This is a genomic window from Serratia sp. Tan611 (assembly GCF_905188235.1).
In the GTDB taxonomy this organism is placed as follows: Bacteria; Pseudomonadota; Gammaproteobacteria; order Enterobacterales; family Enterobacteriaceae; genus Serratia_B; species Serratia_B rhizosphaerae.
In genome coordinates this window covers 4,809,330-4,923,996 of sequence record NZ_LR994655.1, presented here as the reverse complement: position 1 = coordinate 4,923,996, position 114,667 = coordinate 4,809,330, and the positions used below count along the sequence as shown (strand labels likewise).

Below are 114,667 nucleotides of genomic sequence, written 5' to 3'. Positions count from 1 at the left end.
AAGGCGTACGCGCGTTAGCCATCAGCGCGTTGAGAATGCCGCGATCGAGATTATCGATCTGATAAATTTCCGCCATTTTATCCCCCATAAATTATGGTTTATTGAATTATCACCGCTTAAAAATGAACGATTAAAAGTCAAAGCGCAATATTGTTTGATGGATATTGAATTGAGGCGCTGTTGTGTTGCTTAATCATCAGCAACAGAGACAGGATTTAAGAGATACGGCAATGAAAAAACAGTTTATCCAAAAACAACAACAAATCAGCTTCGTAAAATCGTTCTTCTCCCGCCAGCTGGAGCAGCGGCTGGGTCTGATTGAGGTTCAGGCGCCTATTCTCAGCCGCCTGGGCGACGGTACGCAGGATAACCTGTCCGGCAGCGAAAAAGCGGTGCAGGTCAAGGTGAAAACCCTGCCGGACGCGACGTTTGAAGTGGTGCATTCCCTGGCTAAATGGAAACGGAAAACTCTGGGCGCCCATGATTTCAGCGCCGGTGAGGGCCTGTATACCCATATGAAGGCACTGCGCCCGGATGAAGATCGCCTGAGCGCCATCCACTCGGTGTATGTCGACCAGTGGGACTGGGAGCGGGTGATGGGGGATGGCGAACGCAACCTGGATCACCTGAAAAGCACCGTACGCAGCCTCTATAGCGCTATCAAGGAAACGGAAGCGGCGGTCAGTCGCGAATATGGGCTGGCGCCGTTCCTGCCGGAACAGATTCACTTCGTGCACAGCGAAGCGTTGCTGCAGCGTTTCCCCGAACTGGACGCTAAAGGGCGTGAGCGGGCGATTGCCAAAGAGCTGGGCGCGGTATTCCTGATCGGCATCGGCGGCAAGCTGTCGCATGGCCGCTCTCACGACGTGCGTGCGCCGGATTATGATGACTGGAGCACCACCAGCTTTGAAGGACTGTCCGGCCTCAACGGCGATATTCTGGTGTGGAACCCGGTGCTGGAAGACGCGTTCGAGCTATCTTCAATGGGGATCCGCGTTGACGCCGCCGCATTGCAGCGCCAGCTGGCCCTGACGGAAGATGAAGATCGCCTGCAGCTGGAGTGGCATCAGTCGCTGCTGAAAGGTGAAATGCCGCAGACCATCGGCGGTGGTATTGGTCAGTCGCGCCTGGTGATGCTGCTGCTGCAACTGTCGCATATCGGTCAGGTGCAGTGCGGCGTATGGTCGCCGGAAGTGCGTGAAAGCGTGGAAGGCCTGCTGTAACGCCAGGTTAGCGCCGCCAGCGGCGCATTAAGCGGCTTTTTAGCCCGGTATCAAAGCGCCAGATATGGTCGAAGATGCGCATGATGCCGGGTTTGCCGTAGGCGGACATTGCCACCGCATGAAAACGCTGCTGATGGCTCTGCTGCTGCTGTTTCACCTTTTTAATCACTTCGTCCGGCAGCCGCTGGGCAATAAAGTCGGAAATAATCACCGCGTCGGCGTCGAACCAGCCGCTCTCCGCCATTTTCCCCACCGTTGCGCTCAGGCAGGCCGCCAGATCGGTGCCGCCGCGGAAATGCTGGCCGAGAAAGCGCACCGCCTGTTCAATACCGCTGGCGGCGGTCAGTTCATAATGGACGATCTGGTTGGCGAACAGCATGATGTAGCAGCGGCGGTTATCCGCCAGCGCAATGCGCAGCAGCGCCAGACAAAACGCCTTGGCGCACTGTTCGTTGAAGCCGCCCATTGAGCCGGAGGTATCAACACAGACAATAAACGGCCCGCGCGGCTGTTGATCCTGCTGCTGATAAGTGACCTGGCGGATCATCAGCTTCTCCTGCCAGGAATCCCCCTGCAAACGGTAGCTCAGTAGCTGTTTTTCCAGCAGGCGGCGGTAAAACTCAAACTCCAGTTCCTCAATGCCGAGCGTCGCCAGCTCCGGCGGCAGCAGGCGTAAAATATCATCGCTTTGATGCACGCCGTTCACCTCTTCCGGCAGTGTGGCGGGCACCCGCACCATGACGTGGTACGGCTCCGGCTGCGCATCCTGCTGCTGAATGGCTTTTGCCTCGTAGCTGCGTCCCAACTGCTGGGCCAGTTTCTTCAATTCGGGCTGGGTTTGCAGAAAGTTGCCGTATTCCACCAGCCGCTGATAGTCGCCGCGCTGCAACTGCCCTTTGCTCATATCCCACAGCCGGCCGGCGGCGGTATCGTTCTCCGCCAGCACCGGCTCCAGCGCGCCGCTCAGCGCCAGGCGCTCCTGCAGTTCCGCCATCAGCTGTTCGCGCTCCTGTTCCAGCAGTTGGTGGTGCAGCATGGTGGCCTGCAGCGTCAGGCTGATGCGCCAACGCTGCAAAAATAGGGTCTGGAAGCTGTCATCCAGCGGATGATTGGGCAGATCGGCGGCGTCCACCAGCTTGCGCGCCTGTTCATAGAAGGGGGAAACCAACTGGCGCAGCAGTTCCAGGGTATCGTTGAGGTTTTGATAAAACTGCGCGTTGCTTTCCAATTGGCACTGTTGGTAACGATAGAATTCCTGCGCCAGCGCCGGCGGGACCATTGCCTCATGGATCCGCTGCTTTAGTTGCAGCTTCCAGCGCGGCAGATCGCGATCCAGCGCGCGGCGCAGCGCCGGGAATTTCCTGAAGAACGCGGACAGATGCGGCGCAGCCAGCATGGCGACGATCATATCTTCGATCAGCTCGCCTTCAGTAATGGCCAGCAGCAGGTTGAGCGTCTCCAGGTTCAGCACGGTTACTGGCCCTGCATTTGCTGTTGCTGCTGTTTAATTTGCTCCGCTACCTGCAGCAGGCTGGCTTCTATCTTGGCCAGGCCGGCGGCCGGGGTGAACAGGCAGGGCTGATGCTGGCTGAATAACCGCCGCTGTTCCGCCAGCCGCTGCATCAGCGTATCCAGTTCCTCCAGCAGTTCCGGCGGCGTGGCGCTGGTCTGTTTGCCCGGCAGCGCCAGCAGCGATGGCTGGCGGCTGACGTCCAGCACGGTCAGGTGCTGCTGCTCATCCACCTCTAAATCAATCTGCTGCGCGAAACCAATGCCGTTGAGCTTGGCGCGCACCTCGCCGCCTTTTTGCAGCCAGCTTTCCAGCGTGCTGCTGTCGATACTCAAATGGTTAACCTGAATATCATGCAGCTGCAGCGGCTTTTGCAGCAACAGCGTCAGCGTGCCGCTGCCGAGTGATTCACCCAGCGCGTATTGCGGTTTACGGCTGAACATGCCGCCTTTTTTCACCAGGCTGATGGCCCGGCGATCGCTTTGCTGTTGTTGGTGCTGCATCCAGCGGGTATGCAACTGCTGCAGCTGGAGCAGCAACGTCTGTTGCTGATAGGCCTGCTCGCTCAGCAGTTGGTCAATTTGTTGCTGCATCAGCTTCATGGAGGCCAGATCGTGCCACAGGCAGTCTTTCAGCAGCATCAGATCGATCGGGGCAATGGCTTCGCGGCCGCTGAAGAAGGCGCAGGCCTGCAGTAAGCGCAGCGCTTTTTTCCAGCGTCGGTCGGAAACATAGGGCGCCTGTTCAAGCGCATCCAGCCGCTGGCGCAGCAGGAATATCAGTTCAAAGCAGTTCTCCGGCAGCTGAATTTTATCGATCTGCGCCTGCCATTGCCGGAACTCCTCATCGCTGACGCTCAGTGCTTCCGGCACCGGGTTTTGGTTTTCACTTTGCCGGTTGGTCAGCAGCGAGCGGAAGTTCTGCTTATCCTGCACCTTGTCCAGCCACAGACGGATCAGCATGCGGTCATACAGTGCCTCCAGGCTATTGTCGGCCTCCGGCAGTTCATTCGAGGCGGCGACCAGCAGGCGCAGCGGTATCGGCTTTTCGCTGTTGCCGTTGCGGAAGCGGCGTTCGTTAATCGCGGTCAGCAAGGTATTGAGAATGGCGGGGCCAGCCTTCCAGATTTCATCGAGGAACACGATTTCCGCTTCCGGCAGGTAGCCGTCGGTCAGGCGCTGGTAGCGCCCTTCGTCTTTGAGCGCCTGAATGGAGAGCGGGCCGAATACTTCCTCCGGCGTGGAGAAGCGGGTCATCAGGTATTCAAAGGAGCGGGCATGGCGGAAGGCGAATTTGAGGCGGCGGGCGATCAGACTTTTTGCAATACCCGGCGGCCCGAGCAGAAATACGCTTTCGCCGCTTAACGCCGCCAGCAGGCAGAGCCGGATGGCTTCCTGACGTTCATAAAGGCCGCTCTCAAGCGCGCTGCTGAGCCGGGAAATTCGTTCTGCCAGTAGTGATGAAGACGCCATAAGATTTTTCGCGTTGTCCGAGATAAATTAGCCAATCTTGTCCGAATGGGCGATGATAAACCACCATCATTTTTAATGGTATAGCTGGTTGATTAGCCAAAACTTTCTATTATCAAATGTATTGTTTGCTCACACTTTGTCGTTTTTCTGAGACATTTTATAGAGTAGGCAACCTAAGGAATTCGTGCATACTGTGCGGTTTTTAGTGGACGTAATGGATCTTGGAGCCCGTCTTGGCGGATGCAGCGCTAACGGTTGTTCTAATCAAGAAAACGAATTATGAGCACAGAACGTAAGCAGTCCCTGGCGGCGGTAACCTTGGCGGCTATCGGCGTGGTGTATGGCGATATTGGCACCAGCCCGCTTTATACCCTGAGAGAGTGTTTTTCAGGTCATTATGGTTTTGATGTCCGGCCCGATGTGGTGTTTGGCTTCCTGTCGCTGATTTTCTGGATGCTGGTCATTATTGTCTCGCTGAAATACCTCACCTACGTAATGCGGGCGGACAACGCCGGTGAAGGCGGTATCTTGACGCTGATGTCGCTGGCCGGGCGCAATACCTCGGCGCGCGCCACGGCGGTGCTGGTGATACTCGGCCTGATTGGCGGCAGCTTCTTTTACGGCGAGGTGGTGATCACCCCGGCGATCTCGGTGATGTCAGCGATCGAAGGTCTGGAAATCGCCGCGCCGGCGCTGGATCCCTATATTGTTCCGCTGGCGATTCTGGTGCTGACGCTGCTGTTTATTATTCAAAAGCACGGTACCGGCAGCGTGGGCAAACTGTTTGCTCCGGTAATGCTGATCTGGTTCCTGACCCTGGCGCTGCTCGGCGTGCGCAGCATCATCGATAACCCGGAGGTGCTGCAGGCGCTGAACCCGAAATGGGCGCTGAACTTCTTCTTCGAATATAAGAAAGTGTCGTTCTTTGCCCTGGGGGCGGTGGTGCTGTCGATTACCGGCGTTGAGGCGCTGTACGCCGATATGGGCCACTTCGGTAAATTCCCTATTCGTCTGGCCTGGTTCACCGTGGTGTTGCCGTCGCTGGTGCTGAACTATTTTGGCCAGGGCGCGCTGCTGTTAAAGAACCCGGAAGCGATCAAAAACCCGTTCTTTCTGCTGGCGCCGGACTGGGCGCTGATTCCTCTGCTGATTTTGGCCACGCTGGCGACGGTGATCGCCTCGCAGGCGGTGATCTCCGGCGTCTTCTCCTTAACCCGTCAGGCGGTGCGTCTGGGCTATCTGCCGCCGATGCGCATTATCCATACCTCGGAAATGGAGTCCGGCCAAATCTATATCCCGGTGATTAACTGGCTGCTGTATATCTCGGTGGTGCTGGTGATCGTCAGCTTTGAACATTCGAGCAATCTGGCTGCGGCCTACGGCATTGCGGTAACCGGCACCATGGTGCTGACCAGCATTCTGGTGACCTCGGTGGCGATTAAAAACTGGCACCTGAATCGCTTCCTGGCGGTGGGCATATTGATAGCTCTGTTGTTGATTGATGTGCCGATGTTCTCTGCCAACGCGCTGAAGCTGTTCTCCGGCGGCTGGTTGCCGCTGACCATCGGCTTGATGATGTTTATCGTCATGACCACCTGGAAGAGCGAACGTTTTCGCCTGCTGCGCCGTATGCATGAGCACGGCAACTCCCTGGAGGCGCTGATCGCCTCGCTGGAGAAATCGCCGCCGGTGCGGGTGCCGGGCACCGCGGTGTTTATGTCGCGCGCCACCAACGTGATCCCGTTTGCGCTGCTGCACAACCTCAAACATAACAAGGTGCTGCATGAGCGCGTGGTGCTGCTGACGCTGCGTACCGAAGATGCGCCGTACGTCCATAATGTCCGGCGGGTCACCATTGAGCAGCTGTCGCCGACCTTCTGGCGCGTGGTCGCCAGCTACGGCTGGCGAGAAACGCCGAATGTCGAGGAGGTGTTCCACCGCTGCGGCCTGGAGGGTTTGCCGTGCCGTATGATGGAAACCTCGTTCTTTATGTCGCATGAATCGCTGCTGTTGAGCAAACGGCCGTGGTATCTGTTCTTGCGCGGTAAGCTGTTTATTGCGCTCAGCCGTAATGCGCTGCGGGCGCCGGATCAGTTTGAAATTCCGCCGAACCGGGTTATCGAGCTGGGAACGCAGGTCGAAATATAAGGTTCCGTTATCTCTTCTCTCGGGGGCGTCGCATGCGGCGCCCCTTCTTTTTTACCTGCGTTGCCGCGCTGATATCGAAACGTTTCGATAGCGATCACATTTCCACGCTATGTCGGTTGCCTTCCTTTGTTGTTTTTTTACACTCCACGACAAGCGAAACGTTTCGCTGGTAAAGAATAAGTGGAGCGAAAGAAATGAAAAAAGGCGTGCTGCTTAATGCCGACATCTCCGCGGCGGTTTCCCGTCTCGGCCATACCGACCAGCTCACCCTGTGTGACGCCGGTTTGCCGATCCCGGCCGGCGTTGAGCGTATCGATGTGGCGCTGATGGCCGGCGTGCCGACTTTTTTACAGCTGTTTACTGCGGTCACGCAGGAAATGCAGGTGGAAAGCGCCATGTTGGCCGAAGAGCTCGTCACGCAAAACCCCTCGCTCCATAGCGCTCTGTTGGCGCAACTGACGCAGTTGGGGCAGCAGCAGGGAAATACCATCAGCGTGCGCTATATCAGCCACGGCGATTTCAAAGCGCAAATCGGGCACAGCCGGGCGGTGATTCGCAGCGGGGAATGTTCGCCCTATGCGAACATTATCCTGTGCGCCGGCGTAACTTTCTGAGGTATTTATGCAACCTTTATTGCAACTGACCGGGATAGATAAGGCGTTTCCCGGCGTGAAGGCGCTGTCCGGGGCGGCGCTCAGCGTGTACCCCGGCAGGGTGATGGCGCTGGTGGGCGAAAACGGCGCCGGCAAATCCACCATGATGAAAGTGTTGACCGGCATCTACAGCAAAGATGCCGGCAGCGTGCGTTTCCTCGGTAAAGAGGTGGCGTTTCACGGGCCGAAAGCGTCACAGGATGCGGGCATCGGCATTATTCATCAGGAGCTGAACCTGATCCCGCAGTTGACCATTGCGGAAAACATCTTTCTCGGCCGCGAATTCGTTAACCGCTTTGGCCGTATCGACTGGAAACGCATGTACGCCGAGGCTGACAAGTTGCTTCAGCGTCTTAATCTGCGTTACAGCAGCCACCGTCTGGTGGGGGAACTGTCGATTGGCGATCAGCAGATGGTGGAAATCGCCAAGGTGCTGAGCTTTGAGTCGCAGGTGATCATTATGGATGAGCCTACCGACGCGCTGACCGATACCGAGACCGCCTCCTTATTTAAGGTGATCAATGAACTGAAAGCGGCAGGCTGCGGTATTGTGTATATCTCGCACCGGATGAAAGAGATTTTCGAGGTCTGTGATGACGTTACCATCTTCCGCGACGGCCAGTTTATCGCCGAGCGGCCGGTGAATGAGCTGCAGGAAGAGCGGCTGATTGAAATGATGGTTGGCCGTAAACTGGAAGATCAATACCCGAGGCTGAACCTGCCGCGCGGCAACAAAAGGCTGGAAGTCAGCCAGTTGTCTGGCCCCGGCGTGCATGATGTCAGTTTCACCCTGTATCGCGGCGAAATTCTTGGCGTTGCCGGGCTGATGGGCGCCGGCCGTACCGAATTAATGAAAATCCTCTACGGCGCGGCGACGCGCAAGAGCGGCAGCGTGCGGCTGGACGGCCGCGAAGTGTTGTGCCGTTCGCCGCAGGACGGGCTGGCAAACGGCATCGTTTATATTTCCGAAGACCGCAAGCGCGACGGCCTGGTGCTCGGCATGTCGGTCAAAGAAAACATGTCATTGACCGCGCTGCGCTATTTCAGCCGCACCGGTGGCAGCCTGAAACAGGCTGAGGAACGGCAGGCGGTAGGGGATTTTATTCGCCTGTTTAACATCAAAACCCCGTCAATGGAGCAGCCGATTGGCCTGCTTTCCGGCGGCAATCAGCAGAAGGTGGCGATTGCCCGCGGGCTGATGACGCGGCCTAAGGTACTGATCCTTGATGAACCAACGCGCGGCGTCGACGTCGGGGCGAAAAAAGAGATTTACCAGCTTATCAACCAGTTCAAGCAAGAAGGGCTCAGCATCATTCTGGTGTCTTCGGAGATGCCGGAAGTGTTAGGGATGAGCGATCGCGTACTGGTGATGCATGAAGGCCACATCAGCGGTGAGTTCCCGATTGAGCAGGCCACTCAGGAAGCGTTGATGGCCGCGGCCGTCGGCAAGCAATACGGCGCAAAGCAGGAGTAATTAACTATGAGTTCTCAGACTATCGCAACCAAGCGCTGGTTCAGTAAAGAATGGCTGTTGGAACAGAAGTCGCTGATTGCGCTGCTGGTGCTGATCGCCGTGGTGTCGTCCATGAGCCCGAACTTTTTCACGCTCAATAACCTGTTTAACATTCTGCAGCAGACCTCGGTCAACGCCATCATGGCGGTAGGGATGACGCTGGTGATCCTGACCTCCGGCATCGATCTGTCGGTGGGATCGCTGCTGGCGCTAACCGGCGCGGTGGCGGCCTCGATCGTCGGCCTGGAAGTCAACGCGCTGGTGGCGGTTGCTGCGGCGCTGGCGCTGGGGGCCGCGGTCGGCGCCTGTACCGGCGTTATCGTCGCCAAAGGTAAGGTGCAGGCGTTTATCGCCACTTTGGTGATGATGCTGCTGCTGCGCGGCGTCACCATGGTTTACACCAACGGCAGCCCGGTGAATACCGGCTTTACCGATGTGGCCGACGCGTTTGGCTGGTTCGGCATCGGCCGTCCGCTGGGCGTGCCTACGCCGATCTGGATTATGGCGATGGTGTTTATTGCCGTCTGGTACATACTGCAACATACCCGTCTGGGCCGCTACATCTACGCGCTGGGAGGCAATGAAGCGGCGACGCGCCTGTCCGGTATCAGCGTAGATCGGGTCAAAATCATCGTGTATTCACTGTGTGGCCTGCTGGCGGCGCTGGCCGGGGTGATTGAAGTTGCACGCCTGTCTTCGGCGCAGCCTACCGCCGGCACCGGTTATGAACTGGACGCCATCGCCGCCGTAGTACTGGGCGGCACCAGCCTGGCCGGCGGCAAGGGGCGTATCGTCGGCACCCTGATCGGCGCGCTGATCCTCGGCTTCCTGAATAACGGACTGAATCTGCTGGGTGTTTCTTCCTACTACCAAATGATCGTCAAGGCGGTGGTGATACTGCTGGCGGTACTGGTAGACAATAAAAGCAACAAGTAACCTCCCCTACAGGAATAATGACCATGAAAATGAAAAAAGTAACGATGCTGGTTTCCGCGGTGGCGCTCAGCGCTACCCTGAGCGCCAATGCGTTGGCGAAAGACACCATCGCGCTGGTGGTCTCCACGCTGAATAACCCGTTCTTCGTGTCGATGAAGGATGGCGCGCAGCAGGAAGCCAACAAGCTGGGTTATAAGCTGGTGGTGCTGGATTCGCAGAATAACCCGGCGAAAGAGTTGGCCAATGTGCAGGATCTGATGGTGCAGAATCCAAAAATGCTGTTGATCAACCCGACGGATTCCGATGCGGTCGGTAATGCGATTAAAATGGCCAACCAGGCGAAAATTCCGGTCATTACGCTGGATCGCGTGGCGTCCAAAGGCGAGGTGGTCAGCCATATCGCGTCCGATAACCGCGTCGGCGGTAAAATGGCCGGCGACTTTATTGCCGACAAAGTCGGTGCGGACGCCAAAGTGATCCAGCTGGAGGGCATTGCCGGCACTTCTGCCGCCCGTGAGCGCGGTGAAGGCTTCAAACAGTCGCAGGCGCAGCACAAGTTTAAGCTGCTGGGCAGCCAACCAGCGGATTTCGACCGCACCAAGGGGCTGAACGTGATGCAGAACCTGCTGACGGCGCACCCGGACGTGCAGGCGGTGTTCGCTCAGAACGATGAAATGGCGCTGGGCGCACTGCGCGCGCTGCAAACCGCCGGGAAAAGCGACGTAATCGTCGTCGGCTTTGACGGCACCGCCGACGGCGTTAAAGCAGTTGAGAGCGGTAAGCTGGCGGCAACGGTGGCGCAGCGTCCCGATCAAATCGGCGTTATCGGCGTAGAAACCGCGGATAAAGTGCTGAAAGGCGAAAAAGTGGCGGCAACCATTCCGGTTGATTTGAAACTGGTCACCCAATAAGAGTCATACCCGCGCCATCGGAACAGACGTGCCGATGGCGTGCAGTTAAAGGAATCCATGCGATGGAAACAGGAAAACTGGTGGTGCTGGGCAGCATCAATGCCGACCATATCCTTAATATTGAGCAATTTCCCCGCCCGGGCGAAACGGTGATCGGGAAACAGTATAAGGTGGCGTTCGGCGGCAAAGGGGCTAACCAGGCGGTGGCCGCTGGCCGCAGCGGCGCCGATATTGCCTTTATTGCCTGCGTGGGCGCCGACGACGTTGGCGAACGGGTTCGCCGGCAACTGGCGACCGATCGCGTTGATACGCAATCCATCGAAGCCGTTGAAAACTGCACCACCGGCGTGGCGCTTATCTTCGTCAATGGCGAAGGTGAAAACGTGATCGGCATTGATGCCGGAGCCAATGCGGCATTGACGCCGGACTATCTGGCGAGCTATCAGCAGCGGGTGATCGATGCCGATGCCGTGCTGATGCAGCTTGAATCACCGCTCGATACGGTGATCGCCGCTGCGCGCCTGGCCAAACAGCATCAGACGCGGGTGATCCTCAATCCGGCGCCGGCGCGTGAACTGCCGGACGAGCTGCTGGCGATGCTGGATATGATCACGCCCAATGAAACCGAAGCCGAGCGTCTGACCGGTATTGCGGTGGGCAATGAACAGGATGCCGCGCGTGCGGCACAGGCGCTGCATCAAAAAGGCATTGATACGGTGCTGATTACACTCGGCAGCCGCGGCGTGTGGTTGAGCGAACGCGGTGAGGGCAAATTGGTACCGGCCTTTAAGGTTGAGGCGGTTGACACCATCGCCGCCGGCGATACCTTTAACGGCGCGCTGCTGACGGCGCTGCTGGAAGGTAAAACGATGCTGGAGGCCGTACGTTTCGGCCATGCCGCCGCGGCGATCGCCGTCACGCGTCCGGGTGCGCAGCCTTCCGTGCCCTGGCGTGAAGAGATAGACGCCTTTTTGCAACGGCAGGAGTAAGTTTTTGGCCACCATGAAAGATGTCGCCCGTTTGGCGGGCGTATCAACCTCAACCGTGTCGCACGTCATTAATAACAACCGTTTTGTCAGCGATGCGGTGCGAGACAAAGTGATGGCGGCGGTTGAGCAGCTGAACTATGCGCCTTCGGCGCTGGCGCGCAGCCTGAAGCTCAAACAGACGCATACCATCGGTATGCTGGTGACCGCCAGCAATAACCCGTTTTACGCCGAAGTGGTGCGCGGCGTGGAACGCAGCTGTTACGAACGTGGCTATAGCCTGATTCTGTGTAACACCGAGGAAGATGCGGCGCGGATGAACCGCAGCATGGAAACGCTGTTGCAAAAACGCGTCGACGGCCTGCTGGTCATGTGCACCGAAAACCATCGGCCGTCGCCGGCGAACCTGAGCCGTTATCCGTCACTGCCCATTGTGATGATGGACTGGGCGCCTTTTGAAGGGGCGAATGACATTATTCAGGACAACTCGCTGCTCGGTGGTGAAATGGCTACGCAACATCTGATCGCCCGCGGCTACCGGCAGATTGCCTGCATTGCCGGGCCGCAGGATAAAACCACCGCGCGCAACCGTCTGGAAGGTTACCGCCGCGCGATGCGGCAGGCGGGGTTGCCGGTCCCAGCGGGCTATGAAGTGCATTGTGACTTTGAGTTTGAAGGTGGCGTTCGCGCCATGCAGCAACTGCTTGCCTTGCCGGCACCGCCGCATGCGGTGTTTGCCGGTAATGACGCGGTGGCGGTCGGCGTGTATCAGGCGCTGTTCCAGGCCGGGCTGCGCGTGCCGCAGGATATGGCGGTGATGGGGTATGACGATATAGAACTGGCGAAATATCTGGCGCCGCCGTTAAGCACCATTCATCAGCCGAAAGACTCTCTGGGAGAGCTGGCGATCGATGCGTTGATCAATCGCCTGCAGAACCCACAGCGTGCGGCACAGGTGATGGTGTTGACCCCGGAGCTGGTGGAGCGCGCCTCGGTCGGCCAACTCAACTGACTTTGGCGCGTTTCTCCTTGCCGGTGATCAAATTGCGACCGTCTTTTTTGCGCAGCAGCATAAAGACCAGCGCGGAGACGGCGCTGACGATACCCATGGTAATAAAGGTATAGTGGAAGTGGTCGATAATGGTGCCCAGCGACAGTGAATCATAAAAGCGCAACACCGCCGCGCTGACTGCCACGCCGAAACTGATGGAAAGCTGCTGGGTTACCGCCAGCACGCTGTTGCCTGAGCTGGCGTTGGCGTCGCTAAGATCGCCCAGGCTGATGGTATTCATCGCCGTAAACTGGGTCGACATCGCCATCCCCAGTAAAAATAGCGGAATAATCAGCAGCCACAGCGGCATCCCCGGACTTTGCAGCGCAAACTGCGCAATCAACACGCCGATAATCACCGTAACGCCAACCAGCGTACTGCGGTAACCGAACCAGCGCAGCACCTGAGACACGGTCGATTTAGCCAGCAGCGAGCCGATGGCGGTCGGCGCCATCATACAGCCGGCAATAATCGCCGAGTAACCGAAGCCAACCTGCAGCATCAGCGGCATCAAAAAGGGAATACAGCCGGTGCCAAGGCGTGAGGCTACGTTGCCGGCAATGCCGACAGAGAATGTGCGTGTCTTGAATAAGTCCAGGCCAATCAACGGCTGCGTACGACGACGGGCATGGGCGATATAGCCTGCCAGCATCACAAACCCGCCTAAAAATACGCCCAGCGAGATATAACTGGCCAGCACGCGTTCGCCGAACAGCTCCAGGCCGGTGGATATCATCACCAGACTTAAACCGAACAGCATAAAGCCGAGGAAATCAAACGGCCGTTTTGGCGTGGTGAAATCCGGCATATATTTGCGCGCATAAAAAATGCCGAGCAGGCCGATAGGGATATTAATCAGGAAAATCCAGTGCCAGGTGGCGTAGGTCACCAGCCAGCCGCCGAGCATCGGGCCGAGGATCGGCCCCACCAGACCGGGCATGGTGACAAAATTGAGTACCGGCAATAGTTGGCTGCGCGGATAGGCGCGCAGTAGCGCCAACCGCGCCACCGGCATCATCATCGCTCCGCCGACGCCCTGAATAACGCGGGACATGACCAGGAAACTAAGGCTGGGAGAGAGCGCACACAATAATGATCCCAGCGTAAACAGCGAAACGGCGAAGATAAACACCCGCCGCGTGCCGAAGCGGTCGGCCAGCCAGCCGCTCACCGGAATAAGCATGGCGACGGTCAGGGTATAGCTGATGACCGCCGACTGCATGGCCAGCGGCGAACGTTCCAGACTATGGGCGATCGCCGGTAAGGCTGTGTTGAGAATGGTGGCGTCCAGCGCCTGCATAAAGAACGCCATAGCGGCGATCCAAGGCAACCCTGCCATACTGCGTGCGTTTTTCGTCATTATTTTCCTGCTTAATCCTGGGTAAATCCCTTCTTCTATATAGAAGAAGGATTTTTTTCGCCTAACAGAGTCTGGCATGCCTTAAAGGCGGCCTGGGCGTCTTTGACCAGGATGGCGTCGACAATATCCTGGTGTTGCTGCAGCTTGATCACCTCATTATTGGTTATCGCCCTGAAATAGCTCTGGTATACGGAACTGAACAGATTAGAGAACGAGATCAGGAAAGGGTTGCCGCTGGAAGCGTAAATCAGCTGGTGGTATTGCGTGTCCACCTGTATCCAGCGTTCGCGGTCAAAATCATCGTGCAGGGCGCGCATTTCCGCCATCAGCGCCGTCAACTGCGCTCTTTGTTCACCGTCAGCCTGTATGGCGGCCAGTGAACAGGCCTGCGGCTCCAGCGACGTACGCAGAATAAGGAAGTGCTGCATGACCTGATCGAAGTTTTCCCGCGTCATCCACCAGGTCAGCAGCTCCTGGTCGAGGAAGTTCCAATGATTTTGCGGCATCACCCGCGTCCCGATACGCGGTCGCGGCAGCAGCATGCCTTTGGCCGCCAATATTTTTACCGCTTCCCGTACGGCGGTGCGGCTGACGCCAAATGTTTCTCCCAGCTCCATTTCACCGGGCAGAATGCTGCCCGCTTTAAATTCGCCGGCCAGAATCTGTTGGCCGAGTTTTTCTGCCAGTAAATAAGAAAGATTGCGTTGTGCGGCCTGTTGTTGAGCATTTAATTGCATGGCTGCGGGTCCTTGGCTTACGTCGTTACTCTTATTTTACTCTACTGAGCGCGGGGTTTTATGGCTGTTTGTCGGAAAAAGTGATGTAAAAATGCGCTTTTTAGCCCCTTTTGCTGAAAAATAACGCAGTTGAAAAGTTTTTTGAAATTAGGGGTTGCGGCGTTCTGAGAACTCCCTATAATGCGCCTCCACTGACCGGGAACAACGACTGACAAGCCGCCGGGTCAGCGAGAAGAAAGCGAAATAAACGCTTGACTCTCCGGGTGAAAAGCGTAGTATACGCAGCCCGCGCCGATGAGAATTATCTCCGGCGATGCTCTTTAACAATTTATCAGACAATCTGTGTGGGCACTCACAAGACGATATCCAGCATCCTCGGATGCAAAAAAATATCAAGTCTTGAAGAGTGACTAACTGAAGTAAAATTCATGCAGTAAATCTTTGAGCAACAGCTATTAACTTAGCGAATCAAGCTTTTAATTGAAGAGTTTGATCATGGCTCAGATTGAACGCTGGCGGCAGGCCTAACACATGCAAGTCGAGCGGCAGCGGAAAGTAGCTTGCTACTTTGCCGGCGAGCGGCGGACGGGTGAGTAATGTCTGGGAAACTGCCCGATGGAGGGGGATAACCACTGGAAACGGTGGCTAATACCGCATAACGTCTTCGGACCAAAGTGGGGGACCTTCGGGCCTCACACCATCGGATGTGCCCAGATGGGATTAGCTAGTAGGTGGGGTAATGGCTCACCTAGGCGACGATCCCTAGCTGGTCTGAGAGGATGACCAGCCACACTGGAACTGAGACACGGTCCAGACTCCTACGGGAGGCAGCAGTGGGGAATATTGCACAATGGGCGCAAGCCTGATGCAGCCATGCCGCGTGTGTGAAGAAGGCCTTCGGGTTGTAAAGCACTTTCAGCGAGGAGGAAGGGTAGTGTCTTAATACGGCATTACATTGACGTTACTCGCAGAAGAAGCACCGGCTAACTCCGTGCCAGCAGCCGCGGTAATACGGAGGGTGCAAGCGTTAATCGGAATTACTGGGCGTAAAGCGCACGCAGGCGGTTTGTTAAGTCAGATGTGAAATCCCCGAGCTTAACTTGGGAACTGCATTTGAAACTGGCAGACTAGAGTCTCGTAGAGGGGGGTAGAATTCCAGGTGTAGCGGTGAAATGCGTAGAGATCTGGAGGAATACCGGTGGCGAAGGCGGCCCCCTGGACGAAGACTGACGCTCAGGTGCGAAAGCGTGGGGAGCAAACAGGATTAGATACCCTGGTAGTCCACGCCGTAAACGATGTCGATTTGGAGGTTGTGCCCTTGAGGCGTGGCTTCCGGAGCTAACGCGTTAAATCGACCGCCTGGGGAGTACGGCCGCAAGGTTAAAACTCAAATGAATTGACGGGGGCCCGCACAAGCGGTGGAGCATGTGGTTTAATTCGATGCAACGCGAAGAACCTTACCTACTCTTGACATCCAGAGAACTTTCCAGAGATGGATTGGTGCCTTCGGGAACTCTGAGACAGGTGCTGCATGGCTGTCGTCAGCTCGTGTTGTGAAATGTTGGGTTAAGTCCCGCAACGAGCGCAACCCTTATCCTTTGTTGCCAGCGGTTCGGCCGGGAACTCAAAGGAGACTGCCAGTGATAAACTGGAGGAAGGTGGGGATGACGTCAAGTCATCATGGCCCTTACGAGTAGGGCTACACACGTGCTACAATGGCGTATACAAAGAGAAGCGAACCTGCGAAGGCAAGCGGACCTCATAAAGTACGTCGTAGTCCGGATTGGAGTCTGCAACTCGACTCCATGAAGTCGGAATCGCTAGTAATCGTAGATCAGAATGCTACGGTGAATACGTTCCCGGGCCTTGTACACACCGCCCGTCACACCATGGGAGTGGGTTGCAAAAGAAGTAGGTAGCTTAACCTTCGGGAGGGCGCTTACCACTTTGTGATTCATGACTGGGGTGAAGTCGTAACAAGGTAACCGTAGGGGAACCTGCGGTTGGATCACCTCCTTACCTAAAGATATCCTGACTGTGCAGTGTCCACACAGATTGTCTGATGAAAAGAACGAGCAAAGCGTCTGCGAAGCCGACATATATCGTGTCCCCTTCGTCTAGAGGCCTAGGACACCGCCCTTTCACGGCGGTAACAGGGGTTCGAATCCCCTAGGGGACGCCACTTGCTGATATCGGGTGAAAGACGGTATCAAACGATATCTCAAAACTGGCTTGCGAGTCATGTTTGAGATATTTGCTCTTTAACAATCTGGAACAAGCTGAAAATTGAAACATGGCAGCTGAAACTTGTCCCCCGTAGACGTTTGGGATGAGGAGTAACCTGTCATAGAGTCTCTCAAATGTAGCAATGCGACGATGTCGGAAGACACCTTCGGGTTGTGAGGTTAAGTGACTAAGCGTACACGGTGGATGCCTAGGCAGTCAGAGGCGATGAAGGGCGTGCTAATCTGCGAAAAGCGTCGGTAAGGTGATATGAACCGTTATAACCGACGATACCCGAATGGGGAAACCCAGTGTGTTTCGACACATTATCATGTCATGAATACATAGTGGCATGAGGCGAACCGGGGGAACTGAAACATCTAAGTACCCCGAGGAAAAGAAATCAACCGAGATTCCCCCAGTAGCGGCGAGCGAACGGGGAAGAGCCCAGAACCTGAATCGGCTTGTGTGTCAGTGGAAGCGTCTGGAAAGTCGCACAGTAAAGGGTGATAGTCCCGTACACGAAGATGCACAGGTCGTGAGTTCGATGAGTAGGGCGGGACACGTGTTATCCTGTCTGAATATGGGGGGACCATCCTCCAAGGCTAAATACTCCTGACTGACCGATAGTGAACCAGTACCGTGAGGGAAAGGCGAAAAGAACCCCGGCGAGGGGAGTGAAATAGAACCTGAAACCGTGTACGTACAAGCAGTGGGAGCACCTTCGTGGTGTGACTGCGTACCTTTTGTATAATGGGTCAGCGACTTATATTTTGTAGCAAGGTTAACCGAATAGGGGAGCCGTAGGGAAACCGAGTCTTAACTGGGCGTCTAGTTGCAAGGTATAGACCCGAAACCCGGTGATCTAGCCATGGGCAGGTTGAAGGTTGGGTAACACTAACTGGAGGACCGAACCGACTAATGTTGAAAAATTAGCGGATGACTTGTGGCTGGGGGTGAAAGGCCAATCAAACCGGGAGATAGCTGGTTCTCCCCGAAAGCTATTTAGGTAGCGCCTCGTGAACTCATCTTCGGGGGTAGAGCACTGTTTCGGCTAGGGGGCCATCCCGGCTTACCAAACCGATGCAAACTCCGAATACCGAAGAATGTTATCACGGGAGACACACGGCGGGTGCTAACGTCCGTCGTGAAGAGGGAAACAACCCAGACCGCCAGCTAAGGTCCCAAAGTCATGGTTAAGTGGGAAACGATGTGGGAAGGCACAGACAGCCAGGATGTTGGCTTAGAAGCAGCCATCATTTAAAGAAAGCGTAATAGCTCACTGGTCGAGTCGGCCTGCGCGGAAGATGTAACGGGGCTAAACCATGCACCGAAGCTGCGGCAGCGACACTTAGGTGTTGTTGGGTAGGGGAGCGTTCTGTAAGCCGTTGAAGGTGTGCTGCGAGGCATGCTGGAGGTATCAGAAGTGCGAATGCTGACATAAGTAACGATAATGCGGGTGAAAAACCCGCACGCCGGAAGACCAAGGGTTCCTGTCCAACGTTAATCGGGGCAGGGTGAGTCGACCCCTAAGGCGAGGCTGAAAAGCGTAGTCGATGGGAAACAGGTTAATATTCCTGTACTTGGTGTTACTGCGAAGGGGGGACGGAGAAGGCTAGGCTAGCCGAGCGACGGTTGTCTCGGTTTAAGCGTGTAGGGGGAGTGACCTGGTAAATCCGGTTACTTGTTAACCCTGAGGCGTGATGACGATGCACTACGGTGCAGAAGTAGTTGATGCCAAGCTTCCAGGAAAAGCCTCTAAGCTCCAGGTAACACGAAATCGTACCCCAAACCGACACAGGTGGTCAGGTAGAGAATACCCAGGCGCTTGAGAGAACTCGGGTGAAGGAACTAGGCAAAATGGTGCCGTAACTTCGGGAGAAGGCACGCTGGCGCGTAGGTGAAGTCCCTCGCGGATGGAGCTGAAGCCAGTCGCAGATACCAGCTGGCTGCAACTGTTTAATAAAAACACAGCACTGTGCAAACACGAAAGTGGACGTATACGGTGTGACGCCTGCCCGGTGCCGGAAGGTTAATTGATGGGGTTATGGGTAACCAGAAGCTCTTGATCGAAGCCCCGGTAAACGGCGGCCGTAACTATAACGGTCCTAAGGTAGCGAAATTCCTTGTCGGGTAAGTTCCGACCTGCACGAATGGCGTAATGATGGCCAGGCTGTCTCCACCCGAGACTCAGTGAAATTGAACTCGCTGTGAAGATGCAGTGTACCCGCGGCAAGACGGAAAGACCCCGTGAACCTTTACTATAGCTTGACACTGAACATTGAGCCTTGATGTGTAGGATAGGTGGGAGGCTTTGAAGTGTGGACGCCAGTCTGCATGGAGCCAACCTTGAAATACCACCCTTTAATGTTTGATGTTCTAACTCGGCCCCCTAATCGGGGGTGAGGACAGTGTCTGGTGGGTAGTTTGACTGGGGCGGTCTCCTCCCAAAGAGTAACGGAGGAGCACGAAGGTTAGCTAATCACGGTCGGACATCGTGAGGTTAGTGCAAAGGCATAAGCTAGCTTGACTGCGAGAGTGACGGCTCGAGCAGGTGCGAAAGCAGGTCTTAGTGATCCGGTGGTTCTGAATGGAAGGGCCATCGCTCAACGGATAAAAGGTACTCCGGGGATAACAGGCTGATACCGCCCAAGAGTTCATATCGACGGCGGTGTTTGGCACCTCGATGTCGGCTCATCACATCCTGGGGCTGAAGTAGGTCCCAAGGGTATGGCTGTTCGCCATTTAAAGTGGTACGCGAGCTGGGTTTAGAACGTCGTGAGACAGTTCGGTCCCTATCTGCCGTGGGCGTTGGAAGATTGAGAGGGGTTGCTCCTAGTACGAGAGGACCGGAGTGAACGCACCACTGGTGTTCGGGTTGTCATGCCAATGGCATTGCCCGGTAGCTAAGTGCGGAAAAGATAAGCGCTGAAAGCATCTAAGCGCGAAACTTGCCTCAAGATGAGTCTTCCCTGGGCCTTTAAGGCCCCTGAAGGAACGTTTAAGACTAAGACGTTGATAGGCTGGGTGTGTAAGTGCAGCGATGCATTGAGCTAACCAGTACTAATGAACCGTGAGGCTTAACCTTACAACACCGAAGGTGTTTTAGAGACGCGATTTGATTTTCAGTGAAGTTCCGAGATTGGATTGACTGGCGGCGTGGAAACGTTGCGGGTTGATTAAAACAGAATTTGCCTGGCGGCAATAGCGCGGTGGTCCCACCTGACCCCATGCCGAACTCAGAAGTGAAACGCCGTAGCGCCGATGGTAGTGTGGGGTCTCCCCATGCGAGAGTAGGACACTGCCAGGCATCAAATAAAGTAGAAAGCCTCATGTGAAAGCATGAGGCTTTTTGCGTTTGGTCAGAAAAAATAAAAAAGCAGGCAATCATTGCCTGCAGGTTTATTTATTCAGCCAGCTAACAATAAAATCGGCAATTCTCGCCGGATCGTTGATATCAAGTTGGGCGCCGGCAAAATCCAACGTACGATCGCCGGCCACTGCAATCACATAGTTATCCAGCATATCTTCGAGCGGTCGGCCTATTTCGGCGCGGTAGAGGATTATTTTACTAATTGGCTCATGTTTAAAGCCCTCGACCAAAATGAGATCGACATTATTGTGATCGAAGCGGCTTGCCAGATAGTGAAGGTCGAGTGGTTGCTGTTCCGGCGTTTCCGTCATCAGAGCCCAGCGGCGATCGCTGGCGACCAGGGTTTGATCGGCCCCCGCCTTACGGAGTTCATAACTGTCCTTTCCTGGCGTATCAATATCCATATCATGATGGGTATGCTTTATCAGCCCGACCCTGATGCGTTTTTCTCGCAGCAGCGGGATTAGCTGCTTGAGTAGCGTGGTCTTGCCGGTGCCACTATAAGCGGCAATCGCCAGCAGCGGCGTAGTGAACTTAGTCATTGCTGAGCCCCTTCTCCTGCTGCCAGCGCCGGCAGTCATCGGGAGTATTCAGGTTCTGAAAGGCATGAGATCGATCGTTGAATACCACCTGCTTGGCGGCAACCTCTTTGAGGAACAGCATCAGCTTACGTTCTCCCCGCGCTAAATACTCGGCCAAATGCGGCGCCAGGCTTGCATGCAGCAACGCCAGCGTTGGGTGTGCGCGCTCACCGTCGCTGGCATAGGCCGCTAATGCCTGTTGCTTGCCTTGCCATAACGTCTCAACCAGCGTGAGCGGTAAATCGGGCACGTCGCAGGGGACAAAGGCCACCCAGTCGGTTTTTGCCGACCGTAAGCCGGCCAGCATGCCAGCCAGCGGCCCGGCGAAATCTGTCGTCAGATCGCCAACCACCGGTAAACCGCTCTGTTGGTAAACTGCCTGATTACGGTTAGCGCTGATGATAACGGCGCCAACCTGTGGCGTCAGACGCGCGAGCGCATAGCGATAAAGCGGGAGTCCGCCAAGCGAGATTAATCCCTTATCTTCCCCTCCCATACGTGTGGCTCTGCCGCCTGCCAGGATTACTCCGGTTATATCTGTGTGCATAACACCATTCCTTCTTGAAGCCTGCGCCCTGATTGTAGCGCTAAAGCCACCCGGACATCAGGATTTACCTTTATTGACAAGCTGTTCCTTTCCCTGTGCTGACAAGCCTGCTACTTTGTGGGTTTATTAACTTCATTGGACGAATGAGTATGAAAACGCATCGCGTGGATGAATTGATTGAGCTATTGCATCCGGCCTGGCAGGAACAGCCCGACCTCAATCTGATGCAGTTTCTGCAAAAACTGGCGCAGGAAGCGGGTTTCCAGGGCAATTTGGCCGAGTTAAGCGATGATATTTTAATTTATCATCTGAAAATGCGCGGCAGCGCCGCGACGGAACAGATCCCCGGCCTGAAAAAAGACTACGAAGAAGATTTCAAAACGGCATTATTGCGCGCTCGCGGCGTGATTAAGGACTAGCTTTGCTGCGGTGCAGGGGCATCTGATGCTACTATTTTTCATTCCCGGCCCCCGTGCTGTCATCAGGCTAAAATGAATGTTGTTATGAACGATTCTGCGTTTAATTTTGATACCCTTTCTCCCGATCTGATTATGGCCGCATTAGAAGGGGTTGGTCTGCGCGTTGATTCCGGGCTGACGGCGCTCAACAGTTATGAAAACCGCGTTTATCAGTTTACCGATGAAGAACGTCGTCGCTATGTGGTGAAGTTTTATCGTCCCGAGCGCTGGAACGCCGCGCAGATAGAGGAAGAGCATCAGTTCTCGCTCGACCTGGCCAATGCCGAAGTGCCTGCGGTTGCACCGTTACGGCTGCAGGGGAAAACGTTACAGAGCTTCGGTGGCTTCTATTTTACCGTTTTCCCCAGCGTCGGCGGACGGCAGTATGAGATAGATAATCTCGATCAGCTGGAATGGGTAGGCCGCTTTTTGGGGCGCATCCACCAAACCGGTCGAGAAAAGCTGTTTGCCGAGCGTCCGACTATCGGTATTGAGGAGTACCTCACCGCCCCCAGAGAGATTCTGGCGAGCTGTGATTTGGTGCCGGCGGCACAGCGAGAGGCCTTCCTTGGCGCGACGGATACGTTGATTCAGGCTATTAAGCAGAGTTGGCACCTGGACTGGCAACCGCTGCGTTTGCACGGTGATTGCCATCCGGGCAATATCCTGTGGCGCGATGGCCCGCTGTTCGTCGATCTTGACGATGCGCGCAATGGTCCTGCGGTGCAGGATCTTTGGATGCTGCTGCACGGTGAGCGTAGCGAGCAGCTGTTGCAGTTGGATATATTGTTAGAAGCCTATGGCGAGTTTGCCGAGTTCGATCGACGTGAACTGGCGCTGATTGAGCCGCTACGTGCGATGCGCATGGTGTATTACCTGGCATGGGTGGCGCGTCGCTGGCAGGATCCTGCATTCCCAAGAAGTTTTCCGTGGATGGCGGAGTCTGATTTCTGGTTGTCTCAGACCGCGACATTTACTGAACAGGCTAAGCTGCTACAGGAACCTCCTCTGCAGTTGATGCCGATGTATTGAAGATTTAACACAATGGAGAGTTTAGTCTTATGAAAAAGATTTGGTTGGCGCTCGTTGGTATGGTTATGGCGTTTAGCGCCTCCGCCGCGCAGTTTAGCGATGGTACCCAGTATGTGACCCTGGATAAGCCGGTAACCGGCGAGCCGCAGGTGCTGGAGTTCTTCTCGTTCTACTGCCCGCACTGCTACCAGTTTGAAGAGGTTTACCATGTTTCAGACGCGGTGAAAAAAGCGCTGCCGGCGGGCACCAAAATGACCAAGTACCACGTTGAGTTCCTGGGCCCGCTGGGCAAACAGCTGACTCAGGCATGGGCCGTGGCGATGGCGCTGGGCGTGGAAGACAAGATCACCCAGCCAATGTTTGAAGCGGTACAGAAAACTCAAACCGTGCAGACGCCGGACGATATTCGCAACGTGTTTGTGAAGGCGGGCGTGAAGGCAGAGGACTATGACGCGGCGCTGAACAGCTTTGTGGTGAAGTCTTTGGTCGTTCAGCAGGAAAAAGCTGCGGAAGATCTGCAGCTGCGCGGTGTGCCAGCGGTATTTGTTAACGGTAAATACATGGTTAAGAACGACGGTCTGGATACCAGCTCAATGGATGCATACGTGAAGCAGTTTGCTGACGTGGTTAAATTCCTGAGCGAAAAGAAATAACCTTTCCTTAATCCGAACGTTGCAACGCCGGTCATTGACCGGCGTTTTTCGTTTGGCGTTTTAGCTTATCCAATAAGCGGTCTTTTTCCTGCCAGAGCGTATTTAGCCAGAGCTGGAATTGCCGTTTATATTGTTTATCGTTGAAGTAATCGCCATGCAGGCTTTCATCGATAGGCAAGGTTTCAATGCGCACCACGATCCGCTTCAGACGTCCGCAGAGCATGTCCAGAAACGGGCGTTCGCTGTTATCCGGATAGTGCAGCGTAACGTTGAGTACTTTGTCGAACTGGCTGCCCAGCGCGCTGAGGGTAAAGGCGATGCCGGCGGCCTTTGGCGCCAGTAAATTGCGATAGGGCGAATTGGTTTTAATTTTTTTCGCTTCGGTAAAGCGGGATCCTTCCACGAAATTGACGATGGTAGTCGGCCGCAGGCGAAACTTTTCGCAAGAGCGGCGGGTGGTTTCGATATCCTGGCCGCGTTTTTCCGGGTGCTTAAGTAAGTAAGCGCGTGAATAGCGTTTCATAAATGGCATATCCAGCGCCCAGCAGGCCAGGCCGACAAAAGGCACCCAGGCGAGCTGCTGCTTAAGAAAGTATTTATTCATCGGGGCATGATTGCGAAATAGCACGCACAGCACGACGATATCTGACCAGCTTTCATGGTTGCTGATCAGCAGATACCAGTTCTTGCGGCTTAATCCTTCTAACCCTTCAATATCCCAGCTAAGCTGCGGGTTGATGCGTAGCAGCAGAGCCAGCCCCTGGCACCAACACCACATCATAAAATCTGCAAAGGCGGAAATGCCCCGCCAGATCGCCGGTACGGGAACCAATAGTTTTACAATACCGGCCAGCGTGATGGGAATGGAACACAATACCGTCAACAGGATGGTCAATAAGGTAGAAATAATAAAAATAACAGGGGCTAACAATCTTGGCATGGTTATCGGTTGACGGTTGGTTGGAGACAGCGTTGCAGGCATACCATACGCTTCCGCGCGTGAAGGGCGCATTTTAGCAGAAACAGGGGGAGGAAAGCGCCCACAAAGCGTAACTGTTTTCTTTGGCGCCATGCGGGGTTCGCCTTCGCTGCGTTTTTTATGGTCACAATTTGCTGAATTTTCGTGCAACCTTTCCAGATTGTGCTAGGGTAATTGAGGCGCCGAATTTGATTAACGGCGTGCGAAACTACACGTGTAACTTATATCCACAAATCTCAAAAAATGAAAATTATGGCGGCTAAGCGATGCTTACCATAAAACGCCATGATTTTATTGACTTTTTTATTTGTTATTATAACAACTAACCCATTGTTATAATTCATTCTCTTTTCTATGCACAAAGTTATCCACAGGAAAGATCCTGCGGATCGCTTTGCAAAAGGCGATCATTTTTCATCGTAATGCGCGCTAAGGATCGTCTCCGACGGCTAGCTATGGCATCCTTACCGTAAGTCCATCATCAAAAAGAAACGCTATGGCCCAGATTGCTGAAAACCCTTTGATCCTGGTAGATGGTTCCTCTTACCTCTATCGTGCCTATCATGCCTTCCCGCCGCTGACTAACTCTGCCGGTGAACCGACCGGCGCCATGTACGGCGTGCTGAATATGTTGCGTAGCCTGCTGCAGCAGTACGCGCCAACCCATGTGGCGGTAGTGTTCGATGCCAAAGGCAAAACTTTCCGCGATGAATTGTTCGCGGAGTACAAGTCCCACCGTCCGCCAATGCCTGACGATCTGCGTGCGCAGATCGAACCTTTACACCGCATGGTCAAGGCGATGGGGCTGCCGCTGCTGGTGACGCCGGGCGTTGAGGCTGATGATGTCATAGGCACGCTGGCGCTGCAGGCGGAAAAAGCCGGCCATGCCGTTTTGATCAGCACCGGCGATAAAGATATGGCGCAGCTGGTGACGCCAAACGTTACGCTGATCAACACCATGAACAACACTATTCTGGGGCCGCAGGAAGTGTGTGATAAATACGGCATTCCGCCGGAATTGATCATTGATTTCCTGGCGCTGATGGGCGATTCCTCCGATAACATCCCCGGCGTACCGGGCGTGGGTGAGAAAACAGCACAGGCGCTGCTGCAAGGGCTGGGCGGGCTGGATACGCTGTATGCCAATCTGGACAGCATTGCGACCCTGAGTTTCCGCGGCGCCAAAACCATGGCCGCCAAGCTGGAACAGAACAAAGAGGTGGCTTACCTCTCCTATCAGCTGGCGACCATCAAAACCGATGTTGAGCTGGAGGTGAGCTGCAGCGAACTGAACGTCTTGCCGCCGGATGTCGATCAGCTGCATCAGATGTTCAAGCAGTATGAGTTCAAACGTTGGCTGGCGGACGTTGAGTCCGGCACCTGGCTGCAGGGTAAAAAAGGCGGCGCCAAAGCAGCCAGCGCGGCAAAATCATCCGGCGCAGCGGCGGAGACGCCAAAAGCCGCGGCGGAAGCCAAACTGTCGCAGGATGGCTATGTCACCATCCTGGATGAAAAAACGTTTGCCGAATGGCTGGAACGGCTGAAAAAAGCCGAGCTGTTCGCCTTCGATACCGAAACCGACGGCCTGGATACGCAGAGTGCGAACCTGATTGGCCTGTCGTTCGCGATTGAGCCCGGCATTGCCGCTTATCTGCCGGTGGCACATGACTACCTGGATGCGCCGGAGCAGCTGGATCGCGCTTATGTGCTGGAAACGCTAAAGCCGCTGCTGGAAGATGAGAAAGCGCTGAAAGTCGGTCAGAACCTGAAGTTCGACAAGAGCCTGCTGGCGCGGTATGACATCAATCTGCGCGGTATCGCTTATGACACCATGCTGGAATCCTACGTACTGGACAGCGTCGGCGGCCGTCATGATATGGACAGCCTGGCCGATCGCTATCTCGGCCATAAAACCGTCACCTTTGAAGAGATTGCCGGCAAAGGCAAGAATCAGCTGACATTCAATCAGATTGCATTGGAGCAGGCGGCACCGTACGCGGCAGAAGATGCGGATGTCACCCTGCAGCTGCATTTGGCCATGTGGCCGAAGCTGAAAGAGAGTGACGGCCAGCGCAAAGTGTTCAGCGAGATTGAGATGCCGCTACTGCCGGTGCTTTCCCGTATCGAGCGTACCGGCGTGCTGATCGATCAGCATATTCTGGCGACCCATTCACAGGAACTGACCAAGCGGCTGGCCGAGCTGGAAACGCAGGCGCACGAGCTGGCGGAAGAGCCGTTTAACCTGGCATCGACCAAGCAGCTGCAGGCGATTTTGTATGAGAAGCAAAAGCTGCCGGTGTTGAAAAAGACGCCGGGAGGCGCGCCGTCGACCAATGAGGAAGTGCTGGCCGAGCTGGCGCTGGACTACCCGCTGCCAAAAGTGATTCTGGAATATCGCGGACTGGCGAAGCTGAAGTCCACCTATACCGACAAGCTGCCGCAGATGATCAATCCGGTCAGCGGCCGGGTGCATACGTCATATCATCAGGCGGTGACCGCTACCGGCCGGCTGTCATCAAGCGATCCGAACCTGCAGAACATCCCGGTGCGTAATGAGGAAGGGCGGCGTATTCGCCAGGCGTTTATCGCGCCGAAGGGATACCGCATTCTGGCTGCCGACTACTCACAGATTGAGCTGCGCATTATGGCGCATCTGTCGCAGGATGAGGGGCTGCTGAAAGCCTTTGCCGCCGGTGAGGACATTCACCGGGCTACGGCTGCCGAAGTCTTTGGCGTGCCGTTGGATAAGGTCACCGGTGAACAGCGCCGCAGCGCCAAGGCGATCAACTTCGGCCTGATCTACGGCATGAGCGCCTTTGGTCTGGCGCGCCAACTGGGGATTCCGCGTAATGAAGCGCAGCGCTATATGGATCTCTATTTTGAGCGCTATCCTGGCGTGCTGGATTATATGGAGCGTACGCGTCAGCAGGCTTCCGAGCAGGGGTTCGTCAGCACGCTGGATGGCCGCCGGCTCTATCTGCCGGATGTGCGTTCCAGCAACGGTATGCGCCGTAAGGCAGCGGAGCGTGCGGCGATCAATGCGCCGATGCAGGGCACTGCGGCCGATATCATCAAACGCGCGATGATTGCCGTGGATAGCTGGCTGCTGGAACAGAAGGAACCGCTGGTGCGCATGATTATGCAGGTGCACGATGAACTGGTGTTTGAAGTACACGAGTCGGTGCTGGAAGAAGCCAGCCAGCGCATTCGCGACCTGATGGAAAGTAGCATGACGCTGGCGGTGCCGCTAAAAGTGGACGTAGGCACCGGGAATAACTGGGAAGAAGCGCATTAATTACGCAACTGTCCGAACGTTACGCTAAACGGCGAAAAACCCAGCTATTTTCGTAATTTAGCTACATTATACGGCGATTGTTTCCGCAACATCGCCGTTATTCCCCCCTTCTTGCTGTAACTAAACTACAGAAAATTCTTTTGCCTCGTGAAAAAATGATGTAAAGTTACAGGCGTAGGGTACAGAGGTAAGATGTTCTATCTTTCAGACCTTTTACTTCACGTAATCGGATTTGGCTGAATATTAGCCGCCCCAGTCAGTGTTGACTGGGGCGTTTTTTATTGTAAAAACAGAATATTAACCGATTTATGGTGTTGCCTCTCCGCGGAGTTCCCCGGCTATTGCCTCTCACTGGCCGCCATGTTTCTGCCATATCGTCATAACTTTTTCTGATGATTTTTGGTCAGATCTGTAATTAGATAACAAAACCTTCTGATGCGATCAAAAAAGGGCCCGCTGACGGACCCTTGTTATCATGTGGCCTGCGGTGTTACTCGCCGCCGATATCGTCTTCTTCCGGTAGAACTTCCGGCGGGATTTCGTTGAACCAGGTGTTCAGTTTCTGGCTCAGCTTATCGACGCCCAGTTTTTTCAGTGAAGAGAACGGCTCGACCTGAACATCGCCCATAAATGCCAGTACTGCCTCACGCACCATGTTGACCTGTGCTTTGCGCGCGCCGGAAGCCAGCTTGTCGGCTTTGGTCAGCAGCACCAGAACCGGTGTACCGACATCCACCGCCCACTGAATCATTTGCTGGTCGAGATCTTTGAGCGGATGGCGGATATCCATCAGCACGACCAGCCCTTTCAGGCTATTGCGCATTTGCAGGTATTCACCCAGCGCACGCTGCCATTTGCGCTTCATCTCTTCCGGCACCTCGGCGTAACCATAACCCGGCAGGTCGACCAGACGGATTCCGTCTTCTACTTCAAACAGGTTGATAAGCTGGGTGCGTCCCGGGGTTTTACTGGTGCGCGCCAGGCCCTTCTGGTTAGTCAGCGTATTCAGCGCGCTGGACTTGCCGGCGTTAGAGCGGCCGGCGAATGCCACTTCGATCCCTGCATCCGGCGGCAGATGACGGATGTCGGGCGCACTGGTGACGAAATGGGTCATGTGGTAGTTGTAATTTTTGCTGGTCAAAATGTTTCGTCTCCAAGTGAAGAAGGGCTTTCTGGTGGGCGATTATAACTGCATCAGCGTGAAAAAGGGGCGCTTTCTCCGATTTTCAGCCCCAGAGCGATAATTTTCCGTTGGGAAAACCGCATCGGCGTGTAAGACATTTGCCATTCCAATAGGGGGATATGTCGCTTTATTTATCGGCTATAAACTTATATTTTCTTAAAAAACAAACAATTGTTTTTTGCTGGGTGTAAATAGTCCGCCTAATGCGCGGTGAGTACCTTGAGCGCGGGCGTAATCCGCGTAAAGTAGCGCCCAACGCAGGATGTGAAGGAATCGGGAACGTTCAGGATGAGCGAAAAACCTCAGGGAGCGCACAGGAAGTGCGATGAGTGACAGGATGACTTCAAACGGCGTTGGCTTGTTCGCTTAGGATTAGTGAACGACACAAGGATGGTGAAGTATTAGCAGTCGGATGCTCGCGGGACGCGCGCTCAGGATGAGCGGATACGAAAGGATTGCGTACAGGGATGATTTTTCTTTCCAGGATGAAAGGCTAAATTGCAGGGAATGCGCTGATAGCAGAAGGAAAAACCGGGATGTTGAGTGTGCGCATGGAGTGCGTAGCAGGAATATCCTTCGTATGAAGGTATGAAATAGGCGACAGGTTTAACCTGTCGCCTTTTTTATTTGTCTGCTTTCTGCTAGATTCCGCCGCAATTCTATACTGAATCTACATACACCTAAGAGCATATGCCATGAACCAGTCATCAAAAGCGCCCCGCGGCAAAGCGGCGACGTCAAAAGCGAAAAAGAAAAGTCGTGTTGAGCTTGATATGGAAGCTCGCGAGCGTAAGCGCCTGAAAAAGCGCCGTGGCCATGCTTCCGGTTCACGCACCCAGGTTGAAAATGCCAAGCAAAAGAAATCAGGAGCCGGGGATGTGAAAGATCCGCGCATCGGCAGCAAAACGCCGGTGCCGTTGCTGGTGGAAGCGCAAGCCAACGTCAAACCGCAGACTAAGCCCAAGGCCGAAGTGAAGCCGCGTCTGTCGCCGGAAGAAGAGCTGGCGAAGCTGGAAAATGATGAGCGTCTGGATGCGCTGTTGGATCGCATCGACGATGGCGACAAGCTGACCGGCGAAGAGCAGGCTTATGTCGATCAAACGCTGGACCGCATCGATGCGCTGATGGCGCAGCTGGGCATCGAGCTGGGCGACGATGACGATGACATCGATGAAGAAGAGGAAAAGCAGGAAGATATCCTGAAACTGCTGAAAAGCGGCGGTCCGAAAAACGCGCGCTAACCGGTTATGTGGCCAATTCTGCTAATAGCCCTACTGTTAACATGTTATCTGCTGTGGTTATTCGGTAAACTATGGCGGCTGTCGAGGCGCAAAGCGCGCCTTCGCAGCGCTTCCGTGGCCAGACAGCAACGACAATTGCCCATTTCCCGGCCCGGCAGAAAACGTAAACCCAAGGGGTTCTGAGCCGTGGCGTCCGTCGCCTGCTACACCTTGGGGCGATCGGAAGGAGTGAGCAATGTCAGAACAGGCTATCGTCTGGGATTTGGCCCTGATCCAAAAATATAACTATTCAGGCCCGCGTTATACCTCATACCCAACCGCTTTGGAGTTCAACCAAAGCTACGATGAGGCAGCATTCCAACGTGCCGCCGGGCGCTATCCCGAGCGGCCGCTGTCGTTATATGTCCATATCCCGTTTTGCCACAAGCTGTGCTACTTCTGCGGCTGCAACAAGCAGGTGACGCGTCAGACGCATAAGGCGGATGACTATCTGGCGGTGTTGGCGCAGGAAATCGCCGCCCGGGCGCCGCTGTTTGCCGGGCGTCAGGTCAGCCAGATGCATTGGGGCGGCGGTACGCCGACCTACCTGAGTAAAACGCAGATTAGCCGGCTGGTGGCTATGCTGCGCCAGCATTTTGATTTCCTGCCGCAGGCTGAAATGTCGATCGAAGTCGATCCGCGTGAAATCGAGCTGGACGTGCTCGATCACCTGCGCGCTGAAGGTTTTAACCGCCTGAGCATGGGGGTGCAGGACTTCAACAAAGAAGTGCAGCAGCTGGTCAACCGTGAACAGGATGAGGCGTTCATTTTTGCGTTGATTGAGCGCGCCAAAGCGTTGGGCTTTCACTCCACCAATATCGACCTGATTTACGGCCTGCCGAAGCAGACGCCGGAGAGCTTTGCCTTCACCCTTGAGCGGGTTGCCGAACTGAACCCGGACCGGCTCAGCGTGTTTAACTACGCCCATTTGCCGAGCCTGTTTGCCGCCCAGCGCAAGATCAAAGAGGCCGATCTGCCCAGCGCGCAGCAAAAGCTGGATATCCTGCAGCAGACCATCGCTTCGCTGACCGACGCCGGCTATCAGTTTATCGGCATGGATCATTTCGCCCGTCCGGACGATGAGCTGGCGGTGGCGCAGCGCGAAGGGAAGCTGCACCGTAATTTTCAGGGCTACACCACCCAGGGCGACAGCGACCTGCTGGGGCTGGGCGTGTCGGCCATCAGCATGCTTGGGGACAGCTACGCGCAGAACCAGAAGGCGCTGAAAGCGTACTATCACAGCGTCGAACAGCAGGGAAATGCGCTGTGGCGCGGGCTGACGATGAGCGAAGACGACTGCCTGCGTCGCGAGGTGATCAAAACGTTGATCTGCAACTTCCAGCTGAACTACCGGCCGGTTGAGCAGCAGTACGGTATTAACTTCGTTGATTATTTTGCTGAGGATCTGCAGCTGCTGGCGCCATTCGAACACGACGGGCTGGTGGAGCGGGATGAGCAGGGTATACGCGTGACGCCGCAGGGACGCTTGCTGATACGCAATATCTGCATGTGTTTTGATATCTATTTGCGCAAACAGGCGCGCGCGCAGCAGTTCTCCCGGGTGATCTGACGGCGTTGCCCGCCACGACCGCATTGTTTGCGGCCGTGGCCTTAACTGAAGAAGTTAATCAGGGCGGCGCACAGCACGGCGGCAACGGCGGCCTGCGGCGTATGGCCCGCAGCGGCGCTGACGTCCGCACCTTGTGAAATAAAAGCGATAAGAGAATCCAGCATGGCGACCTCCGGTTTTTTCGCCCCGATCATACTGTGAGTGCGTTGACTGTAAAGTCTAAAATTGCTGTTTTTTTGTGCGCCCAACGATGTTTTCAACATTGGGCGCGGCGTTTATTCCATCCCCAGTTCTTTCAGCTTGCGCGTCAGGGTATTCCTGCCCCAGCCCAGCAGGCGCGCGGCCTCCTGTTTATGGCCCTGCGTGTGGCGCAGCGCCGTGGTCAGCAGCGTGCGTTCCATTTCCGGCTGCGCTTCCGAGAGCAGGTTTTGATGACCGGAGCGCAGCGCGCTTTCGGCCCACTGCGCCAGCAACGACGCCCAGTTGCCGGCGCCTGCCGGTGCGCCGCTCTCCGGCGGCGAGGCTTCAAATAGCTCGGCAGGCAGATCTTGAATCAGTACTTCCTGACCGGCGGCCATCACCGTCAGCCAGCGGCAGGTATTTTCCAGCTGGCGGACGTTGCCGGGCCACGGCAGGCGCGTCAGCGCGGTTTCGGTTTCCGGGTGCAGGTTTTTCGCCTCAACCCCCAGTTCCTTGGCGGCCACCTGCAGGAAATAGCGCGCCAGCCGCGGGATGTCTTCACGACGCTCACGCAGCGGCGGCAGGTGAACGCGAATCACGTTCAGGCGGTGGAACAAATCCTCGCGGAATTTGCCTTCCTGCACCCGCTGTTCCAGGTTTTGGTGCGTGGCGGCAATAATGCGCACGTCCACTTTCACCGGCGCATAGCCGCCTACCCGATAGAATTGGCCATCCGCCAACACGCGCAGTAAACGGGTTTGCACGTCCAGAGGCATATCGCCAATTTCATCCAGGAACAGCGTGCCGCCGTCGGCCTGTTCAAAACGCCCCTGACGGATTTGATTGGCGCCGGTAAACGCGCCTTTTTCATGGCCGAACAGTTCGGATTCGATCAGGTCTTTGGGGATCGCCGCCATATTCAGGGCGATGAACGGCGATTTGGCGCGCGGGCTGTGGCGATGCAGCGCATGCGCCACCAGCTCTTTACCGGTGCCGGATTCGCCGTTGATCAACACGCTGATGGATGAACGCGACAGGCGGCCGATAATGCGGAATACGTCCTGCATCGCCGGTGCCTCGCCGATAATATCGGCGGTCGGGCTGCTGGCGGGCTGGCTGCGCGCCGGCTGCTGCTGCTCCTGATAGTGGCTGATGGCGCGCTCCACCAGCGCGACGGCCTCATCGATGTCGAACGGCTTCGGCAGATAGTCGAACGCCCCTTGCTGATAGGCACTGACCGCAGCGTCCAAATCTGAGTGGGCGGTCATAATGATCACCGGCAGCATCGGGTGACGCTGTTTGATCTGTTTGAGCAGCGCTAATCCGTCCATGCCCGGCATGCGGATATCGGACAGCAAAACGTCGGGAGTTTGCGTGGCCAACGCTTCCAGTACGGCGTTACCGCTGTCGAACGTTGCGCAACGCATGCCGACGCCGGTTAAGGCGCGCTCAAGCACCCAGCGGATGGAGCTGTCATCATCGACGATCCAGACAATCCCTCGTTGCATAGCAAACCTCACTGACGAATAGGCAGGTAAACCGAAAATTCGGTATGTCCAGGCCAACTGTTAAATTCAATTTTGCCGCAATGCTGATCGATCAGACTGCGGGCGATGGATAATCCCAGGCCGGTGCCGCCTTCGCGGCCGCTGACCATCGGGTAGAACAGCGTATCCTGCAGCTGCGCCGGCACGCCGGGGCCGTCGTCTTCAATATCAATGCGCGCCGCCAGCCGGTAGCGCGTGCCGTGCAGGGTGATTTGAAACGCGGTGCGGGTGCGCAGGCGGATGGTGCCGCCGGTCTCCCCCAGCGCCTGCAGCGCGTTGCGGGTAATATTCAGCAGCACCTGTTCAATTTGTTCCGGGTCGTGCGCCAGTTCAGGCAGGCTGGGGTCGTAATCGCGCACCAGCGTGACGTTTTCCGGTTTTTCCAGCGATACCAGCTGGCATACCCGCTCCGCCACCTGGTGGATGCTTTGCGTGATGTGCTGACCGGGCCGCTGCGGCCCCAGCAGGCGATCGACCAGATTGCGCAGGCGATCGGCTTGCTCAATGATTACCTTGGTATATTCGGTCAGGGCCGGGTCGGGCAGCGCTTTGGCCAGCAGCTGCGCCGCGCCGCGCAGTCCGCCGAGCGGGTTTTTAATCTCGTGCGCCAGCCCGCGCACCAGATCGCGTGCGGCGACCTGTTGGGCATGCTGCAGCTGTTCCTGGCTCAGACGGCGCTGATTGTCCATCGGCGCCAGCTCCAGCAGGATATAGCCTTCCGGCAGCGCCTGAGCGGTCAGCGACAGAATATGCGCGCGGCCGTCGACCACCAGCGTCACTTCGTTATCGGTAAACCCCTGGCCGGTATTCAGGCTTTCGCGCATCAGATCGACGTTCAGCGAAAAATAGCCGAGCAGATCGGGCAGTGGCGTGCCGAACAGTTTACGGGAACTTTGCGCCAACAGCTGTTGCGCAGCAGGGTTGGCGTAATGCACCGCCAGCCGATCGTCCAGCAGCAGTACGCTGTTGATCAGAGAATTGAGGATCTGCCCCGCATCGGGCAGTGGTTCAGTTGTCATATATGCCCTTCATCTTCCAGGGTGCGGCGCACGGGCTGAGCTTGCTTACCCGGTCAGCCGGCAGACTAAGCGCAGACGCTTTGCACTGTTTTGGTGCATCCATCCTACTCCATCTGTGATGATTGCTAAATGGCGTGGATTTGCAGAAAAAGAGTGTGGAGAAAAAAACCCATCCGAAGATGGGCTGAAAGTTTCCACGGCAACAAAAAAACGACAACTAAAATAGGTGGCGCCGCACGCGGCGGCGCAGGTCAAACTTAAACGCTGTAGTACAGTTCGAATTCAACCGGGTGCGGCGTCATGCGCACGCGGTCCAGCTCTTCTTTGCGCAGCGCGATGTAGGCGTCGATCGCGTCGTCGGTGAAGACGCCGCCGCGGGTCAGGAACTCGCGGTCTTCATCCAGCGCGGCCAGCGCTTCGTCCAGAGAACCGGCCACTTTTGGAATCTCGGCTTCTTCTTCCGGCGGCAGGTCGTACAGGTTTTTATCCATGGCGTCGCCCGGGTGGATCTTGTTGATGATGCCGTCCAGGCCGGCCATCAGCAGTGCAGCGAAGCACAGGTACGGGTTGGCCGCCGGATCCGGGAAGCGGGCTTCAATACGGCGCGCTTTCGGGCTGGAAACCACAGGAATACGGATGGAGGCGGAACGGTTACGCGCAGAGTAAGCCAGCATCACCGGCGCTTCGTAACCCGGAACCAGACGCTTGTAAGAGTTGGTGGTCGGGTTGGCCAGGGCGTTGATGGCTTTAGCGTGCTTGATGACGCCGCCGATGTAGAACAGTGCGGTTTCAGACAGGCCGCCGTATTTGTCGCCGGCGAACAGGTTGGTGCCGTTCTTGGACAGTGACATGTGGCAGTGCATGCCGGAACCGTTATCGCCGAACATCGGTTTTGGCATAAAGGTCGCGGTTTTGCCAAATGCGTGCGCTACGTTGTGAACCACGTATTTGTAGATCTGGATTTCATCGGCTTTCTTGGTCATGGTGTTGAAGCGGGTTGCCACTTCGTTCTGACCGGCGGTTGCTACTTCGTGGTGGTGAGCTTCAACCACCAGGCCCATTTCTTCCATGGTCAGACACATGGTTGAACGCAGGTCCTGGGAAGAGTCGACCGGCGGCACCGGGAAATAACCCCCTTTGACCGCTGGACGGTGACCCTTGTTGCCGCCTTCGTATTTGGTGCCGGAGTTCCAGGCGGCTTCGATATCGTCGATAGCCACGTGGGAGCCGCTGATGCTGCTGCCGAAGCGGATGTCGTCGAACAGGAAGAATTCAGGTTCCGGCCCGAACAGCACGGTGTCGGCAATGCCGGAAGAGCGCAGGAAGTCTTCCGCACGTTTGGAGATGGAGCGCGGGTCGCGGTCGTAGCCTTGCATGGTGCCCGGCTCGAGAATGTCGCAGCGAATGATCAGCGTGGGTTCTTCGTAGAACGGATCCAGTACCGCGCTGCTGGCATCCGGCATCAGCACCATGTCAGATTCGTTAATGCCTTTCCAACCGCCGATCGACGAACCGTCAAACATTTTGCCTTCTTCGAAGAAATCAGCGTTTACCTGGTGTGCAGGAATGGTGACGTGTTGTTCTTTACCCTTGGTGTCAGTGAAACGCAGGTCTACGAATTTCACTTCATGCTCATTCAGCATCGTCAAAACGTGTTCAGCGGACATACTTAACTCTCCCGGATTTATCGTTGTCGTCGTCGTGGAACGAATCTTTACTACTGGCTTTTTTTCACCTTGTGTAGACTAAAGCGAAAAGCGTGCCAAGTTTAAAAATGGCAACCTTGCGCCATTCTGGGCGGCTTTTACCCATTCCGAGTATGCACCAATAGGAATGCATTGCACCATAAGTGTGCAAACAACCCCACGCAGGGCACTATAATGGTGCAAAATGCGTCCAAAGATGACGCGTTGCACCGTGAAAGGGATCACAAACTAACCTGATTAGCATTGTTTATCAGAGATGGCTGTGATCTTGTTTAGTCCCTCGCTTAATACGTGTACAATAGCGCGCTATTTCTAATGCCTGAGGCAAAGCTGTGATCGAAAATTTGCGTAATATCGCCATTATTGCCCACGTTGACCATGGTAAAACCACCCTGGTCGACAAGCTGCTGCAACAATCCGGTACTTTCGGAGAGCGTGCGGAAGCCGCCGAGCGCGTAATGGACTCCAACGATTTGGAGAAAGAGCGTGGGATTACCATCCTCGCAAAAAACACCGCCATTAATTGGAATGACTACCGCATCAACATCGTGGATACCCCGGGACACGCCGACTTCGGCGGCGAGGTAGAGCGTGTGATGTCAATGGTCGACTCGGTGCTGCTGGTTGTGGATGCAATGGATGGCCCGATGCCGCAAACCCGTTTCGTGACCAAGAAAGCGTTTGCAAATGGTCTGAAGCCGATCGTGGTCATTAACAAGGTTGACCGTCCGGGCGCGCGTCCTGACTGGGTTGTCGATCAGGTGTTCGACCTGTTCGTAAACCTGGATGCCACCGATGAGCAACTGGATTTCCCAATCATCTATGCATCTGCGCTGAACGGCATCGCCGGCACCGATCATACCGATATGGCTGACGACATGACGCCGCTGTATCAGGCGATCGTCGACCACGTGTCTGCGCCGGCAGTTGATCTGGATGGCCCGCTGCAGATGCAGATCTCCCAGCTGGACTACAACAACTACCTGGGCGTTATCGGCATCGGCCGCATCAAGCGCGGTAAAGTGAAGCCGAACCAGCAGGTTACCGTTATCGACAGCGAAGGCAAGACGCGCAACGGTAAAGTGGGCAAAGTGCTGGGCCACCTGGGTCTGGAGCGTATCGACAGCGACCTGGCGGAAGCGGGCGATATCATCGCCATCACCGGTCTGGGCGAGCTGAACATCTCCGACACCATCTGCGATCCGGCCAACGTGGAAGCGCTGCCTGCGCTGTCCGTTGATGAGCCGACCGTCAGCATGTTCTTCAACGTCAACACCTCGCCATTCTGCGGTAAAGAAGGCAAGTTCGTGACGTCTCGCCAGATCCTTGAGCGTCTGAACAAGGAATTGGTGCACAACGTGGCGCTGCGCGTAGAAGAAACCGACGATGCCGACGCGTTCCGCGTGTCCGGTCGTGGCGAACTGCACCTGTCGGTGCTGATCGAAAACATGCGTCGTGAAGGCTTCGAGCTGGCCGTTTCCCGTCCGAAAGTTATCTTCCGTGAAATCGATGGCCGTAAACAAGAGCCGTTCGAGAACGTCACGCTGGATATCGAAGAGCAGCATCAGGGTTCCGTGATGCAGGCGATGGGTGAGCGTAAGGGCGACATGAAAAACATGGATCCGGATGGTAAAGGCCGTGTGCGTCTTGACTATGTGATCCCGAGCCGCGGCCTGATCGGCTTCCGTAACGAGTTCATGACCATGACCTCCGGTACCGGCCTGCTGTACTCCACCTTCAGCCACTACGACGATCTGCGTCCGGGCGAAGTCGGCCAGCGTCAGAACGGCGTGCTGATCTCCAACGGCCAGGGTAAAGCGGTAGCGTTCGCCCTGTATGGTCTGCAAGATCGCGGCAAGCTGTTCCTGGGCCACGGTGCGGAAGTGTATGAAGGCCAGATCATCGGTATTCACTCACGTTCCAACGACCTGACCGTGAACTGCCTGACCGGTAAGAAACTGACCAACATGCGTGCTTCCGGTACTGACGAAGCGACCACGCTGGTTCCGGCTATCAAGATGACTCTGGAGCAGGCTCTGGAATTTATCGATGATGATGAACTGGTTGAAGTCACGCCGACGTCTGTGCGTATTCGTAAACGTCACCTGACGGAAAACGATCGCAAACGTGCAAGCCGCGGTCCTAAAGAAGCGTAATTGCTGATTTAGAACGCACTGCTTGGGGCGCCTGCCGGGCGCCCTGAGTTTTTTCTTCTGCTTTCCCCCCTTTCTGCGGCGCGCTATGCGCTTTTCTCCGCCTTATCTGTTCAGTCTCTGCTTTTCCCGCTACAGTGAAACCTCACCGGTCGTCAGGAGAGGACTATGCTGTATATCTTTGATTTAGGTAACGTGATCGTCGATATCGATTTCAAACGTGTGCTGGGCGTATGGAGCAATCTGAGCGGCACGCCTCTGGCGGCGCTGGCGGAACGTTTTAGCATGGGCGAGGTGTTTCAGCGCCACGAGCGGGGGGAAGTGACCGATGAAGAGTTTGCCGCCCGCCTGTGCGACGAAATGGGCATCGCGCTGAGCTTTGAGCAGTTCGCCGCCGGCTGGCAGGCGGTATTTGTCGCGCTGCGCCCGGAGGTGATCGCCATCATGCAGCGCCTGCGCAATGAGGGCCACCGGGTGGTGGTGCTGTCGAACACCAACCGCCTGCACTGTAATTACTGGCCGCAGCATTACCCGGAAGTGGCGGCGGCGGCGGACCATCTCTACCTGTCGCAGGATCTCGGCCTGCGTAAACCGGAGCCGGCCATTTATCAGCGGGTGCTGGATGCGGAAAACACGCCGGCGGAACAGGCGGTATTCTTTGACGATCATCCCGACAACATAGCGGCTGCGCGGGCCATGGGCATTACGGCGGTATGGGTGACCGATCGCGATACGGTGCCGGCCTATTTTGCCGGTTAAGCCAGGCGGGTTAAGCTTAAGACATACGAACTGACAAGGAGTGAGTATGTCGTTTTTCCGTAGCAAGAAGCTGCCGTCATCCGTAAAACCGGGCGTCACCTACGGCCGGCTGCTGCTCAAGCGCATCGACAGCGATGGCCTGACCATGTTGGCGGGCCATCTGGCGTATGTATCTCTGTTGTCGCTGGTGCCGCTGATCACCGTGGTGTTCGCGCTGTTTGCCGCCTTCCCGATGTTTTCTGATATCAGCGAGCAGCTGAAGAGCTTTATTTTTTCCAATTTTGTGCCGGCGGCCGGCAATGTTATCCAGCGCTACCTTGAGCAGTTCGTCGCCAATTCCAACAAAATGACCGCCGTCGGCACCTGCGGCCTGATCGTTACCGCGCTGCTGCTGATCTCCTCCGTCGACAGCGTGCTCAACACCATCTGGCGCAGTAAAAACAAGCGGCCGATCGTCTACTCGTTTGCAGTGTACTGGATGGTGCTGACGCTGGGGCCGCTGCTGGTCGGGGCCAGTATGGCGATCAGCTCCTACCTGCTGTCGCTGAACTGGCTGGCGCAAACCGGCGTGAACAGCCTGGTGGATCAGCTGCTGCGTATTTTCCCGCTGCTGCTGTCGTGGGTCTCTTTCTGGCTGCTGTACAGCGTGGTGCCGACGGTCCGGGTACCGCCGAAGGATGCGCTGGTCGGCGCGTTGGTCGCCGGGCTGCTGTTCGAACTGGGTAAGAAGGGCTTTGCGCTGTACGTCACCATGTTTCCTTCTTATCAGCTGATATATGGCGTGCTGGCGGTGATCCCGATTTTATTTCTGTGGGTCTACTGGAGCTGGTGTATCGTATTGCTCGGCGCGGAGATCGCCGCCACGTTCGCGGAGTACCGCGCGTACAAACAGCAAAAAATTGAGCAGCAACAGCAGGATAAACCGTCATGATTGCATTGATTCAGCGAGTATTAAACGCCAGCGTCACGGTAAACGGCGAGACGGTAGGCAAAATTGGCCCAGGTTTGTTAGTGTTATTGGGTGTAGAGCAAGATGATAACGAACAGAAAGCCGAGCGTTTGTGTGAACGCGTACTGGGCTACCGCATTTTTGGTGATGATAACGGCAAGATGAACCTTAACGTTCAACAGGCCGGCGGCAGCGTGCTGGTGGTTTCCCAGTTTACGCTGGCCGCGGACACGCAAAAGGGCATGCGGCCCGGTTTCTCGCGCGGCGCAGACCCTGCGCAGGCCGATCGGCTATATCAGTATTTTGTTGGCCAATGCCGCGAACGCGGCGTGGAAACACAGACCGGCGAGTTCGCGGCGGATATGCAGGTCGCGCTGGTGAACGACGGTCCGGTGACGTTCTGGCTACAGGTTTAAAAATTTGGAGAGAAGGCGTCTATGTATCACCTACGAGTACCCGTTACAGAACAAGAACTGAAGGATTATTACCAGTTTCGCTGGGAAATGCTGCGCAAGCCATTGCACCAGCCGGTGGGTTCGGAAAAGGATGCCTATGACGCCATGGCGCACCACCAAATGGTGGTGGATGAGAATGGCAAAATCGTCGCCGTTGGCCGGCTGTATATCAATGCGGATAACGAAGCGGCGATTCGTTTTTTAGCGGTCGATCCCGGCGTGCAGGACAAAGGGCTGGGTACGCTGGTGGCGATGACGCTGGAGTCGGTGGCGCGTCAGGAAGGCGTGAAGCGCGTGGTGTGCAGCGCGCGTGAGGACGCGGTGGCGTTCTTCGCCAAACTGGGGTTTGAAAGCCAGGGGGAGATCAGCGCGCCGCAAACCTCGCCGATCCGCCACTTCCTGATGATTAAGCCAGTGGCGACGCTGGACGATATTCTGCACCGTCCCGACTGGTGCGGGCAGCTGCAGCAGGCCTGGTACGATCATATTCCGCTCAGTGAAAAGATGGGGGTGCGCATCAGCCAGTATACCGGCCAGCGTTTTGTCACCACCATGCCGGAGGTCGGCAATCAGAATCCGCACCACACGCTGTTTGCCGGCAGCCTGTTCTCGCTGGCGACGCTGACCGCCTGGGGGCTGATCTGGCTGCTGCTGCGCGAGCGCCATCTGGGCGGCACCATCATTCTGGCGGATGCGCATATCCGTTACAGTAAACCTATCACCGGTCGCCCGCGCGCGGTGGCCGATCTCAGCTCGCTGAGCGGCGACCTTGACCGACTGGCGCGCGGCCGCCGTGCCCGCGTGCAGGCGGAAGTGGTGCTGTTTGGCGATGATGATAAAGGGGCGGTGTTTGAGGGCATCTACATGGTGCTGCCGGCCGAGCCGGAAGTCCCGCTGGATCAGGGCGGCTGCGAGGCCATTCCCGAATAAGCAATAAGGGCGCTATGCGCCCTTATTGGTTTACGGCTGTTGCTGATTGACCGTTTGCCCGTCCTTCGCCGTGGCCTGCAGATTACCCCGTACGGAATCCCGGAACGGCCCGTCGCTGTTTAACAGCCCCTGAACCTGCAGCTGCAGGTTGCCGTCGCCCTCCAGCGGCACCGGCTGCCAGCCCCATTGCTGCAGGGTATTGAGCGGCACCGAACGACCGGATAAAGACAGCGAAAACGGCTTGCCCGGCAGTTGCGTGACGGTTGCCTTGGCATCCAGCAGGCCATTAGGCATAAAGGCGCTCAGCTCGGTAACGGCGATTTGCCGCTGGTCCGCCGTCAGCGCCAGCGAAGGCCGGCGGACGTCGATTTTATTGAACGTTGCTTCGCTGGCGCTCAGGTTTAGCGAACCGGACCAGATTCCCCACTGACCATCGTGCGCCAGCAGCAGATTGCTGCCGTAACCGTTCAGCGATGTCAGCTGGAACGGGAACGCCGGATTGATATCGATAATCAGGTTACGGTTGGTGGTCAGCTTATTGACGTATACCTGCGACAGCCATGCCGGCAGCGGTTTGAGCCACAGCTCACGCCAGTTTTGCGGCAGCGTATACTCCAACGCCGCGACGGTGACGTCGTCCAGCTGCAAACGTTTGGTGGCGCGCAGCCAACTGCCGTTGGCGCGCAGCAAACCGCCTTCCCAGCGCGAGGTGAATTGCTCAATGGCGATACCGGCCGGCGACAGCCGCGTACTGATAATCGGATCCACCAGATGGAAGCGGCCATTGATAATATCGCTGGCGTTGGCATGCAATACGCCGTTCTCGCTGCGCCAGTCTCCCTGCTGAAGCGTGACGTCTTGCAGGGACAGGTCAAGATCGTTAAACGCCCACCCCTTGCCCTCCAGCCGTGCGTCGATCAGGTCAAAGCGTTGCAGTGTGATCGGAGGCAGGGTGGTAAAGCGCTGCCAGAATTGTTCCAGCGACAGCGGCGTTTGCAGCCGTACCTTGTTCAGGCGCAGACGGTCTACCAGCCAGCTGCCGTCGGCGGCACGTGTCGCTTTACCGGTCAGGTCGCCCTGGGCCAGATCGGCGCCGAAATCCTCCAGCAGCAGCTGATGATCTTTGATTTGCCCTTGCACCAGCGCCTGAGAGGCGGGGATGCCGTTCAGGGTCAGCGAGCCGGCGCTGAACTGGAAGCGGTTGTTGTCGCCCAGCAGGTGCCCGGACTGAGGCCGCCATGGCGTAATCCCGGCGTTAACCCGCTGCGCATTAAGCTGCCAGTCGGCGTCGCCGGCGTGCAATGCCATATTGCTCAGCTGCAGCACGTCGGCCTGGATCGGTAACGCCGCTGAGCCAGGTTGCACATTGAGCGTACCGTCGTGCAGCGTCACGCTGTGGAAGTAACGCGGGTTGGTGAGCTGACGCAGGCTGAGGCCCAGAACGACGCGCTTGGCCGTTAACGCCCGCGGCTGGTTGGTGCGCGTCAGCGCGACGTCTTCCAGGCCGATCTGCGCCGGTTCATCCCAGGAGTGGCTGATTTTACCGAGAGAGAGGCGGTAGTCGCTGTGCCCACTCACCCAGTTGCCGATCTGACCGGCGGCCCAGCGGGTCTGCCCGACCAGATACAGTAATACGATGACGATTGCCGCTGCCACCAGCAGCCATAGCAACAGTTTCCCGATAAATTTCATCGCCTGCACACCCTAGCGGTCAAAAAAGATACCCCGTTTATGCCGCAATTGGCCGGCTATCTCAAGGGTAATGGTCTGACTGACAATAAAAAAACGGCCGCAGGCGGCCGTTTTCAACGATAAAGCCGGGTCACACGCCCCCGCAGTGGAATTATTCTTTCTCCTGCGGAAACACCAGATTCAGTACGATGGCAGTAATCCCGCCGGCGGCGATACCGGAGGAGAGCAGGGTTTTCAGCCAGTCCGGCGCGAACTGCAGAATCAGCGGCTGCTGAGAAACGCCCATACCGACCGCCAGCGACAGCGCCATAATCATGATGGCGCGGCGATTAAGCTTCTCGCGTGAAACGATACGTACGCCGGACGCGGCGATGGTGCCGAACATCACAATGGTGGCGCCGCCCAGTACCGGCTCAGGAATATGCTGCACAAAGCCGGCGACCGCCGGGAACAGACCCAGCGCGATCAGCATCAGCGCCACCACAAAGCCGACGTAGCGGCTGGCGACGCCGGTCAGTTGGATCACCCCGTTGTTCTGGCCGAAGCAGGAGTTCGGGAAGGTATTGAAGACCGCCGACAGCATGGAGTTCAAACCGTTGGCCAGCACGCCGCCCTTCAGGCGCTTCATATACAGCGGGCCGCGCACCGGCTGTTCGGATACGTCAGAGGTGGCAGTGATATCGCCGATGGTTTCCAGCGAGGTGACCATAAAGATCAGCATCAGCGGCAGCAGCAGGTTCCAGTCAAAGCCCAGCCCGTAATACAGCGGTGTAGGGATGGTGATCGACGCGCTGTTGCTGACGGGCTGGCTGGCGGGCAGCATATCGAGCGCCCAGGCCAGCAGATAGCCGACCGCCATGGCGATTACCAGCGAGGCAACGCGCAGATAGGGATTACGCTGACGGTTGAGCAAAATAATCACCGCCAGCACCGCGCCGGCCAGCAGCAGGTTTTTTGGCGCGCCGAAGGTGTGGTCGTTCATTGCCGCGTAGCCGCCGCCGATGGAGGTCAGGCCGACCTGAATCAGCGACAGGCCGATAATCATCACCACAATGCCTGATACCAGCGGCGTAATAATGCGGCGCGCCAGGTGCAGGACGCGCGACAGCAGAATCTCGGTGCAGGAGGCGACCATCAGGGTGCCGAACAGCGCCGCCATCATGGTCGGCACGTCTGCGCCGCCGTTTTTCAGCGCCATGCCGCCCATAATCAGCGGTGATACGAAGTTAAAGCTGGTGCCCTGAATCGACAGCAGGCCGGAGCCGACCGGACCCCAGGTTTTGATTTGTAAAATAGAGGCCAGACCGGAGGCGAACAGCGACATGCTGATAATGTGCTGAGTATCCTGCGCCGGCAGCCCCAGCGCCTGGCAAATCAGCAGCGCCGGCGTAATCACGGCCACGAACATCGCCAGCAGATGCTGGCCGGCGGCAAACAGCGTTTGCGGCAGCGGCGGGCGGTCTTCCAGGCGGTAGATCAGTTCGCTTTTGGGCGGGGAGGCGGAGGCGTTTTGCGCGGATTCAAGCTCGGCGGATTGCATGGTCATGGTGTGGCACTTTTCCGAAACGGCAAAGCAGGCATTTTAATCGTCTGGACACTAAAAGCAAACGGTTGCGCCTAACTTTTCTTCCCCGCTTATTTTTATTTATGTCGCATTTTCATGCATTTTTTCTTGTCTTCTTAGCACTTTTTCCTTCTAATCCAGCATTCATCGAGTTTAAAAAACTAAGTGGTTTTATATAACTTATTAATATAATTGGATTTATCCCCTCACATGGAGTACCTGGATGTTTCATCTTGATACTTATGGCACTTTGGTTGCCGCAACTCTGGTTTTGCTCCTTGGGGGCAAGTGCGTTAGAAGCATTCCTCTGCTGAAAAAATACACCATTCCTGCCCCCGTCGCCGGTGGTTTGCTGGTTGCGCTGTTATTGTTGATTTTAAAAAAGACCGTTAACTGGGAAATCAGCTTCGACATGTCGCTGAAAGATCCGCTGATGCTGGCCTTCTTTGCCACCATCGGCCTTAATGCTAACCTGGCGCGGTTGCGCGCCGGTGGTAAGGCACTGGTTATCTTCCTGTTTGTGGTGCTGGGACTGTTGGTGGTGCAGAACGCCATCGGCATCGGTATGGCGAAGATGCTGGGGATGGACCCGCTGATGGGCCTGATCGCCGGTTCTATCACCCTGTCGGGCGGCCACGGCACCGGCGCCGCCTGGAGTAAGCTGTTTATTGAGCGTTACGGCTTTGAAAACGCCACCGAAGTGGCGATGGCCTGCGCCACCTTCGGCCTGGTGCTGGGCGGCCTGATTGGCGGCCCGGTGGCGCGCTATCTGGTGAAGCACTCTTCCTCGCCGGAAGGTTCGCCGGATGACAGCGTCCAGCCGAGCGGCTTTGAAAAACCGGAGAGCGGTCGTCTGATTACCTCGCTGGTGATGATTGAAACCATTGCGATGATCGCCATCTGCCTCAGCCTGGGCCAGCTTATCGCCGGCCTGCTGAGCGGCACGGTATTTGAACTGCCGAACTTCGTCTGCGTGCTGTTTGTCGGGGTGATCCTCAGCAATACGCTGGCATTCACCGGCTTTTATACCGTGTTTGAGCGTGCGGTATCGGTGCTGGGTAACGTCAGTCTGTCGCTGTTCCTGGCGATGGCGCTGATGAGCCTGCGCCTGTGGGAGCTGGCGTCACTGGCGCTGCCGATGCTGGCGATCCTGGCGGTGCAGACGCTGGTGATGGCGCTGTACGCGATTTTCGTCACCTACCGGGTGATGGGCAAAAACTATGATGCGGCAGTGCTGGCTGCCGGGCACTGCGGCTTCGGGATGGGCGCTACGCCGACCGCGATTGCCAATATGCAGGCGATTACCGATCGTTTCGGCCCATCGCACCTGGCGTTCCTGGTAGTGCCGATGGTGGGGGCGTTCTTTATCGATATCGCCAACGCCATCATTATCAAGCTGTACCTGCTGCTGCCGGTCTTCCCGGCGGTTGGCTGAGTAACCACTGGACAGCAAAAGGGCGCCTTCTCGGCGCCCTTTTTTATGCGTTGGAATAGCGTGCCTTTTCCGGCAGCCAGCGCTCAATCAGCGCCTGAGCGTGTTCGGGGTATTGCTGGTGGATATGGCGCGCGACCCGCTGTACTTCCGGGATCATCGACTGGTCTCGCAGCAGATCGGCGACTTTGAATTCGGCATTGCCGGTCTGCCGGGTGCCGAGTAGCTCGCCGGGGCCGCGAATTTCCAGATCGCGCTGGGCGATCACGAAGCCATCGTTGCTGTCGCGCAGCACCTGCAGGCGCTTCTGCGCGGTTTTACTCAGCGGGGTTTTGTACAGCAGTACACAGTGTGAGGCGACCGCGCCGCGGCCTACGCGGCCACGCAGCTGGTGCAACTGGGCCAGGCCCAGCCGCTCCGGGTTTTCGATAATCATCAGGCTGGCGTTCGGCACATCGACGCCGACTTCGATCACCGTGGTGGCAACCAGCAGCTGCAGCTCCCCCTGCTTGAAGGCCTGCATCACCGCCTGTTTTTCCTGCGCCTTCATCCGGCCGTGCACCAGCGCCACCTTCAGCTCCGGCAGCGCCGTTTTCAGCTCTTCCCAGGTGGCTTCCGCCGCCTGCGCTTCCAGCAGTTCGGACTCTTCAATCAGCGTGCAGACCCAGTAAGCCTGACGGCCTTCCTGCTGGCAGGCGTTTCTGACGCGTTCAATAATATCCGCCCGGCGGGTATCCGGGATCGCCACCGTGGTGACCGGCGTGCGGCCCGGCGGCAGTTCGTCGATGACCGAGGTGTCCAGATCGGCATAGGCGGTCATCGCCAGCGTGCGTGGGATTGGCGTGGCGGTCATGATCAACTGGTGGGCATGGAAACCCTGCTCTTCACCTTTTTCCCACAGCGCCAGACGCTGGTGGACGCCAAAGCGGTGCTGTTCATCAATGATAACCAGCGCCAGCCCGTTGAACTGAACCTGCTCCTGAAAAATGGCATGGGTGCCGACCACCATCGAAACCTGACCGCTGGCGATCGCTTCCTGCTGCGCGATGCGCGCTTTGCCTTTCTGCTTCCCGGCCAGCCAGCCGACTTCAATGCCCAACGGCGCAAACCATTGGCGGAAGTTATTGGCATGCTGTTCCGCCAGCAGCTCGGTCGGCGCCATCAGCGCCACCTGCTTACCGTGGGCAATGGCGCGCAGCGCGGCCAGCGCCGCCACCAGCGTTTTCCCGGAGCCGACGTCGCCCTGAACCAGACGCATCATCGGGAAATCTTTTTGCATATCCGCTTCGATATCCGCCACCACGCGCTGTTGCGCACCGGTCGGGGCAAACGGCAGCTGGGCCAGAAACGCTTTTTTCAATCTGTCGTCCGGCAGAAGCGGCTGGGCGTGATAACTCTGCGCGCCGGCGCGTACCGCCAGCATGCTGAGGTTGTGTGCCAGCAGCTCTTCCATAATCAGCCGTTTCTGCGCCGGATGTTTGCCCAATTCCAGATCGGCCAGCTGGATATCCGGCGGCGGACGATGCAGCGTATGCAGCGCCTGCGGCAGGCTCATCAGGCCGCCGTTCAGTTCCGGCGGCAGCAGTTCGGTAATGGCGCAGGTATCCAGCAGCTCCAGCGCCTGATCGGTCAGCTTACGCAGCGTAGCCTGACGGACGCCTTCGGTAGTGGGGTAGACCGGCGTCAGCGAGGCCTGCAGCTCGACGTCGTCATGTTCGCCCTGCAGGCGGTATTCCGGATGAATGATTTCCGCACCGTGGTTGCCGCGCTTGATTTCCCCGTAGGCGGTAACGCGGCGCCCGGTCGCCAGGCTGTTTTTCATCGCCGCGTTGAAATTGAAAAAGCGCATGGTGAGGATGCCGGTGCCGTCGCTGATTTGGCAGGTGAGCATACGGCGGCGGCCAAAACTGATATCGCTGCGCAGGACTTCGCCTTCTACCGTGGCGAAAATGCCCGGCAGCAGGTCATTGATGGGGTACAGGCGGGTGCGGTCCTCGTAACGCAGCGGCAGGTGCAGCAGCAGATCCTGAATGGTTTCCAACCCGATTTTAGCCAGCTTGGCTGCCTGGCTGGCGCCAACGCCGGTCAACGTGGTGAGCGGAACCGCATCCAGCAGGCGGCCTTTCATCTGCGCACCGTTGCTTGCATGGCGGCCCACCATTCGGCCTCGGCGATCACTGCGCCGTTTTCATCGATATGCGGGCGCGGCAGGCCTTTACGCTTGGCGACGTTGGCCAGTACCGGGTAGCCACCCTCAAACAGCAGGCGCTGTTGCTCTTCAGCATCCAGCATGCTGCGATCGCGGCGGTACATGCCGGCATTTTGGCGCTGTCGCTGCGCTTCGTACAGGATCAGGGCGGAAGCCACGGAGACGTTGAGCGATTGCACCATGCCGATCATCGGAATGATGATGTCCTGGTCGGCAAGCTGCAGCGCTTCTTCGGTGATGCCGGTTTTTTCCTGCCCGAGCAGAATACAGGTTGGGCGGGTGTAGTCGATATCACGAAAATCCACTGCACGGTCAGACAGGTGCGTCGCCAGAATTTGCATGCCCTGGCCCTTCATATGGCCGACCGCATCGCCGATGGTAGGGTGCGTTTTTACGTTGACCCAGCTGTTGCTGCCGGCGGCGGAAGAAACCAGCGTCCGCATGCGGGTCGTTGGCCAAACGGCATGAACCTGATGCACGCCGACGGCGTCGGCGGTGCGGATAATTGCGGAGACGTTATGCGGTTTGTGAACCTGTTCCAGACAAACCGTCAGATCCGGTTGACGGGTGGCGAGCATTTCACAAATCCGCGCATAGCGTTCGGGGCTCATAGGCGCTAGTTTCGGTTACGGTTAACTTTGATTACATCCGGCATGATACGGATTTTACGCATGATATTTGCCAGATGGATGCGATCGCGAGTGGTCAGGCGGATAAAGGCGCTGTAGACCCGGCCGTCTTTCTCTTCGGTATTCAGGCTTTGAATATTGGACTCAGCTGCATTGATCGCCGCCGTCAGGTTGGCCAACGCCCCCTGGTGGTTAAACATATCCACTTTGATTTCGGCGATGAATTCCTGCTCGGTTTCCTTATCCCACTCGACCGCCATGAACTTTTCCGGTTCTTTCTGGTAACCGCGGATGTTGCGGCAGGATTCATGGTGGATCACCAGCCCTTTGCCCGGGCTGACATGGGCGATAATCGGGTCGCCCGGAATCGGCCGGCAGCACTTGGCAAAGGTGATCAATACGCCGTCGGCGCCTTTGATTGCCAGGTTGCGCACGCCGGAAGAGGCGCCGAGGCTGGATTGGTCGCCCTGCAGGTTTTTCGCCACCACCACGCTCATGGCGTTGCCGAGGCCGATTTCCGCTAGCAGATCGTCCAGCGTCGCCAGCTTCATGCGCTCCAGCTCGTGCTGAATATTTTCCTGCGGGATTTCGGCCAGCTTGCGGCTGCCGCCCAGCGCATGGTTCAGCAGACGACGGCCGAGGTTGACGGAGTCGTCGCGCTTAAGGTTCTTCAGCATCTGGCGGATTTTGGCGCGCGCTTTTGAGCTGACGACAAAGTTCAGCCAGGCGGCATTCGGCCGTGCGCCCGGCGCGGTGATGATTTCCACCGTCTGGCCGCTGGTGAGCGCCTGCGACAGCGGGTAAGGCTGGCGGTCGACGCGGGCGCCGACGCAGGCATGGCCGATATCGGTATGCACGGCGTAAGCGAAGTCGACCGGCGTGGCGCCGGCCGGCAGTTCGACGATGCGGCCTTCCGGGGTGAAAACGTAAATCTCATCCGGGAACAGATCGGATTTAACGCTTTCAATAAATTCGAAGGAGCTGCCGGCGCTTTGCTGCAGCTCCAGCAGGCTTTGCATCCAGCGCTGGGCGCGGATTTGCGCGGTAGTGCCGCTCTCGCCCTGTTCTTTGTACGCCCAGTGCGCCGCCACCCCCATTTCCGCCATCTGATCCATATCTTCGGTACGGATCTGCACTTCGACCGGCACGCCGTGCGGCCCGATCAGCGAAGTATGCAGCGACTGGTAGCCGTTGGCCTTGGGAATGGCGATATAGTCTTTAACCCGCCCCGGGCGCGGTTTGTACAGGCTATGCACCTGGCCCAGCACGCGGTAACAGGTATCCACTTCCTTGACGATCACCCGGAACGCATAGATATCCATAATCGAATGGAAGCGCTGTTCTTTCAGGTGCATCTTGCAGTAAATGGAGTAGAGATGTTTTTCCCGTCCGCTGACGCGGCAGGCGATGCCGGCTTCGGTTAACCGTCCTTCGATCTCGGAAAGAATCTTTTGGATCATTTCCTTACGGTTGCCGCGCGCGGCCTTGACCACTTCCTTGATGACGCGGTAGCGGTTAGGGTAAAGCGCCTCAAAACCCAGCTCTTCCAGCTCGGTTTTCAGGTGATGGATGCCCAGGCGGTGCGCCAGCGGGCTGTAGATTTCCAGGGTTTCACGCGCGATGCGCCGGCGTTTGTCCGGGCGCAGCGAACCGAGGGTGCGCATATTGTGCGTACGGTCGGCCAGCTTGATCAGCACGACGCGGATATCCTGCACCATCGCCATGATCATCTTGCGGAAGTTTTCCGCCTGCGCTTCTTTTTTATCCTGGAATTTGAGCTTGTCGAGCTTGGATACGCCTTCAACCAGTTCGGCGACGCTTTTGCCGAACAGCTGTTCCATATCCTGATAGGTTGCCGGGGTGTCTTCAATGACATCATGCAGCAGGGCGGCCATCAGCGTCTCGTAATCGAGACGCATCTCCGCCAGGATGCAGGCCACGGCGACCGGGTGAGTAATATAAGGCTCACCGCTGGAGCGTGTCTGACCCTCGTGAGCATCACGCGCGACGAGGTATGCCTGTTTGAGGCGCTTAATTTGCTCCTCAGGCAGGTAACGTTGAATCAGCTGGTTAAGGCTTTCAAACAGGTACAAGGCAGACTCGCTATTTAATTAACGACGGCCTTCAGCAATCGCGGTAACCGCCTGAATTTCTGTGGCTTCCTGCTCTTGCTGCTCCTGGCGCTCACGCACATCGAGGATCTGGCTGTTGATCAGGCCTTCTTCGATTTCGCGCAGAGCGATAACGGTGTACTTATCGTTCTCTTCAGGAACCAGCGCGTCTTTGCCGCCGACCTGGATTTGACGTGCCCGACGAGCAGCGACCAACACCAGGTCAAAACGGTTACCAATTTTCTCTACAGCGTCTTGAACAGTTACGCGTGCCATATTTGTGCTACTCCACAGGTGACGAAAAGACTGGGCATAATACTGAAACTGTCTTCAGTCTGCCAATAGTTTGCTGATTAAAGCGTCATGTCGCAGCATTTGCCGACCTAAACGCAAGCGCTCGGCGCGAATAATGGTTTTCAGATCGGACAGCGCCAGATCGAAATCATCGTTCACGATTAAATAATCATACTCCGCATAGTGCGTCATTTCCGCTACCGCCTGCGCCATGCGCTTGGCGATCACCTCATCGGAGTCCTGCCCGCGGCCGCGCAGGCGGCGGCCCAGCTCTTCCTTCGACGGCGGCAGGATAAAGATGCTGCGCGCCTGCGGCATCTTGGCGCGAATTTGCTGCGCGCCCTGCCAGTCGATATCCAGGAAAACATCCACGCCGGTCGCCAGCACCTGCTCGATAGCCGCGCGCGAGGTACCGTAGTAGTTGCCGAACACTTCGGCGTGCTCAAGGAAGGCATCCTGCGCAATCATGCGGCGGAATTCGTCGTGCGACACAAAGAAATAGTGTTCGCCATGATTTTCACCCGGGCGACTGTCGCGCGTGGTGTGTGAAACCGAAACCTGCGTGTCGTACAGCGGTTGGGTCTTTAACAAAGCCTGAATCAGACTTGATTTACCTGCGCCGCTGGGTGCAGAGACAATATAAAGCGTGCCTTGAGCCATGATGATGTTCGTTGATAGCGGTTGATGTGCCAATTACAGCAGATGTGTATTTTCTCCGCACAGTATACACGGCTAACGCCGCTGATGCAGCGTTTGCGCGCATTTTGCCCGCGGCTTTGGCGGAAAAACACGGCGAAAATTACAAAGTGCCTTGCGTATCGCGTTATTTCGATGGTTTTTCGCAAACGAAAATTTATTTTGCGATGTGTTTTGCGACCGATGATTTTATGCGTCGCCGCCGCGCTGAAAAGCGGATTTACTGCATGGCACCAGGGAGGAGGAATGAAAGGACACCTTTTTTACGGCGCCGTGTTTTTTATTCTCGCGATGGTCATCTCCGTCGGCGCGCAGGCAGAAACCTGCCCGCACTGGCCGGCGGAGCGCCTGCGCAATGAACTGAATGCTTTGGAAGAGCAGCTGGCGCGCTGGGACGCGGCCTATTATCAACGCGGGAAAAGTTTGATTAGCGACGAACTTTACGACAGCCTGCGGCAAAAACAGCGCTTTTGGCGAGTTTGCGCCGGCCGGGCGGGGGAAATTCCTCTGCCTCAGTTACCGGCGGGAAAGGTGCCTCATCCGGTCGCCCATACCGGGCTGCGCAAGCTGGCCGATCGCCGGGCGGTTGCCCAATGGCTGGCGGAGCGCCGCGACGTGTGGCTGCAGCCCAAGGTTGACGGCGTCGCCGTGACGCTGGTGTACCGGCACGGTAAACTGGCGCAGGCGATCAGCCGCGGCAACGGCAGGCTGGGCGAAGACTGGCTGGAAAAGGTCAGGGCAATCCCCGGCGTGCCGTTAACGTTGGCGAACGCGCCGGACCTTCTGGTGCTGCAGGGAGAGCTGTTTTTGCTGATGACCGGTCATCGTCAGCAGCTGCATGGCGGCGTCAACGCACGCGCCAGCGTTGCCGGTACATTGATGCGTAATCAGCCCTCTGAGCGGCTTACGCAGCTGGGCATTTTCATCTGGGCCTGGCCCGATGGCCCGCCCGCGATGTCGCAGCGGCTGGCGCAGCTGGCGGCGTGGGGGTTTACGCTGGCGCGCGACTATACGCAGCCGGTGAACTCGGTTGAAGACGTTATCCGTTGGCGTGACGCCTGGTTTGCCAGCCCCTTGCCCTTTGTGACCGATGGCGTGGTGCTGCATCAGGCAAGTTCGCCGTCCGGGCGCTACTGGCGTAATAAGCCGGCGTTGTGGGCGGTAGCGTGGAAATATCCGCCGGCAGAGCAGGTGACGCGCGTGGAGCAGGTGATGTTCCGCATCGGGCGTACCGGTAAAATTACGGTGGTGCTGGCGCTGGACCCTCTGCGGCTGGATGACAAGTGGATACGGCGCGTCAATATCGGTTCGCTTGCCCGCTGGCGGTATTGGGACATCGTGCCTGGCGATCAGGTTGCCGTCAGCCTGAAGGGGCAAGGAATTCCTCTGGTTACCCGAGTGGCATGGCGCAGCGTGGAACGGCCGGTGCTGACGGCGCCGGATGCCGCGCGCTACCACGCGTTCAGTTGCTTTACCCTGCAGGAAGGCTGTCGGCAACAGTTTATCGCGCGGCTGGTGTGGCTGAGCGGCCCGCAGGGGCTGATGATGAACGGCGTCAGTGAGGCCAGTTGGCGGATGTTGGTCGACCATGGGCAGGTAAAAGAGCTGGCGGACTGGCTGATGCTGACGCCGGAGAGTTTGCGGACGCTGCCGGGGATGGGGGATAAGCAGGCACGGCGTCTCTATCAGCAATTTATGCTGGCGCGGCGGCAGCCTTTCAGCCGCTGGCTGCTGGCGCTGGGGGCGCCGCTGTCGTCCGATCAACTTGCCGATGTGACGGGGTGGCAACAGGCCAAAAGGCTGCCGCCGCACATATGGCAGCGGCAGGCCGGCATCGGGGACAAACGGGCGGCGCAGCTGGTTGAATTCTTCCGACAGCCGGCGCTACTGCGCGTGACAAATATCCTGCGGCAGCAGCATATCGCCGGGTTTGCCGGCGATGCGGTTAGTGATCCGGATGCTGATAATTGAAAACGGGCAGCCCAAGCCGGAAGCGCAGGGCAAGCAGGCGCGCACTCAGGCCGGCAAACAGCGTAATCAGCACCACGACGTTATGCGGCAGGTCGAGGTACTGCAGGCCGATATAGAGCCAGGCCGCAGCGAAAGCGATGCCGCCGTAAATCTCTTTTTGGAAGACCAGCGGGATGCGGTTGCAGAACATATCGCGCAATACTCCGCCGAACACGCCGGTGATCACCGCGGCAATGGCGGCGATGATCGGGCTGTGGCCCATATCCAGCGCCACCTGCGCGCCGATAATGGAGAACACGATCAGGCCGACGGCATCCAGCACCAGAAACAGCCGGCGCAGATGACGCATCAGCGGGGCGAGCCAGGTGGTGACGATGGCGGCAATGGCGACAATCACGATGTACTCGGGGTGTTTAACCCAGCCAAGAGGGTAATGGCCAAGCAGAACATCGCGCACCGAGCCGCCGCCGATCGCTGTGGCGGAGGCGATGATCAGCACGCCGAACATATCCATCTGACGGCGGCCGGCAGCCAGCGCGCCGGTCATGGCTTCTGCGGTGATGCCAATGATATAAAGGATACTCAGTAACATGGGGGAATTCGCTGTGCGGCTAGAACGGAACTTTTAACTGAAGGGTAATGATCAACCTATTATGCCGCTACTGAGTTTTTCTCACCGATATCAATTCGGATTACTATAACTAATGTCAAAGTGTGGTTTCTTCTCTGCTTACAGCATTGTTGCCGTTTTTTATTAAAACTCAGGTATAAATTATTTCGTGCTGATTTCTTGGTGAAACTATTTGTGCACTAGCCCGCGCCGTGCGGCGCGGGGCTGGCGTTACTTCGCCTGCGCCAGAATATTGCCCTCCCAGCCTTGCTGCGCGTAGTCATTCAGGTGCTTGATTTGCCGTACCGGTTGGCCTTGGCTAAAGTTGATATCGTGTAGCGATACCCAGACCTGTGAGGCCGCGAAGGTCGATTTGAAGTGATATTCGCCGTGGCTCAGGTCGGAAATTGCGGTCCAGTAGGTGCCGACGCCTTTATTTTGCTCCGGGCGTTTACTGTATTTTTCATACATATCGGACACTTTCTGTTCGTCAGGCTCTGCTGGTGAACCGATCGGGTAAGCCACGTTGTTGATGACTGATAAAATAAATCCCTGAGCCTGATCTTTGTTATCCGGCTGCGGTAGGTTTTGCAGATCGTAGCTGGCGCGCACCAGGCGCTCATCCGCTTCCAGCCCGCCGGGAATGTCGCGGCGTTTGGCGTGCTGGTATTTAGCCAGGTTTTTCAGCTGTTGCGCATAAGACGGCGGATTGGTCATCACCCGGTAGTTTTTGTCGTGATAAACATTAACTTTGCCGTTATCAATCTCAATAATCGCGGAATCACCGCTAACGTCTTCAATGGCGATATGTTTGGTGTCGGAGGCGTAATCAATCGGCAGGCGTGCGGCGACCAGACGCACATCGTTGCGGATCGCATTTACTGCCTGATCGACGGTAGCGTAATTGTCCAGAATATAACTGAGCCAGGCGCGGCTTTCGAGAACCGGTTTATCCTGGTTGCCTTGCTGAACTTGGCTGCCGTTCATATAAAACAGTGTATGCCCTGCCAACCCTTTTTCATTCATGCCATCCATCGGGAATACGCCATCGGCATAGACCACCACGCTGCCGTAGCGGGTTTGCCAGTGGGCGGCATACTTACTGTCGCCGCCGTTATGCGCCACGCCGCGCGGGGTGATCACCAAAGAGGGATCGACCGGACCGAAGAAATCCAGGTTACGGGCGCTGACCATATAGCCGGGGTACATATTCATAAACGCGCGGGTGCAGGCCTGTGCGCCGGTGGTCAGGCTGGCGCTGAGTATCGCGCCGGCCAGCAGCGCTGATGCGCTGGAAGCAAATTTTTTCATGTTATCTCCTTACCATTATGCGAGGGGTGCCCGGGGATGGTAAGGCGTGGGTCGCGCGGCCAAGAGTGACTTAATGGGGGAAAATCCCCCAAACCGGACAGGATCATCAGTGGGAAAGATTCGATTTTCTTTAGCCCAGATAGAAGCGTTTGCCAGCGTATGTGAGAGCGGCAATTTAACGCGGGCAGCCAAACGCCTGGGGAAAGATCGCACAACCGTCGGCGAACTGGTCGAGTACCTGGAGCTGGACTTGGGCTATGCGCTGTTCGATCGCCATACGCGCCCGCTGCGGTTAACGGATGCCGGGCAGCGCCTGTATCGCCAGGCGAGATTATTTCTGCAGGAAGCGGAAACCTTTTGCCAACTGGCGGAGCATATTCCGCAGCAGGTTCGCCAGCGCGTGGTGCTGTGCTATGACGCGTTTACGCCAAGGTCGTTTTTGAGTGCGCTGTCGGCGGCGCTGTATCAGCATGGTATTGCGCTGGATCTGCGCATGATGGAAAGGACGGAGGCGGAAGAGCTGCTGGCAGGCGGGGCGGCGCACCTGGGCGTCTATCAGGCGCTTAATCGCAGCATCAGCGATCGGTTTAAATGGCGGGCGTTAGGGGCGCTGGAGATGGCGGTGTATGCCCGCGAGGGGTTTTTTCCTGATGCCGACCCGATTCCGCTGATTGCGCTGGCTGCACACACTCAGCTTATTCCGTTCAGCGACCTGCCGGATGCCATGGCCAAGCGCTTACAGATCTCCGACCGTATCCGGGTAATCAATGAATTGCCGCTGCTGCAGGCATCGCTGAGCGCCGGGCAGGGTTGGGCATTTTTACCGACGCATTTTCAGGCCCAGCAATGGCCGGCGGTAAGTCGGCTCGACACCGAGCTGGGCCAGAGCGGCCTGACGCACCCGATGGTTGCGCTCTGGAAGCCGGGCGCCGATGATGAGTTGCTGCGGTTGATTGAGCAGGTACAGCGGATATACCGCGAGGAGTCTTAGGCGGTTCCGGTAGAGAATGTTCCGGGATCGCCGCCGATTCTATCCTGAAATAGAAGATATTCTCTGTGGTCCCATTGCCACTCGGTGACGAAAGATTTAGGTTATGCCTGAATGTATTACGATCAGATTAATTATGAATGGAACATGTTAAGGGAAAACGGTACCAAACCCTGTAATATTAAAGGATTTTTCAATTTATAAGCGCCGGTGGGGATTTTAATGGGATTAGCCGATGTTGCTCTTTGGGTTAATATAATTGTTACATGTTCTGTGCTCGTCGTTGTCTTTTATGGCGTGAGGAATACATTAAGAGCTAATAAAAATAATGAGTCTGTTATGAAAAGTGGTCAAGAAGTGGAGGCCATAGTGATTAGTGCAAGGCCACATGATAACCAAACTGCTGATGGGCGTCTGTTTCTTTCTTTATTAGTCGAGTTCACCGTTGGGGGTGAAAAGATCGCTGCCAATAAAGATGTTAATGTTTCGGTGTTTTATTCTGAAGAATATAAGCCAGGTAAAGTAATTACTATAAAATATCAAAGGAATAATCCGGACAATATCGTTGTTGTTGGGAATGTTAATAACTAGCATGCTATTCTATATGGGCATAGGTGATTAGCCGGTGGAGCGAGAATTAATAGAACGTGTCTGTATATATCTTACATTTACTGGAGGGTAGAGTGAGTTTTATTAGTCAACATTCAGGTTTAATCATTATGGCATCACTTGCCTTAACGTTTTTTATGATTATTGGAGGGCTAAGAGGGTTGAAGGGGCAGGGTGATGACCTAATAAAAATAAAATACTGGCTAAGTAAAGAACGATGGAAAGGTGAGATAAAAGAAGCATTACTTGTTAGCTGGCGGCAGACTAACGCGACGAATAACTTTGACTATTATTTTGTATTTGTCTTTGAGATAAGTGTTGGTGGGAAAAATAAGCAGTATAGTGCTGCCGCAGTCGTCAGGGTGTCAGAGGTTTCTAAATTAAAAGCAGGGTTGCCGATCATCATTAAATATGATGGGGTTCCGCCAGAAAAAATTGCAGTAATGTCTGTGGATTATGGGTGAGTAATTTCTCACATAAGAAGGTTTTTATGGGTTTTATTTCAGAGTGTCCGTTTATCTTTGCGTGGTCAGTTATATTTACTCTTGTTTTTATTTCTATAAGGGGACTTAGAGGTCAAAAGGACGATATTAAGGAAATTAAAAATTGGATTGGTAGAGATTTATGGAAAGGTAGTATCTCCACGGGCAGGCTCATCTCATGGAAACAGCTGCAGGCAACACACAATATTGATTACTTCTACTCGTTTACTGTTGAAAGCGAGCTGGACGGTAGCTTAAAGCAGTACAGCGCTGCAGGAGTGGTTAAAGCCTCAGAGGCTGGAAAGTTGCGGAAAGGGCTAGTCGTGACGATAAAGCATCAAGGGGTTCCGCCTAAGAAAATGGCCGTTATTGGTATAGACTTTGACTGAGCAATAACGTGTTAATACCGGATGTAATTTATTTTAGTAAGTTGAGTCGCCGTATCGCACGCTGTTTGCCAAGTGCTAAAATAGCGTGAGGATAACGTAGCGCATTGCACCTCTCTTGCATTACAGGGAAGCGGTGTGCAGGACTCTTTTATTGGTTTATGATATGGATAGCTACGCGGAGCAAAACACCCGATCTTTATAATGTTATAAATAAACGTGATGATATTCATCATATTCTGATTCTATATTTCACTATCACGGCCTATCCTGATATAAAGGCGATTCTTCACTATCGCATTAACGTTGTCAGGCAAAGGACTTCCGTCATGTTAGATCGTATTACCGTCCAGCTACCCGTTCCCGGGCTGCTTTTCTGGAAACTCTCCGGGCGCGAGGCGTTATCGGAGCCGTTCGAACTGAACGTAACGCTGCTGGGCACGGATGCGCGCATCGATCGCAGCAGCCTGCTGGGGCAGCCGATTACGGTGACCATCCCGACGCGTTCCCTGATGGGCAAACGCTACCTGAACGGCAAAGTAACCCGAGTGGCGGTAAGTGCGGTGGAGCTGTCCGGTACCCGCTACGCGGAGTATCGCTTGACCATGGAACCGGATCTGTGGCCGATGAAGCGTGACCGTAACCTGCGTATCTTCCAGGGTCAGACGGTGCCGCAGATAGTGAAGAGCTTGCTGGGCGAAAGCCAGGTGAATGTTGAAGATCGGCTGACGGGTAGCTATCGCCCTTGGGAATACTGCGTGCAGTACCAGGAGAGCAGCCTGGCGTTTATCAGCCGTTTGATGGAGCTGGAGGGCATTACCTATCACTTCAGCCATGAGGCGGACAAACACACCCTGGTGCTGACGGATGCGCCGCAGCAGCAACAGCCGTTCAGCGGTTACGAGAGTATTCCCTACCATGTTACGCCTTCCGGCGGCAGTACCGACGAAGAGGGCATCAGCCAGTGGGCGCTGGAAGACAGCGTTACACCGGGCATCTACAGCCTGGACGACTACGATTTCCGCAAACCCAACGCCTGGCTGTTCCAGGCGCGTCAGAATCCGGCCTCGCCGTCACCGGGCAGCATCGACGTTTACGACTGGCCGGGACGCTATGTGGAACATGGCCACGGCGAGTTCTATGCCCGCATCCGTCAGGAGCGCTGGCAGGTGGATCACCAGCAGATACAGGGAACAGGCACCGCCGTTGGGCTGGCGCCGGGATATACTTTTGCACTGCTGAACGCGCCGTTTTTCAGCGATAACGGCGAGTATCTGACCACGGCGGTGCACTACCAGTTTGAAGAGAACCGCTACGCCAGCGGCAGCGACGGGGGAAGCGTTCACCGGCTGGACTTTTCGGTGATCCCATCCTCCGTCGTATTCCGCCCGGAGCAGGCGACGCCTTGGCCGCGTACCTACGGTCCGCAGACCGCGAAGGTGGTAGGGCCGCAGGGCGAATCCATCTGGACCGATAAATACGGCCGGGTGAAGGTGAAGTTCCACTGGGACCGTCTGGCGAATGGCGATGACACCAGTTCGGGCTGGGTGCGTGTTTCCAGCGCCTGGGCTGGTCAGGGGTTTGGCGGCGTGCAGATCCCGCGCGTTGGCGACGAAGTGGTGATCGATTTTATCAACGGCGATCCGGACCGCCCCATCGTGACGGGCAGGGTATATAACGAAGCCAGCATGCCGCCGTGGGCGCTGCCGGCAGCGGCCACCCAGATGGGCTTTATGACCCGCAGTAAAGACGGGCATCTTGATAATTCCAGCCATCTCTATTTCGAAGACAAACCCGGTGCCGAAATGCTGTCGATGCATGCGGAAAAAGATATGCGGGTTTCGGTAGAGAATAATAAAGATGTGACGATCGATGGTACTCGCACCACCACCATTCTTAAAGAGCAGAAGGATGACGTAACGGGGGATGCGGTCTTTAATTATCACGCTACCCGCACCACGACGGTGGATAAAAAGGAAACGAAAACCTTTAAAGACGGTGAAAAAACGACGATCACCAATGGCCGCGATCTCGAAATCACCAGTGGCGGTGATTTGGTCAAGGTTAAAGATAAGCGTGATACCACCATTACTGGCGATGAAACACATCATGTAACCGGCAAGATCACGCAGGATTTTGATAGTGGGCAGGTCACTAATATCAAAGCTGGTGGCAAGACGGAAACCATTACTGATGGTGGGTTAACCGTTAATGTCAATGGTGGTGACTGGACGCAGGATGTTACTAATGGTGAAATACATATCTCTAGTCCTAATCTAATAAAAATAAGTAGTACTTCTAAAGTTTTTATAGATACACCGGACTTTGTTCATAATGATAAAAATAAAGAAATAAAATCTAGCAAAGTTAATGAGTTTATAAAGGATCATACTTCGTTTAAATCGGTAAATGCAGCTGTAACGGGGGTTAGTGTCTCATTAAATGGATCTGCAATCAGTTGGACTCCCCTGACTATATCGACATCTCTAACTAGTGTAGTTACTGAACCTATGAATTATGTACGATCTCTTAGTCGAATAGAAAATTCATTACAGAACGTTGCTCTTAGTGCAATACATATTTTTATATGAAAGGAGGATATGTGAGTTTTATCTCAGAGTATGCATCTATGGCTGTTTGGATAGTTGCAATAATTATTGTGTTTGTCTCTTTTAAAGGGATTAAAGTAAATAAAGAAGGACAGGAGGAGATAAAAAACTGGAGTAGCCAAAACTTATGGAATGGAGATGTGGCCTCTGCTAAATTGGTCTCGTGGAAACAGTTACAGGCAAAACACAATATTGATTATTTCTATTCGTTTACTTTTGAGTGCGATTTAGATGGTGGTACAAAAAAATATAATGCTGCGGCAGTTGTCAAGGTGTCAGAAGCAAGTAAGTTAAAGAAAGGATTGAATCTAACAATAAAGTATCAAGGGGTTCCTCCAAAAAAAATAGCAGTTATTGGTATTGATTTTGAGTGAAATAAAAATTTCAATTTTTATATTATTACTAATAAAGGTTAGACAAAATCATATAGCCGCAAGTTTATCGTAAATGAAAGGCTATATCTTGAAAATTATCAAACCCTGCATCTTGGCATATTAACGCTGGCAGGGTAATAATCACCTTATTGGTGGAACTGGAGGAGTTGCTGGGAATTCTACTAGGCTTAAAATTTTATTTATCATAGTAATATTAATCTAAGTCAGATTTTACTAACTCTGATTTTATAGGATAGGCTATGTGGGATATGGTAAGCACAATATTTAAGGTTTTATTAGGTGTTGTTGCTGTATTTTCTATTGGGCGTTTTTTATATTGTGATGTTATTCCCCAGTTTAAAAATGGAGCAATGCAAAGCGATGTTATAAAAAATGGCCTTGCAGTTAACGCCGATATTATTTCATCCAGCCAAACAAGTTATTGGGGGGGGAATAAGCCTATATATAAATTAACGTTTAGGTTTAAAACTATGGATAATGTAGAAGTTGAGTCGAGTCTAACAAAAGCGCTTTCTTTTGAAGAGATAGAGCGGTTTTCTCCCGGTAATGGAACAACAATAAAGTATGATCCAAAAAATCCGAAGAGAATAGCATTGTTTGATAAGCCCCTAATATTAGGTGATAACTAATCAATGCGTGAAGTGAGTATTTGGACTTATATCTATCAATAGTATATGTTATTATAAACTTTATCTCCCTTAACATATTTTATAAAAACAATTAATATAATAGTGTGAGGAACATGATGGGGGTGTTTTCAGAATTTTTTGGATGGGGGCGTTTTTTGCGATATTAATATTTCTCATCATTTATTTTTTGCAAGGTTATATTTTGCATTTGATGATAAAAAAAGATCCTGTTTATTCTGTGGCGCATATCGTAAAGTATTTTCCTAGGGCACCAAATGATCTTGGGAAATTGGATATAGTTATGACTTACACATTTTCTGCCAACAATATTAATTATACTAAAGATAATCAGACGCTAAATATCGACACTACGGACCTTGATAAGTATTATGTTGGTAAGGAAATACCCATTGTATATTATCGTGTCAATCCAAAATATAGTAAAATCGATTACTATCACGCAAGTTTAAAGAGATAATGAATATCCTGATGTTTGAATAATAAGTTGAGTAACGAAGAATAATAAATTTAAATGTCGTGGGGATAAATATATACCATAGGAGCTATAAATGACTGACTCAGTGCTATGGGCTACAATTTTTAGCATTTTGCTTATTGGGTGGGTTGTATATATTATATTTAAATCTGGAAGTGATGATAAAAAATACAGGGAGGAAGGTGTAAAGGTAGAAGCAAAAATTATTAATAAAAAAAACATTGGAGCGTCTGGGACGGGGAACATGAAGTTCTACGTAGAGTTAGAGTTTCCAACTAATGATGGCATTGTTATAACTCATGCTAAACGTTTCTTCACACCAGAAGATATGGTGAAAATCATGAGAAATAACACGGTTACTTTGTACTATCTACCTGAAAATCCTAAAAAAGTTTACTTGGTTCCTGGCGATATGGAGTGATAATGATTCCACTCTGTGCCAGAGTATTCTCTTTTTTATTATTACTTAGAAATAGAGGGTTTTAATGGCTCTGGAAGATTATTCAAAGTATTTTATGTACGGTGGGATTGCTTTATCTATTGCTGCAGTTGCTTTTTTTTATTTTCTTGATAAAAAAGATAGGACTGATCTTGGTGAATTGAAGGTTTATTTATCAAGTGACCGCTGGCAAGGCGATATTTTAGATTCAAGAATTGAATCTTGGCAGCAAACGAATGCTAAGTATGGCAATGATTTCTTTTATGATATCAGTTTTTATCTTAATGGTGAAACTAAGTTATACACAGCAAAAGCATTGATTCAACCAAGTCAGATACATATGATTAAAAAAGGATTAAATATAAAGGTAAAAAAAGGTGGTAAAGGTAAATTAGCGGTTGTTGGAATAGAATTTAATTAGGGGTGAATCTTCGAGTGAGTATTACTCCAGTTGAGGTAGGGGTATTAATTAGTCTAATGTTTTAATTGTTTTTTAAATTTCACCACTAGTGTGATGTGTTATAAAAATAGGGGGGCGAATGAGTAATGCGTTTATTATAACAATGGTAATAATCGCGCTGGTTTTCGGCGTTTTCCCCATGGCACGGTTCCTCTATACGAATTTTTTACCATATTTAAAGGATGGTTTTTCTCAGGATGCAGTTTTAAAATATGGTGTGGCTACAGATGCGGAAATTGTTAATACAGTTCAAACAAGTAGTTGGGATGGTGGTAAACCTGTTTATAAACTTACGTTCCGATTTAAAACAAAAGACAATGAGCTCGTTGAAAGCACAATAATGAAGCCATTAAATTTTAAAGAGATCGGATTTCTTAAGGAAGGCTATATAGCCACGATAAAGTATGATCCTGCAAAGCCGCATAAAATTGCGTTGTATGATAAGCCGTTAATTCTCGGGGATTAAATGATATCCATACTGGAAGTCGCCAATGTAATATTAACCTTTGTGATTATCTTGGTGTGCTATTATTTTGCCAACCGGATCGTCAAAAGAAACCGCCAACGTGAACAGGTGATGACTGAACGGGGAGCAGACGTTTACGTGACTATCCTTTCGCTAAAGCAAAGCGACGTATTCATAAATAATAACCCTGTTGTTGAGATGGATTTGCAGTTGGAGAATCCTGAAAAAAAGAAGTGTGGATGTTGGAAAAACACCGGGAAACCGTGTTGCTGATTGCGCTTTCGGCTTATCAACTTGGATTGGTATATCAGGCCAAGGCTAATGGTAAAAATGATTTTGTTTTTATTAAAGATAACGCTGGAAAACCCGTTATTGTTAGCCATTGATGTTATTTATCAATGGTTTTACTCTGATTTTTTAGAAAGGGTAATGAGATATTGGTCGTTCGCGTTAATGGATAATCCAAGTTTAATATGACGGTAACTTTATTTTTATATAGTGGAATGTCGCGCATGGTTTTTCTGTTAACTTATCACCTTGAGAATGATATTCTCCATGCAAACGATTAGCGGATGATTATTTTGGCCATGGTGAACTCCTCCTATGAAAATTATCAAACCCCTGCGCCTTAGCGTATTAAATCGCCCTTATCGCTGGCAGGGCCATAACCACCTTGGCGTTTCGGTGATGGCGCTGGCGGATATGGGGGAGGCGCCGCAGCTGCGGCCGGAAGTGGAGCTGTGGCAGCTGGCGGCCAGCGAGCTGCAGACCAGCGGCGGGGTGATTGATATGGCGATCCCCAAAGCCCGGGCGGAGTTTCTGGCCACGGGTTATGCCTACAGCCATCACCAGTCGGATAAAACCGCCGTTGCGGCGCGTATCGAGATAGAAGGTCTGAGCAAAACCCTGGCGGTATATGGCGATCGCTACTGGGCCGGGGATCGGCCAACGCCGCCGCAGCCCTTTGAACAGATGCGGCTGGACTGGAGCCGCGCCTGGGGCGGTGAAGGCCATGATGAAAACCCTCACGGCGTTGGTCTGCATCCGGTGGCAGTCGGTGGCTATCAGCTGCGTCCGTTGCCCAATATCGAATCAATGCAAGAGCGCATCACCGCCGCCGGTCAGCAGCCGGAACCGGCGGGTTTTGGCGCGCTGGATCTGCTGTGGCCGCGACGCTTTAAGCGCATGGGTAAAAAATATGATGCCCGTTGGCTGCAGCAGGACTTCCCCGGCTTTGCCCGGGATATCGACTGGCGGGTGTTTAACGCCGCCTCGCCCGATCAGTGGTGGCAGGAGCGTGATGCGCTGCCTCCTCAGGCGCGCTGGCGCATCTGGAATATGCATCCGGAACAGCCGCTGCAGGAGGGCACGCTGCCGCCGTGGCAGGCCCGTTGCTTTATCAACCGCCAGCGCGGCGATGAGACGTTATTCGAAGAAATCGCGCTGCGCGCCACCACCGTCTGGTTCTTCCCGCATCTGCAGCAGATGATCCTTATTTGGCAGGGCAATACCCGCATCAATGAAGATGACGCCGCTGATGTGCTGCAGCTGATGCCCGCTCTGGAGAACGTTGGCGCCGCCCGTTCGGCCAGCCACTATCGCAAGGTGCTGAGCCAGCGAATGGATAAAGAGCGCGGCGCGCTGTTTGCCTTCCGGGAAAAGGACCTGGTGCCGGAAGCCGCCATCGGCCCCTGGATCGACAGTGAAGTGGAGCAGAGCCCCAGCCCGATGCGCGACAATATGAAGAATCGCGCCAACCTGTTACGTGAACAGCATCGGGCACGGCTGGAGGCTCAGGGCGACAGTGTAGATGACCTGCTGCCAGAGTTCGAAGAGCCGGAGATCCCGCCGCTGGACGAACTGCCGGAGTTTATCGACAAGCTTGAACAGCAGGCGGAAGCGCAGCGTCTCGAAGCCGAAGAACGCAAGCGCGAGATGGAGGCTCGCTTCCCCGAAGCAGCAGAGGATGAAAACGGCCCCCGGGGGCCGGAATCGATGCAGCGTATGCAGGATATGCTGCACCAGAATAAGGATGCCATCAGCGAGAAGAAGCTGGCGCAGAGTCAGGCGGCGTTGCACCAGATGTACCTGATGTCGGTACAGAGCCAGCCGCCGGCCCGGCGTCTGAAGGGCGACCTGGCGCAGATCATTCGCGACCGCGTACAGCGCACCCTGGCACAGGGGGGCGATTTCAGCGGTATGGATCTGACCGGCGCGGACCTTTCCGGTATGGATTTGCGCGGCGCCAACTTCAGCAGGGCGCTGCTGGAGTGTGCCGACCTCAGCCACAGCCGGCTGGATGGTGCCTGCTTGCGCGAGGCGATGCTGGCGCGCTGCGAACTGCATCACAGCTCACTGCGGGAATGCGATCTGGAGAGTGCCAGCCTGGCGTTGGCCCAGTGTTGTCACAGCGATTTCAGCGGCGCGCGTTTTAAAGAAACCCAGCTGCAACAGACGCTGTTCGACGACTGTATTTTTGACGATGCCGTTCTGGATGGTCTGCTGCTGCGCGAAACCTGGCTGACCCGCTGCCGTTTCCGACGGGCGCGGCTGGAGGGCTGCGTCTTTATGGAGCTGACGCTGCCGGCGCCCGATTTCAGTTCGGCCCGGCTGCATAAAACCACCTTTATGAAAACCACGCTGGAGGCGGCCTGCTTCAGCGGCGCCAGCCTTGAAAGCTGTTCCTGGGTGGAGAGCCACGCCGAGCAGGCGCGGTTTGACGGCGCGACGCTGGTGACCTGTGCGGCGGCATCGGAAAGCGTGCTGAGCGGCGCAGACTTTAGCAACGCCACCCTGAAGCAGTGCAACCTGCGCCAGACGGCGCTGCGCGGCGCTCGTTTCACGCTGGCGAAGCTGGAAAACAGCGATCTCAGTGAAGCCTGCTGCCAAGGCGCAGACTTTACCCGGGCCAATTTAGTGGGTAGTTTGTTTGTGCGCAGCGATTTCCGCCAGGCCGACTTCAGCGACGCCAACCTGATGGGGGCGATTTTGCAAAAAAGCCTGCTGGGCGGTACCTGTTTTAACGGCGCCAATCTGTTCCGGGCCGATCTCTCGCAGGCCATTACCGACAGTGAAACCAGCCTGAACGGCGCCTGGACCAAACGGGTTAAAACGTTGCCGGGCCGTGACGGGGAGACAGTATGAGCCATCTTAGCGCAACAGATTTACAGCAGCGGGTGAAAGGCGGCGAAGCAATTAGCGAGCTGGTGCTGGATGGGCTCGATCTGCGCAACTGCGACCTGTCTGGCGGTATCTTTCAGGAAGTCTCGCTAAACGGTGCCGATCTGCGCGGCGCCAACCTGCATGAAGCGGTGTTTACCGAGTGCGAGCTGAACGATGTTCAGGCCGATGGGGCGCAGCTGGCGCAGACGGTGTTTAACCAGTGCGGCATGGCAAACCTCCGGGCAGCCAGTACGGCGCTGCGCGAGTGCGTCTTTAACGAATGTGTGCTGACGGCCGGCGACTTTTCTGACGGCCAGTTTGATACCACCCAGTTTATGCGCTGCGAGCTGCAGCAAAGCCGTTTTAGCCGCAGCGCGCTGGATCGCAGCACCTTCTTTGAAACGCCGCTGGATAAGGCGCAGTTTTCCCAGTGTCGGCTGCTGATGACCACCTTTTACGGTATCGATTTGCGCGGCGTCGATTTCGGCGGCGCCAGCTTCGAGCGGGTGGTGTTCTTTGAATGCGACCAGCGGAATAAAAGCTATGCCCGCCAGCAGTTTACCGGCTGCCAGTTTACTGATAACCGCCTTGACGAGGCGGATTTCAGCGGCGCGCAGCTGATCCAGTGCAATTTTAAAGGCGCTTCGCTGCAGCGGGCGAACCTGCGACAGGTCGACGCCCGTCAGGCGCTGTTTATGGAGGCCGACCTGAGCGGCGCTCAGTGTCAGGGCAGCCAGTTCGATCAGGCGATTATGGTCAATGCGCTGCTGAGCGGCGCCGATTTCAGTCAGAGCCGGCTGTTTCAGAGCATTTTGCAGCAGGCGATTGCCGTGGGGACCCGTTTCCGCTTCTGCGATCTGACCTATAGCGACTTTTCCGGCGCCGATCTGCGTCAGGCGGATTTTACCGACGTCCGTTTTTCCCGAACCCGCTTTCACCGTGCCCGCCAGGACGGCGCGCACATCCCAAATCGCAGAGGGATGCTGGAATACGATGAAGAATTACTGGCCGCCGAAGCCTGGAGCGCCCAGCGCCGCAGCCGAGGTTGAGGTTAAGGAGAGGTGATGAACAATATCAATCATAAACTGGCTCAGGCGGCGCTGCCGCCGCTGCAGGCCGCTGGCCGGGTAACCCACTGTTTTGCCGACGGCAGCCTGATGGTGGAGTGCGAAGGCCGCGGCTGGCACTGCCGCCGGGCGGCAAGCTGTCTGATTGCCCCGGCGAGCGGGGACAGCGTGCTGATCGCCGGCGCGGCGGACAAGGCGTGGCTGCTGGCGGTGCTGGAGCGGGCCGATGAAGGCAGCGCCGAGCTGTCGCTGCCGGGGGATCTGCATATCCGCAGCGCCGGAGAGTTAAGCCTGAGCGGCGCCACCCTGAAGGTGGAGGCGCAGCAAGGGGACTGCCATATCGGCGAGATGAACTACAGCGGCGATAAGCTTTCCGCCTGGGTCAGCCTGACCCGTATGGTCGGCAAGCGCGCCGAATCGGTATGGCAGACGGTGACCCAGGTCAGTCAGAACCTGTTCCGTCATACCCGCAATACCGAGCAGGTGCGGGCCGGGCAGGTGGATATCCGGGCCGATGATTACGCGCGTCTGCACGCGCACAACACGGTGATTACCTCCAAGGCGATCACCAAAGTCGATTCTGAACAGATCCATATGGGCTAAGGAGCCGCGATGTTTGCCAACTGTCAAATGATGGGCGTCGATCTGGCCTTCCCGGACGTGTGCCTGACGCCGATGCCCGCACCGACGCCGGTGCCTTACCCGGATATCGCGCTGGGGCCGACGGCGATCCCCAACGCGCTGAATATTCTGTTTATGGGCATGCCGGCCCACAATATGGCGACGGTGACGCCGCTGACCAATGGCGATAATGCGGGCGTCGCCACCGGCGTGGCGTCCGGCACGGTGATGGGGCCGTCGCGCCACCTGACCGGCTCGTTTACCGTCCTGCTTAAGGGCACGCCGGCCACCCGCCTGACCAGCGTATCCTTGCAGAACTCCACCAATACGGTGGGGATGCGTATTGTTCCCAGCCAGTTTAAGGTCTTGATGCTGGCGCCGTAAGCGCCGTGAAAATCATGGCCGATCGTCGCGTAGCGACATAAAAAAACGGCTTCCGCCAGCGGAAGCCGTTTTCGTGTTAATCATATGTCTGGAGCCATGCCGGTGGTTGGCGGTATTACTCGATATTCTGAATCTATATGATTTTATTTTATTATTTCATTGATATTGTTTGATTTTTTTATGTTTTTTTGTTTTTGGTACTTTTTATGGTACATGCTAAAGCTTAACCTCAAAGGTTGAATTTTGAACGTATGTTGCTTATGACTTTTGACTCGTACTCACCATAACTATCAAGGTATTGGGTATCTACGTGGTAAGACTCCTCAATGCTATAATTTATGGGTTTACCATTGTCGTTTTTTCTTTTCCTATTATACCCAAAGAATTTTGCATACCTTTTAGGTGCGACACCCTCAAAATTTTCAAACAAGACTTTATCATGTGACGGAGCGTGGTCAGGTTGACAAATGGTATCGTCATGTAACTGGAGGGCTAAACTTTTTTCGTATGGTTCAATATAAACAACTCGTTTTATTCCGGCAGCAACAATATGACGAGCACACACATGGCAAGGGTATGTAGTGCAGTATAAACTGTTTCCAGTTGTACCAATGTTAGTGTTTCTTGCTAATGAAATAATAGCGTCCATTTCTGCATGTACTGCGCGAGAATATTCTATGAGATATTTCGCTTTGGTTTCCTTCATTATTCTTTCTGCAAGTTCCATGGCGTTTGATAAACCATTATCATGAAGGATTGATTTTATTTCATTTTTTAATAATACTTTGTGCCTATCATTATGACATCCATTTTTATTAAAGCATCGTTTATCTTTACTACTTTCAGACGTATACAACCCCCCACCAAAAGCAGGTACATCATTGCGGCCAGTTGCGATCACATTACCGTTTATATCCATTATGGATGCGCCAACTTGACGTGAAAGGCATGCAGATCCCAAGGAGGCGGAATAAGCAGAGTACATTCCGGATTCATCTTTAGAAGGAGTGATATGGTTAACGCCATGGATGAGATCCATAAACCTTTGAACAGACCTTCTCATAATTTCGGTGTCAAGGTTTTTTATAAAATAATCAGATAGTTGTAGTGTCTCTTCAACCTGCTGGCCATTTTTTTCTTTTGATTTTCTATCTCGTTCAATTATTTTTGAAATGTTATCATAATCTATTGATTCATCTTTTAGATTTTGTATTCTTTCGGAAACGGTTCTCAAAAGCCCAACTAAGTAGAAGTTATTTTTATAAACTTGGTTGAATAATTCAACTTCGGATGGATGTTTGATTTGGTCTATGATGTAGGCGGTTTTCTTCGTGTTTTTTGTTAATTCAGTTGATTCTCCGCCGTAAATGGCCTCTCTTCGCTCCTGAATTGAAAGCACAGCTAATTCTGCGCAGATAAAGTTACCATGTTCTTTTCTTAAGTTATCACCAATATTTTGTAGCGTGTCGTAACGCTGATAACTGTCTAAATGAATAGTGCTTACATTTCCAAACTCTGAAATAAGATCGCTAATCCTAATGTGTTCAACATGATATCCATTTTGAGTTAGGCAATGTAATAATTGGTCTTTTAGACTTTTTATTCCCGAGCCTATTGCACCACATAAGCCAACTATTAATTCTTGTGATCTTCTACCTTTAATATCATTGATGCTATCACTTTTTGAATTAAATTCTGTTTTTACAGGGATAATATTTTCTGCAGTATCTGCCATAAAAGTCTCCAGATTTTTATAAATAAAAAGGCTAAAAAATTAGCCTTTAAAATGGTAGTTCGAAGTTTCTTCTTTGTTTAATACGATTTTTCTACCAACTTATTTTGGTAGCAGCCTTTAGAACCTTATCCCTAGCTTTGGATAAAGCCTTATTATTTCTTCTGGTAACTAAGCATTCAACATTGTTATTGTTGTTATATGGTACACGGTTGGCGTCGGAACTCATTGATTCCTTTTCATTTCTTTCTTTTTCCACCACCTGCACTAAGCTGAACATGGTTTTTCCCTTAACGTTTGGCACGTAAAAACCGCGTGATTATACCTTTGCGGCGTTTTTTTTCAATTCCTGTATATATCCTTTACACCACATTGTTTCATTCAGCAAGGAAGAGCATTGATGTTTTTTGATGGAGAGCATATATAGACATATTTATTGATATTTTGTCTATATGTAGTGCCTGTGTTTTTTCCAAGAGGACAGGCATCGTTGTAGCATGAAGTGCAATATTATCCCCGAATCGTCCCATCATATATCAGAAGCGCACTCAGGGGTTTGTCACAACACGATCATGCCTGCGCTCAAGTGAGAGAGATTGCAATAAGTGGATACCTTAGCGATGTGCTGACACAGTAAACGAAAAGTCGCTAAAAACTCTGCGCGCGCAATGCTATCCCCGCCTCGCCTGCCCGCTTTATGTACCGCTTTTCATGCAGTTGCATGACCGGCTCAAAACCGCGCCAGTACTGGGGCGGAAGGGTATGAAAAATGCGTTTTTCTGCATGCAAAATCACGCACCCTATGCATGCAAACTCAAAAAGAGAAGCCCGCCAGAGAAAAAGCCGTGAAAGGAGAGGGGGAGGTAATAAAAAACCCGCACCGGGAAGGGGGCGGGTCGGGAGGCATCAATGCACGTGGTGGTGGCTTCCGTATCGGTTAAGCGTTCGCTGAAGTGGTGGCGGTGACACCGCCACCATGAGCGGTTGCGGTGGCAATGGCTGGCGGATCACGTGTTCGATACTCTCCCGCGTCTTAAAGGTGCTGGAGCAGTCAATATTCTGGCACTGGTAATAAGCCTCTTTGGTCTGTTCCGTCAGATAGCGGCTAGTGCGGGTATGTGCACCGCTGCGGCAGAAAGGACAGCGCATCATGGTTATTCCTCCTCTTCCGCTTTGGCTTGTTTGCGGGCAGCGATTTCCTTGCCGAGTTTGATTCGTGAGGCCGGGCTGTTAATTAGTTTCTGGTCAAGGCCACTGAAATCCGGGCCATACAATCCAATCGCCTCAAGAATAGGGTCGCCCTCTGCGCTCAGTTGATAACTACCAACACGTTCAATCAGTGCCTGCATAATTTCCTGCATCACAACATCATGCGGCTCCCGGGTGAACGGATCGTTGCTATGGAGCTGTTCTTCATCATGGCTGAGGCGCGATTGGGCATGCAGGCGCAAGGCAACCGCGCGGATCAGTGCTGATGCCTCGTCAAGAGCGGTCTCCAGCGTCATTTCGGAATAGGTGCGTAAAATGGTACGGTGTTTCTGGTCATAACTGCGGGCGGCGCCGCAGGTGGAAAGCATCACCTCTTGCTGCTCATATTTGTATATCCGTAAGTTTGCCCACGCTCAATAACTACCTTGTACCAAAAGTGTATGTACCATTTTCATGGTTGGTACAGTATACGGTACATCAAAATGGTGAGATTTTAGGAGGTAAAGTGGGGCTGAATGATACTAAAAAAGCCCGTAAGTGACGGGCTTTTATGAGTATTTTATATTGCATGATACATGCTGATAAATTACTCGATATTCTGAATCTGCTCGCGCATTTGCTCGATCAGCACCTTCAGCTCAATCGCGGAGGTGGTGACGTCGGCATTGATGGATTTGGAGGCCAGCGTGTTCGATTCGCGGTTGAACTCCTGCATCATAAAGTCGAGGCGACGACCCACGGCCTCTTTTTTCTTCAGGATGTTGCGCGTTTCTTTAACGTGCGCCTCCAGGCGGTCCAGCTCTTCGGCCACGTCGATACGCTGCGCCATCAGCACCAGTTCCTGCTCAAGACGGGTATTTTCCAGCTGCACCTGCGCTTCTTCCAGCTTGCTGACCAGGCGCTCCCGCTGCCATTGCAGAATATTCGGCATCTGCGCGCGCACCTTGACCACTTCTTCGCCGACGGCGTCCAGGCGCTGTTCGATCAGCGCTTTCAGTGCGGTGCCTTCGCTCTCCCGCGCGGCGATAAAGTCATCCAGCGCGCCGTCCAGCGCCTGCAGCAGCTGTGCGCTGATGGCGTCCAGATCCTGCTCCTGTGCGGACATCACGCCCGGCCAGCGCAGCACGTCGATCGGGTTGATTTCCCCTTCGTCGCTTTGCATTTTCACCCAGTTGGCGGCTTCTACCAGCTGTTTGGCCAGCTTTTCGTTCAGAATCAGCGAGCTTTGCGCGCTGGGATCCAGCTCAAAGCGCAGGTTGCACTCCACTTTACCGCGTGTCAGGCGGCCGCGGATGCGTTCACGAACCACCGGCTCCAGGCTGCGGAACTGCTCCGGCAGGCGGATATAGGTTTCCAGGTAACGTTGGTTAACGGAACGCAGCTCCCAAGCTGCGCTGCCCCATTCACCCTTGATTTCACGCCGGGCGTAGGCGGTCATGCTGCGGATCATTGTGCGTACCCGAATTAAGAAATGATGGTTCGATTATAGCGTTGCCGCCGCGGGCAAGATAGGCATAACGTCACGATGCGGCAAGATCGCCGCGCGGCGGGCACTTTGGGCGGTTATCTCGTCACGTTGCTGCAACTGGCGATATTTTGGGTATAATGCGCAGCCAATGATGATTTAACGTCGGAGAAAGCCCCATGCGTCCAGCTGGCAGAGCACCACAACAAGTTCGCCCCCTGACACTCACCCGTCACTACACGAAACACGCTGAAGGTTCAGTGCTGGTTGAGTTTGGCGATACCAAAGTTCTGTGCACCGCCACGGTTGAAGATGGCGTACCGCGCTTTCTGAAAGGCCAGGGGCAAGGCTGGATCACTGCAGAATACGGCATGCTGCCGCGTTCGACCCACAGCCGCAACGCCCGTGAAGCGGCGAAAGGCAAGCAGGGCGGACGCACGCTGGAGATTCAGCGGTTGATCGCCCGTTCGCTGCGTGCGGCGGTCGATCTGAAAAAACTGGGCGAGTTCACCATTACGCTCGACTGCGACGTGCTGCAGGCGGATGGCGGCACCCGCACCGCCTCGATTACCGGCGCCTGCGTGGCGCTGGCCGACGCGCTCAATGCGCTGGTTGCCGCCGGCAAGCTGAAGGCTAACCCGATGAAAGGCATGGTGGCCGCCGTTTCTGTCGGCATCGTGGGCGGCGAGCCGGTCTGCGATCTGGAATATGTGGAAGATTCCGCAGCGGAAACCGATATGAACGTGGTGATGATGGAAGATGGCCGCATGATCGAGGTGCAGGGCACCGCAGAAGGCGAGCCGTTCAGCCATGATGAGCTGCTGGCGTTGCTGGCGCTGGCCCGAGGGGGCATCGACACTATTTTCCAGGCGCAGAAAGCGGCGCTGGCAGAATAATTTTTAAGGCGACTGAAAAGTCGCCTTTTTTACGCCCGGCGATCGGGCGCAGTATGAATCAGTATCAAGACGAGGAGAAGCAGTCATGAAAGCCTATCAGCGCCGGTTTATCGAGTTTGCGCTTAACAAGCAGGTATTGAAGTTCGGCGAATTCACCCTGAAATCCGGCCGCACCAGCCCGTATTTCTTCAACGCCGGCCTGTTCAATACCGGGCGCGACCTTGCGCTGTTAGGGCGTTTTTATGCTGAGGCGCTGGTGGATGCCAGCATTGATTTCGATTTGCTGTTTGGCCCGGCGTATAAAGGCATTCCGATTGCCACCACCACCGCCGTCGCGCTGGCCGAACATCACGATCGCGACGTGCCTTACTGCTTCAACCGTAAAGAGGCGAAAACCCACGGCGAAGGCGGCTCGTTGGTCGGCAGCCCGTTGCAGGGGCGCGTGATGCTGGTGGATGATGTGATCACCGCCGGTACTGCTATCCGTGAGTCTATGGAGATTATCAACGCCAGCGGCGCCAGCCTGGCCGGCGTGCTGATTTCCCTCGACCGCCAGGAGCGCGGCCGTGGCGAAGTGTCAGCGATTCAGGAAGTGGAGCGCGATTATCACTGCAAGGTCATCTCTATCGTCACGTTGCAGGATCTGATCGCCTATTTGGCAGAAAAGCCGGAAATGGCGGAGCATCTGGCGGCGGTGCGCGCTTACCGCGAACAGTACGGCATTTAATCGCGCGGCTGACGATATAATAACGCCGGGCATGCCCGGCGTTATCTTACTGTAACTGCGCCGCCAGCAGCGGCCAGCGTCCTTCAAACTCTTCCGTTGGGCGGTAGCGGAATTCGGAACGCACATAGCGTGACAGCATGCCTTCGCAGAATGCCAGCAGCTGGCTGGCCAGCATGGTTTCATCCACGATAAAACCTTTCCCTTCCCGCAGCTTGCGCTCTTTCAACACCTGGCGCAGTTGCGCTTCGATGCGTTCAAACAGCTGGTTAATCCGGCCCTGCAGGCGATCCTGTTCAAACATCAGCGCATGGCCGGTCATAATCCGCGTTAACCCCGGGTTGCGCTCGGCAAAGCTGAGGACGAGCAGCAGAATCAGCCGCAGGCGGCTGAAGGTCTCTTTTTCATCCTGCAGGATCAGGTTGATACGCGTGATCAGGCTGTCTTCGATAAACTCGATCAGGCTGTCGAACATCCGCGTCTTGCTGGGAAAATGCCGGTACAGCGCGGCTTCAGAGACACCGACATTCGCAGCCAGTTTTGCCGTGGTGATGCGCTGGCTGCCGTCGCTGGATTCCAGCATCTGGGCTAACGCCTGCAGTATCTCCTCGCGCCGATTCCTTTTGGTATTTTCTTTTTCTGCCATGTCTGATTAGACCCTTGCTAAAACGGCTTGGACTTTTGGAAACCCGGCACCGGCCGCGCCAGAAGCTATTCTGTGCGGCTTATGTGATAGCTTTTTTACGGTGTGGGGTCAGCGGTCTTTACGACCGGTTTTCTTCGCATTGCCTGGCCTGCGGCGGTTATGCGCCTCATGGTATGACGCGCAGAGCCTTGTCGGCAGCCGGGAAACCCGTTGCTGAGGTCTCCATGCCTCCGGAATACGGTGTTTCAGGCGGCTTCCCTGCCGGCCATCCTAATGCGGTATTGCTTATTGGCGACCCGAGTGGCCGAAGCCGCCCTCGCCGCGTTCGCTGCTGTCGAATTCTTCGACCAGGTTGAATTCCGCCTGCACCACCGGTACGAAGACCATCTGCGCGATGCGTTCGCCCGGCTCGATGGTGAACGTCTTTTGCCCGCGGTTCCACACGGAAACCATCAGTTGCCCCTGATAGTCGGAGTCGATCAGGCCGACCAGATTGCCCAGCACGACGCCGTGCTTATGGCCCAGGCCGGAGCGCGGCAGGATCACCGCCGCCAGGTTGGCGTCAGCGATGTGAATGGCCAGACCGGTCGGCAGCAGGGTGGTTTCCCCCGGCGCCAGCTCGACCGCAGCGTCCAGGCAGGCGCGCAGATCGAGGCCCGCAGAACCCGGCGTGGCGTAGGTCGGTAATGGAAAATCTTGACCGATACGCGGGTCGAGAATCTTAACGTCGATTTTTTTCATCATAACGGCTGACTATCTCGTCTATTAAACGTTGGCCAAGGAGAGCTTTATCGCTAAGCGCCAGGCGCTTTTCCCCATCCTGCCAAAAAAGGTGTAAGGCATTGGTGTCACTGTTGAAACCCTGCCCTGCAAGCGATACATCGTTGGCGCAGATTACATCCAGTTTCTTACGCGCCAGTTTTTGTCGCGCGTATTCTTCCACATTCTGGGTTTCGGCAGCAAACCCAACGACAAACGGTCGGTTTTTGTTCATGGCGGCAACGCCGGCGACAATGTCGGGGTTTTTTACCATCTTGATGGTGATGTCATCACCCTGTTTTTTAATTTTTTCATCGGCCACCTGTGCCGGGCGGTAATCCGCCACCGCGGCGCAGGAGACGAAAATATCCTGCTGAGCCGCCCGCTGCTGCACGGCCTGCTCCATCTCCAGCGCGCTGGTGACGTCAATACGCGTTACCGACGGCGGGGTCGGCTGATCCACCGGCCCGGCGATCAGCGTCACCTGCGCGCCGCGCGCTGCGGCTGCGGCGGCAATGGCAAAGCCCATTTTGCCCGAGCTGTGGTTGCTGATAAAGCGCACCGGATCCAGCGCCTCGCGCGTCGGGCCGGCGGTGACCATCAGCTTAAGGTGCGTGAGGTCCTGCGGCGTTGAGAAGTGGCGGTTCGCCAGGTCGACCAGCTCCAGCGGGTCGAGCATGCGTCCCGGACCGACGTCGCCGCAGGCCTGGCTGCCGCTGTCCGGCCCCCACATCAGCATGCCGCGCGCCTGCAGGGTGCGCAGGTTAGCCTGCGTCGCCGCGGCGCGGTACATCTGTTGGTTCATCGCCGGCGCGGCGGCGATGGGGGCGGCGGTTGCCAGGCACAGGGTGGTGAGCAGGTCGTTGGCCATGCCGGCGGCGACGCGCGCCAGCAAATCCGCCGTTGCCGGCGCCAGAATCACCAGATCGGCCCACTTGCCCAGCTCGATATGGCCCATGGCGGCCTCTGCGGCGGGATCCAGCAGATCGTCCGACACCGGATAGCCGGAAACCGCCTGCAGCGTCAGCGGGGTAATGAACGACTGCGCAGCCTGGGTCATCACTACGCGTACTTCGGCGCCCCTGTCGCGCAGGCGGCGCACCAGCTCCGGGCATTTATACGCGGCGATGCCGCCGCTGATGCCCAGTACGATATGTTTGCCGGAAAGTCCCGTCATCGTCATTGTCCGATTGAAAACCGAAAGATGCGCCATTTTAGCATACTCGCCGCGCGGATGAGCGTTTCTGCATAACCTGGTGGTCGTTACATTGAGCTTTGCGCGGTGCATCGCAAGCTTATCCGGCAGCCGTCGTTAACCCCGGCATCGCATGGCATGATAGCCAGCTCAGGGAGGACGAATCATGAATAATCACGGTCTGGCGCCGTGGCCGGGTGAGCTGGCGCCAAGGGAAAAATTGCTGCGCGACGGCGCGGCGGCACTTTCGGATGTTGAACTGCTGGCGATTTTTTTGCGTACCGGTTTTCCCGGCGTACACGTTATGTCGCGTGCGGAACAGCTGCTGCGGCAGTTTGGCTCGCTGCATCGGCTGGTGTCGGCGGATTATGCCCAGCTGTGCGCTCAGAAGGGCGTGGGGGATGCCACATACAGCCAGCTGAGCGCCACGTCGGAACTGGCGTTTCGCTGCTTTTCCAGCCGGTTGACGCAGGAGGACGCGCTGCTGAACCCGCAGGTCACCCGCAATTATCTGCAAAGTCTGCTGACGCATCGAGAACGGGAGGTTTTTTTAGTGTTGTTGCTGGATAACCAGCACCGGGTGCTCTGCCATCAGGAAATGTTTGCGGGCAGCATCAGCAGCGTGGTGGTTCACCCGCGGGAAATCGTGCGCGAAGCCTTAAAAGCGAATGCTGCCGCCATTATTTTGGCGCATAATCACCCCTCGGGGCGGGCTGAACCCAGCCTGGCCGACCGCCAAATCACCGAACAAATCGTCAATGCCTGCCAATTATTGGAGATCCGGGTGCTCGATCATCTGGTTATCGGCCGGGGCGAATGCGTCTCTTTTGCCGAGCGCGGCTGGCTTTAGGAAAAAATTTCGCGATCCTTGAGGGATCTTTAGCTGTTCGGGACTTGAGCACTTACGCTTCAGAGCGTATACTACGCCACCTTTGAGAATCTTGGGTTTGGCGTTAAGAGCCTATCTCAGCAGGTTTCTGACCTGATGTGTGGTTTCTGACCTGATGACGAGAGTCTCCTCAGTATGAAGTTTGCTGAGATGGGCTCTAAAGCCTGACGAGGCGGCCATACCCTATACGAAGCTCGAGCTGATTTGATTTTTGGAGAATAGACATGTCCCGAGTCTGCCAAGTTACTGGCAAGCGCCCGGTGAGCGGTAACAACCGTTCCCACGCAATGAACGCGACCAAACGCCGTTTTCTGCCAAACCTGCACTCACACCGTTTTTGGGTTGAGGCTGAGAAGCGCTTTGTAACTCTGCGTGTATCTGCTAAAGGTATGCGTATTATTGATAAGAAGGGTATTGAGACGGTTCTGGCCGATCTGCGTGCCCGTGGTGAGAAGTATTAAGGAAAGGAACTGAATCATGGCTAAAGGTGTTCGCGAGAAGATCAAGCTGGTTTCTTCTGCTGGTACTGGTCACTTCTATACCACCACGAAGAACAAGCGTACTAAGCCGGAAAAACTGGAACTGAAGAAATTCGATCCAGTTGTCCGTCAGCACGTAGTCTACAAAGAAGCTAAAATTAAGTAATTCTTAGTTTAGTGGATTAAGTAAAACCCGGCTTCGGCCGGGTTTTTTGCTTTTTGCCCTCCGTATTTGGCCGTGCGTCAGCCGCTGTTCTGCTGCGGGGATTCACAGAGCCGCCGCCAGGCAGTAATCTGGACGTCGTAGGGCAACCGAATGCGAGAGGAGCGCGCCGTGCCAGAATTACCAGAAGTTGAAACCAGTCGCCGCGGTATTGAACCGTATCTTGTCGGGCACAGCATCCAGTATGCGGTAGTGCGCAATGCGCGTTTACGCTGGCCGGTCTCTGAGCAGATCCTGGCGTTAAGCGATCGGCCGGTGCGCAGCGTCCAGCGTCGCGCCAAATACCTGCTGATTGAACTGGATGTCGGCTGGATTATTGTGCACCTCGGCATGTCGGGCAGCCTGCGTGTGCTGGCGGAAGAGGTCGAAGCCGGCAAGCATGACCACGTCGATCTGGTGATGAGCAACGGTATGATTCTGCGCTATACCGACCCGCGTCGCTTTGGCGCCTGGTTGTGGTGTGAAGACCTGGCAACCAGTAACGTGTTGGCTCACCTGGGGCCGGAACCGCTTGGCGATGCCTTTGACGGCCAATACCTGTTTGATAAGTCACGCAATAAGCGCACGCTGATTAAACCCTGGCTGATGGACAACAAGCTGGTGGTAGGCGTTGGAAATATCTATGCCAGCGAGTCGCTGTTTACCGCCGGGATCCTTCCTGACCGTCCCGCAGGATCTTTGAGTTTGCCAGAGGCCGAACTGCTGGCGAAAACAATCAAGGCCGTGTTGCAGCGCTCGATTGAACAGGGCGGAACCACGCTGCGTGATTTTCTGCAATCGGACGGGAAACCGGGATATTTTGCACAGGAATTACAGGTTTACGGACGCACCGGCGAGCCTTGCCGCGTGTGCGGTACGCCGATTGAGAGCGCGAAGCACGGGCAGCGCAGCACCTTCTTTTGCCGCGGCTGCCAGCATTAAGGATTAGTTGGACGCCAGCTTTTCCAGCAGTGCCTTGGTGACGACATCCGGCAGGAATGGAGAGATGTCGCCGCCGTGGCGCGCCACCTCTTTGACCAGCGAAGAGGAGATAAACGACCACTCTTCTGACGGCATCAGGAAGACGCTTTCCAACTGGGGCATCAGGTGGCGGTTCATATTGGCCAGCTGTAATTCATATTCGAAATCCGATACCGCCCGCAGCCCGCGCACCAGAATATTGGCGTTTTGATGTTCGGCAAAATGCGCCATCAGCTCGCTGAAGCCCAAGACTTCCACGTTATCCAGATGCGCGGTTACCTGCGTCGCCAGTTCGACGCGCTCATCCAGCGTAAACAACGGTTTTTTGCTCGGACTGGCGGCAATGGCCAGAATCACGCGATCGAACATCATTGACGCCCGGGTCACCAGATCCAGGTGGCCGTTGGTCATGGGATCGAAAGTTCCGGGGTAGATGGCTTTACGGGTCATGATTTACTTCTCTGAGTAGTTGCGGCCCAACGCCCACAGTGCGGCGTACTTGTTGAAGGTATATTGCGCGTTAACCACGGCTAACAGCAACCCCTGTTTACCGTCAAGAAAGCCGGCGCGCAGCAGCCAGGTCTTGCAGAAGGCGCCAAGCGTATGGGTGAGTATGGAGAGGTAACCACAACGTTTGCCGGCGGCGTGGCGCTGGTTGGCCCACTCCTGTGCGTAGTGCAGCTGTTTGCGCTGGAAGGTAAAGAAGTCGCGGCAGGTCAGATGCAATAAATCGCCCTGTAACGGTACGATGCGCGCGCCGTGCGTATCGAGCGACTCGTGCACCAGGTCGTCGTTATAGCGGTAGCGTTCACGCGCATACAGACGATTGACGCGGTCTGGATACCAGCCGCTATGGCGCATGAAACGGCCAAGAAACAGATTACGCCGTCCCAGGCTGTAAATCTGGTCGTCATCCGCGGCGTTCAGCACCTGTTCGATGGCGCGGCGCAATTCTGGCGTAACACGTTCGTCGGCATCGATCATCAACACGTAATCGCAGCTGGCGTAGCTTTGCGCGAGCTGGCGCTGTTTGCCGAAGCCTTGCCAGTTACGGTTGATGAAGACTTTGGCGCCAAGGCTTTCGGCAATGGCCGCCGTATCATCCTGGCTGCCGGAGTCCAGTACGATGACCTCATCCGCCCAGTTGACCGACTGCAGACAATCCGGCAGCAGCGCGGCTTCATTTTTGGCGATCATCACGACCGACAGGCTTTTGCGGTTTTCCATCAGTGGCTCCGGGGCGGCAAATAAGGCTCCAGCAGATGCAGCAGGCGTTGCAGCGCGCCTTGGTTCTGATACAGCACTTCAACGGCGTGACGGCCGTAGTAGCGGCGATAATCCTCGTCGGTCAGCAGCGTATCCACTTCTTTAACCAGAGAATCGGTATCGGTGACGGTAATCAACCCTTCAGACTGGGAGAGCTTGCCGCAAATATCCTTAAAGTTAAAGGTATGCGGGCCCATCAGCACCGGAATGGCATGCGCTGCGGCTTCCAGCGGGTTATGCCCGCCACGCTCCACCAGGCTGCCACCGACGAAGGCCAGATCGGCAATGCCGTACAGCAGCATCAGTTCGCCCATGGTATCGCCGATCACCACCTGGGTGCTGCTGGAGGGAATTTCGCCGCTGCTGCGGGTGGTGTAGCTGAAGCCGGCCTTTTGCGTTAAATCTTTGGCGGTCTGGAAGCGTTCCGGGTGGCGCGGCACCAGAATCAGCAGCAGGTCGGGATGTTTTTCCAGCAGCTTACGGTGCGCCGCCAGCAAGATGGTCTCTTCCCCTTCATGCGTGCTGGTGGCTATCCATACAGGACGCCGCGGCGCCCATTGGCGGCGCAGCGTAACGGCCCGGGCAGCCAGCTCCGGGGTAACGGAAATATCAAACTTCAGGCTGCCGGTGACGGTTAATTGAGAGCGCTTCAGTCCCAGTTCGATAAAGCGGTCGCCGTCCTCCTGGTTCTGCGCGGCGATAAGCGTAATGCGGCGCAGCATATCGCGCATAAAACCGCCGATCTTCTTATAGCCGGCGGCGGAACGGGCAGAAAGGCGTGCATTGGCGATCACCAGCGGGATCTGGCGCTGGTGCAGCGCGTTGATCATATTTGGCCACAGTTCGGTTTCCATGATGATGACCAGCTTCGGATTAACCTGGTCGAGGAAACGGTTCATGGAACCGGGCAGATCGTAGGGGAGGTAGACGTGATGTACATCTTTGCCAAAGGCGGACTGGACACGCTCTGAACCTGTTGGGGTCATTGTGGTCACAGTAATCGGTAAAGAGGGGTAGCGGTGGCGCAGGGCGCGCACCAAAGGAATGGCGGCGAGCGTTTCGCCGACGGAAACGGAATGCAGCATGATGCCGTCGGGAACCACTTTCCCGGCGCAGAAACCATAGCGTTCGGCCCAGCGCTTGCGGTAGGCCGGCGCTTTGCGGCTGCGCAGCAATAAGCGAAGCCAGATCAGGGGCTGAATGAGGTAGAGGAGTACCTGATATAAACGCAGCAACATTCTATCAATTTCATTTTTATGGGTTATTCGGAATAGTACCATAATCGGCAGGGAAAGGCGCTAATTTGGTGGCTTCGGGCACCAGTTTCAGACAACAGACGGGTGGTTTCGTCGATAGGGTTGATATGAAAAATATTTTAATTATTCGCCGCGATAACATTGGCGATCTTGTTTGCACCCTCCCTTTGATTGAAGGCGTAAAAATTGCGTATCCAGATGCAAAGCTCTATTTGCTAATTAACAAAATCAGCCAGGACGTTGTAAAAAATAACCCGCATATTGAGAAGGTTTTTGTCTATAAAAAGGCAAAGCACAAAGCGAAGAATGAAACGACGCTGGGGGTGTATTTCGAGCGCCTGCTGATATTCCTGAAATTGCGGAAGATAAAATTCGATGCGGTGATTCTGGCGAATCCCGTCCCCTGCAAGTACAGCCTGCGACTGGCGAAAATGGCGGGCGGCAAACATATTATCGGCGCCGATCTCGGTACGCCGGAAATAACCCGGCCGTTCAAACCGGCGGATTTCCACGGTAAACACCAGGTGGAACATACCTTTAGCTATTTGTCGGCGATCGCTGAACGGCAAATAGCCATTCCACCCGTGCGGGCTTATTTAAGCGCCCAAGAGCAGCAGCAGGCGCAGCAGCGTATACAGGCGCTATTACCGCAAGCGGAACATATTTATGCGGTGCATATCAGCAGCCGGATGGCCAACCGGCGCTGGCCGCTGGAGCGCTATGCCGAGATTATTCGCCGTTTGACCGATGACCCGCGTAATTCGGTGCTGATATTCTGGTCGCCGCAGGGTACGCTGGCGCCGGATGATATCGGCGACCAGCAGCGCGCTCAGCAACTGCTGACGCAGTGCGACAGTCAGCGCGTTGCGCTGTATCCGACGGCGTCGGTACGTGAGCTGCTGGCCGCGTTTGAGCGCTGTGACCTGGTGTTGTGCAGCGACGGCGGGCAGATGCATCTGGCGGCGGCGGTAAACAGCACGCAGGTGGTATTCTTCGGCGATACCGACAAGGATTCCTGGCACCCGTGGTCGGGTAAATACGCTATTTTGCAAACGGAATCGGGTGAGTGCGCCGACGTGACGGTCGATGAGGTGTGGGAGAAGATCGGCGCGCTGAGAGCGTAGATTGTTCTTGGCTGCCTGCGAGGCAGCCAGGCGTGCGGGCTACGGGTGTTTTATCAACGTAAGGTACTTGTCGATAATATGTTCGTAGTCGAATTTTCGATACATATCCGGGACGATCTCGGGGGGATTGTCCCACGCCAATCGTAGCTTTTCCGCAAGGGACTGCGCGTTCATCGCGGACATATAGGGGGCTAACTCACCGGTCATGATTTCAGCCACGCCGCCGGGGCTTTGCGTGCTGACAATCGGGGTATGACAAATCAACGCCTCGATCAATACCGTCGGCAAACCCTCACTATCGGAACTGAGCGCCACGATTTTTGCTCCGCTGATTGCAGGCAACGGATTTTGCTGGAAGCCGGCAAGAATCACCTTATCTTGTAACTGCAATGCCGCTATTTTTTCTGCTATTGCCTTCGTTACGGACTCTTCACCTTGACCAATAAGCACCAGTTTGCCCGGCAATTGAGCGAGTGCAAATGCCTCTAATAGCCGATCGTGACGTTTTACCTGATGAAAACGACCGACGTGCAAGACGTAATCCTCACCGGAGAATGGGTTGGCAGCGGCGGCGCGCTGTTTGATTTCTGGAATATGGAAAGGGTTATAGATGGTAATAAGCTGCGCAGGCTTGATACCCACCTGCTGTACCACGTCTTCGCCTACCGCATCGGACACGGTGATGAGCTTACGATGTTTATAGACATGCTGCATTTTCCGCTGTTTAAGCCAGCGGCTCAGGCCGGTTTTGTTTCCCAGATACGAACGTGAAAACATGCCGTGAATGCAATGCCAGACATTATTTGCGCGCAGAACTTTTGAGCGGACAACGATACGGTCGGTTTTGTGCAGGTTGGAGATAACCAGTTTTGGTTGCCCAACTTTCGCGAAGAGCTCGACGAGCAATGCATCGAGCGAGGCTGCCCGTCTGGAGAGTTCGGTCAGTTTGCGCAATGGGCCGCTTCCGCGGTCCGCATCAACGATATAATTAATGCCCGCAGGGATTTCATAATCGCGCTTATTGCTTAATGACAGCAGGGTGACGTGATAGCCACGCTGCTGAATGCCTTTGGCGAGGGCCAGCGTGACGTTTTCAGCGCCGCCGCCCGGTAACCCGTCGATAATAAACAGAATATGTTCTTTCATGATGGCAGTACGCTCTGATATAGCGAAACCAGCTGCTCGGACAGGCTCGCCGGCGTTGCCGGCATAATACGCTGTCGGGCTGCTTCACCCATGGATGACCCCAGCGCCTGCCGCGGTAAATCGCGTACTGCGGCGGTTAACGCCGCGACGTCCAGCGCATCACACACAAAACCGTTTTGTCCGGCGGTGATAAACTCCGCTCCACCGCATGTGGTGCTGGTGATCACCGGCAGGCCGCATGACATAGCTTCCAGAATAACGTTGGGGAATGGGTCATACAGCGTGGGCAGCAGCAGGCCATCGGCGGCCTGATAGAAAGGCAGCGTCTGTTTCTGCACGCCCATAAAGCGGATGCGATCGCTGCAGCCTAGCGATTGAGCCAGCGCGCGGTAGCGCTTTTCCGCCTTGTCTTTGCCCACTACCAACAGATAACTGTCGGTAGCCGCCACGGCGCGGATCGCCGCCGCCAGGCCTTTGCGTTCGAAACCGGAGCCGACGAAGATCAGGCAGTGCGCCTGCTGCGGAATCTGGTATTGCTGGCGCAGCAGCAGCCGCTGTGCGTCGTCGGCGGGCAGGAACTTCTGGTTATCGATAGCATTGTAAATCACTTTGATCTTATCGGCGGGAACGCCAAAATCGTCGATGATTTCCTGTTTGATCATTTCTGCGTTGCAGATTACCGCCTTCAGTTCGGGCGCGGCGTACATCGCCCGTTCGGCGCACATCACGTAGCGGTGGTAACGGTTGGAGAACAGCCACTTACGGCGCCATTCCGGCAGCAGGCGCGCGCGCTGCAGCAGCCAGCGGCGGTGCACACCGTCGCCGGCCCGGTAAATATCGCAGCCGGCGATGCGCTCATGACTTTGCACCAGATCGAACCGTTCTTTTTGCCACAGCGCGCGCGCCGCTTCGGCAAAGCCGCGCTCCCGGCTGATGCGCCCGAGTTTGAACGGGTCACACAGGTGAATATGCCAGTTTGGGTTGGCGTCGCCCTGCCATTCGCGGGTGATGACGTTGAGTTCGAGGTCCTGCTGTTCCAACGCCTCTAAAGCACGGGAGACAAAACGCTCAGCCCCGCCGTCCGGGCGGTATTTTTGACGAACAATCGCCAAACGCAATGCGGTCATGAAAGCTGGCTCCGCGCGGCAGTAATCACCGCGTCTGTAGGAATAAGGTTAAGGTAACGCTCATCGGTACCGGTGTTAACCGCGTCCGGATCGGGCAATGGCCCGTAGTCGCCGGCCCAGATAACCTGGCCGATAACCTGCCATGGGCGCCAGAACGTCAGCTTGGACGGGCCAAACAGCGCGATGCAGGGCGTTTTCAGCGCGGCGGCCATATGCATGGGCACGGAGTCTACGCCAATAAACAGCTTGGCGTGATCGATGATTGCCGCCAGTTGCCGCAGGGTGAGCTGTCCTGCCAGCGACACAACGCCCTGTTTGGGGCAGTGCGCCAGAATGTTGTCCACCATTTTACGCTCTTTCTCATCGGGGCCGGAGGTAATGACCACCGTGCGGCCATCGGCCTGCAGAGCGGTGATGACCGCCGCCATTTTCTCTTCGCTCCAGCATTTAAAGAACCAACGCGAGGTGGGCTGCACGACGATATAGTCATGCGGTACATCGTGCTGCCGCAGCAGCGTTTCGCTGCTCTGCCAATCCTGCTCGGCATAGCTCATGGTGACCTGCGTATCGCTGAGTGGCAGACCAAGCGGCTGCAGCAAAGAAAGGTTCTGCTCCACCGTATGCAAGGTGCCATGGGTTTCGACGGAGGCGAGTTGCGTATGGCAATGCTGCCAGAGAAAACCACGGCGTTTGGGGAAAGCAAAGCCCAAACGGATGCGTGCGCCCGTCAGGCGCGTAATCAGCGCGCTGCGCCATTGGTCGGCCAGGTTCACCACCAGATCGTAACGTTGCGCCTGCAACTGGCGGATCAGGCGCCATTCGTGGCCCATATGAGCTTTGGCGCCCTGTTTTTTCCACTGGCGGTCAATGGCGAATATCCGTGATATTGCCGGGTTGCTGGCTAACATATCCTGCGTTTCCTGGTACAGCAGCACGTCTATCTGCGCCTGCGGGTAGTTAGCTTTTAGCGTATTGATGACCGGCGTGGTCAGCAGCATATCGCCGTGGTGGCGCAGCTTAATAACTAAAATACGCTGTATCGATGTTGCTGGGATCGGTGCTGACGCGTCGTTCATCGTGATTCGCTATATGGGAAACCAGCGAATGATTCTAAATGACCCTCTCGCATGTGGCTACTGTTGCGGATTTTTCTTGCGAATCGTGGAAAAATAGCACGATAAACGAGACAAATCCGTTGCGCCGTTGTCCAAACCTGACGGCGAAGTCGTTTGCTCACGGCTGGCTGGCTGCGTAACATGTTTGTATATTATTGATATCAGGCGCGATATTTATGACTAAACCGGCATTTCTCATCACGATAGATACTGAAGGCGACAACCTGTGGCAGAACCACGATCGTATTACGACTGACAATACCCGCTTTTTACCTCGCTTTCAGGCGCTGTGTGAGAAATATGCGTTTAAACCGGTTTATCTCACCAATTATGAAATGGCGGTCGACCCGCAATACGTCGAGTTTGCCCGTGATGTGATTGCGCGCGGCACCGGCGAAGTGGGTATGCATCTGCACGCCTGGAACAGCCCGCCGCTGACGCCGCTGACCGATGATGACTGGCGGCATAAGCCTTATCTGATTGAGTATCCGGCTGACCAAATCCGCGCCAAGGTCGACCATATGACCAAGCTGCTGGAAGATGCCTTCCAGACTAAAATGCTGAGCCACCGCGCCGGGCGCTGGGCTTTCAACGAGTATTACGCCGAGCTGCTGCTGGAATATGGCTATCAGGTCGACTGTTCGGTCACGCCACGGGTCAACTGGCAGTATTCGCCGGGCAACCCGCAGGGCAACGGCGGCACCGACTATCGGGCGTTTCCGTCACACGCCTACTTTATCGATCCGCAAAATATTGCGCGGCCGGGCCAGTCCGGCCTGCTGGAAGTGCCGATGAGCATTCAATACAAGCATTCCGGGGCGATGAACGCGATTAAACAGGGCTACGATCGCCTGCGCGGCAAGCGGCGCTCACCGTCGGTGCACTGGCTGCGTCCGAGCGGCAATAATCTGGCGCAGATGAAGCGGGTTGCTGAACTCTCTTTGGCGGAAGGCAATGATTACGTTGAGTTTATGCTGCACTCCTCGGAGTTTATGCCCGGCGGTAGCCCGACGTTCAAAAATGAGCAGGATATTGAGGCGCTGTATCGTGATTTGGAGCAGTTCTTTAGTTGGATGCACGGCATTGCGGTAGGGAAAACCTTGGCTGAATATTATCAGGGTGTAGTCGGTAAAAAATGAGAGAGAAAAAGAAATTCAAAATTGGGCTGAGCGATTCTCTGCTCGGACTGTTGTTCCGTCAGGCGTTGGCGACACCGGAAAAAAAACGGACTTTATCGACGACAAACTTTGACAGCATTCTGGTGTATTCAACGACGGCGCTGGGTGACTATATGTTCAACTCGCCGGCATTGCGGGCGATTCGTCAGCGTTACCCGTCAGCAAAGATTACGCTGGTGGTGCATCCGAAATATAAAGACCTGATCACGACGCGTGATTTTTTTGATGATGTCTTGTTCTGGACCAATAAAGCCAGCGATATGTTTACTTTGGTTAAGCAGGCTAAAGAGCGTAGGCCGCAGCTGGCGATTTTACTGCATTCCCACTTACCGTATGACATTGTCAGCGCCGCGATGGCCGGATGCCAATATATTGTGCGCGATAACTATGCCAAACCGGTCGGCAAGATGGACCGCTGGTTGACTTACGGCTTGGATGAATTCGATGAGCATGTCATTGCGCGTAAAATGAAGCTGGCTAGCGCGCTGGGGTGTGAAACGGATAATGTGGCGATGGCGTTGCCCTGCGCCTATGAGAAACATCCAAAGGCAGAAGGTGTGATACGTATCGGTTTCCAACTGGGCGCGTCAACGCTTGTCCGTTGCTGGCCGCCGGAATATTACGCGGAATTGGCACAGCGGCTGATAGCCAGCGATAGCCGCATTGAAATTGTGCTGATCGGCTCCGCGCCTGAAAAATGCCTGGCGGAAGCGTTGATGCAGCATGTTGAACCGACGCTGCGGGATAAAATCACCAGCCATGTGGGAAAAACGTCCTTGCCGCAGCTGTTGGGGGTTATCGCCTCGATGGATTTACTGGTGACGGGCGACACCGGGCCATTGCACCTGGCGATAGCATTGCGGGTGCCGACCTTAAGTCTGTTCGTGACTGAAAATCCACGTCGCAGCGGGCCTTATCAGGATAAAGGCCGTCATGAATATATTTACTTGCCGCTGGAGGACCCGCGGGTAGTTGACGAGCAGGCTCCGCTGAGGGCGATATCCGTCAGCGAAGTTTTTACTCGCGCTGAGCGAATGCTGGCTATCTGAGCATAAAAGAGCGCGTATTGCGCTCTTTTCATCTTTCTGGACGCTATAGCGTGTACCCTTTCGGGTTTTGTTGTTGCCAGTTCCAGGCGTCACGCAGCATGTCTTCCAAATTACGCCGTGCTTTCCAGCCCAGTTGGCTCGCGGCTAGCGATGTATCCGCCCAACATTCGGCAATATCGCCAGGTCTGCGAGCGACGATTTGGTAGGGAATTTGGCGACCTGACACCTGTTCGAACATCCTTAACATCTGTAATACGGAATATCCAACGCCGGTACCGAGATTGTAAACGGCAACGCCGTTGTGAGCGTGGATATGCTCTATCGCTTTCAGATGTCCTTCTGCAAGGTCCATCACATGGATGTAATCTCGTACGCCGGTGCCGTCAGGTGTAGGATAATCGTTGCCAAATATCGCCAGTTTTTCCAATTTGCCAATGGCGACCTGAGCAATATAGGGCATAAGGTTGTTGGGGATACCCCGTGGATCTTCACCAATCAGCCCCGATGGATGGGCGCCGACAGGGTTGAAATAACGCAAAATTGTAATCCTGAACTCCGGCTCTGCTTTGGCAAAGTCCTGCAGGATTTGCTCGACCATAAATTTGGATGTGCCATAAGGATTGGTTGTACCGCCGGTTTCTGAGGTTTCAAACAACGGGGTTTGTTTTGGCGTTCCGTATACCGTGGCGGAGGAGCTGAAAATGAATTGATAAACGCCGGCCCGACGCATTTCATCCAGCAAAACCAGAGTGCCTGTGATGTTATTCTGATAATATTCAATAGGTTTTCTGACTGACTCGCCAACCGATTTCAGACCGGCAAAGTGAATGACGGCCGTAATATTGTGTGAGGCGAAAATGTGCTGCAGGGCTGCACGATCCATGACATCGGCTTGATAGAACGTTGCTTCCTTGCCTGTGATCTGAGCAACGCGCCGTAAAGAGACTGCCGAGGCGTTAGATAAATTATCGATGACAATGACGTCTTCATCACGCTCCAACAAGCTAAGGACGGTATGTGAGCCAATGTAGCCGGCGCCTCCGGTAACTAAAATAGCCATGGATTTCCTCGTGTTAAAGTCAGTTTTCCTGTATGCCGGAACCCGGAGTGCTTCGTCGGGAAGGCTGCAGGATGAGGTAGATAACCAACATCAGCGTCAGGCTGGTTACAAAGCGATGATCGATAAATAATGTATCTACCATGCCAATAATAAGCGTCGGCAAGATAAGCAACAGTAACATAGCGTGTGTATGCATGTATCTGATGTTGGCGACGGATATCAACGCAAAGAAAAATACTAATGCGATAATGCCGGCGGCGCCCTGTAAAGAGCCGGCCTCAATGAAATCATTATGGAGGTGGTAGACGATGTTGCGCAGCGCCTCCGGGTTTCCTCCTTCATGCTGTTCGATGTACTGCGTCGCGAGATCCAATCGGTGAGTGGCGCTTTGCCCTTCCGGCGCTTGTTCTATGGCGTGGATGCCAGCTTTCCACATGCTGATGCGTGAGCCGAGCGAAGAATCGCCATTACCTTTTTGATAATTGCTGAGTTCATTGACCGTATTGGTGAGACGCTCCGTCGCCGTAGTAAACAGATGGCAGGCCGCCGCTACCATGAGGGTGATGAGCAGGCCGAATGACAAGATCGTTTTCACCGTCATGTGTTGGCGGCGGCAGAAAAATATCAACAATAACACCGGGTAAATTAATAGAGCTGTGCGCGTTTCTGTCAATAAAATAACCCATATGGTTAATAATATAACGATAACTGTACTTATGGACTTATAGCGCCATGATGTGTTTGTTATGACGTATATCGTTAATAACGACTGCAGCGTGTAAATATATGCGGTAATTGTGGCGACGGTATTGATCTCGAGTCGCATGTCAGGATTCTGGGCGTGAAGATAAATCCCGACTCCTGATGTGTAAAAGAAACCGAATATCAGCAATCCCTTGGAAAAGTTTTTTACGTTCTGACTGAGGCTGTTCTGTAATGAGCCCAGCGTAATAACCAGCACGGCGCCGCATAGCAAGCGCGTCGCGCTGGTCAGATATTCGTTATACGGCGTAATAGTTGCAGGGAAGCGCAAGAGCCAAACTGCCTGGCTTAACCCGATGCAAAATATTGCGGCAGATATCAGTATGGCATCGCGGGAAAGTACCCGGGGCCTGCTGCTTATAAAGGCCACAATGGCAAAAAGTACCGCTAAATAAAACGCATTCCGAGTAATAGTACTATCGGTTAAGCTGGTTGATGCGGCGATAATGGCGAATAAAAAAGAAATGGCAGCCAGATTGGCGGCGCTTAATTTACGAAGCATGCAAAACTCCGCTCTAACTCTTTAACGAAACGGGTGTAGTCAAATGCCCCATTGGCATGGCGCAGAGCATTATTGCTGAGCGTCAGGTAACTGTTTTGTTCAATTATATTAATGATTTGACGTGCGCAATCCTCAGGCGATAAGACTAAAGGCGGCGTCATTTTTTGCGTTACCGTATTGAAAACCTGATGAGGAAAGTCTATTTCTATCCCGGTTAATAAACGATATTGTTCGAAGCTCAGCGTTGGCGCGATACCGATGCCGCATTCTCCATCGGGAATGACCTCAGGTTGCCCATCTATCAGCGGAAAGATAACCGGCACGGTGTGATATAACGCTTCCATGCAGGAGAGTCCGAAAGGTTCCGTCACCGGAGAGCTGATGTAAAAATCGATACGGTCAAAAAATGACGTTAAATCCTGTTGGAATCCCAGAAAATGAACGTATTTCTCAACACCCAGTTTTGTGACTAGTTCACGTAACTTTGCTTCATCAGGCCCTTTTCCGGCGATGTACAGTTCAGCGTCGATACCTTTTTGCCGTAGGGCATTCAGCGTCAGAATAGAAACCCCAATACCTTTCAGTGAGACGAGACGGGAAGCCGTACCTAACACCACACGCGTTGTCGGCGCCACGGTTTTGGGAGAGATCGCGCTTGGCGGCGGTACGCAGTTGCTGACGATTTCTATCGGGCAGGTCAGCTTAAAACGTTCCTCTAATACGCGTTTGGATGCGAAACTGACAGCAATGCAGCCGTCTACTTTTTCGAAAAATCCCAATGTTTTCGCATTCAGCGGGAAACGCCAAGAGCAGCCATGATCGTAATAAATCGTTTTGCTATTGCGTATTTTGCGCGCCAGATTGGGGACGAAATCCCAAAAGATCACCAGGTCGGCCCGCTGTTTTTCGATTTTGCGTAGTAACGCGGATTTACGTAGAAACACCGGATACTTCAGAGTACGGTCATTGATGATGCGGTTGGCAAACAGCAGGGGCGTATCACCCAGTTCACTGGCTATTTCTGGCCCGATTTTATTACTGATGCAAAGTATGCTATCGCTGCCGGCCGTCGCGTTATGTAAGAACTGCAGGAAAATTTTCTCGGCGCCACCCATTTTCTCTAAATTGATTACGTGTAACCGTTTCATGGCCTTGGTTCCTGCAGCAGGGTAAACACTTCGTTTGCTGAAATAGTCTTCATCATGTTGTCCGATGATTTTTTTGCCATTTGGTTCTGCCCGTAACCGCCGATCAATCCCGGATCTGTCGGGCCGAACAGCGTAATGTTCGGCCGATCGAGCGCGGCGGCCAGATGGCTGAGGCCGGTATCCACCGACACCACGCCTTTAGCGCCGGCCAGCACCTGCGCAACCTGCTCCAGGCTGAGTTTCGGCAGCACCTCGACATGCGGGAAGCCTTCCGCCAGGCGCAGCGCGCGCTGGTGTTCGTGTTCGGCGCCCCATGGCAGCTTGATGCGCAGCCCGGTTGGCGCAACCAGCGAGATCAGCTCGCGCCAGTTTTCTTCTGGCCAGTGCTTCTCATCGCGGGTGGTGGCATGCAGAAACACCAGGTATTGCCCGGCATCCGCCGGCGGCTGGCTGAGAAAACGGGCGGCGATGGCATAGTCGCCATAGGTTTCGGGCCTGGCGTAGCCGAGGCTTTTGGCGAACAGCTCGCGGGTACGCTCTACCGCGTGCTGCTGTTTATCAATGTAATGACGATGGTTGTAAAACCAGCTGGCAAACGGTTCGCGCGCGCTTTTACAGTCTTGACCGTGCTTGCTGCCTTTGGCGACGCGGGTCACCAGCGCGGCGCTTTTGATCAGACCCTGCGCATCGATCACCACATCATAATCGCGTTCTTGCAGCTGACGTTTAAAGTCGCAGCGCTGTTGACGGGTTTCACTGCCGAACCAGTTTTTGCGCCAGCGGCGAATGGCGACCGGAATCACCCGATCCACCGCCGGATGCCAGGTGGGGATCTGGCGGAAACCTTCTTCTACCACCCAGTCGAAACGAATGCCGGGGATGGCGTTCATCGCATCCGTCAGCGCCGGCAGCGTATGCAGTACATCCCCCATGGACGAGGTCTTGACGATCAACACCTGCATGGTTATTCCTCGCTGTCGGCCAGTAGCGGCATTAACGCGTCTAACACCTGTTGCGGCTGAATATCGATCAGGCTCTGATGATAGCCTTGGTCGGCATCGCCTTTGCGCACCTTGTGATAGCCGCTAATCAGGCGGATCACCTTGGCCTTGTCCGACAGCGGCGGAGTGAAGTCCGGGCTGCTCGGCCCGTATAAGGCTATCAACGGTTTGTTCAACGCCGCTGCAACGTGCATTAAACCGGAGTCATTGCTGACCACCGCCTGACAGGAGGCCAGCAGGATAACCGCCTGTTCCAGCTGGGTTTCGCCGGCCAGGTTGATACAGTGGCCGCGCGACGCGTCCGCCAGGGCCGTGCGGATCTGCTCGCCGGCCTCGTGGTCTTTGGCCGAGCCGAACAGGGCGATCTGATAGCCCTGGTCGATCAGCATCTGCGCCAGCCGGGCGTAATGATAATGCGGCCAGCGCTTGGCCGGGCCGAATTCCGCGCCGGGGCAGAAACCAATCAACGGACGGGCGTCGGTCAGATTAAAGGAGGCGGTAGTCTCGGCTATCTCTTCATCGCTGACCTGCAGCTGCGGCCATAACAGCGGCTGCGGCAGATCTGTGGCGCTGTGAATACGCTGTTTATCATAGGCCAGCGCCACATAGCGTTGGACCATTAACGGGAAAGCGGCTTTATCCAATACGCGGATATCGTTCAGCAGGCCGTAGCGCATCTCGCCGCGCCAGCCGCAACGTAGCGGCACCTGGGCGAAGAACGGCACCAGGGCGGATTTAAACGAATTCGGCAGTACATAGGCGCGATCGTAACGATTGGCGCGCAGCGTGTGGCCAAGGCGGCGACGCTCGCCGATCGCCAGCGCGCCATGCCCGAGGGGCATCGCCAGCGCCTGATTGACTTCCGGCATCCGCGCCAGCAGCGGGCGACACCAGGCCGGAGCCATGACGTCGATCTCTGCTGACGGGTACTCGGCCTTCAGGGTGCGGTAAAGACTTTGCGACATCATCATATCGCCAACCCAGGAAGGGCCGATAACCAGTATTTTCATACCGTGCAGATTCCCTTCAGCTTAAGCGGTGCGGTTGAGCCAGGCCATGTACTCTTTGACGCCTTCGGCCACGGTTTTAAACGAGGCGTTATAACCCGCAGCACGCAGATTGGTCAGATCGGCCTGGGTATAAGCCTGATAGCGGCCTTTCAGCTTTTCCGGGAACTCAATGTATTCCACCGCGCCTTTCTGGTGGAAGTCCACCACCGCGTCGGCCACCGCCTGGAAGGTTTCCGCTCGGCCGGTGCCGCAGTTGAAGATGCCAGAGACGCCGTTCTGCCAGAACCACAGGTTGACCGCTGCCACGTCGCCGACGTAGATGAAGTCGCGCTTGAAGTTTTCACTGCCGGCGAACAGTTTCGGGTTCTCGCCGCGGCCGATCTGGCCGTTGAGGTGGAAGGCCACGCTCGCCATGCTGCCTTTGTGGCCTTCACGCGGGCCGTAAACGTTGAAATAGCGGAAGCCGCAGATTTGAGAGTCGGCCTCCGGCAGAATTTCACGCACGTACTGGTCGAACAGGAATTTGGAGTAGCCGTAAACGTTCAGCGGCTGCTCGTACTGACGCTCTTCGATAAAGTTTTCACTGCGGCCGCCGTAGGTGGCGGCGGAAGAGGCGTACAGGAAAGGAATCTGGCGATCCAGGCAATAGTGCAGCAGATCTTTGGAGTACTGATAGTTGTTATCCATCATGTACTTGCCGTCCCACTCGGTGGTGGCGGAGCAGGCGCCCTCGTGGAACACCGCCTCAACATCGCCGAAGTCGTCGCCGGCGACGATGCTGGCGATAAAATCTTCTTTATCCATATAGTCGGCAATATCAAGATCGACCAGATTGACGAATTTGGTGCCGTCTTTCAGGTTATCGATAACCAGAATGTCACGATACCCTTTGTCATTCAGTGCCTTAACGATGTTGCTGCCGATCATGCCGGCGCCGCCAGTGACGATAATCATTGGGCTTACCCCTGTTTATTCTGCCTGGTGGGGCACAATACCCCACGCTATATGACGCCTATAATAGCATTTCATATCGTTGCAAACATCGGATGGGCTCCGATAATCCTTAGAAGGAACCACGCTGGCGGTTGCCCGGGCGCTGCCGTGATATCTGCTGCATTTTTCATATTCTCTCCGGCGTATTATCGTCAGTCCGGTTACAAATCAGTAAAATATGTTGAAAATGAGCCAATCCTGGAGATAACAGAATGTCTGCGTCGTTTTATCAGCAGTTGGAACAACAACTTGCCGCCACCCGTGCCGAAGGTTTGTTTAAGCAGGAACGTATTATCACCTCCGCGCAACAGGCCGATATCGCCGTGGCGGACGGCAGCCACGTTATCAATTTCTGCGCCAACAACTACCTTGGTTTGGCGAACCATCCTGCGTTGATCGAGGCCGCGAAAGCCGGCATGGACAGCCACGGCTTCGGTATGGCGTCGGTGCGCTTTATCTGCGGCACGCAAGACAGCCATAAACAGCTGGAACAGAAGCTGGCTGACTTCCTCGGTATGGAAGACGCCATTCTTTACTCTTCCTGCTTTGACGCCAACGGCGGCCTGTTTGAAACCCTGCTGGGGCCGGAAGACGCCATTATTTCCGATGCCTTGAACCACGCTTCTATCATCGACGGCGTGCGCCTGTGTAAAGCCAAACGCTACCGCTATGCCAACAACGATATGAGCGAACTGGAAGCGCAGCTGAAGCAGGCGAAGGCCGACGGCGCGCGTCATATCCTGATCGCCACCGACGGCGTGTTCTCGATGGACGGCGTGATTGCCAACCTGAAAGGCGTGTGCGACCTGGCGGATGAATATCAGGCGCTGGTAATGGTGGACGACTCTCACGCGGTAGGCTTTGTCGGTGCCAATGGCCGCGGCACGCACGAGTATTGCGAGGTGATGGGGCGCGTCGACATTATCACCGGCACCCTGGGTAAAGCGCTGGGCGGCGCTTCCGGCGGCTACACCGCGGGGAAAAAAGAGCTGGTGGAGTGGCTGCGTCAGCGCTCGCGCCCGTACCTGTTCTCCAACTCGCTGGCGCCGGCGATCGTTTCCGCGTCGATTAAAGTGCTGGAACTGCTGGAAGAGGGCGATGCGCTGCGCGACCGCCTGTGGAGCAACGCCCGTCTGTTCCGCGAAAAAATGACCGCCGCAGGTTTTACCCTGGCCGGCGCCGATCATGCCATCATCCCGGTGATGCTGGGAGATGCGAAACTGGCGCAGGATTTCGCCAATGCGCTGCTCAAGGAAGGCATTTACGTAACAGGTTTCTTCTATCCGGTGGTGCCGAAAAATCAGGCGCGCATCCGTACCCAAATGTCCGCCGACCATTCACCGGAGCAAATTGAACGCGCCGTTGAGGCATTTACGCGTATCGGCAAAGATCTTGGCGTTATTGCATAAGGTAAAACCATGAAAGCACTGTCTAAACTGAAAGCGGAAGAAGGGATTTGGATGAGCGATGTGCCACAGCCGGAGCTGGGGCATAACGACGTCATGATCAAAATTCGCAAAACCGCGATCTGCGGCACCGATGTGCATATCTATAACTGGGATGAGTGGTCACAGAACACCATTCCGGTACCGATGGTGGTTGGCCATGAATATGTGGGCGAAGTGGTGGCGATTGGCCAGGAAGTGAAAGGCTTTAATATCGGCGATCGCGTATCCGGCGAAGGACACATCACCTGCGGCCACTGCCGCAACTGCCGCGGCGGCCGTACGCACCTGTGCCGCAACACCGTGGGCGTGGGCGTCAACCGCCCCGGCTCGTTTGCCGAATATCTGGTGATCCCGGCGTTTAACGCCTTCAAGATCCCGGACAATATCTCCGATGAGCTGGCGTCAATTTTCGACCCGTTCGGCAATGCCGTGCATACCGCGCTCTCGTTCGATCTGGTGGGCGAGGACGTGCTGGTGTCCGGCGCCGGGCCGATCGGCATTATGGCGGCGGCAGTATGTAAGCACGTAGGCGCCCGCAACGTGGTGATTACCGACGTGAATGAATATCGCCTGGAGCTGGCGCGCAAGATGGGCGTTACCCGCGCGGTGAACGTCAGTCAGGAAAACCTGAGCGACGTGATGAACGAGCTGGGTATGACCGAAGGGTTTGACGTCGGCCTGGAGATGTCCGGCGCGCCGCCGGCCTTCCGTACGCTGCTGAACGCCATGAATCACGGCGGTCGCATCGCCATGCTGGGGATTCCGCCTTCCGATATGTCGATCGATTGGAATCAGGTGATTTTCAAGGGGCTGTTTATTAAAGGTATTTATGGCCGTGAAATGTTTGAAACCTGGTATAAGATGGCCGCGCTGATCCAGTCCGGGCTGGATTTGACGCCGATCATTACCCACCGTTTCTCGATTGACGAATTCCAGCAGGGCTTCGACGCCATGCGTTCCGGGCAATCCGGGAAAGTGGTGCTGAGCTGGGATTGATGTGCTGACGACAGGGCGGAGCACGCTCCGCCCTGGATTATGACTGCTTCTCTGACGCGCGCGGCCAGCTTGGCCAGTGCTGTTTGATAAAGGTCACCACCGGCGACTGGGCGATGCTTTCGCCAATCACGGCCAGCGCCGTGCCGGCATGTACTTTTTCCTGCTCCTTCGGCGCTTTCACCTTGCACTGCTTGATACCGTTGTTGAACGGGTTTTTCGGCTGCGTCGGACGCGGCGGTTTGCTCGGCGGCATAGCGCTGCCGCCCTGCGGTGCGTTCAGCAGTGAACTCGGCCTGACCAGCACGATATCGGCGGGCAGCGTCGCCAGCATTTGTTTGAGCACTTTTACCGTGGCCGGTCGAGGGTGGCCGATGGCGATGGTGGAGCCGTTACGGCGCGCCAGCGCAATGGCGCGGTTGAACTGGTGGCGGATATCGCTTTCGCTGGCGGTGTCGTCGAGGAATACCCGCCGCTTGATCACCTTGACCCCGGTACCCGCTGCGGCGCGGGTGGCCTGGCTGTTGCCGATGGTCATGCTGTCGAGGAAGTACAGGTTATAGCTTTCCAGCGCCTGCATCACCTTCTGCATGGCCGGCAGGCTGGAGGTCATGGCGCTGCCCATATGGTTGTTCATCCCTACCGCATACGGCACGTTGTTCACCGCATTGCGGATGATGCGCTGCACCTCGTCGTTGCTCATGGACGGCCGCAGGGTATCGCGCTCCAGCGGCTGTTTGCTGAGCGGCTCCATCGGCATATGGATCAGCACCTCGCGGCCCTGCGCATGGGCGCGGGTCGCCATCAGATGGGCATGGGGGGCATTGGGCAGTACCGCCACCGAGATTGGCAGCGGCATTTGCAACACGGCGTTTTCTTCATGAGGCCGGTAGCCGACGTCATCGATCACAATCGCCAGTTTGCCAGCCTGCGCGGCCGCGGCCAGCAACAGGGAACCAATCAGTACGGCGCTTCGTGTTTTGAGGTAGCGCAAATCTATCTTCCCAACCACGGCAGTGGGTTAACGGCCTGACCCTGGCGACGAATTTCGAAATAGAGCGACGGCGTTCCCTGACCCCCGCTGGTACCCACCAAGGCGATAGGCTGGCCGGCGCGCACCTGCGCACCCACGTTCACCAACGCGCTCTGGTTATAGCCGTACAGGCTCATATCACCCTTACCGTGCTCGACCACGACTACCAAGCCATAGCCTTGCAGCCAGTCGGCCATCAGTACGCGACCGTCGGCGATCGCCTTGACTTCACTGCCTTCCGGCGCGGCGATGACTACCCCTTTCCAGCGTAACTCGCCCTGCAGCTGTTCGCCGAAGCGATGCAGGGTGCTGCCGCGCACCGGCCAGTAGGCCTGCCCGTTCGGACGTCCCAGGCCGCCGGTACGCGCCATCAGGGAGCGTTCGCTTTCGCTAGGTTTATAGCGGGTGCCGGTTTTCTTCGCCTGCTGCTCTTTCTTGCGCACTTTCTCGCGTACGCGGGCGGCCTCACGCGCTTCACGCTCGGCGCGGGCGCGGGCTTCGCGTTCGGCGCGGGCGATCTTGTCACGCAGGCGGCTTTCGTTCTGACGCAGTTCGCTCAGGCGCTGCTGATCTTTTTCCAGCGAGCTTTCCAGTGCGCTCAGGGTTTTCTTACGCGCGCTGCGCGCCTGCTCCAGCTTCTGCTGTTGGGCCTGCTGTTCGCTCAGCAGGGACTTTTGCTGCTTTTGCTTGGCGACCAGCGTGGTTTTTTGCTGCGCCAGCTCCGCGCGGGTTTGCTTCAGCTCTTCGATATTTTCCTGACGCGCATCGTTCAGATAGCCGAAGTAAGCCAGGATGCGCTCGCTGCGCTGGCTCTCTTCACCGCTCAGGATCAGCTGTACGGCGCTGTGCTGCCCTTGACGGAATGCGGCGTCCAGCTGTTTGGACAGGATATTTTGCTGTTGGGTCTGCTGCTTTTGCAGCTTGGCGATAGAGGCGTTAAGACCGGAGATGTCTTTGCCCAGAGAATTTAGCGTACTTTGGGTGCTACGTAGGGAACGGCTGGCCTGCGCAATGGTTTTTTCCTGCTGCTTGAGTTTGTCCTGCAGGCTGCTGCGCTGTTGTTGCTGTTGTTTAACCGCTTTTTCTTTCTCAGCGATGCTTTGCTGGATGTCTTTAAGCTGGCTTTTGTTGTCGTCGGCGGCATGGCCGGATAACGGCAACAGCAAGACGCCAGCGTACAACACGCTGGCGCACAGTGTGGTCAACTTCCGTGGTGCAACGCGTTGCGGCAGCAGCTGGCTGCCGGCTTTTGCGCCTCGGGTTACCCTTGATAGTGCAAAATACGCCTTCTCCCTCATGGAGTAGGATTATTCCACGATGAACAGCGGCTTACCAGTCATCTCTTGCGGGATTTTCATTCCCATCAGCGCCAACATGGTTGGCGCAATGTCGGAAAGCTTGCCGCTGTTGACCGCGTGCGCCGGTTTGCCGACGTAAATTAATGGCACCGGCAGGCTGGTATGCGCGGTGTGCGCCTGGCCGGTCTGCGGGTCGCGCATCTGTTCGGCGTTGCCGTGGTCGGCGGTGATCAGCAGCTGTCCGTCGACGCTTTCCACCGCTTTGACAATTTGTGCGATGCAGTTGTCCAGGGTTTCCACCGCCTTGACCGCGGCGTCATAGTCGCCGGTGTGGCCGACCATATCGCCGTTGGGGTAGTTGCAGATGATGGCGTCATATTTCCCGCTGTGAATGGCGCCCAGCAGTTTCTCGGTCAGCTCCGCCGAGCTCATTTCCGGCTGCAGGTCATAGGTGGCTACCTGCGGCGAGTTAATCAGAATGCGATCTTCACCGGCGAACGGTTGTTCCACGCCGCCGTTGTAGAAGAAGGTGACGTGGGCGTATTTTTCGGTTTCGGAGATGCGCAGCTGGGTTTTGTCGTGCTTCATCAGCCATTCGCCAAAGGTGTTGGTCAGCGCTGTCGGCGGGTAGGCGCAGGCGGTGTCGATATCGGCGGCGTATTCGGTCAGCATCACGAAATCGGCGAACTGCACCACTCTGGCGCGCGGGAAACCGTTAAAATCGGCGTCGACAAAGGCGCGGGCGATCTGGCGCGCGCGGTCGGCGCGGAAGTTCATGAAAATCAGCGCATCGCCATCCTGCATGGCGGCGCTGGCTTCGCCGGCGGCCTGAATGACCGTGGGTTTGACGAACTCGTCGTTTTCATCGCGGACGTAGGCGGCCTGCAGCGCGGCGCCGGCGCTGTCGGCGTTAAACTCGCCTTTGGCGTCGGTCAGCAGGTCGTAGGCCAGCTGCACGCGGTCCCAGCGGTTGTCGCGGTCCATGGCGAAATAGCGACCGATGACGGAGGCGATACGGCCGACGCCCAGCTGCTCGAACGCCTCGCTAAAACGCTGCAGGGAGGCATCGGCGCTGCGCGGCGGCGTGTCGCGGCCGTCCAGGAATGCGTGCAGGTACACGGCGCTGGCGCCGCGTTGTGCGGCCAGCTTCACCATCGCCAGAATATGCTCTTCATGGCTGTGGACGCCGCCCGGCGACAGCAATCCCATAATATGCACCGCTTTGCCGGCCTGCGCAGCTTTATCCACCGCCGCGGTCAGCACCGGGTTGGCGTAGAACTCGCCGTCGGCGATCGCTTTGTCCAGCCGGGTCAGATCCTGGTAGACGATGCGGCCGGCGCCAAGGTTGACGTGGCCCACTTCCGAATTGCCCATCTGGCCGTCAGGCAGGCCGACATCCAGCCCGGAGGCGGCGATCAGCGTATGCGGCCGCTGTTGCCACAGCTGGTCCATCACCGGCGTGCGGGCGTTGAGAATGGCGTTGTCCTGCTGCTCTTCACGATGGCCGTAACCATCCAGAATCACCAGCACCATGGGCTTTTTGTTGCTTGACATTGTATTAACCTCGTTGCTGTAAATATGTCAGCCTGAAAAGGGGGTGATAGTAGCGGATGGCTGCGCGTAAAGAGCCCAAAGAGATCAAACTTACGGCGAACAGCCGGCCACTTTTTGTCGTGAGGAAGATAATTTCCCGGCGGCGTCCGCAGTTTCTGCAATCGCGCATGCTAATTGGCTGTAATTGACGCATTCGGCAGGTATACTCTGGAGCCTTGACTTATTTTTCCCTTAACTAACGAGAGTTGTTACGCCTCATGCTGCAAGAAATTATGCCATTCGTTAGCAAGCATCCCATACTGAGCCTGGCTTGGATCGCCCTGCTGGTTGCGGTGATTGTGATGACCTTCAAAAGCCGTTTCTCCAAGGTTAAAGATATCACTCGTGGCGAAGCTACCCGTCTGATTAACAAAGAAAATGCCGTGGTGGTCGACACCCGCAGCCGTGAAGATTTCCGCAAGGGGCACATTGCCAACGCCATCAACCTGACGGCGAGCGAAATCAAAAGCGGCAGCCTGGGCGAGCTGGAAAAACACAAATCCCAGCCTATTATCGTAACCTGCGCCAACGGCACCACGTCGCGCGCGCCGGCGGAAAGCCTGAGCGCCGCCGGTTTCGCCAACGTCAGCACGCTAAAAGACGGCGTTGCCGGCTGGAGCGGCGATAACCTGCCGCTGGTGCGCGGTAAATAATCACGTTTTAACGTCGTAGAGGTGGCTTCCATGGCTAATATCGACATCTACACCAAGGCGACCTGCCCGTTCTGCCATCGCGCCAAGGCGCTGCTGAACAGCAAAGGCGCCGCGTTCAACGAGATCGCCATCGACGGCGATAACGTAAAACGTGAAGAGATGATTGCACGCAGTGGGCGAACCACCGTGCCGCAAATTTTCATCGACGGCCAGCATATCGGCGGCTGCGATGATTTATATGCACTTGATGCGCAAGGTGGTCTGGATCCGCTGCTTTAAGCGACCGGCCATAGTTCACATCAATATTGCTGAGTATCAATAAGGACGTTTAACCAAGGGTATTATCGACATGTCAGAACAAAACAGCACCGAGATGGCTTTCCAGATCCAACGTATCTACACCAAAGACATCTCTTTTGAAGCACCGAATGCACCGCAGGTTTTCCAGCAGGAATGGCAGCCGGAAGTTAAACTTGATCTTGATACCGCATCCAGCCAACTGGCGGACGACGTGTATGAAGTCGTGCTGCGTGTTACCGTGACGGCATCTCTGGGTGAAGAAACCGCATTCCTGTGTGAAGTTCAGCAGGCGGGCATTTTCTCCGTTGCCGGCATTGACGGCACTCAGCTGGCGCACTGCCTGGGCGCGTACTGCCCGAACATTCTGTTCCCGTATGCGCGCGAGTGCATCACCAGCCTGGTATCCCGCGGTACTTTCCCGCAGCTGAACCTGGCACCGGTCAACTTCGATGCGCTGTTCATGAACTATCTGCAGCAGCAGGCAGAGGGCGAAGGTGCCGAACCACATCAGGATGCCTGATGAAAACAGTCAATGCTTCAATGACCGTTATCGGTGCCGGCTCGTACGGCACCGCATTAGCCATTACGCTGGCGCGTAACGGCCACCCCGTCGTGCTGTGGGGGCATAACCCCGACACCATCGCCAAAATGCAGCGCGAGCGTTGCAATCAGGCGTTTCTCCCTGATGTGCCTTTCCCTGATAATCTGCTGCTCGAGGCCGATCTGGCGCGCGCGCTGGCGGCCAGCCGCGATGTGCTGGTGGTGGTGCCGAGCCACGTCTTCGGCGACGTACTGCGCCAGCTGAAACCGCTGTTGCGGGTGGACGCACGTATTGTGTGGGCCACCAAGGGGCTGGAGGCGGAAACCGGACGCTTGCTGCAGGACGTAGCGCGTGATGAGCTGGGCGATGCGGTGCCTTTGGCGGTGGTTTCCGGACCGACATTCGCCAAAGAGCTGGCGGCGGGGCTGCCGACGGCCATTGCCCTGGCGGCGACCGACGAACAGTTTGCCGATGATTTGCAGCAGCTACTGCACTGCGGCAAAAGCTTCCGTGTTTACAGCAACCCGGACTTTATCGGCGTGCAGCTGGGCGGAGCGGTAAAAAACGTGATAGCCATCGGCGCCGGCATGTCCGACGGCATCGGCTTTGGCGCCAATGCGCGCACCGCGCTGATTACCCGCGGCCTGGCGGAGATGAGCCGTCTGGGTGCGGCGCTGGGCGCCGATCCGGCCACCTTTATGGGCATGGCGGGGCTGGGCGATCTGGTGTTAACCTGCACGGATAATCAATCGCGCAATCGCCGCTTCGGTATTATGCTGGGGCAGGGCATGGACGTGAAAGCCGCGCAGGACAGTATTGGTCAGGTGGTCGAAGGCTACCGCAATACCAAAGAGGTGCTGGCGCTGGCACAGCGTCACGGCGTGGAAATGCCGATTACCGAACAGATTTACCAGGTGCTGTATTGCGATAAAAATGCCCGCGAAGCGGCGGTAAGCCTGCTGGGGCGTACGCGCAAGGACGAAAAGCACAGCGCCTGATGTTAACGGCTCATGGCGTTGGGCCAGAGGACGCGCCCTGAAAGGGGCGTCTGTATTATCACGTATTACCTTGCCGCATGCGGCGAGGCGGTTTGTTTTGCAAGTCAGAGCCAGAGAGGAAAACAATGTCGTCAGATGAGTTAGAGCAGGTTTGGAGCAACATTAAAGCGGAAGCGCGAGCGCTGGCTGATTGTGAACCGATGCTGGCTAGCTTTTTCCATGCGACGTTGCTGAAACATGAAAATCTGGGCAGCGCGCTCAGCTATATTCTGGCGAATAAACTGGCGAATCCGATCATGCCGGCGATTGCCGTGCGGGAAGTGGTGGAAGACGCCTACCGTTCCGACGCGCAGATGATCGCCTCGGCGGCGAGTGATATTCTGGCGGTGCGGCTGCGCGATGCGGCGGTGGACAAATATTCTACGCCGCTGCTGTATCTCAAAGGCTTCCATGCGCTGCAGTCTTACCGTATCGGCCACTGGCTGTGGAACGAAGGGCGTCAGGCGCTGGCGGTGTATCTGCAAAACCAGATCTCCGTCGCGTTCGGCGTTGATATTCACCCGGCGGCGAAAATTGGCTGCGGCATCATGCTCGACCATGCCACCGGCATCGTGATCGGTGAAACGGCGGTGGTGGAAAACGACGTCTCCATCCTGCAGTCGGTCACGCTGGGCGGTACCGGCAAAACCAGCGGCGATCGCCACCCGAAAATCCGTGAAGGGGTGATGATTGGCGCCGGCGCGAAAATCCTTGGCAACATCGAAGTGGGCAAAGGTGCGAAAATCGGCGCCGGCTCCGTCGTGCTGCGCCCGGTGCCGCCGCACACGACCGCTGCCGGCGTGCCGGCCCGTATCGTGGGGCGCCCGGAAAGCGACAAGCCGTCAATGGATATGGATCAATATTTCAACGGTACGAATCACGGCTTTGAATACGGCGACGGCATCTGATCGCTGCCGTACCCATTCCCGCCAGAGGCCGCCGACAGTGCGGCCTTTTTATTGTCCGCCGCGTTACTGCTTGAGCAGTGCACCGGCGTAATCCAGCTGTCGCCAGGCTTCATACACCACCACCGCCACCGCATTGGATAAATTCATGCTGCGGCTTTGCGCCTGCATGGGAATGCGGATTTTTTGCCCGGCGGGCAGGGCATCCAGAATATCGGCCGGCAGGCCGCGGGTTTCCGGGCCGAACAGCAGATAGTCGCCCGGCTGATAGCTGACCGCGCTGTGCGCCGGCGTGCCTTTGGTGGTCAACGCAAACAGCCTTTGAGGATTTTCGCTGGCGACGAATGCCGCGTAGTCGGCATGGCGCTTAATGCTGGTGAATTCATGGTAATCCAGCCCGGCGCGGCGCAGGCGTTTGTCGTCCCACGGGAAGCCCAGAGGTTCAATCAGGTGCAGCTGAAAACCGGTGTTGGCACACAGGCGAATGATATTGCCGGTATTGGGCGGAATTTCGGGTTCGAATAAGACAATGTTCAACATGTAAAAAGCCCCTCATGACGAGGGGCGCAGAATAGCAAACATTGCGGGGTACTGTCGCTAGCGGGTGCGCTGTGGTTAATGATCGCGCGCAGGTTTACGCTGGTGCAGCGGCAGCCACAGGATCAGGCGCAGACCGCCGAGCGGGCTGTCTTCCGCCTTGACCCAGCCGCGGTGCTGGGCGATGGCCGCCTCAACGATCGCCAGCCCCAGGCCGGTACCGCCGGATTCGCGGTCGCGCGCTTCATCCGTGCGATAGAACGGACGGAAGATTTGCTCACGGTCTTCCGCGCTGACGCCGGGGCCGTCATCGTCAACCACAATGGTGATGCCCTGATTATCGACGCTGAACGCCACCTCAATGCGCGTATGCGAATAGCGCAGGGCGTTACGTACGATGTTCTCCAGCGCGCTGTCCAGGGCGCCGGCGTTGCCGAATAGCGTCCAGGGGCCAGGCGGCGAGGTGACCGTCAGCTGCTTGCCCATCTGTTCCGCTTCAAAGCCGGCATTGTCCAGCGCATCGGCCCACAGTTCGTTGGCCTTCAGCAACTCGTGCGCCAGCTCGGTTTTCTGTTGGCCGCGTGACAGCGCCAGCAGATCGTTGATCATCGAATCCAGCCGCTGCGCTTCGGTCTCAATGCGCGCCAGCTCGTGCCCCTCGCCGTGGCGGCGGCGCATCAGCGCGGTCGCCAGCTGCAGACGGGTCAGCGGCGTGCGCAGTTCGTGAGAGATATCGGAAATCAGGCGCTGCTGCGCGGTCATCATACGTTCCAGCGCGCTGACCATCTGGTTAAAGCTGGCGCCGGTCGCCAGAAACTCCTGCGGCCCCGATTCCAGCTCCGGGTGCTGTTTCAGATTGCCGCGCGCCACGTCATCGGCGGCGTTTTTCAGCTTGCGCGCCGGCTTCGCCAGGCTCCAGGCCAGCCACAGCAGCAGCGGGGCGCTGATCAGCATGGTGACGATCAGCAGCAGCAGCGGGCGGTCAAACATCAGGTTGATAAAGTCGGACTGCGGGCTGTTGGCCGGTCGGATCAGATAAAGCTGGTAGTTGTCTTCGCCATCGCGCACCGAGAAGGGGCCGACCAGCTCGACGCGACCATATTTTTTCTTCTTGGGGTGATCGGCATTGTCAGACTGGCCGATAAAGTTACGCACGATTTGCATGTCGTTACGCTGCGCGCCAATCACCCGACCCTCGCTGGTCACCAGAATCAGACGCTGGCCCGGCGGCGCCCATTTGTCGATGGCGCGGAACAGGCGGCGCCACCACATCAGGTCGTTGGCCGGGTCCTGCTGCAGCTCGGCCTCGACGTGTTGCTCCAGCATCAACCCCTGCCGCTGCTCGCTGTCCAGCAGCGAGGTCATTTGGCGGGAGTCGAGCTTGGGCACCATCAGCACCAACATCAGCACCAGCGCCAATGTGAACCAGAAAATGGCGAAGATGCGTGCCGTCAAACTGTTGATCATGTTGCAGATACCATTAAATAGCCCCGGCCGCGCAGGGTTTTGAACCATGGATGGCCGTCTTTACGGTCCGGCAGCTTGCGCCGCAGGTTGGAGATATGCATATCGATAGCGCGGTCGAACGGCGTCAGACGTTTGCCCAACACTTCCTGGCTCAGCAGTTCGCGCGAGACCACCTGGCCGAGATGCTGCGCCAGCAGGTACAGCAGGGTAAATTCGGTGCCGGTCAGCTCCAGCACCTGGCCGTCGAAACTGGCCTCCTGACGGCCCGGATTCAGCTGCAGGCCATCGACGTCCAGCGTCGGCGCGCCGCTGTCGACGCTTTGCTGCTGCTCGCTCCAGTTAGAGCGGCGTAAAATGGCACGGATGCGCGCAACCAGTTCGCGATCGTTGAACGGTTTCGGCAGGTAGTCGTCGGCGCCGAGCTCCAGGCCCAGCACCCGATCCAGCTCGCTGCCGCGGGCGGTCAGCATAATTACCGGGGTCTGATGGTGCTGGCGCAGCTCTTTCAGCGTATCGATGCCGTTTTTCTTCGGCATCATGATGTCCAGCAGCAAGAGATCGATGGAGCCGTCCAGCAGCGACAACGCCTGTTCGCCGTCATGGGCCACGACGATGTTAAAGCCTTCCATCTCAAGCAGTTCTTTCAGCAGCGAGGTCAGCTCGCGGTCGTCGTCAACTAACAGAATCTTGTTCATTATGATTTACCTCCTGACGCAAAATACGTCATCAACTGTTGGCATTCCATGACTTTACGTAGTTTTACATGCCCTGACGGATGTTTGCAGCTGCAGCGATACACTGCTCCTCGTTGACTTGCAAAGCGGAATGAACGAGGAGTGAAAATGCGTAAGGTGACCGCATTAGTCATGGCATCCATGTTGGCATCAGGTTCCGCCATCGCCGCTGACGCCATATCGCCTTCCACGCATGATGCAGCAACCAGCAACCCCGGCCAGCATCATATGTTTGATGGCGTCAGGTTGACTGAAAAGCAACGTCAGCAAATGCGCGATTTAATGCGCCAGGCCCGTCACGACCTGCCTGGTGTCAATGTAGCTGAAATGGAAGCAATGCATAAGCTGGTGACGGCAAACAAATTTGATGAAGCCGCCGTGTATGCACAGGCGGAGAAGGTGGCTCAGGAACAAGTGAAGCGCCAGGTCGAAATGGCCCGGGTGCGCAACCAAATGTATAACTTACTGACGCCACAGCAAAAAAGTGTTTTAGACCAGAAGCATCAGCAGCGTATGCAGCAGATGGAGCAACAACTTTCTGGTTTGCAGCAAGCTTCTGCCCAGAAGTGAGTGCGACTGAGTAGTACCCTGTTTTTCCTTGCCATAGACACCATCCCTGTCTTCCCCCCTCATGATGAGGGGGTTTTTTTTGCCCAGAATTCACGAGGCGTTATATCAGGAACATTTTCGTTGTCCGGCAAGGTTCACCACCCTGACGGCGGGGATTTTTTACCCGACATTCCGTTATACTCACCCCACTGGATAGTGAATCGGGATAGGTTATGGAACAGCAATATGCGCGCCTGGTGAAGTCTGCTGCCGTGGCCGCGACCGTGATGGCATCAACCCTGTTGCTGATAAAGATCGTCGCTTGGTACATCACCGGGTCGGTGAGCCTGTTGGCGGCGCTGGTGGATTCCCTGGTCGATATTGCTGCTTCGCTGACCAACCTGCTGGTGGTGCGCTATGCGCTGCAGCCGGCGGATGAGGAACATACCTTTGGTCACGGCAAGGCCGAATCGCTGGCGGCGCTGGCGCAGAGCATGTTCGTTTCCGGTTCCGCGCTGTTTTTGTTCCTGACCGGCTTCCAGCATCTTTATGCGCCCGAAACGCTGCGCGCGCCTGCCGTCGGCATTGTAGTGACGATCATCGCCTTGCTGAGCACTTTGCTGCTGGTTACCTACCAGCGCTGGGTAGTGCGCAAAACCCGCAGTCAGGCGGTGCGTGCAGATATGCTGCATTATCAGTCAGATGTCATGATGAATGGTGCTATTCTTATAGCGCTTGGGCTAAGCTGGTACGGTTTTCAGCGGGCGGATGCATTATTCGCGCTGGGTATCGGTGTTTACATTCTTTATAGCGCGTTGCGGATGGGCTACGAAGCGGTGCAGTCGCTGCTGGATCGCGCATTGCCGGATGATGAGCGGCGCGCCATTATCGAGGTGGTTTCCGCATGGCCGGGTATTAAAGGGGCGCATGACTTGCGTACCCGTCAGTCTGGGCCTACCCGGTTTATTCAGCTGCATCTGGAAATGGAAGATAATTTGCCGCTGATGCAGGCGCATATTTTGGCTGAACAAGTGGAAAAGGCGTTATTGCACCGTTTTCCCGGCGCGGATGTCATCATCCACCAGGATCCGTGTTCCGTGGTGCCTGCGGGGCGGCAGGGGCGTTGGGAGCTATAATTAACGTATCGCAATCGTGCCGGCTCTCATGAGGAAAATGTAAAATTAGCTCAGTGTGCGTTGTTAATTTTTACCTGAATTTAGCGTGACCTGAATCAATTCAGCTTGGTGATTTTGTTATAATATTCGGCAATAAAATTCGTAGGCGGGGTTGCTGCAACCGGAAACGCGAAAGGCCAATCGGCAAAGACGACAAAGTTCTTAAGAAATTGCATCTACAAGTTCAGAGGTAGTCATGATCAAGAAAATCGGTGTACTGACGAGTGGCGGTGATGCGCCGGGTATGAACGCGGCGATCCGTGGCGTTGTACGCGCCGCGCTTACGGAAGGTCTGGAAGTTTTTGGTATTTACGACGGCTACCTTGGCTTGTACGAAGATCGCATGGAGCAGTTGGACCGTTACAGCGTGTCCGACATGATCAACCGTGGCGGCACCTTCCTCGGGTCGGCCCGCTTTCCGGAATTCAGAGATGAAAACGTACGCGCCAAGGCGATTGAAAACCTTAAGAAACACGGCATTGATGCGCTGGTGGTGATCGGCGGCGACGGCTCCTATATGGGGGCGAAGCGCCTGACGGAAGAAGGTTTTCCATGCATCGGCCTGCCGGGCACCATCGATAACGACGTGGCCGGCACCGACTACACCATCGGTTATTTCACCGCGCTGGAAACCGTGGTGGAAGCGATTGACCGCCTGCGCGATACCTCAACCTCACATCAGCGTATTTCAATCGTGGAAGTGATGGGGCGCTATTGCGGCGACCTGACGCTGGCGGCGGCAATTGCCGGCGGCTGTGAGTTTATTGTCCTGCCGGAGATCGAATTTAACCGTGACGATCTGGTGTGTGAAATCAAGGCCGGTATCACCAAAGGCAAAAAGCACGCGATCGTGGCGATTACCGAGCACATCTGCGACATTGACGAACTGGCGGCCTACATTGAGCAGGAAACCAAGCGTGAAACCCGCGCTACCGTGCTGGGCCATATTCAGCGCGGCGGCTCGCCGGTGGCCTATGACCGTATTCTGGCTTCGCGCATGGGGGCTTACTCCATCGAACTGCTGCTGAAAGGGTACGGCGGCCGCTGCGTCGGTATCCAGAATGAGAAGATGGTGCACCATGACATCATCGACGCCATTGAGAACATGAAGCGCCCATTCAAGCGCGACTGGCTGGAAACGGCGAAAAAGCTGTACTGATCCTGCCCGGCAGCGCCGACAGACAAGCCTCCGTACGCGGGGGCTTTTTTTTGCGCTGTCGTTGCCATATTCCAGAATCGTCTAGGCCCAAATTTTTTATTCTTTAATTGCCGGCTCAGTTTCTGGCAGGCTTTGACGCTAAATCAGCCGTTTTGAGCTGGCGATTATTTACCTTGGGAGAGCGTGCGATGCGTAAATGGGGTGTAGGCCTGACATTAATGTTGCTGACAACCGGAGCGTTGGCAAAAGATATTCAATTGCTGAACGTTTCATACGACCCGACGCGCGAGTTCTACCAGGAATACAATGCCGCCTTCAGCCAGCACTGGCAGCAACAGCATGGCGATAAGGTTACCGTGCGTCAGTCCCATGGCGGCTCCGGCAAGCAGGCCACGTCGGTGATCAACGGCATCGAGGCGGATGTGGTGACGCTGGCGCTGGCTTACGATGTGGATGCGATCGCCGCGCGCGGACGGATTGATAAGAACTGGATCAAGCGCCTGCCGGACAACTCGGCGCCTTATGCTTCCACCATTGTGTTCCTGGTGCGTAAAGGGAACCCAAAACAGATCCACGACTGGCCGGATCTGATTAAACCGGGCGTTTCCGTGATCACGCCTAACCCGAAAACCTCCGGCGGCGCACGGTGGAACTATCTGGCGGCCTGGGGTTATGCGCTGCATCATAATAATAACGATCAGGCCAAGGCGCAGACGTTTGTGAAGAGCCTCTACAAGAACGTGGAAGTGCTGGATTCCGGTGCACGCGGAGCGACCAATACCTTCGTGGAGCGTGGTATTGGCGACGTGCTGATCGCCTGGGAAAATGAAGCCTTACTGGCGAAAAAGGAGCTGGGTAAGGACAATTTTGAAATCGTTACTCCGAGCGAGTCGATCCTGGCGGAGCCGACCGTCTCCGTGGTGGATCGCGTGGTCGACAAGCGCGGCACCCGGGACGTGGCGAACGCTTACCTGAAGTATCTCTACTCCCCGGTAGGGCAGACGATTGCGGCGAAGAACTACTATCGTCCGCGTGATGCCGCCGTCGAGGCCAAATTTGCCGAGCAGTTCCCGAAACTGAAGCTGTTTACCGTTGATGATACCTTCGGTGGCTGGAGCAAGGCGCAGAAAGAACATTTCGCCAGCGGCGGCAAGTTTGACGAGATCAGCAGACGCTGAGGCGTAAAAAATAAAAAACCCCGGCATGCCGGGGTTTTTTTATGCTGAGCCGTACGCTATCAGGCTTTTTTCGCTGCGGCTGCGGCTTTCACAATCACGGCGAAGGCGTCGGCCTTCAGCGATGCGCCGCCTACCAGCGCGCCATCGATGTCCGGCTGAGCGAACAGTTCAGCGGCGTTTTTATCATTCACGGAACCGCCGTACTGAATGATGATGCCAGCAGCAACGTCGGCGTCGTGCTTGGCGATATGATCGCGGATAAATTTGTGTACCGCCTGAGCCTGTGCAGGGGTAGCGGATTTGCCGGTGCCGATGGCCCAAACTGGCTCATAAGCAATTACGGTGTCTTTCATTGCCGGTGCGCCCAGGGTTTTCAGTACGGCGTCAATCTGACGCGCGCAAACTTCCTCGGTCTGGCCCGCTTCGTTTTCCGCTTCGGTTTCACCGATGCACAGAACCGGGATCAGGCCGGCTTCTTTCAGTACCGCGAATTTCTCGGCGATGACTTCGTCGCTCTCTTTGTGATAGGTGCGACGCTCAGAGTGGCCGATGATGATGTACTGTGCGCCGACGTCTTTCAGCATGTTGGCGGAAACTTCACCGGTAAAGGCGCCGGCCAGGTTCACGTCTACGTTCTGGGCGCCCAGCGCGATGCGGCTGCCGGCCAGCTGGTGCTTGGCCTGGTCCAGATACATCACCGGCGGCGCGATGGCTACGCCGCAGCCTTCTACGCTGCTCAGTTCGTTGCGCAGGCCGGCGATCAGCTCGTTAACCATGTGCGTGCTGCCGTTCAGCTTCCAGTTACCCATCACTAATGGATGACGCATAATTTTTCCTCCAACAAGGGAACGTGAGAATCGATGCCCGACATCAGCGAAGCGGCAGCCTACAGCGCTGCAGCCTCGGGCAGGAAGGGCATAAATAACTACTGCCGGACCGGCAGTCAACCTGCCCAACAGTATAGAGATGAATGGATCGGATGGCTTTGCTTTTCGTCATTTAATCGCCGCGTGTTTCACGGCTCCGCCAGCGTCAGTTTCACCGGCTCGACGGCGAATGTCAGGCCCTGTTCGCCGTTATCGGCGACTACATAGCGAATGGCGCCGACCTGCTGGGTGTAAAAACGCGAGCCTTTGCCTTTTTCCAATAATGCGCTCACCTTGATGATGCTCTGCTCCACCGTCAACGCCGGTTCGAACTGGCGCATCAACGCTGCCATATAGTTGACGGTGACGGCGCGTGCGCTCTTTTCTTCATTGCCCTGCAGCGGCAGGTGGGTGATTTGCAGTGTTTTGATTTTACCGGTGCCTTTCTCCAGCGCGGTGGAGGCATACAGGTTTTCATTGAGTTTACTGGCGGCGCGGGTCAGCAACGGCGTGTCGTCGGCGCTGCTGTCAATGGCGCGGAACTCGCCAATCGGCAGCTTGGGGTTGTCGCGATTGTACTTGGCGCGAAATTTTGCCACGGTCAGATCGAACGTCGGCGCCCCGGCCAGCAGGTACGGCGCGGTGGGAGGCGCATCGTTGGCGGCCGGCGCTTGCTCAGCCCAGGCATGGCCCATGGCGGAGAGCAGACAGGCGACGAGAGGAAGTTTTCTCAGCATAGCTCGCGATGTTGATAGCAAATCGGACTCCGATTAAAGCGGTAATCGGGGGAGGTTGTCAAAGATCCGCCCGGATTATCTGTTTGCTGCCCCAAATGGCGTGTGGCACGGCGGCACAAACGCCGTCTCTGCCGCCTCTATGTTACACTGCCGCACAGCATATGGGCAGATTAACAACGCAGGATTCCATGACAATACAGCAGTGGTGTTTTTCGTTTAAAGGGCGCATTACGCGGCGTGATTTCTGGCTCTGGATGGGCATCTGGCTGGTGCTGATGGCCGTGGCGTTTACGCTGGCCAACTATCAGTGGGTCGCTATCCAGAGCATCGCGTTTTTTATTGTGGCGCTGCTGTGGCCGACGGCGGCGGTGCTGGTCAAGCGGCTGCACGATCGCAATAAGTCCGGCTGGTGGGCGCTGCTGTTGATTTTGGCGTGGATGCTGGCGGCGGGGAATTGGCAGATGCT

General features: G+C 55.5%; 106 protein-coding genes, 1 tRNA gene and 3 rRNA genes (2 of these 110 only partly in view). 61 read left to right on the top strand and 49 right to left on the bottom strand.

Translation table 11 applies throughout. The features are described 5' to 3' along the window. Window positions 1-76 carry the start of a transcriptional regulator AsnC gene (asnC, locus tag TAN611_RS23240; protein ID WP_015962426.1) on the bottom strand. Its footprint begins 386 nt before the window's first position, so the window shows 76 of its 462 coding nt (coding positions 1-76); its start codon is at window positions 74-76; the stop codon falls past the left edge of the window. A 154-nt stretch (window positions 77-230) separates the two neighbouring features. On the opposite strand from asnC, the gene asnA reads away from it, so the two are divergent. Further along, window positions 231-1,223 carry an aspartate--ammonia ligase gene (gene asnA / locus TAN611_RS23235; protein ID WP_105233135.1) on the top strand — a complete coding sequence of 331 codons (993 nt, stop codon included), beginning with the start codon at window positions 231-233 and terminating at the stop codon, window positions 1,221-1,223. Between the two features lie 7 nt (window positions 1,224-1,230). Here the strand turns inward: asnA and viaA are convergent, their stop codons facing one another. Beyond that, a complete protein-coding gene (gene viaA, locus TAN611_RS23230; RefSeq protein WP_203067061.1) occupies window positions 1,231-2,694 on the bottom strand; it encodes an ATPase RavA stimulator ViaA in 1,464 nt (487 codons plus the stop codon). A gap of 2 nt (window positions 2,695-2,696) precedes the next feature. Next, a complete protein-coding gene (gene ravA / locus TAN611_RS23225; RefSeq protein WP_203067060.1) occupies window positions 2,697-4,205 on the bottom strand; it encodes an ATPase RavA in 1,509 nt (502 codons plus the stop codon). A gap of 279 nt (window positions 4,206-4,484) precedes the next feature. Here ravA and kup point away from each other — a divergent pair, with 279 nt between their 5' ends. The 7 genes from kup (at window position 4,485) to rbsR (ending at window position 12,364) form a co-directional block, all read left to right on the top strand. Further along, the gene (kup, locus tag TAN611_RS23220; RefSeq protein WP_105233132.1) at window positions 4,485-6,353 is read left to right on the top strand and encodes a low affinity potassium transporter Kup; all 1,869 of its coding nucleotides are present in this window, start codon (window positions 4,485-4,487) and stop codon (window positions 6,351-6,353) included. 194 nt (window positions 6,354-6,547) lie between these two features. Next, window positions 6,548-6,967: a D-ribose pyranase gene (gene rbsD / locus TAN611_RS23215; protein ID WP_203067059.1), complete on the top strand. Its 420-nt coding sequence runs from the start codon at window positions 6,548-6,550 to the stop codon at window positions 6,965-6,967. A 7-nt stretch (window positions 6,968-6,974) separates the two neighbouring features. After that, window positions 6,975-8,480: a ribose ABC transporter ATP-binding protein RbsA gene (gene rbsA / locus TAN611_RS23210; RefSeq protein WP_105233130.1), complete on the top strand. Its 1,506-nt coding sequence runs from the start codon at window positions 6,975-6,977 to the stop codon at window positions 8,478-8,480. Between the two features lie 6 nt (window positions 8,481-8,486). Continuing rightward, window positions 8,487-9,455 carry a ribose ABC transporter permease gene (rbsC, locus tag TAN611_RS23205; RefSeq protein ID WP_105233129.1) on the top strand — a complete coding sequence of 323 codons (969 nt, stop codon included), beginning with the start codon at window positions 8,487-8,489 and terminating at the stop codon, window positions 9,453-9,455. A 23-nt stretch (window positions 9,456-9,478) separates the two neighbouring features. Further along, window positions 9,479-10,366 carry a ribose ABC transporter substrate-binding protein RbsB gene (gene rbsB / locus TAN611_RS23200; protein WP_105233128.1) on the top strand — a complete coding sequence of 296 codons (888 nt, stop codon included), beginning with the start codon at window positions 9,479-9,481 and terminating at the stop codon, window positions 10,364-10,366. A gap of 62 nt (window positions 10,367-10,428) precedes the next feature. Beyond that, window positions 10,429-11,355 carry a ribokinase gene (gene rbsK, locus TAN611_RS23195; protein ID WP_111737982.1) on the top strand — a complete coding sequence of 309 codons (927 nt, stop codon included), beginning with the start codon at window positions 10,429-10,431 and terminating at the stop codon, window positions 11,353-11,355. Between the two features lie 4 nt (window positions 11,356-11,359). Then, window positions 11,360-12,364, top strand: a complete 1,005-nt coding sequence (gene rbsR / locus TAN611_RS23190) for a ribose operon transcriptional repressor RbsR (RefSeq protein WP_203067058.1) — start codon at window positions 11,360-11,362, stop codon at window positions 12,362-12,364. Here rbsR and mdtD read toward each other — a convergent pair. Beyond that, complete coding sequence (gene mdtD, locus TAN611_RS23185; protein WP_111737981.1) at window positions 12,357-13,763, bottom strand: multidrug transporter subunit MdtD; 1,407 nt, start codon at window positions 13,761-13,763, stop codon at window positions 12,357-12,359. The two genes, rbsR and mdtD, sit on opposite strands and share 8 nt — an antisense overlap. Before the next feature lie 35 nt (window positions 13,764-13,798). Further along, entirely contained in the window at window positions 13,799-14,500 is a 702-nt protein-coding gene (locus tag TAN611_RS23180) for a FadR/GntR family transcriptional regulator (protein ID WP_203067057.1), read from the bottom strand. A 477-nt stretch (window positions 14,501-14,977) separates the two neighbouring features. On the opposite strand from TAN611_RS23180, the gene TAN611_RS23175 reads away from it, so the two are divergent. The 4 genes from TAN611_RS23175 (at window position 14,978) to rrf (ending at window position 20,033) form a co-directional block, all read left to right on the top strand. After that, a 16S ribosomal RNA gene (locus tag TAN611_RS23175) occupies window positions 14,978-16,519 on the top strand. Window positions 16,520-16,606: 87 nt separating this feature from the next. Beyond that, window positions 16,607-16,682 (top strand) — tRNA-Glu (locus TAN611_RS23170). A 221-nt stretch (window positions 16,683-16,903) separates the two neighbouring features. Next, window positions 16,904-19,811: ribosomal RNA gene (locus TAN611_RS23165) — 23S ribosomal RNA — on the top strand. 106 nt (window positions 19,812-19,917) lie between these two features. Next, window positions 19,918-20,033 (top strand): 5S ribosomal RNA (gene rrf, locus TAN611_RS23160). Together the 16S, 23S and 5S rRNA genes with 1 tRNA gene alongside form the textbook arrangement of a ribosomal RNA operon. Before the next feature lie 92 nt (window positions 20,034-20,125). On the opposite strand, the gene mobB is transcribed toward rrf, so the two are convergent. Together mobB and mobA are read right to left on the bottom strand one after the other, a co-directional pair. Further along, a complete protein-coding gene (gene mobB, locus TAN611_RS23155) occupies window positions 20,126-20,638 on the bottom strand; it encodes a molybdopterin-guanine dinucleotide biosynthesis protein MobB (protein WP_105233123.1) in 513 nt (170 codons plus the stop codon). Beyond that, the gene (gene mobA / locus TAN611_RS23150) at window positions 20,631-21,224 is read right to left on the bottom strand and encodes a molybdenum cofactor guanylyltransferase MobA (protein WP_197950382.1); all 594 of its coding nucleotides are present in this window, start codon (window positions 21,222-21,224) and stop codon (window positions 20,631-20,633) included. The genes mobB and mobA overlap by 8 nt, the downstream gene beginning before the upstream one ends. Window positions 21,225-21,373: 149 nt before the next feature. Here mobA and TAN611_RS23145 point away from each other — a divergent pair, with 149 nt between their 5' ends. The 3 genes from TAN611_RS23145 to dsbA all read left to right on the top strand — a co-directional run bounded on the left by TAN611_RS23145 (window position 21,374) and on the right by dsbA (window position 23,367). After that, window positions 21,374-21,643: a YihD family protein gene (locus tag TAN611_RS23145; protein WP_105233121.1), complete on the top strand. Its 270-nt coding sequence runs from the start codon at window positions 21,374-21,376 to the stop codon at window positions 21,641-21,643. An 84-nt stretch (window positions 21,644-21,727) separates the two neighbouring features. After that, window positions 21,728-22,714, top strand: a complete 987-nt coding sequence (locus tag TAN611_RS23140) for a serine/threonine protein kinase (protein WP_187043871.1) — start codon at window positions 21,728-21,730, stop codon at window positions 22,712-22,714. A 29-nt stretch (window positions 22,715-22,743) separates the two neighbouring features. Continuing rightward, window positions 22,744-23,367 carry a thiol:disulfide interchange protein DsbA gene (gene dsbA, locus TAN611_RS23135; protein ID WP_015962409.1) on the top strand — a complete coding sequence of 208 codons (624 nt, stop codon included), beginning with the start codon at window positions 22,744-22,746 and terminating at the stop codon, window positions 23,365-23,367. A gap of 31 nt (window positions 23,368-23,398) precedes the next feature. On the opposite strand, the gene TAN611_RS23130 is transcribed toward dsbA, so the two are convergent. Next, window positions 23,399-24,307 (bottom strand): acyltransferase, encoded by a 909-nt coding sequence (locus TAN611_RS23130; RefSeq protein WP_105233119.1) that lies wholly within the window; start codon window positions 24,305-24,307, stop codon window positions 23,399-23,401. A 535-nt stretch (window positions 24,308-24,842) separates the two neighbouring features. Here TAN611_RS23130 and polA point away from each other — a divergent pair. Further along, window positions 24,843-27,641: a DNA polymerase I gene (gene polA, locus TAN611_RS23125; protein ID WP_203067056.1), complete on the top strand. Its 2,799-nt coding sequence runs from the start codon at window positions 24,843-24,845 to the stop codon at window positions 27,639-27,641. A gap of 490 nt (window positions 27,642-28,131) precedes the next feature. On the opposite strand, the gene yihA is transcribed toward polA, so the two are convergent. Next, entirely contained in the window at window positions 28,132-28,782 is a 651-nt protein-coding gene (yihA, locus tag TAN611_RS23120; RefSeq protein WP_105233117.1) for a ribosome biogenesis GTP-binding protein YihA/YsxC, read from the bottom strand. 737 nt (window positions 28,783-29,519) lie between these two features. On the opposite strand from yihA, the gene yihI reads away from it, so the two are divergent. Further along, complete coding sequence (yihI, locus tag TAN611_RS23115; protein WP_105233116.1) at window positions 29,520-30,065, top strand: Der GTPase-activating protein YihI; 546 nt, start codon at window positions 29,520-29,522, stop codon at window positions 30,063-30,065. 235 nt (window positions 30,066-30,300) lie between these two features. Then, entirely contained in the window at window positions 30,301-31,674 is a 1,374-nt protein-coding gene (gene hemN, locus TAN611_RS23110) for an oxygen-independent coproporphyrinogen III oxidase (RefSeq protein WP_203067055.1), read from the top strand. A 41-nt stretch (window positions 31,675-31,715) separates the two neighbouring features. Here hemN and TAN611_RS23105 read toward each other — a convergent pair whose 3' ends face one another. From TAN611_RS23105 to glnA, 4 genes are all read right to left on the bottom strand, one after another. Next, window positions 31,716-31,838, bottom strand: a complete 123-nt coding sequence (locus TAN611_RS23105; RefSeq protein WP_145961165.1) for a YshB family small membrane protein — start codon at window positions 31,836-31,838, stop codon at window positions 31,716-31,718. Between the two features lie 111 nt (window positions 31,839-31,949). After that, on the bottom strand, window positions 31,950-33,362 hold the full coding sequence (gene glnG / locus TAN611_RS23100; protein ID WP_105233113.1) for a nitrogen regulation protein NR(I): 1,413 nt from the start codon (window positions 33,360-33,362) through the stop codon (window positions 31,950-31,952). 8 nt (window positions 33,363-33,370) lie between these two features. Beyond that, complete coding sequence (gene glnL / locus TAN611_RS23095; protein WP_105233112.1) at window positions 33,371-34,420, bottom strand: nitrogen regulation protein NR(II); 1,050 nt, start codon at window positions 34,418-34,420, stop codon at window positions 33,371-33,373. A gap of 257 nt (window positions 34,421-34,677) precedes the next feature. After that, complete coding sequence (gene glnA, locus TAN611_RS23090; RefSeq protein WP_105233111.1) at window positions 34,678-36,087, bottom strand: glutamate--ammonia ligase; 1,410 nt, start codon at window positions 36,085-36,087, stop codon at window positions 34,678-34,680. 371 nt (window positions 36,088-36,458) lie between these two features. On the opposite strand from glnA, the gene typA reads away from it, so the two are divergent. The 5 genes from typA to fabY all read left to right on the top strand — a co-directional run bounded on the left by typA (window position 36,459) and on the right by fabY (window position 41,372). Beyond that, window positions 36,459-38,282, top strand: coding sequence for a ribosome-dependent GTPase TypA (typA, locus tag TAN611_RS23085; RefSeq protein WP_105233110.1), 1,824 nt, complete (start codon window positions 36,459-36,461; stop codon window positions 38,280-38,282). Between the two features lie 165 nt (window positions 38,283-38,447). Next, window positions 38,448-39,038, top strand: coding sequence for a glucose-1-phosphatase (gene yihX / locus TAN611_RS23080; protein WP_160029392.1), 591 nt, complete (start codon window positions 38,448-38,450; stop codon window positions 39,036-39,038). Between the two features lie 46 nt (window positions 39,039-39,084). Beyond that, entirely contained in the window at window positions 39,085-39,969 is an 885-nt protein-coding gene (locus tag TAN611_RS23075) for a virulence factor BrkB family protein (RefSeq protein ID WP_105233108.1), read from the top strand. Then, complete coding sequence (gene dtd / locus TAN611_RS23070) at window positions 39,966-40,403, top strand: D-aminoacyl-tRNA deacylase (RefSeq protein WP_197950391.1); 438 nt, start codon at window positions 39,966-39,968, stop codon at window positions 40,401-40,403. Before TAN611_RS23075 ends, dtd begins: the two co-directional genes overlap by 4 nt. Before the next feature lie 21 nt (window positions 40,404-40,424). Beyond that, complete coding sequence (gene fabY / locus TAN611_RS23065) at window positions 40,425-41,372, top strand: fatty acid biosynthesis protein FabY (RefSeq protein WP_105233107.1); 948 nt, start codon at window positions 40,425-40,427, stop codon at window positions 41,370-41,372. A gap of 30 nt (window positions 41,373-41,402) precedes the next feature. On the opposite strand, the gene TAN611_RS23060 is transcribed toward fabY, so the two are convergent. Then, entirely contained in the window at window positions 41,403-43,064 is a 1,662-nt protein-coding gene (locus tag TAN611_RS23060) for an AsmA family protein (protein ID WP_203067054.1), read from the bottom strand. A 151-nt stretch (window positions 43,065-43,215) separates the two neighbouring features. Continuing rightward, window positions 43,216-44,610 (bottom strand): NCS2 family protein, encoded by a 1,395-nt coding sequence (locus TAN611_RS23055; RefSeq protein WP_105233105.1) that lies wholly within the window; start codon window positions 44,608-44,610, stop codon window positions 43,216-43,218. A 241-nt stretch (window positions 44,611-44,851) separates the two neighbouring features. On the opposite strand from TAN611_RS23055, the gene gltS reads away from it, so the two are divergent. Continuing rightward, entirely contained in the window at window positions 44,852-46,063 is a 1,212-nt protein-coding gene (gene gltS, locus TAN611_RS23050) for a sodium/glutamate symporter (RefSeq protein WP_105233104.1), read from the top strand. A gap of 43 nt (window positions 46,064-46,106) precedes the next feature. On the opposite strand, the gene recG is transcribed toward gltS, so the two are convergent. The 5 genes from recG to gmk are packed head-to-tail and all read right to left on the bottom strand — an operon-like array spanning window position 46,107 to window position 51,963. Next, complete coding sequence (recG, locus tag TAN611_RS23045) at window positions 46,107-48,188, bottom strand: ATP-dependent DNA helicase RecG (RefSeq protein WP_203067053.1); 2,082 nt, start codon at window positions 48,186-48,188, stop codon at window positions 46,107-46,109. Beyond that, window positions 48,185-48,880 carry a tRNA (guanosine(18)-2'-O)-methyltransferase TrmH gene (gene trmH / locus TAN611_RS23040; RefSeq protein WP_105233103.1) on the bottom strand — a complete coding sequence of 232 codons (696 nt, stop codon included), beginning with the start codon at window positions 48,878-48,880 and terminating at the stop codon, window positions 48,185-48,187. Before trmH ends, recG begins: the two co-directional genes overlap by 4 nt. A gap of 5 nt (window positions 48,881-48,885) precedes the next feature. Next, on the bottom strand, window positions 48,886-50,991 hold the full coding sequence (gene spoT / locus TAN611_RS23035) for a bifunctional GTP diphosphokinase/guanosine-3',5'-bis pyrophosphate 3'-pyrophosphohydrolase (protein ID WP_015962388.1): 2,106 nt from the start codon (window positions 50,989-50,991) through the stop codon (window positions 48,886-48,888). A gap of 18 nt (window positions 50,992-51,009) precedes the next feature. Beyond that, on the bottom strand, window positions 51,010-51,285 hold the full coding sequence (gene rpoZ / locus TAN611_RS23030; protein WP_203067052.1) for a DNA-directed RNA polymerase subunit omega: 276 nt from the start codon (window positions 51,283-51,285) through the stop codon (window positions 51,010-51,012). 54 nt (window positions 51,286-51,339) lie between these two features. Next, window positions 51,340-51,963, bottom strand: a complete 624-nt coding sequence (gene gmk / locus TAN611_RS23025; RefSeq protein WP_015962386.1) for a guanylate kinase — start codon at window positions 51,961-51,963, stop codon at window positions 51,340-51,342. A gap of 282 nt (window positions 51,964-52,245) precedes the next feature. On the opposite strand from gmk, the gene ligB reads away from it, so the two are divergent. Then, window positions 52,246-53,970 (top strand): NAD-dependent DNA ligase LigB, encoded by a 1,725-nt coding sequence (ligB, locus tag TAN611_RS23020; protein WP_203067051.1) that lies wholly within the window; start codon window positions 52,246-52,248, stop codon window positions 53,968-53,970. On the opposite strand, the gene TAN611_RS23015 is transcribed toward ligB, so the two are convergent. Continuing rightward, window positions 53,945-54,562: a trimeric intracellular cation channel family protein gene (locus TAN611_RS23015; RefSeq protein WP_105233101.1), complete on the bottom strand. Its 618-nt coding sequence runs from the start codon at window positions 54,560-54,562 to the stop codon at window positions 53,945-53,947. The two genes, ligB and TAN611_RS23015, sit on opposite strands and share 26 nt — an antisense overlap. 249 nt (window positions 54,563-54,811) lie before the next feature. After that, window positions 54,812-55,891 (bottom strand): linear amide C-N hydrolase, encoded by a 1,080-nt coding sequence (locus TAN611_RS23010; RefSeq protein ID WP_203067050.1) that lies wholly within the window; start codon window positions 55,889-55,891, stop codon window positions 54,812-54,814. A gap of 109 nt (window positions 55,892-56,000) precedes the next feature. On the opposite strand from TAN611_RS23010, the gene TAN611_RS23005 reads away from it, so the two are divergent. The 15 genes from TAN611_RS23005 to TAN611_RS22935 all read left to right on the top strand — a co-directional run bounded on the left by TAN611_RS23005 (window position 56,001) and on the right by TAN611_RS22935 (window position 69,084). Next, entirely contained in the window at window positions 56,001-56,882 is an 882-nt protein-coding gene (locus TAN611_RS23005; protein ID WP_187043877.1) for a LysR family transcriptional regulator, read from the top strand. Between the two features lie 219 nt (window positions 56,883-57,101). Continuing rightward, the gene (locus tag TAN611_RS23000; RefSeq protein ID WP_203067049.1) at window positions 57,102-57,470 is read left to right on the top strand and encodes a DUF3592 domain-containing protein; all 369 of its coding nucleotides are present in this window, start codon (window positions 57,102-57,104) and stop codon (window positions 57,468-57,470) included. Window positions 57,471-57,562: 92 nt separating this feature from the next. Then, window positions 57,563-57,952, top strand: a complete 390-nt coding sequence (locus TAN611_RS22995) for a hypothetical protein (protein ID WP_203067048.1) — start codon at window positions 57,563-57,565, stop codon at window positions 57,950-57,952. A 26-nt stretch (window positions 57,953-57,978) separates the two neighbouring features. Beyond that, entirely contained in the window at window positions 57,979-58,359 is a 381-nt protein-coding gene (locus TAN611_RS22990; RefSeq protein ID WP_203067047.1) for a hypothetical protein, read from the top strand. Between the two features lie 326 nt (window positions 58,360-58,685). Beyond that, window positions 58,686-60,947: a type VI secretion system Vgr family protein gene (locus TAN611_RS22985; RefSeq protein WP_197950405.1), complete on the top strand. Its 2,262-nt coding sequence runs from the start codon at window positions 58,686-58,688 to the stop codon at window positions 60,945-60,947. Window positions 60,948-60,958: 11 nt separating this feature from the next. Continuing rightward, window positions 60,959-61,339, top strand: a complete 381-nt coding sequence (locus tag TAN611_RS22980; RefSeq protein ID WP_099050061.1) for a hypothetical protein — start codon at window positions 60,959-60,961, stop codon at window positions 61,337-61,339. A 260-nt stretch (window positions 61,340-61,599) separates the two neighbouring features. After that, complete coding sequence (locus TAN611_RS22975; protein WP_187043882.1) at window positions 61,600-61,989, top strand: DUF3592 domain-containing protein; 390 nt, start codon at window positions 61,600-61,602, stop codon at window positions 61,987-61,989. A 569-nt stretch (window positions 61,990-62,558) separates the two neighbouring features. Beyond that, complete coding sequence (locus TAN611_RS22970; protein WP_203067046.1) at window positions 62,559-62,906, top strand: hypothetical protein; 348 nt, start codon at window positions 62,559-62,561, stop codon at window positions 62,904-62,906. A 64-nt stretch (window positions 62,907-62,970) separates the two neighbouring features. After that, complete coding sequence (locus tag TAN611_RS22965; RefSeq protein ID WP_111737969.1) at window positions 62,971-63,345, top strand: hypothetical protein; 375 nt, start codon at window positions 62,971-62,973, stop codon at window positions 63,343-63,345. A 118-nt stretch (window positions 63,346-63,463) separates the two neighbouring features. Then, window positions 63,464-63,850 carry a DUF3592 domain-containing protein gene (locus TAN611_RS22960; RefSeq protein ID WP_203067045.1) on the top strand — a complete coding sequence of 129 codons (387 nt, stop codon included), beginning with the start codon at window positions 63,464-63,466 and terminating at the stop codon, window positions 63,848-63,850. 239 nt (window positions 63,851-64,089) lie between these two features. After that, complete coding sequence (locus tag TAN611_RS23605; protein WP_238404488.1) at window positions 64,090-64,236, top strand: hypothetical protein; 147 nt, start codon at window positions 64,090-64,092, stop codon at window positions 64,234-64,236. 217 nt (window positions 64,237-64,453) lie between these two features. Beyond that, a complete protein-coding gene (locus tag TAN611_RS22950) occupies window positions 64,454-66,994 on the top strand; it encodes a DUF2169 domain-containing protein (protein ID WP_187043885.1) in 2,541 nt (846 codons plus the stop codon). Next, window positions 66,991-68,061, top strand: coding sequence for a pentapeptide repeat-containing protein (locus tag TAN611_RS22945; protein ID WP_203067044.1), 1,071 nt, complete (start codon window positions 66,991-66,993; stop codon window positions 68,059-68,061). The genes TAN611_RS22950 and TAN611_RS22945 overlap by 4 nt, the downstream gene beginning before the upstream one ends. A gap of 15 nt (window positions 68,062-68,076) precedes the next feature. After that, on the top strand, window positions 68,077-68,682 hold the full coding sequence (locus TAN611_RS22940) for a DUF3540 domain-containing protein (RefSeq protein ID WP_203067043.1): 606 nt from the start codon (window positions 68,077-68,079) through the stop codon (window positions 68,680-68,682). A gap of 9 nt (window positions 68,683-68,691) precedes the next feature. Next, window positions 68,692-69,084, top strand: coding sequence for a DUF4150 domain-containing protein (locus TAN611_RS22935; RefSeq protein WP_105233093.1), 393 nt, complete (start codon window positions 68,692-68,694; stop codon window positions 69,082-69,084). A gap of 229 nt (window positions 69,085-69,313) precedes the next feature. Here TAN611_RS22935 and TAN611_RS22930 read toward each other — a convergent pair whose 3' ends face one another. The 4 genes from TAN611_RS22930 to TAN611_RS22915 all read right to left on the bottom strand — a co-directional run bounded on the left by TAN611_RS22930 (window position 69,314) and on the right by TAN611_RS22915 (window position 73,475). Continuing rightward, window positions 69,314-70,819: an anti-phage dCTP deaminase gene (locus TAN611_RS22930; RefSeq protein WP_203067042.1), complete on the bottom strand. Its 1,506-nt coding sequence runs from the start codon at window positions 70,817-70,819 to the stop codon at window positions 69,314-69,316. A gap of 903 nt (window positions 70,820-71,722) precedes the next feature. Next, the gene (locus TAN611_RS22925) at window positions 71,723-71,968 is read right to left on the bottom strand and encodes an ogr/Delta-like zinc finger family protein (protein WP_203067041.1); all 246 of its coding nucleotides are present in this window, start codon (window positions 71,966-71,968) and stop codon (window positions 71,723-71,725) included. Window positions 71,969-71,970: 2 nt separating this feature from the next. After that, a complete protein-coding gene (locus tag TAN611_RS22920; RefSeq protein WP_203067040.1) occupies window positions 71,971-72,396 on the bottom strand; it encodes a hypothetical protein in 426 nt (141 codons plus the stop codon). A 215-nt stretch (window positions 72,397-72,611) separates the two neighbouring features. Next, on the bottom strand, window positions 72,612-73,475 hold the full coding sequence (locus tag TAN611_RS22915; protein WP_061321841.1) for a YicC/YloC family endoribonuclease: 864 nt from the start codon (window positions 73,473-73,475) through the stop codon (window positions 72,612-72,614). A gap of 194 nt (window positions 73,476-73,669) precedes the next feature. On the opposite strand from TAN611_RS22915, the gene rph reads away from it, so the two are divergent. Continuing rightward, window positions 73,670-74,386, top strand: coding sequence for a ribonuclease PH (gene rph / locus TAN611_RS22910; RefSeq protein WP_105233091.1), 717 nt, complete (start codon window positions 73,670-73,672; stop codon window positions 74,384-74,386). Window positions 74,387-74,471: 85 nt separating this feature from the next. Then, window positions 74,472-75,113, top strand: a complete 642-nt coding sequence (gene pyrE, locus TAN611_RS22905) for an orotate phosphoribosyltransferase (RefSeq protein ID WP_203067039.1) — start codon at window positions 74,472-74,474, stop codon at window positions 75,111-75,113. Window positions 75,114-75,159: 46 nt separating this feature from the next. On the opposite strand, the gene slmA is transcribed toward pyrE, so the two are convergent. The 3 genes from slmA to coaBC all read right to left on the bottom strand — a co-directional run bounded on the left by slmA (window position 75,160) and on the right by coaBC (window position 77,692). Continuing rightward, complete coding sequence (gene slmA / locus TAN611_RS22900; protein ID WP_015962367.1) at window positions 75,160-75,756, bottom strand: nucleoid occlusion factor SlmA; 597 nt, start codon at window positions 75,754-75,756, stop codon at window positions 75,160-75,162. A 285-nt stretch (window positions 75,757-76,041) separates the two neighbouring features. After that, window positions 76,042-76,500, bottom strand: a complete 459-nt coding sequence (gene dut, locus TAN611_RS22895) for a dUTP diphosphatase (protein ID WP_105233089.1) — start codon at window positions 76,498-76,500, stop codon at window positions 76,042-76,044. After that, window positions 76,478-77,692, bottom strand: a complete 1,215-nt coding sequence (gene coaBC, locus TAN611_RS22890) for a bifunctional phosphopantothenoylcysteine decarboxylase/phosphopantothenate--cysteine ligase CoaBC (protein ID WP_187043886.1) — start codon at window positions 77,690-77,692, stop codon at window positions 76,478-76,480. Before coaBC ends, dut begins: the two co-directional genes overlap by 23 nt. Window positions 77,693-77,876: 184 nt before the next feature. Between coaBC and radC the strand changes: the two genes are divergently transcribed. The 4 genes from radC (at window position 77,877) to mutM (ending at window position 80,222) form a co-directional block, all read left to right on the top strand. Further along, complete coding sequence (radC, locus tag TAN611_RS22885) at window positions 77,877-78,560, top strand: DNA repair protein RadC (protein ID WP_187043887.1); 684 nt, start codon at window positions 77,877-77,879, stop codon at window positions 78,558-78,560. 263 nt (window positions 78,561-78,823) lie between these two features. After that, complete coding sequence (gene rpmB / locus TAN611_RS22880; RefSeq protein ID WP_015962363.1) at window positions 78,824-79,060, top strand: 50S ribosomal protein L28; 237 nt, start codon at window positions 78,824-78,826, stop codon at window positions 79,058-79,060. A 16-nt stretch (window positions 79,061-79,076) separates the two neighbouring features. Then, the gene (gene rpmG, locus TAN611_RS22875; protein WP_002442576.1) at window positions 79,077-79,244 is read left to right on the top strand and encodes a 50S ribosomal protein L33; all 168 of its coding nucleotides are present in this window, start codon (window positions 79,077-79,079) and stop codon (window positions 79,242-79,244) included. Between the two features lie 168 nt (window positions 79,245-79,412). Then, window positions 79,413-80,222, top strand: a complete 810-nt coding sequence (mutM, locus tag TAN611_RS22870) for a bifunctional DNA-formamidopyrimidine glycosylase/DNA-(apurinic or apyrimidinic site) lyase (protein WP_111738126.1) — start codon at window positions 79,413-79,415, stop codon at window positions 80,220-80,222. Window positions 80,223-80,225: 3 nt separating this feature from the next. Here mutM and coaD read toward each other — a convergent pair whose 3' ends face one another. From coaD to waaA, 3 genes are read right to left on the bottom strand one after another with little or no spacing between them, the layout of a single operon-like run. Next, window positions 80,226-80,711, bottom strand: a complete 486-nt coding sequence (coaD, locus tag TAN611_RS22865) for a pantetheine-phosphate adenylyltransferase (protein ID WP_105233087.1) — start codon at window positions 80,709-80,711, stop codon at window positions 80,226-80,228. Between the two features lie 3 nt (window positions 80,712-80,714). Then, a complete protein-coding gene (locus TAN611_RS22860; protein WP_111737963.1) occupies window positions 80,715-81,488 on the bottom strand; it encodes a glycosyltransferase family 2 protein in 774 nt (257 codons plus the stop codon). Next, window positions 81,488-82,765, bottom strand: a complete 1,278-nt coding sequence (waaA, locus tag TAN611_RS22855) for a lipid IV(A) 3-deoxy-D-manno-octulosonic acid transferase (RefSeq protein ID WP_187043888.1) — start codon at window positions 82,763-82,765, stop codon at window positions 81,488-81,490. Before waaA ends, TAN611_RS22860 begins: the two co-directional genes overlap by 1 nt. A gap of 125 nt (window positions 82,766-82,890) precedes the next feature. Here waaA and TAN611_RS22850 point away from each other — a divergent pair, with 125 nt between their 5' ends. Further along, window positions 82,891-83,907 (top strand): glycosyltransferase family 9 protein, encoded by a 1,017-nt coding sequence (locus TAN611_RS22850; protein ID WP_203067038.1) that lies wholly within the window; start codon window positions 82,891-82,893, stop codon window positions 83,905-83,907. 39 nt (window positions 83,908-83,946) lie between these two features. Here the strand turns inward: TAN611_RS22850 and TAN611_RS22845 are convergent, their stop codons facing one another. Genes TAN611_RS22845 through rfaQ form a run of 3 tightly spaced genes read right to left on the bottom strand, consistent with a single transcriptional unit; the run spans window position 83,947 to window position 87,256 of the window. Next, window positions 83,947-85,053 carry a glycosyltransferase gene (locus TAN611_RS22845; protein ID WP_203067037.1) on the bottom strand — a complete coding sequence of 369 codons (1,107 nt, stop codon included), beginning with the start codon at window positions 85,051-85,053 and terminating at the stop codon, window positions 83,947-83,949. Continuing rightward, window positions 85,050-86,180 carry a glycosyltransferase family 4 protein gene (locus TAN611_RS22840; protein ID WP_203067036.1) on the bottom strand — a complete coding sequence of 377 codons (1,131 nt, stop codon included), beginning with the start codon at window positions 86,178-86,180 and terminating at the stop codon, window positions 85,050-85,052. Before TAN611_RS22840 ends, TAN611_RS22845 begins: the two co-directional genes overlap by 4 nt. Then, on the bottom strand, window positions 86,177-87,256 hold the full coding sequence (gene rfaQ / locus TAN611_RS22835; protein ID WP_203067035.1) for a putative lipopolysaccharide heptosyltransferase III: 1,080 nt from the start codon (window positions 87,254-87,256) through the stop codon (window positions 86,177-86,179). The genes TAN611_RS22840 and rfaQ overlap by 4 nt, the downstream gene beginning before the upstream one ends. Before the next feature lie 215 nt (window positions 87,257-87,471). Between rfaQ and TAN611_RS22830 the strand changes: the two genes are divergently transcribed. Then, entirely contained in the window at window positions 87,472-88,434 is a 963-nt protein-coding gene (locus TAN611_RS22830; protein ID WP_203067034.1) for a polysaccharide deacetylase family protein, read from the top strand. Window positions 88,435-88,484: 50 nt separating this feature from the next. Then, on the top strand, window positions 88,485-89,522 hold the full coding sequence (locus TAN611_RS22825; RefSeq protein WP_203067033.1) for a glycosyltransferase family 9 protein: 1,038 nt from the start codon (window positions 88,485-88,487) through the stop codon (window positions 89,520-89,522). Between the two features lie 43 nt (window positions 89,523-89,565). On the opposite strand, the gene galE is transcribed toward TAN611_RS22825, so the two are convergent. Genes galE through rfaD form a run of 6 tightly spaced genes read right to left on the bottom strand, consistent with a single transcriptional unit; the run spans window position 89,566 to window position 95,959 of the window. Beyond that, window positions 89,566-90,582, bottom strand: a complete 1,017-nt coding sequence (gene galE / locus TAN611_RS22820) for a UDP-glucose 4-epimerase GalE (RefSeq protein WP_203067032.1) — start codon at window positions 90,580-90,582, stop codon at window positions 89,566-89,568. Window positions 90,583-90,601: 19 nt separating this feature from the next. Next, window positions 90,602-91,846, bottom strand: a complete 1,245-nt coding sequence (locus TAN611_RS22815; RefSeq protein ID WP_203067031.1) for an O-antigen ligase — start codon at window positions 91,844-91,846, stop codon at window positions 90,602-90,604. Beyond that, on the bottom strand, window positions 91,831-92,994 hold the full coding sequence (locus tag TAN611_RS22810; protein WP_203067030.1) for a glycosyltransferase: 1,164 nt from the start codon (window positions 92,992-92,994) through the stop codon (window positions 91,831-91,833). Before TAN611_RS22810 ends, TAN611_RS22815 begins: the two co-directional genes overlap by 16 nt. Next, complete coding sequence (gene rfaC, locus TAN611_RS22805) at window positions 92,991-93,956, bottom strand: lipopolysaccharide heptosyltransferase RfaC (protein WP_203067029.1); 966 nt, start codon at window positions 93,954-93,956, stop codon at window positions 92,991-92,993. Before rfaC ends, TAN611_RS22810 begins: the two co-directional genes overlap by 4 nt. Window positions 93,957-93,958: 2 nt before the next feature. Next, complete coding sequence (gene rfaF, locus TAN611_RS22800; protein WP_105233074.1) at window positions 93,959-95,005, bottom strand: ADP-heptose--LPS heptosyltransferase RfaF; 1,047 nt, start codon at window positions 95,003-95,005, stop codon at window positions 93,959-93,961. Window positions 95,006-95,026: 21 nt separating this feature from the next. Next, window positions 95,027-95,959: an ADP-glyceromanno-heptose 6-epimerase gene (rfaD, locus tag TAN611_RS22795; protein WP_105233073.1), complete on the bottom strand. Its 933-nt coding sequence runs from the start codon at window positions 95,957-95,959 to the stop codon at window positions 95,027-95,029. A gap of 251 nt (window positions 95,960-96,210) precedes the next feature. Between rfaD and kbl the strand changes: the two genes are divergently transcribed. Together kbl and tdh are read left to right on the top strand one after the other, a co-directional pair. After that, a complete protein-coding gene (gene kbl, locus TAN611_RS22790) occupies window positions 96,211-97,407 on the top strand; it encodes a glycine C-acetyltransferase (protein WP_105233072.1) in 1,197 nt (398 codons plus the stop codon). 9 nt (window positions 97,408-97,416) lie between these two features. Further along, window positions 97,417-98,442 (top strand): L-threonine 3-dehydrogenase, encoded by a 1,026-nt coding sequence (gene tdh, locus TAN611_RS22785; protein WP_187043897.1) that lies wholly within the window; start codon window positions 97,417-97,419, stop codon window positions 98,440-98,442. Window positions 98,443-98,479: 37 nt separating this feature from the next. Here the strand turns inward: tdh and TAN611_RS22780 are convergent, their stop codons facing one another. Genes TAN611_RS22780 through gpmM form a run of 3 tightly spaced genes read right to left on the bottom strand, consistent with a single transcriptional unit; the run spans window position 98,480 to window position 102,324 of the window. Then, window positions 98,480-99,433: a divergent polysaccharide deacetylase family protein gene (locus TAN611_RS22780; protein WP_105233070.1), complete on the bottom strand. Its 954-nt coding sequence runs from the start codon at window positions 99,431-99,433 to the stop codon at window positions 98,480-98,482. A gap of 2 nt (window positions 99,434-99,435) precedes the next feature. Then, on the bottom strand, window positions 99,436-100,770 hold the full coding sequence (gene envC, locus TAN611_RS22775) for a murein hydrolase activator EnvC (protein ID WP_105233069.1): 1,335 nt from the start codon (window positions 100,768-100,770) through the stop codon (window positions 99,436-99,438). Window positions 100,771-100,779: 9 nt separating this feature from the next. Next, window positions 100,780-102,324 carry a 2,3-bisphosphoglycerate-independent phosphoglycerate mutase gene (gene gpmM, locus TAN611_RS22770; RefSeq protein WP_203067028.1) on the bottom strand — a complete coding sequence of 515 codons (1,545 nt, stop codon included), beginning with the start codon at window positions 102,322-102,324 and terminating at the stop codon, window positions 100,780-100,782. A 257-nt stretch (window positions 102,325-102,581) separates the two neighbouring features. Between gpmM and TAN611_RS22765 the strand changes: the two genes are divergently transcribed. From TAN611_RS22765 to cysE, 5 genes are all read left to right on the top strand, one after another. Further along, window positions 102,582-103,016, top strand: a complete 435-nt coding sequence (locus TAN611_RS22765) for a rhodanese-like domain-containing protein (protein ID WP_105233552.1) — start codon at window positions 102,582-102,584, stop codon at window positions 103,014-103,016. Between the two features lie 30 nt (window positions 103,017-103,046). After that, entirely contained in the window at window positions 103,047-103,295 is a 249-nt protein-coding gene (grxC, locus tag TAN611_RS22760) for a glutaredoxin 3 (RefSeq protein ID WP_015962341.1), read from the top strand. Between the two features lie 70 nt (window positions 103,296-103,365). After that, window positions 103,366-103,836, top strand: coding sequence for a protein-export chaperone SecB (gene secB / locus TAN611_RS22755; protein ID WP_105233067.1), 471 nt, complete (start codon window positions 103,366-103,368; stop codon window positions 103,834-103,836). Next, on the top strand, window positions 103,836-104,855 hold the full coding sequence (gene gpsA, locus TAN611_RS22750) for an NAD(P)H-dependent glycerol-3-phosphate dehydrogenase (protein WP_187043899.1): 1,020 nt from the start codon (window positions 103,836-103,838) through the stop codon (window positions 104,853-104,855). The genes secB and gpsA overlap by 1 nt, the downstream gene beginning before the upstream one ends. Before the next feature lie 125 nt (window positions 104,856-104,980). Continuing rightward, window positions 104,981-105,802 (top strand): serine O-acetyltransferase, encoded by an 822-nt coding sequence (gene cysE, locus TAN611_RS22745; RefSeq protein ID WP_105233065.1) that lies wholly within the window; start codon window positions 104,981-104,983, stop codon window positions 105,800-105,802. Window positions 105,803-105,865: 63 nt separating this feature from the next. Here the strand turns inward: cysE and trmL are convergent, their stop codons facing one another. The 3 genes from trmL to cpxR form a co-directional block, all read right to left on the bottom strand. Further along, entirely contained in the window at window positions 105,866-106,339 is a 474-nt protein-coding gene (trmL, locus tag TAN611_RS22740; protein WP_160029463.1) for a tRNA (uridine(34)/cytosine(34)/5-carboxymethylaminomethyluridine(34)-2'-O)-methyltransferase TrmL, read from the bottom strand. 75 nt (window positions 106,340-106,414) lie between these two features. Then, window positions 106,415-107,803: an envelope stress sensor histidine kinase CpxA gene (cpxA, locus tag TAN611_RS22735; protein WP_105233063.1), complete on the bottom strand. Its 1,389-nt coding sequence runs from the start codon at window positions 107,801-107,803 to the stop codon at window positions 106,415-106,417. After that, window positions 107,800-108,498 carry an envelope stress response regulator transcription factor CpxR gene (gene cpxR / locus TAN611_RS22730; RefSeq protein ID WP_015962335.1) on the bottom strand — a complete coding sequence of 233 codons (699 nt, stop codon included), beginning with the start codon at window positions 108,496-108,498 and terminating at the stop codon, window positions 107,800-107,802. The genes cpxA and cpxR overlap by 4 nt, the downstream gene beginning before the upstream one ends. Window positions 108,499-108,645: 147 nt before the next feature. On the opposite strand from cpxR, the gene cpxP reads away from it, so the two are divergent. The 4 genes from cpxP to TAN611_RS22710 all read left to right on the top strand — a co-directional run bounded on the left by cpxP (window position 108,646) and on the right by TAN611_RS22710 (window position 112,598). Then, window positions 108,646-109,107, top strand: a complete 462-nt coding sequence (gene cpxP / locus TAN611_RS22725) for a cell-envelope stress modulator CpxP (RefSeq protein WP_105233062.1) — start codon at window positions 108,646-108,648, stop codon at window positions 109,105-109,107. A gap of 212 nt (window positions 109,108-109,319) precedes the next feature. Continuing rightward, entirely contained in the window at window positions 109,320-110,222 is a 903-nt protein-coding gene (gene fieF / locus TAN611_RS22720; protein WP_105233061.1) for a CDF family cation-efflux transporter FieF, read from the top strand. Window positions 110,223-110,457: 235 nt separating this feature from the next. Beyond that, the gene (pfkA, locus tag TAN611_RS22715; RefSeq protein WP_105233060.1) at window positions 110,458-111,420 is read left to right on the top strand and encodes a 6-phosphofructokinase; all 963 of its coding nucleotides are present in this window, start codon (window positions 110,458-110,460) and stop codon (window positions 111,418-111,420) included. A gap of 188 nt (window positions 111,421-111,608) precedes the next feature. Beyond that, a complete protein-coding gene (locus TAN611_RS22710; protein ID WP_187043900.1) occupies window positions 111,609-112,598 on the top strand; it encodes a sulfate ABC transporter substrate-binding protein in 990 nt (329 codons plus the stop codon). Window positions 112,599-112,657: 59 nt separating this feature from the next. Here the strand turns inward: TAN611_RS22710 and tpiA are convergent, their stop codons facing one another. Both tpiA and TAN611_RS22700 read right to left on the bottom strand, forming a co-directional pair. Beyond that, a complete protein-coding gene (gene tpiA / locus TAN611_RS22705; RefSeq protein WP_111737953.1) occupies window positions 112,658-113,425 on the bottom strand; it encodes a triose-phosphate isomerase in 768 nt (255 codons plus the stop codon). A 188-nt stretch (window positions 113,426-113,613) separates the two neighbouring features. Next, window positions 113,614-114,201: a DUF1454 family protein gene (locus TAN611_RS22700; protein ID WP_105233058.1), complete on the bottom strand. Its 588-nt coding sequence runs from the start codon at window positions 114,199-114,201 to the stop codon at window positions 113,614-113,616. 188 nt (window positions 114,202-114,389) lie between these two features. On the opposite strand from TAN611_RS22700, the gene TAN611_RS22695 reads away from it, so the two are divergent. Continuing rightward, window positions 114,390-114,667, top strand: partial view of a DUF805 domain-containing protein gene (locus TAN611_RS22695; RefSeq protein ID WP_111737952.1) — the 5' portion only. Its footprint extends 145 nt past the window's final position; only the first 278 of its 423 coding nucleotides appear in the window; it begins with the start codon at window positions 114,390-114,392; its stop codon lies beyond the right edge, outside the window.

Excerpts from the sequence above, each read along its gene's own strand:
- asnA (WP_105233135.1), top strand. The coding sequence starts at position 231 with ATGAAAAAACAGTTTATCCAAAAACAACAACAAATCAGCTTCGTAAAA.
- ravA (WP_203067060.1), bottom strand. The coding sequence starts at position 4,205 with ATGGCGTCTTCATCACTACTGGCAGAACGAATTTCCCGGCTCAGCAGC.
- kup (WP_105233132.1), top strand. The coding sequence starts at position 4,485 with ATGAGCACAGAACGTAAGCAGTCCCTGGCGGCGGTAACCTTGGCGGCT.
- rbsD (WP_203067059.1), top strand. The coding sequence starts at position 6,548 with ATGAAAAAAGGCGTGCTGCTTAATGCCGACATCTCCGCGGCGGTTTCC.
- rbsA (WP_105233130.1), top strand. The coding sequence starts at position 6,975 with ATGCAACCTTTATTGCAACTGACCGGGATAGATAAGGCGTTTCCCGGC.
- rbsC (WP_105233129.1), top strand. The coding sequence starts at position 8,487 with ATGAGTTCTCAGACTATCGCAACCAAGCGCTGGTTCAGTAAAGAATGG.
- rbsB (WP_105233128.1), top strand. The coding sequence starts at position 9,479 with ATGAAAATGAAAAAAGTAACGATGCTGGTTTCCGCGGTGGCGCTCAGC.
- rbsK (WP_111737982.1), top strand. The coding sequence starts at position 10,429 with ATGGAAACAGGAAAACTGGTGGTGCTGGGCAGCATCAATGCCGACCAT.
- mdtD (WP_111737981.1), bottom strand. The coding sequence starts at position 13,763 with ATGACGAAAAACGCACGCAGTATGGCAGGGTTGCCTTGGATCGCCGCT.
- TAN611_RS23180 (WP_203067057.1), bottom strand. The coding sequence starts at position 14,500 with ATGCAATTAAATGCTCAACAACAGGCCGCACAACGCAATCTTTCTTAT.
- mobB (WP_105233123.1), bottom strand. The coding sequence starts at position 20,638 with ATGACTAAGTTCACTACGCCGCTGCTGGCGATTGCCGCTTATAGTGGC.
- mobA (WP_197950382.1), bottom strand. The coding sequence starts at position 21,224 with ATGCACACAGATATAACCGGAGTAATCCTGGCAGGCGGCAGAGCCACA.
- TAN611_RS23145 (WP_105233121.1), top strand. The coding sequence starts at position 21,374 with ATGAAAACGCATCGCGTGGATGAATTGATTGAGCTATTGCATCCGGCC.
- TAN611_RS23140 (WP_187043871.1), top strand. The coding sequence starts at position 21,728 with ATGAACGATTCTGCGTTTAATTTTGATACCCTTTCTCCCGATCTGATT.
- dsbA (WP_015962409.1), top strand. The coding sequence starts at position 22,744 with ATGAAAAAGATTTGGTTGGCGCTCGTTGGTATGGTTATGGCGTTTAGC.
- TAN611_RS23130 (WP_105233119.1), bottom strand. The coding sequence starts at position 24,307 with ATGCCAAGATTGTTAGCCCCTGTTATTTTTATTATTTCTACCTTATTG.
- polA (WP_203067056.1), top strand. The coding sequence starts at position 24,843 with ATGGCCCAGATTGCTGAAAACCCTTTGATCCTGGTAGATGGTTCCTCT.
- yihI (WP_105233116.1), top strand. The coding sequence starts at position 29,520 with ATGAACCAGTCATCAAAAGCGCCCCGCGGCAAAGCGGCGACGTCAAAA.
- hemN (WP_203067055.1), top strand. The coding sequence starts at position 30,301 with ATGTCAGAACAGGCTATCGTCTGGGATTTGGCCCTGATCCAAAAATAT.
- TAN611_RS23105 (WP_145961165.1), bottom strand. The coding sequence starts at position 31,838 with ATGCTGGATTCTCTTATCGCTTTTATTTCACAAGGTGCGGACGTCAGC.
- glnG (WP_105233113.1), bottom strand. The coding sequence starts at position 33,362 with ATGCAACGAGGGATTGTCTGGATCGTCGATGATGACAGCTCCATCCGC.
- glnL (WP_105233112.1), bottom strand. The coding sequence starts at position 34,420 with ATGACAACTGAACCACTGCCCGATGCGGGGCAGATCCTCAATTCTCTG.
- glnA (WP_105233111.1), bottom strand. The coding sequence starts at position 36,087 with ATGTCCGCTGAACACGTTTTGACGATGCTGAATGAGCATGAAGTGAAA.
- yihX (WP_160029392.1), top strand. The coding sequence starts at position 38,448 with ATGCTGTATATCTTTGATTTAGGTAACGTGATCGTCGATATCGATTTC.
- TAN611_RS23075 (WP_105233108.1), top strand. The coding sequence starts at position 39,085 with ATGTCGTTTTTCCGTAGCAAGAAGCTGCCGTCATCCGTAAAACCGGGC.
- dtd (WP_197950391.1), top strand. The coding sequence starts at position 39,966 with ATGATTGCATTGATTCAGCGAGTATTAAACGCCAGCGTCACGGTAAAC.
- fabY (WP_105233107.1), top strand. The coding sequence starts at position 40,425 with ATGTATCACCTACGAGTACCCGTTACAGAACAAGAACTGAAGGATTAT.
- TAN611_RS23060 (WP_203067054.1), bottom strand. The coding sequence starts at position 43,064 with ATGAAATTTATCGGGAAACTGTTGCTATGGCTGCTGGTGGCAGCGGCA.
- TAN611_RS23055 (WP_105233105.1), bottom strand. The coding sequence starts at position 44,610 with ATGACCATGCAATCCGCCGAGCTTGAATCCGCGCAAAACGCCTCCGCC.
- gltS (WP_105233104.1), top strand. The coding sequence starts at position 44,852 with ATGTTTCATCTTGATACTTATGGCACTTTGGTTGCCGCAACTCTGGTT.
- recG (WP_203067053.1), bottom strand. The coding sequence starts at position 48,188 with ATGAAAGGCCGCCTGCTGGATGCGGTTCCGCTCACCACGTTGACCGGC.
- trmH (WP_105233103.1), bottom strand. The coding sequence starts at position 48,880 with ATGAGCCCCGAACGCTATGCGCGGATTTGTGAAATGCTCGCCACCCGT.
- rpoZ (WP_203067052.1), bottom strand. The coding sequence starts at position 51,285 with ATGGCACGCGTAACTGTTCAAGACGCTGTAGAGAAAATTGGTAACCGT.
- gmk (WP_015962386.1), bottom strand. The coding sequence starts at position 51,963 with ATGGCTCAAGGCACGCTTTATATTGTCTCTGCACCCAGCGGCGCAGGT.
- ligB (WP_203067051.1), top strand. The coding sequence starts at position 52,246 with ATGAAAGGACACCTTTTTTACGGCGCCGTGTTTTTTATTCTCGCGATG.
- TAN611_RS23015 (WP_105233101.1), bottom strand. The coding sequence starts at position 54,562 with ATGTTACTGAGTATCCTTTATATCATTGGCATCACCGCAGAAGCCATG.
- TAN611_RS23010 (WP_203067050.1), bottom strand. The coding sequence starts at position 55,891 with ATGAAAAAATTTGCTTCCAGCGCATCAGCGCTGCTGGCCGGCGCGATA.
- TAN611_RS23000 (WP_203067049.1), top strand. The coding sequence starts at position 57,102 with ATGGGATTAGCCGATGTTGCTCTTTGGGTTAATATAATTGTTACATGT.
- TAN611_RS22990 (WP_203067047.1), top strand. The coding sequence starts at position 57,979 with ATGGGTTTTATTTCAGAGTGTCCGTTTATCTTTGCGTGGTCAGTTATA.
- TAN611_RS22985 (WP_197950405.1), top strand. The coding sequence starts at position 58,686 with ATGTTAGATCGTATTACCGTCCAGCTACCCGTTCCCGGGCTGCTTTTC.
- TAN611_RS22975 (WP_187043882.1), top strand. The coding sequence starts at position 61,600 with ATGTGGGATATGGTAAGCACAATATTTAAGGTTTTATTAGGTGTTGTT.
- TAN611_RS22970 (WP_203067046.1), top strand. The coding sequence starts at position 62,559 with ATGACTGACTCAGTGCTATGGGCTACAATTTTTAGCATTTTGCTTATT.
- TAN611_RS22965 (WP_111737969.1), top strand. The coding sequence starts at position 62,971 with ATGGCTCTGGAAGATTATTCAAAGTATTTTATGTACGGTGGGATTGCT.
- TAN611_RS22960 (WP_203067045.1), top strand. The coding sequence starts at position 63,464 with ATGAGTAATGCGTTTATTATAACAATGGTAATAATCGCGCTGGTTTTC.
- TAN611_RS23605 (WP_238404488.1), top strand. The coding sequence starts at position 64,090 with ATGTTGGAAAAACACCGGGAAACCGTGTTGCTGATTGCGCTTTCGGCT.
- TAN611_RS22950 (WP_187043885.1), top strand. The coding sequence starts at position 64,454 with ATGAAAATTATCAAACCCCTGCGCCTTAGCGTATTAAATCGCCCTTAT.
- TAN611_RS22945 (WP_203067044.1), top strand. The coding sequence starts at position 66,991 with ATGAGCCATCTTAGCGCAACAGATTTACAGCAGCGGGTGAAAGGCGGC.
- TAN611_RS22940 (WP_203067043.1), top strand. The coding sequence starts at position 68,077 with ATGAACAATATCAATCATAAACTGGCTCAGGCGGCGCTGCCGCCGCTG.
- TAN611_RS22935 (WP_105233093.1), top strand. The coding sequence starts at position 68,692 with ATGTTTGCCAACTGTCAAATGATGGGCGTCGATCTGGCCTTCCCGGAC.
- TAN611_RS22930 (WP_203067042.1), bottom strand. The coding sequence starts at position 70,819 with ATGGCAGATACTGCAGAAAATATTATCCCTGTAAAAACAGAATTTAAT.
- TAN611_RS22925 (WP_203067041.1), bottom strand. The coding sequence starts at position 71,968 with ATGATGCGCTGTCCTTTCTGCCGCAGCGGTGCACATACCCGCACTAGC.
- TAN611_RS22915 (WP_061321841.1), bottom strand. The coding sequence starts at position 73,475 with ATGATCCGCAGCATGACCGCCTACGCCCGGCGTGAAATCAAGGGTGAA.
- rph (WP_105233091.1), top strand. The coding sequence starts at position 73,670 with ATGCGTCCAGCTGGCAGAGCACCACAACAAGTTCGCCCCCTGACACTC.
- pyrE (WP_203067039.1), top strand. The coding sequence starts at position 74,472 with ATGAAAGCCTATCAGCGCCGGTTTATCGAGTTTGCGCTTAACAAGCAG.
- slmA (WP_015962367.1), bottom strand. The coding sequence starts at position 75,756 with ATGGCAGAAAAAGAAAATACCAAAAGGAATCGGCGCGAGGAGATACTG.
- dut (WP_105233089.1), bottom strand. The coding sequence starts at position 76,500 with ATGATGAAAAAAATCGACGTTAAGATTCTCGACCCGCGTATCGGTCAA.
- coaBC (WP_187043886.1), bottom strand. The coding sequence starts at position 77,692 with ATGACGGGACTTTCCGGCAAACATATCGTACTGGGCATCAGCGGCGGC.
- radC (WP_187043887.1), top strand. The coding sequence starts at position 77,877 with ATGAATAATCACGGTCTGGCGCCGTGGCCGGGTGAGCTGGCGCCAAGG.
- rpmB (WP_015962363.1), top strand. The coding sequence starts at position 78,824 with ATGTCCCGAGTCTGCCAAGTTACTGGCAAGCGCCCGGTGAGCGGTAAC.
- rpmG (WP_002442576.1), top strand. The coding sequence starts at position 79,077 with ATGGCTAAAGGTGTTCGCGAGAAGATCAAGCTGGTTTCTTCTGCTGGT.
- coaD (WP_105233087.1), bottom strand. The coding sequence starts at position 80,711 with ATGACCCGTAAAGCCATCTACCCCGGAACTTTCGATCCCATGACCAAC.
- TAN611_RS22860 (WP_111737963.1), bottom strand. The coding sequence starts at position 81,488 with ATGGAAAACCGCAAAAGCCTGTCGGTCGTGATGATCGCCAAAAATGAA.
- waaA (WP_187043888.1), bottom strand. The coding sequence starts at position 82,765 with ATGTTGCTGCGTTTATATCAGGTACTCCTCTACCTCATTCAGCCCCTG.
- TAN611_RS22850 (WP_203067038.1), top strand. The coding sequence starts at position 82,891 with ATGAAAAATATTTTAATTATTCGCCGCGATAACATTGGCGATCTTGTT.
- TAN611_RS22845 (WP_203067037.1), bottom strand. The coding sequence starts at position 85,053 with ATGAAAGAACATATTCTGTTTATTATCGACGGGTTACCGGGCGGCGGC.
- TAN611_RS22840 (WP_203067036.1), bottom strand. The coding sequence starts at position 86,180 with ATGACCGCATTGCGTTTGGCGATTGTTCGTCAAAAATACCGCCCGGAC.
- rfaQ (WP_203067035.1), bottom strand. The coding sequence starts at position 87,256 with ATGAACGACGCGTCAGCACCGATCCCAGCAACATCGATACAGCGTATT.
- TAN611_RS22830 (WP_203067034.1), top strand. The coding sequence starts at position 87,472 with ATGACTAAACCGGCATTTCTCATCACGATAGATACTGAAGGCGACAAC.
- galE (WP_203067032.1), bottom strand. The coding sequence starts at position 90,582 with ATGGCTATTTTAGTTACCGGAGGCGCCGGCTACATTGGCTCACATACC.
- TAN611_RS22815 (WP_203067031.1), bottom strand. The coding sequence starts at position 91,846 with ATGCTTCGTAAATTAAGCGCCGCCAATCTGGCTGCCATTTCTTTTTTA.
- TAN611_RS22810 (WP_203067030.1), bottom strand. The coding sequence starts at position 92,994 with ATGAAACGGTTACACGTAATCAATTTAGAGAAAATGGGTGGCGCCGAG.
- rfaC (WP_203067029.1), bottom strand. The coding sequence starts at position 93,956 with ATGCAGGTGTTGATCGTCAAGACCTCGTCCATGGGGGATGTACTGCAT.
- rfaF (WP_105233074.1), bottom strand. The coding sequence starts at position 95,005 with ATGAAAATACTGGTTATCGGCCCTTCCTGGGTTGGCGATATGATGATG.
- rfaD (WP_105233073.1), bottom strand. The coding sequence starts at position 95,959 with ATGATTATCGTCACTGGCGGCGCCGGCATGATCGGCAGCAACATCGTT.
- kbl (WP_105233072.1), top strand. The coding sequence starts at position 96,211 with ATGTCTGCGTCGTTTTATCAGCAGTTGGAACAACAACTTGCCGCCACC.
- tdh (WP_187043897.1), top strand. The coding sequence starts at position 97,417 with ATGAAAGCACTGTCTAAACTGAAAGCGGAAGAAGGGATTTGGATGAGC.
- envC (WP_105233069.1), bottom strand. The coding sequence starts at position 100,770 with ATGAGGGAGAAGGCGTATTTTGCACTATCAAGGGTAACCCGAGGCGCA.
- gpmM (WP_203067028.1), bottom strand. The coding sequence starts at position 102,324 with ATGTCAAGCAACAAAAAGCCCATGGTGCTGGTGATTCTGGATGGTTAC.
- TAN611_RS22765 (WP_105233552.1), top strand. The coding sequence starts at position 102,582 with ATGCTGCAAGAAATTATGCCATTCGTTAGCAAGCATCCCATACTGAGC.
- grxC (WP_015962341.1), top strand. The coding sequence starts at position 103,047 with ATGGCTAATATCGACATCTACACCAAGGCGACCTGCCCGTTCTGCCAT.
- secB (WP_105233067.1), top strand. The coding sequence starts at position 103,366 with ATGTCAGAACAAAACAGCACCGAGATGGCTTTCCAGATCCAACGTATC.
- gpsA (WP_187043899.1), top strand. The coding sequence starts at position 103,836 with ATGAAAACAGTCAATGCTTCAATGACCGTTATCGGTGCCGGCTCGTAC.
- cysE (WP_105233065.1), top strand. The coding sequence starts at position 104,981 with ATGTCGTCAGATGAGTTAGAGCAGGTTTGGAGCAACATTAAAGCGGAA.
- trmL (WP_160029463.1), bottom strand. The coding sequence starts at position 106,339 with ATGTTGAACATTGTCTTATTCGAACCCGAAATTCCGCCCAATACCGGC.
- cpxA (WP_105233063.1), bottom strand. The coding sequence starts at position 107,803 with ATGATCAACAGTTTGACGGCACGCATCTTCGCCATTTTCTGGTTCACA.
- cpxR (WP_015962335.1), bottom strand. The coding sequence starts at position 108,498 with ATGAACAAGATTCTGTTAGTTGACGACGACCGCGAGCTGACCTCGCTG.
- cpxP (WP_105233062.1), top strand. The coding sequence starts at position 108,646 with ATGCGTAAGGTGACCGCATTAGTCATGGCATCCATGTTGGCATCAGGT.
- fieF (WP_105233061.1), top strand. The coding sequence starts at position 109,320 with ATGGAACAGCAATATGCGCGCCTGGTGAAGTCTGCTGCCGTGGCCGCG.
- pfkA (WP_105233060.1), top strand. The coding sequence starts at position 110,458 with ATGATCAAGAAAATCGGTGTACTGACGAGTGGCGGTGATGCGCCGGGT.
- TAN611_RS22710 (WP_187043900.1), top strand. The coding sequence starts at position 111,609 with ATGCGTAAATGGGGTGTAGGCCTGACATTAATGTTGCTGACAACCGGA.
- tpiA (WP_111737953.1), bottom strand. The coding sequence starts at position 113,425 with ATGCGTCATCCATTAGTGATGGGTAACTGGAAGCTGAACGGCAGCACG.
- TAN611_RS22700 (WP_105233058.1), bottom strand. The coding sequence starts at position 114,201 with ATGCTGAGAAAACTTCCTCTCGTCGCCTGTCTGCTCTCCGCCATGGGC.